This is a genomic window from Streptomyces sp. NPDC001153 (assembly GCF_053598315.1).
On the sequence record NZ_JBSFJZ010000010.1, the window covers coordinates 113,377 to 225,728 of the forward strand.

The following is a 112,352-nucleotide window of genomic DNA, read 5'->3' on the forward strand; positions in this document are numbered from 1 at the left end:
GGCGTCCCCGCAGCCCAGGTCGTACACGCTGCCGTTGCGGAAGGCCTGCCACATGCCCGCCTCGGCCGCGGTCAGCTCGTCCGGCAGGTCCCCGGCGACGATGCCGGCCCCCTCGGTCACCTTTGTCCTCTCCCGGTCCAGTGCTTTCGTACAGCCGTTCATGCCCGCTCAGTGACTGCCGGAACACTAGAGGTGAAGAAGATCTTCCGAGTTCCGCCACGTTCTGTATCAGCCATTGATACGCGCCCACGGCTCGCGACGGCGGTCTGAGAGAATTGGGACTGTGATTTCCCGAATCGATCTGCGCGGCGACGCCCTTCCCGAGGGCCCCGCCCTGCGCGACCTGCTGCCCCGAGCCGACTTCGACGTATCGGCCGCCCTGGAGAAGGTGCGCCCGATCTGCGAGGCCGTGCATCATCGTGGCGACGCGGCGCTGATCGACTTCGCCGAGAAGTTCGACGGAGTACGGCTGGAATCCGTCCGTGTCCCGGCCCAGGCGCTCACCGACGCGCTCGAGGCCCTCGACCCCGCCGTGCGCGCCGCGCTGGAGGAGTCCATCCGCCGCGCCCGCCTGGTCCACCGCGAGCAGCGCCGCAGCACCCACACCACCCAGGTGGTACCCGGCGGCTCGGTGACCGAGAAGTGGGTGCCGGTCGAGCGGGTCGGGCTGTACGCGCCGGGCGGCCGGTCCGTGTACCCGTCCTCCGTGATCATGAACGCCGTACCGGCCCAGGAGGCCGGGGTCGGGTCGATCGCGCTCGCCTCTCCGCCACAGGCTGAGTTCGGCGGGCTCCCGCACCCGACGATCCTCGCCGCCTGCGCGCTGCTCGGCGTGGACGAGGTCTACGCGGCCGGCGGCGCCACGGCGGTCGCGATGTTCGCCTACGGCACCGAGTCCTGCCCGCCGGCCAACATGGTCACCGGCCCCGGCAACATCTGGGTCGCCGCCGCCAAGCGCTTCTTCACCGGCAGGATCGGCATCGACGCCGAGGCCGGCCCGACCGAGATCGCCGTCCTCGCGGACGACACCGCCGACCCGGTGCACGTGGCCTCGGACCTGATCAGCCAGGCCGAGCACGACCCGCTGGCCGCGGCCGTGCTGGTCACCGACTCCGTCGAGCTGGCGGACGCGGTGGAGAAGGAGCTTCAGCCGCAGGTCGCGGCCACCAAGCACGTGGAGGACCGGATCGTGCCCGCGCTCAAGGGCCGGCAGTCCGCGATCGTGCTGGTCGACGGCGTCGAGGAAGGTCTGCGCGTGGTCGACGCCTACGGTGCCGAGCACCTGGAGATCCAGACCGCCGACGCGGCCGCCGTGGCCGACCGGGTCAAGAACGCGGGCGCGATCTTCATCGGCCCCTGGGCGCCGGTCTCGCTCGGCGACTACGCGGCCGGGTCCAACCACGTCCTGCCCACCGGCGGCTGCGCCTGCCACTCCTCGGGCCTGTCCGTCCAGTCCTTCCTGCGTGGCATCCACATCGTGGACTACACGAGGGACGCGCTCGCCGAGGTCGCCCCTCACGTGGTGACGCTGGCGGAGGCGGAGGACCTGCCGGCGCACGGCGCCGCGATCAAGGCGAGGTTCGGCTGGAAGGTACCCGAGAGCAAGTGACCCGCATCGACGATCTCCCCGTACGGGACGAGCTGCGCGGCAAGTCCCCTTACGGCGCGCCCCAGTTGGACGTCCCCGTACGGCTGAACACCAACGAGAACCCCTACCCGCTGCCCGAGCCGCTGGTCGAGCGGATCGCGGAGCGGGTGCGCGAGGCCGCCCGCGACCTGAACCGCTACCCCGACCGGGACGCGGTCCAGCTGCGCACCGAGCTGGCCAAGTACCTGACGAGGACCGGCGGGTACCCGCTCGGCATCGAGAACGTGTGGGCCGCCAACGGCTCCAACGAGGTCATCCAGCAGCTGCTGCAGACCTTCGGCGGGCCGGGCCGCACGGCCATCGGCTTCGAGCCGTCGTACTCGATGCACGCGCTCATCGCGCGCGGCACCGGCACGGGCTGGATCTCGGGGCCGCGCAACGAGGACTTCACGATCGACGTCGCGGCGGCCGTCGAGGCGATCGCCGAGCACAGGCCGGACGTCGTCTTCATCACCACCCCCAACAACCCCACGGGCAACGCGGTGCCGCCGGAGACGGTCCTCGCGCTGTTCGAGGCGGCGCAGGCGGCCAAGCCGTCGATGGTGATCGTGGACGAGGCGTACATCGAGTTCAGCCACGGCGACTCGCTGCTGCCGCTGCTGGAAGGGCGCCCGAACCTGGTCGTCTCCCGCACGATGTCCAAGGCGTTCGGCGCGGCGGGCCTGCGCCTCGGCTATCTCGCCGCCGACCCGGCGGTCGTGGACGCCGTCCAGCTCGTCCGGCTGCCGTACCACCTGTCGGCGATCACCCAGGCGACCGCCCTGGCCGCCCTGGAGCACACCGACACCCTGCTGGGCTACGTCGAGCAGCTGAAGGCGGAGCGGGACCGGCTGGTCGCCGAGCTGCGCGCGATCGGCTACGAGGTCACCGAGTCCGACGCGAACTTCGTGCAGTTCGGCCGGTTCACGAACGCCCACGAGGCCTGGCAGAAGATCCTCGACCGGGGCGTCCTGGTCCGGGACAACGGCGTACCGGGGTGGCTGCGGGTGTCCGCCGGCACCCCGGAGGAGAACGACGCGTTCCTCGACGCGGTCCGTGACGTGAAGAAGGAGCTGTAAGGCATGAGCCGCGTAGGACGCGTGGAGCGTACGACGAAGGAGACCTCCGTCCTGGTCGAGATCGACCTCGACGGCACCGGCAGAACCGACATCGCCACCGGCGTCGGCTTCTACGACCACATGCTCGACCAGCTCGGCCGGCACGGCCTGTTCGACCTGACCGTGAAGACCGACGGCGACCTGCACATCGACTCCCACCACACCATCGAGGACACCGCCCTCGCGCTCGGCGCCGCCTTCAAGCAGGCGCTCGGCGACAAGGTGGGGATCTACCGCTTCGGCAACTGCACGGTCCCGCTGGACGAGTCCCTCGCCCAGGTGACCGTCGACCTGTCCGGCCGCCCCTACCTCGTGCACACCGAGCCCGAGAACATGGCGCCCATGATCGGCGAGTACGACACCACGATGACCCGGCACATACTGGAGTCCTTCGTCGCCCAGGCGCAGATCGCGCTGCACGTGCACGTGCCGTACGGACGCAACGCGCACCACATCGTGGAGTGCCAGTTCAAGGCGCTGGCCCGGGCGCTGCGCTACGCCTCCGAGCGCGACCCGCGCGCGGCCGGCATCCTCCCCTCCACGAAGGGCGCGCTGTAAAGCCATGAACGGTCTGTCGACCCTCCTGATCGTCGTCGGTCTCTTCCTGGCCGGCGGCATCATCTCCTTCGTCAAGCAGAAGATGCCGACGAGCCTCATCGTGCTGCTCTCGATCGGCGCGGCCATGTGCCTGGTCGCGGGCGTCATGCGGCTGGGGGTGTGGAATTGAGCAGTGGCAGCAAGAAGGTCGTGGTCTTCGACTACGGCTTCGGCAACGTCCGGTCCGCCGAACGTGCCCTCGCGCGCGTGGGCGCCGATGTCGAGATCACGCGTGACTTCGACAGGGCGATGAACGCCGAGGGACTGCTCGTGCCGGGCGTGGGCGCCTTCGCCGCCTGTATGCAGGGGCTGCGCGCCGCCCGCGGTGACTGGGTGGTGGACCGCCGGCTGTCCGGAGGCCGGCCCGTGATGGGCATCTGCGTCGGCATGCAGATCCTGTTCGCGCGCGGCATCGAGCACGGCGTGGAGGCCGAGGGCCTGGACGAGTGGCCCGGCACGGTCGCACCGCTCCAGGCCGACGTCGTGCCCCACATGGGCTGGAACACCGTCGAGGCCCCCGCCGACTCGGAGCTGTTCGCCGGCCTCGACGCCGACGCCCGCTTCTACTTCGTGCACTCCTACGCCGTCCACGACTGGCAGCTGGAGTCGCACAACCCGGTGATCGCGGCCCCCAAGGTGACCTGGTCGACGCACGGCAAGCCGTTCGTGGCCGCCGTGGAGAACGGCGCCCTGTGGGCCACGCAGTTCCACCCCGAGAAGTCCGGCGACGCCGGCGCCCAGCTCCTCACCAACTGGATCGGAACCCTGTAGACCATGGCCAAGCTCGAACTCCTCCCCGCCGTCGACGTCCGCGACGGCCAGGCCGTCCGCCTCGTGCACGGCGAGTCCGGGACCGAGACCTCCTACGGCTCCCCGCTGGAGGCCGCCCTCGCCTGGCAGCGCTCGGGCGCCGAGTGGCTGCACCTGGTCGATCTGGACGCGGCCTTCGGCACCGGCGACAACCGCGAGCTGATCGCCGAGGTCACCGGGGCGATGGACATCAAGGTGGAGCTGTCCGGCGGCATCCGCGACGACGCCTCGCTGGCCGCCGCCCTGGCCACCGGCTGCACCCGCGTGAACCTCGGCACGGCCGCCCTGGAGACCCCCGAGTGGGTCGCCAAGGTGATCGCCGAGCACGGCGACAAGATCGCCGTCGGCCTGGACGTGCGCGGCACGACCCTGCGCGGCCGCGGCTGGACCCGCGACGGCGGCGACCTCTACGAGACGCTGGAGCGCCTCGACAAGGAGGGCTGCGCCCGCTACGTCGTCACCGACATCGCCAAGGACGGCACCCTCCAGGGCCCGAACCTCCAGCTGCTGAAGAACGTCTGCGCCGCGACGGACCGACCGGTCGTGGCCTCCGGCGGCGTGTCGTCCCTGGACGACCTGCGCGCCATCGCCGAGCTGGTACCCCTCGGTGTCGAGGGCTCCATCGTCGGGAAGGCGCTGTACGCGAAGGCGTTCACCCTGGAAGAGGCACTGGAGGCTGTGTCGTCATGAGCGATGCCGTGCGGCGCGTGCAGAGCGGAAGTCCCTGGGAAGAGAGCTTCGGTTTCGCACGTGCCGTCGCGGCGGGGGACCGGGTGCTGGTGGCGGGCACGACGTCCTTCAAGGGCACCGTGCTGTACGGCGAGGGCGACCCGTACGAACAGGCCAAGGTGGCCTTCACCAGCGCTGTCGAGGCGATCGGCGAGTTCGGACTCGGGATCGACTCGGTCATCCGTACGCGGATGTACCTGAGCCATGTGCGGGACGTCGACGCCGTCGGCCGGGCGCACAAGGAGATCTTCGACTCCGTGCGCCCGGTCTCGACCCTGCTGGTCGTGGAGGGCTTCGTCGACCCGCGCATCCTGGTGGAAGTGGAACTTGAAGCATTCAGAGGAGCCTGAGCAGTCATGACCCTGGCGGTCCGAGTCATCCCCTGCCTGGACGTGGACAACGGCCGGGTCGTCAAGGGCGTCAACTTCCAGAACCTGCGCGACGCGGGCGACCCGGTCGAGATGGCCAAGGTGTACGACGCCGAGGGCGCCGACGAGCTGACGTTCCTGGACATCACCGCGTCCTCGGGCAACCGGGAGACGACGTACGACGTGGTGCGGCGCACCGCCGAGCAGGTGTTCATCCCGCTGACGGTCGGCGGTGGCGTCCGTACGGCCGAGGACGTGGACAAGCTGCTGCGGGCGGGCGCCGACAAGGTGGGCGTGAACACGGCGGCGATCGCGCGTCCCGAGCTGATCCGGGAGATCGCGGAGCGCTTCGGCCGCCAGGTCCTGGTCCTGTCGGTGGACGCCCGCCGGACCGAGTCGGGCTCCTTCGAGGTCACGACGCACGGCGGCCGGCGCGGCACCGGCATCGACGCCGTCGAGTGGGCCCACCGGGCGGCCGAGCTGGGCGCCGGGGAGATCCTCCTGAACTCCATGGACGCGGACGGCACCAAGGACGGCTACGACCTGGAGATGATCGCGGCGGTCCGGGGGCACGTGACCGTCCCGGTGATCGCCTCCGGCGGCGCCGGCAAGCTCGCCGACTTCCCGCCGGCGATCGCCGCCGGCGCCGACGCGGTCCTGGCAGCCTCCGTCTTCCACTTCGGCGACCTGCGCATCGGCGAGGTGAAGCGGGCCCTGCGGGAGGCGGGGCATCCGGTGCGCTGACGCCGCGCTGAACTTGGCCGGATACGAAAGGGAAGTTGCGCAAAATCTGTTGTGCAACTTTTCTTTCGCATTTAGGTTCGGGGTATGGCTCGTGCAGAGGAACGCCGGATCACGGATGTGGGCACCCTGAAGGCGCTCGCGCATCCGCTGCGCATGAAGCTCTACCGTCTGCTGTTCGTCGCCGAGGCCGCCACCGCCTCGCACCTCGCCGAACAGGTCGACGAGGCGGTCTCGCTGGTCAGCTACCACCTGCGCAAGCTCGCCGAGCACGGGCTGGTGGAGGAGGCCGAGGCGCGCAGCGCGGACGGGCGCGAGCGCTGGTGGCAGCCGTCCTCCGAAGGCGTCTCCATCCGCGACGAGGACTTCCAGGACGCCCCCGAGAAGGTCGCGGCGCATCTCGCGGCCTCGCGCTTGTTCCTGGACCAGCGGGCCGAGATGTACCGCGGATACCTCGATCAGCGCGCCCATTGGGGGCCCGAGTGGAACCGGGCCGCCCACGACTCCGAGGCAGTGCTCAGGCTGACCGCCGAAGAGCTCGCGGAGCTGAAGAAGGACCTGCACGACCTGCTCAAGCGCTACGACGAGCAGGGGCGCGCCCGTGAGGCCGCCGGCGACAGCGAAGGGCGCGAGAACGTCGCGCTGCACGTGTACGGCTTCCCGTTCCGCGTCTGAGAGGCCCCCCCGTGACCGCCACGCTCACACCGTCGGCGACCGCGCCGCAGGCCCACCGCGACCCCGACGTCCTGCGCTGGCTCGCCGCCTACACCTCCTCGATGCTGGGCGACAGCGTCTACTACCTCGCCCTGTCCTGGGCCGCCGTCCGGGCCGGAACCCCGGCGCAGGCCGGTCTCGTGATGTCGGCGAGCGCGCTGCCCCGGGCCGTGCTGATGCTCGGCGGCGGGGTGATCGCAGACCGGTTCGGGCCGCGCCGGGTCGTCATCGGCAGCGACGCCGTCCGCTGCGCGGCCGTCCTCGCCGTGGCCGCCCTGCTGTTCCTCACCAGCCCGGGGCTGTGGCCGCTCGCCCTGCTGGCGCTGGTCTTCGGCACGGTCGACGCCGTGTTCATGCCCGCCGTGGGCGCCCTGCCGGTCCGCCTCACCGACAAGGGGCAGCTCGCCCGGGTCCAGGGGATGCGGGGCCTCGCCATCCGGTTCTCCAGCGTGGTCGGCGCCCCGCTCGGCGGGCTCGGCGTGGCCGTCGGCGGCGCCCCGGCCGCGTTCGCCCTCGCCGGGCTGCTCATCGCCGTCTCCGTGCCCCTGCTGCTCTCGGTGCGGATACGGGACCTGCCGAAGGACGACACACCCGAGGTGGCCGGAACCGCCTGGAGCGAGCTCCGCGCCGGTCTGCGGTACATCCGCCGGCACCGCGTCCTCGCCCCGCTGATGCTGGCCATCGCCCTCGGCGACCTCGGATTCGTCGGCCCGCTGAACGTCGGTCTGACCCTGCTCGCCGACCGGCGCGGCTGGGGCGCCTCCGGCATGGGCTGGGTGCTGGCCGCGTTCGGGGTCGGCGCGGGAGCGGCCTCGCTGCTGCTGACGGTGCGGGGGCGGCTGCCGCGCGCCGGGCTGGTCACCGGGTGGGCGTGTGCCGTGGGGGCCGTGGCCGTCGGCGCCCTCGCCTTCGTACCCACCCTGGCCGCGGCCGCCGGTACGGCCCTGCTCGTCGGCCTGCTCACCGGGCTCAGCGGCGCCCTGTGCGGGGCCCTGCTGCAGACCCGGTCCGACCCCGCCTACCTGGGCCGCGTCACTTCCGTCTCCAGCCTGATCAGCCTCGGTCTCACCCCGCTGTCCATGCCGTTCGCGGCCGCCGCGATCGGTGCCTGGGGACTCGGGCCGGTCTACGCCGTCAGCGCCGGCGTCTGCGGGCTCGGCGGGGTCGTCGCCCTCGCCGTACCCTCCCTGCGCCGCGCGGAACTCCCGGGCTGAGCTCCGTCAAACACTCAGATACCGAGCTGCCTGGACTCGTTCAGCTTGGTGATCGCGTCCGCCTCGCCCTCGACCTCCACCTCGGCCGCGTTCTGCCGGCCGAAGGCGAACATCAGCAGCTCGGACGGCTCGCCGGTCACCGTCACCACCGGTGCGCCGCGGTGCGCCACCGCCGTCTGGCCGTCCGGGCGGCGCAGCACCAGACCCGTCGGCACACCCCGGGCCACCAGGCGCGCCGTGCGCTCCAGCCGGGACCACAGGGCGTCCTGGAAGACCGAGTCGAGCTCGCGCGGGGTCCAGTCCGGCTGGGCGCGGCGGACGTCCTCGGTGTGGACGTAGAACTCGACGATGTTGGCCGCCTCGTCGACCTGCTTGAGCTGGAAGGGGGAGAAGCGCGGCGGGCCGGTACGGATCAGCTGGATCAGCTCCTCGTACGGCTTCGCGGTGTACTCGGCCATCACCTTCTCCAGGCGCGGCGCGAGCTGCTTGATCAGCGTGCCCCCGGCCGCGTCCGGGCGCCGCTCGCGCACGATGACATGCGCGGCCAGGTCCCGGGTCCGCCAGCCCTCGCAGAGGGTGTCGGCGTCCGGACCGACGGTTTCCAAGAGGTCGGCGAGCAGGAGCCGTTCACGCTTGGCGAAGGTCGACATGGGGTCAGCCTACGACCAGCTGCCTCGTCCGCGCAGTGGACACGGCACCGGCACTGTCGTACCCGCGCGGCACAATGGCACCCATGACCAGTACGACCGGGATTCCCGCCCGTCGCCCGACCACCGCCCCTGATCGAGGCGCTTCGCGCCGCAGTGTCCCCCCCAGCAGCCTCGACCCGGAGATCGCCGCCCGCCTCAAGCGCAGCGCGGACGGCCTCCTGCCCGCCATCGCCCAGCAGTACGACACCGGTGAGGTGCTCATGCTCGGCTGGATGGACGACGAGGCGCTGCACCGCACGCTGACCACCGGCCGCTGCACGTACTGGTCGCGCAGCCGCCAGGAGTACTGGGTCAAGGGCGACACCTCCGGTCACGTCCAGTGGGTGAAGTCGGTCGCGCTGGACTGCGACGCCGACACCGTCCTGGTCAGGGTCGACCAGGTGGGCGCGGCCTGCCACACCGGCGCGCGCACCTGCTTCGACGAGGACGTGCTCCTGAAGGACGCCGACACCGACGCCGGTTCCGCCGCTCCGGCATCTGATCAGTAAGGTCGGCCGCCATGGACCTCGAGACCTTCCGCAAGCTCGCCACCGACCGGCGCGTCATCCCGGTGACCCGCAAGCTCCTCGCCGACGGCGACACCCCGGTCGCGCTGTACCGCAAACTGGCCGCCGAGCGCCCCGGCACCTTCCTGCTGGAGTCCGCGGAGAACGGCCGCTCCTGGTCCCGGTACTCGTTCGTCGGCGTCCGGTCCGCCGGGACGCTGACGGAACGCGACGGACAGGCGCACTGGCTCGGCACCCCGCCGGTCGGCGTCCCGGTCGACGGCGACCCGCTGAAGGCCCTGAACGCCACCATCCAGGCCCTGCACACCCCGCACCAGGACGGCCTGCCGCCCTTCACCGGGGGCATGGTCGGCTATCTGGGCTACGACATCGTCCGCCGCCTGGAGAAGATCGGCCCGGGCGAGCGCGACGACCTGCGGCTGCCCGAGCTGACCATGCTCCTGACCAGCGACCTCGCCGTGATGGACCACTGGGAGGGCTCGGTCCTGCTGATCGCCAACGCGATCAACCACAACGACCTCGACACCGGCGTGGACGAGGCCTACGCGGACGCCGTGGCCCGGCTCGACGCCATGGAGGCCGACCTCACGCGCGCGGTGGCCCAGCCCCCGGCCGTGCTGCCGCCGTCCGAGCTGCCCGAGTACACCGCGCTGTGGGGCGGCCCCGACTTCCAGGTGGCGGTCGAGGACATCAAGGAGCGCATCCGCGCGGGCGAGGCCTTCCAGGTCGTGCCGTCCCAGCGTTTCGAGACCCCGTGCAGCGCGAGCGCCCTGGACGTCTACCGGGTGCTGCGGGCCACGAACCCGTCCCCGTACATGTACCTGTTCCGCTTCGAGGGCTTCGACGTCGTCGGCTCCTCCCCCGAGGCGCTGGTGAAGGTGGAGGACGGGCGGGCGATGGTCCACCCCATCGCCGGCACCCGGCCCCGCGGGACCACCCCGCAGCAGGACCAGGCCCTCGCCGAGGAGCTGCTCGCCGATCCCAAGGAGCGCGCCGAGCACCTGATGCTCGTCGACCTCGGCCGCAACGACCTGGGACGGGTCTGCGAGCCCGGCTCGGTCGAGGTGGTCGACTTCATGTCCATCGAGCGCTACTCGCACGTGATGCACATCGTCTCGACCGTCACCGGCAAGGTCGCCGAGGGCCGCACCGCCTTCGACGTGCTGACCGCCTGCTTCCCGGCGGGCACCCTCTCCGGCGCCCCCAAGCCCCGCGCGATGCAGATCATCGACGAACTGGAGCCGTCCCGGCGCGGCCTGTACGGCGGCTGTGTCGGCTATCTGGACTTCGCGGGCGACTCCGACACCGCGATCGCCATCCGTACGGCGCTGCTCCGGGACGGCACGGCATACGTGCAGGCCGGAGCCGGCATCGTCGCCGACTCCGACCCGGTGGCGGAGGACCAGGAGTGCCGCAACAAGGCGGCGGCGGTCCTCCGCGCGGTGCACACGGCCAACAGGCTCAGCTCATAGGAGAGTTCAGCCGGTGAACGCGGCGGTGCCGTTCGGGGTGCCGAGTCCCGACGGCCCGTCGTACCCGGTGGTGCCGGTGCACAGGTACGAGCCGCCGCAGCTGCCGTTGGAGCCGCTGGTGACGTCGTTCAGCGCCGAGGTGTGCGCGTACGGGAAGGACGCCGGGTAGGAGCCGGCGGACGGGGTGCCGGCCAGCGCGTAGGTCGCCGCGATCAGCGGGGAGGAGGCGCTGGTGCCGCCGAAGACCATCCAGCCGGAGCCCTGCCCGTAGGTGTCGTACACCGCGACACCGGTGTTGGGGTCGGCGACCGCCGAGACGTCCGCGACCGTGCGGTTGGCACAGCCGGAGTCCTTCTGCCAGCTGGGCTTGGCGTCGTAGGAGGAGCAGCCGGAGCCCGCACCGCTCCACACCGTGTCGGTCCAGCCACGGCTGTTGGAGGCCGTCGTCAGGGACGTACCGCCCACCGCCGTCACGTACTTGGACGCCGCCGGGTACTCGACGCCGTAGCCGTTGTCACCGGAGGAGACGGTGATGGCCACGCCCGGGTGGTTGAAGTAGCTGGAGTCGTAGGTCGCGTCGCTGGACGACTCGGAGCCGCCGTAGCTGTTGGAGACGAACTTCGCGCCCAGCCTCACGGCGGTGTTCACGCCCGTGCCCAGGTTGGTCATGCTGGACGAACTGGCCTCCACCAGCAGGATCTTGCAGTTCGGGCAGGCCGCGCTGACCATGTCGAGGTCGAGGGAGATCTCCTCGGCCCAGCCGGAGTTGCCGCGCGGGTACTTGGTGCCGCCGTTCTGGTCCACCTTCTTGAAGCAGCCGTTGGCCGTGGTGCAGGCGGACAGGCCGTACTGGGAGCGGTAGACGCCGAGGTCGGACTCGGCGTTCGGGTCGTCGTAGGCGTCGACGATCGCCACCGTCTGGCCCGAACCGCCGCTCGCGGAGGGCAGGTTGTACGCCGCCTGCAGCGAGGCGGGGCCGTAGCCGGAGGGTGCGGCGGCCGCGGTCAGACCGCTCTCGGCGTGCGCCGACTGCGGGGTGCCCGAGGTGACCTTGAGGGCGTTGCAGGCCATCTCGCCCTTCTTCGTCGGGGCGGCGCAGGCGTGCGCGACGCCGACGCCGTGGGACGAGGTGGTGGCCTGGGCCGCCTGGCCGACGGGGGCGGCCAGGGCGAGAGCGGCCGTGGCGAGGGTGGCCACGGCGGTGAGGGAAATGGTTCTGCGCAACGTACGTCCTCCACGAGATGGGTGAACCGGGAAGGGCTGTGGGGGGTGCGCGGTGCCACCACGGAACGGGGTGTCGGGCCGTGGTGGCGCAGAACGTACGGATGGCGGGGCCACGTCAACAAGATGGATGTTGAAGCGTGAACGTTGCTTTGCCCTTCCTGGGGAATTCATGTGCCGTTCCTGGGCGCGTCGTATCGAAGATCTGGGGCGCCCATGGGTTGACGGACCCGGCTGTCGGTTCGCCCGGGGTTCAGGCGATAGTGGTGTACGTGACTGCCGTACCTCACCCCCGTACCGAAGCCGCCGCGCCAGCCCGGTCCGGCCGGCGGAGCCTCGCCGTGGCCCTCCTGTGCGGTGCGCTCGGCGCTGCCGTGGCGCTGCTCGCGACCCGGCAGCGCTGGGCGGAGGGCACCGCGACGGTCGCCGGCGGCGCGTTCCCGCTCACCGTCAAGGGCAGCGACGTCACGGGTGTCCCCGCGGCCCTCGCCATAGTGGGCCTCGCCGCGCTCGTCGCCGTCTTCGCCGTCCGACGGGCGGGCCGCCTGGTCGTCGCCGGACTGCTCGCCCTCTCCGGCGCCGGCATCGTGGCCGCCGCGCTCCTGGCCGCCTCCGACAGCTCCGCGCTGGACAAGAAGGCCGCCCAGGCGAGCGGCGACACCTCCGCCACCGTCGCCGCGCTCAGCCACACCGGCTGGCCCTATGTCGCGGCCGCGGGCGGCCTGCTGATCCTGCTGGCCGGTCTGCTGGCGCTGCGCTACGGCAGCCGGTGGCCCGCCATGTCCGGCCGCTACGAGCGCGGCGCCGACCGTCCGCGCCGCACGGCCCGCCCGGTCGACCCGGAACGTCCCGAGGAGATGTGGAAGGCCCTGGACCGGGGCGAGGACCCGACGGGAGCCTGACGCTCGCCGCGGGTGTGGCGAAACAGACGCCACCCCCACGTCCGGCACGCGCACCCGTACGGGACAATGGACGAAGAGCGTCCGGCTCGGACAGTGACGGGCGGGCTCGGAGCCGTACGACACGTACGCCGCTCTTCTGGGACACGTACACAGCAACGAGGAGCACAGACATGGCGGGCAGCAGCCACGGCCACGGTCACACCCCGGCCGCCTGGACCGGTGTCATCATTTCCTTCATCGGTTTCCTGGTCGCGGGCGCCTTCATGGTGATGGGCCAGCCGGTCGGCTTCTGGGCCGGCATGGCGCTCATCCTCGGTGGGGCGGTGGTCGGTGGCATCATGCGCGCCATGGGTCTCGGCAACACCCCAAAGCCCCTGAAGATGGTCGGCGCCCCCCTCACGACCGGTGAGCCGGCCGGCGCGGAGAGCTGAGCGCACACACCGTTTGCCGAGGGGCGGCCCGGCACCCGGAGAGGTGCGGGCCGCCCCTCGTGCTGTCCGGGAACGACTCCGGCAGCCGTGGGCGCGCGTGGTGCCCGCCCACCGGGGACAATGTTCATGTGAACGCCGAGAGCCGCGCGGTCGCGCCCACCGTCCCGTACCCGGCCGTGCCCTCCGGGCCGGCGTGGCGGCGGCTCGCCGTCCCCGTCGGGCTGTTCGCGGCCGTCGCCGGGGCCTTCGCGTACGTGGGCGCCGTCGACCCGAACGAACCCGGTCACTACCCCGTCTGCCCGCTGTACCGGCTCACCGGCCTGTACTGCCCGGGCTGCGGTGGACTGCGCAGCGCGCACGCCCTCGTCCACGGCGACCTCCTCACCGCGCTGCGGGACAACGCGCTGGGCGTGGCCGCCTGCCTGGGCTTCGCGGTGCTGTGGACCGTATGGGTGGTGCACGCCGTACGCGGCCGGCCGGTGCGGCTGGAGCCGCGGCCGGCGCACCTGTGGGCGATCGGCTCGTTGCTCCTCGTGTTCACCGCCGTCCGGAACCTGCCGTCGGGAGGCTGGCTGCATCCTTGATCACATCGGGAACGTCCAGGTAGTGGGACCGGCGTTCACCGGATGCGAGGGGTCCGCGCTGGGGCGGATACCATCGCAGTGACCACGGGTTTTCAGAACCTGAAGGAACCACCGTCTGAAAGGGGGCCGCTCGCGTGAGTGTGCTCGACGAGATCATCGACGGAGTCCGTGCCGACCTCGCGGAGCGGCAGGCACGCGTCAGCCTCGACGAGCTCAAGGAGCGCGCGGCCAAGGCTCCCGCCGCCAAGGACGGGGTGGCCGCGCTCAAGGGCGACGGCGTCAAGGTGATCTGCGAGGTCAAGCGCTCCAGCCCCTCCAAGGGCGCGTTGGCGGCGATCGCCGACCCGGCCGGGCTCGCCGCGGACTACGAGGGGGGCGGCGCGGCCGTCATCTCGGTCCTCACCGAACAGCGCCGCTTCGGCGGCTCGCTGGCCGACCTGGAGGCCGTTCGCGCGCGCGTGGACATCCCGGTGCTCCGCAAGGACTTCATCGTCACGTCGTACCAGCTGTGGGAGGCCCGGGCGTACGGCGCCGACCTCGCGCTGCTGATCGTGGCCGCCCTGGACCAGCCGGCCCTGGAGTCGCTGATCGAGCGCGCGGTGTCGATCGGGCTCACCCCGCTCGTCGAGGTGCACGACGAGGACGAGGTCGAGCGGGCCGTGGACGCGGGCGCCAAGGTCATCGGCGTCAACGCGCGCAACCTGAAGACGCTGGAGGTCGACCGCGGCACGTTCGAGCGGGTCGCGCCGGAGATCCCGGACCACATCGTCAAGGTCGCCGAATCGGGCGTCCGTGGCCCGCACGACCTGATCGCCTACGCCAACGCCGGCGCCGACGCGGTCCTGGTCGGCGAGTCCCTGGTCACCGGGCGGGACCCCAAGACCGCCGTGGCCGACCTGGTCGCCGCGGGTGAACATCCCGCGCTGCGGCACGGCCGGGGCTGATCACCCGGTAGGCTGATCCCGATGACTCTCACCGTGACGACCGTCGACCGGTACGCCCGCCTGGCGCGCGGCTGCCGCCCGAGGGGCTGCCGCGCCCCGGCGAGGCGTGTCCACGGTCGTCGCGTGCGTTACGTCATCGGTGACGAACCCGGGCAGGTGAACGGACGTCGATGGCAGCGCGCCCCAAAGGGGCGCGGGGCTGTATCCGCCCATGCGACTCCGTCGCGTGGGCGCGACCAGCCACACACGGCCTGAGGTCGTACGACAAGCTCCGCCCCCACGGCGAATAGTGTCTTTCCACGCACTCACCGTGAGGTTCGGCATGCCCAGCAACTTCTTCTTCCCCGACCCACAGGGTCAAGTCCCCACGGCCGAAGGCTACTTCGGCGCGTTCGGCGGCAAGTTCATCCCGGAGGCCCTCGTCGCCGCCGTGGACGAGGTCGCCGTCGAGTACGACAAGGCCAAGCACGACCCCGAGTTCGCCCGGGAACTCGACGACCTGATGGTCAACTACACCGGCCGCCCCAGCTCCCTCACCGAGGTCCCGCGCTTTGCCGCGGAAGCGGGTGGCGCTCGCGTGTTCCTCAAGCGCGAGGACCTCAACCACACCGGCTCCCACAAGATCAACAACGTCCTCGGTCAGGCGCTGCTCACCAAGCGGATGGGCAAGACCCGGGTCATCGCCGAGACGGGCGCGGGCCAGCACGGCGTCGCGACCGCCACCGCCTGTGCCCTCTTCGGCCTCGACTGCACCATCTACATGGGCGAGGTCGACACCAGGCGCCAGGCGCTGAACGTGGCCCGCATGCGCATGCTCGGCGCCGAGGTCGTCTCCGTGAAGTCCGGCAGCCGCACCCTGAAGGACGCCATCAACGAGGCGTTCCGCGACTGGGTCGCGAACGTCGACCACACCCACTACCTGTTCGGTACGGTCGCCGGCCCGCACCCCTTCCCCGCCATGGTCCGCGACTTCCACCGGGTCATCGGCGTGGAGGCCCGCCGCCAGCTGCTGGAGCGCGCCGGGCGCCTCCCGGACGCCGCCGTCGCCTGCGTCGGCGGTGGCTCCAACGCCATCGGCCTCTTCCACGCCTTCATCCCCGACGAGGGCGTCCGGCTCATCGGCTGCGAGCCCGCCGGGCACGGCATCGAGACCGGCGAGCACGCGGCCACCCTGACCGCGGGCGAGCCGGGCATCCTGCACGGTTCCCGCTCGTACGTCCTGCAGGACGACGAGGGCCAGATCACCGAGCCGTACTCCATCTCGGCCGGTCTGGACTACCCCGGCATCGGCCCGGAGCACTCCTACCTCAAGGACTCCGGCCGCGGCGAGTACCGCGCCATCACCGACGACGCGGCCATGCAGGCGCTGCGTCTGCTGTCCCGCACCGAGGGCATCATCCCGGCCATCGAGAGCGCCCACGCCCTCGCCGGCGCCCTGGAGGTCGGCAGGGAACTGGGCAAGGACGGCCTCATCGTCGTCAACCTGTCCGGCCGCGGCGACAAGGACATGGACACCGCCGCCCGCTACTTCGGCCTGTACGACACCGACGCCGAGGTGGCCGCCGACGAAGCCGACACCGCCGAGATCGAGGGGGACGCCAAGTGAGCGGGGCTGCGTTGAACAGTACGAAGGGCCGGCTGCTGTCGGACACCCTGGCCACCGCCAAGGCCGAGGGCCGGTCCGCGCTCATCGCCTACCTCCCGGCCGGGTTCCCGACCGTGGACGGCGGCATCGAGGCGATCAAGGCCGTCTTCGACGGCGGGGCGGATGTCGTGGAGGTGGGCCTGCCGCACAGCGACCCCGTCCTCGACGGCCCGGTCATCCAGACCGCCGACGACATCGCCCTGCGCGGCGGGGTCAGGATCGCCGACGTGATGCGTACGGTCCGCGAGGCGTACGCGGCGACCGGCAAGCCCGTGCTCGTCATGACGTACTGGAACCCCATCGACCGCTACGGCGTCGAGCGGTTCACCGCCGAGCTCGCCGAGGCGGGCGGCGCGGGCTGCATCCTGCCCGACCTGCCCGTCCAGGAGTCGGCGCTGTGGCGGGAGCACGCCGAGAAGCACGGCCTCGCGACCGTCTTCGTCGTGGCGCCGAGCAGCAAGGACGAGCGGCTCGCCCAGATCACCGCGGCGGGCAGCGGTTTCGTCTACGCCGCCTCGCTGATGGGCGTCACCGGCACCCGCGAATCCGTCGGCGCGCAGGCCCAGGACCTGGTCGCCCGCACCCGCGCCACCGGCACCGAGCTGCCCGTCTGCGTCGGACTCGGCGTCTCCAACGGCGCCCAGGCCGCCGAGGTGGCCGGCTTCGCCGACGGCGTCATCGTCGGCTCGGCGTTCGTGAAGCGGATGCTCGACGCCCCGGACCACGCGGCCGGCGTGGCGGCGGTCCGCGAGCTGGCCGGAGAGCTGGCGAAGGGCGTGCGCGGCCAGGCGTGACGTCCATCACTGACCGTAGCCAGACGTAAGAATCGACTGCGGTCAGTCACAACGGACGATTCGGTCACTCGAACGGGTGGACCTGGGACCGGGGAGGCGCGCTGCGCCTCCCCGGTTCGTTCTGGGGGTGTGAGCGAGAAGAACCGTGACGGAAAGCGCACCGCCCGGGAGCGGCTGGCGGTCGAACGCGAGAAGCAGAAGGCCACGGAGAAGCGACGCCGCACGCTGATCGTGACCGCGAGCATCGTCTGCATCCTGGGCCTCGCGGCGGTGATCGGCGTGATCGCCGCGAACGCCGGCAAGAACAAGGGCAGCAACAAGGCGGGCCCCGTCGTGGTGCCCTCGGGCGCGCAGGGCAAGGACAGCCTCGCGATCCCGGTCGGCAAGGACGGCGCGAAATCGACGCTCACCGTCTGGGAGGACGTCCGCTGCCCGGCCTGCCAGGCCTTCGAGATCGCCTACCGTCCGACGCTCCACCAGCTGGTCGACTCCGGCAAGCTCAGGATCGAGTACCACCTGGTCCGGCTGATCGACGGCAACCTCGGCGGCACCGGCTCCCTGCGCGGCGCCAATGCCGCGGCCTGCGCCCAGGACGCCGGAAAGTTCCGTGACTACCACGACGTGCTGTACGCGAACCAGCCCAAGGAGACCGACGACGCGTACAGCGACAACGCCAAGCTGATCGGCCTGGCCGGCAAGGTCGGCGGCCTGGACACCCCCGCCTTCCAGAAGTGCGTCAAGGACGGCACCCACGACAGCTGGGTGAACAAGGCCCACAAGGCCTTCCAGACCGGCGGCTTCAGCTCCACGCCCACGGTCCTGCTCGGCGGGAAGAACATCTACCAGGACCAGACCCTGACCCCGGCCAAGCTCAAGCAGATGGTGGAGGCGGCCGACCAGGGGTAAGGATCTTCCTTGCGCGACCGCTTTTCCCCCGCCCCCGTTATGGACCCGTAGCCGGGCCGCTTGCCGTCCCCACGGCCCGGCACGGTAGCGTCGGACTTGCCATGGAACTTGCCTACATTCCCAGCCCGTCGCGCGGGGTGCTGTATCTCGGCCCCATCCCGCTGCGCGGCTACGCCTTCTGCATCATCATCGGCGTCTTCGTCGCCGTCTGGCTCGGCAACAAGCGCTGGATCGCCCGCGGCGGGCGAGCCGGCACGGTCGCCGACATCGCGGTCTGGGCGGTGCCCTTCGGCCTGGTCGGCGGCCGGCTCTACCACGTGATCACGGACTACGAGCTGTACTTCAGCCCGGGCCGTGACTGGGTGGACGCCTTCAAGGTGTGGCAGGGCGGCCTGGGCATCTGGGGCGCGATCGCGCTCGGCGCGCTCGGCGCGTGGATCGGCGCGCGCCGCCGGGGCATCCCGATGCCGGCGTACGCCGACGCCGTCGCGCCCGGCATCGCCTTCGCGCAGGCCATCGGCCGCTGGGGCAACTGGTTCAACCAGGAGCTGTACGGCCGGGAGACGCATGTTCCCTGGGCCCTGCACATCACCTCCTCCGAGGGCGGCCGGGTGCCGGGCTACTACCACCCGACCTTCCTGTACGAGTCCCTGTGGTGCGTCGGCGTGGCGCTCCTGGTCATCTGGGCCGACCGCCGCTTCCGGCTGGGCCATGGCCGGGCCTTCGCCCTGTACGTCGCCGCCTACTGCGTGGGCCGCGGGTGGATCGAGTACATGCGCGTGGACGACGCGCACCACATCCTGGGCCTGCGCCTGAACGACTGGACCGCGCTGATCGTCTTCCTGCTGGCGGTGACGTACATCGTGGTGTCGTCGAAGAAGCGGCCCGGTCGTGAGGCCGTCGTCGAGCCCGGTGTCTCCGACGGTTCGGCCGACGGTACGGAAGGTGCCGACGAGGCCGAGGCCGAGGACAAGGCCGAGCCGGAGGCCGTGGAGGCCGCGGAAGCCGTGGAGGCCAAGGACGACGCCGAGTCGGCGACCAAGAAGAGCTGAGGGCTGGTTCTACGGCACCGAGGGCGCCCGGAGTTCTTTCCGGGCGCCCTCGGCGTGCGGCGGAGAAAACCGGTTCCTGCACGCCAGCGACACGGTTCGCCGGGCCATGGCCACCGCCGCCGCGTCGATGAAGCGGCCGTCGGGGAGGGCCTGGGCACCTTCGCGCGCGGCCGCTGCCGTGAGGATCGTCTCCGCGTGTTCGATCTCCGCCGGGGTGGGCAGGTAGGCCCGTTCGATCACCGGCAGCTGGCGGGGGTGGATGGCGGCGCGGCCCAGGAAGCCGAGGGAACGGCCGTGGGCGCAGGAGGCGGCGAGGCCGTCCAGATCGCGGATGTCGGGGTGGACCGACTGGGGCGGTGGGGCGAGGCCGGCCGCTCGGGCGGCGACGATCACCCGGGAGCGCGGCCAGTCGAGGCCCGCGTCGGCCCGCACCCCCAGGTCGGCCCGCAGGTCCGCCTCGCCGAGGGCGATGCCCCGCAGGGCGGGGTGGGCGGTGGCGATGGCGTAGGCGTGCTCGATCCCGAGGGCCGTCTCCAGCAGGGCGTACAGCGGCACGGGGGTGGCCGCGGCGACCTGGCCGATCTCGGCCGGACCGGTCACCTTGGGCAGCCGCAGGCCCGCCAGGCCGGGGAGCGCGGCCAGGGCGGCCAGGTCGCCGGCGGACCAGGGGCTGTCCAGTGCGTTGACGCGGACGTGGACCGGGACCGGCGGGGGCCCGGTGAGCAGCTCGGCCGTGGCCGCGCGGGCGTACTCCTTGCGGTCCGGCGCGACCGCGTCCTCCAGGTCGATCACCACCACGTCGGCGCCCGCGGCCAGCGCCTTGGCCACCACGGGCGGGCGGTCGCCCGGGACGTACAGCCAGGTGAGCGGGTGGGTGGTCACAGGGCGCCCTCCTCGCGCAGGGCGCGCAGCTCGGCCGGGGTGAGGCCCAGCTCGGTGAGCACGGCCTCGGTGTCGGCGCCGTGCGGGCGGCCCGCCCAGCGGATCGCGCCGGGCGTCGCGGAGAGCCGGAAGAGGACGTTCTGCATGCGCAGCGGGCCCAGCTCGGGGTCGTCGACGGTAGTGACCGTGTGCAGAGCCTGGTACTGGGGGTCGGCCAGGACGTCGCGGACGTCCTGGACCGGGGCCGCCGCCGCCTCCGCCTTCTCGAAGGCCGCGAGCACCTCGGCGCGGCTGCGGACGGCGATCCACGAACCGACCGCCCGGTCCAGGACGTCGGCGTGGGCGGCGCGGTCGGCGCCGGTGGCGAACCACGGCTCCTCGATCAGCTCCGGGCGCCCCACCAGGCGCATCACCCGCTCCGCGACCGACTGCGCCGAGGTGGAGACGGCGACCCAGTGTCCGTCGGCGGTGCGGTAGGTGTTGCGCGGGGCGTTGTTGGCGGAGCGGTTGCCGGTGCGTTCCTGGACGTGGCCGAGCTGGTCGTACCAGGTGACGTGGGGGCCGAGCACCGACAGGATCGGCTCGGTGATCGCCATGTCGACGACCTGCCCGGCGCCGGTGCGCCCCCGTGCGGCCAGCGCGGTGAGCACGGCGTAGGCGGTCGCCAGGCCCGCGACCGAGTCCGCGAGCCCGAAGGGCGGGAGCGTGGGCGGCGCGTCCGGCTCGCCGGTGATCGCGGCGAAGCCGCTCATGGCCTCGGCGAGCGTGCCGAAGCCGGGGCGGTGCGCGTACGGCCCGAACTGGCCGAAGGCCGTCACCCGGGCGAGGACCAGCCGGGGGTTGGCGGCCGCCAGCTCCGCCCAGCCCAGGCCCCACCTCTCCAGGGTGCCCGGGCGGAAGTTCTCGATCACGACGTCGGCGGTGGCGGCGAGCCGGAGCAGAGTGGCACGGCCGCCGGGCGTGGACAGGTCCAGGGTGATGGTCCGCTTGTTGCGGCCGAGCACCTTCCACCACAGGCCGACGCCGTGCTTGGCCGGGCCGTGCCCGCGGGAGGGGTCGGGCCGCCGCGGATGCTCGACCTTGATCACCTCGGCGCCGAAGTCACCGAGCAGCGTGGCGGCCATGGGGCCCGCGAACAGGGTCGCCAGGTCCAGCACCCGCAGACCGGCCAGGGGCGGGGTCGTCGTACTCATGCGGTGAACTGGGCGTCGATCTCCGGGCGGTACGGCATCGACGCCGACGCCCCGGCCCGCTGGACGGAGATCGCCGCGGCGGCCGCCGCCCAGGACAGGGCCTCCCGCACCGGCTTCTCCTCGGCGAGGGCCACCGTGAGCGCGCCGACGAAGGTGTCACCGGCGCCCGTGGAGTCGACGGCGGTCACCTTCGGTGCCGGGATCACCAGCGGGTCGGTGCCCCGGGCCAGGTAGAGGCTGCCCGTGGCGCCCAGGGTGACGACGACCTCCGGCACCAGCTCCAGCAGGGCGTGGGCGGCCTCGCGCGGGTCGGTGCGGCCGGTGAGGGTGACCGCCTCGTACTCGTTGGGCACCAACAGGTCGGTGGCGACGAGGAGTTCGGGCGGCAGCGGCTGGGCGGGCGACGGGGTGAGCACGGTGCGGATCCCGTGCCGGCGCGCCGCCTGCGCGCCCGCGACGACCGCGGCCGGCGGGATCTCCAGCTGCAGCAGCAGGGCGTCGGCGGAGGCGATCAGGCCCTCGTCGCCGGGGGAGAGGTGGTCGACGGTGCCGTTCGCGCCGGGGATGACGACGATGGAGTTGGCGCCCTCGTCGTCCACCACGATGTGCGCGGTGCCGGACGGGCCCTCGACCGTCCGCAGGAAGTCGGTGTCCACACCCGAGTGTTCGAGGGTGTCGCGCAGCCGCAGGCCGAAGGCGTCGTTGCCGACCGCGCCGATCATCGAGACGGTGGCGCCCGCGCGGGCCGCGGCGATCGCCTGGTTGGACCCCTTGCCGCCGGGGATCGTGTGGAACTCCCGCCCCGTCACCGTCTCGCCGCGCTGCGGGGCCTTCGCGACATAGGTGACGAGGTCCATGTTGGTGCTGCCGAGGACGACGATGTGGGTCATGGGCGGGTCGCCTCCAGGTGGGTGAGATGGGCGAGGGTGTCGAAGCCGGTGCCGTCGAAGTCGGCGACGGTGGTGGCGAGCCGGTTCTTCAGCGGGGCCCGCCAGTGGCCGGGGAGCGCGGTGGGGTCGCCCGCGAGCAGCCCTGCGATGCTGCCGGCCGTGGCGCCGTTGGAGTCGGTGTCCAGGCCGCCCGCCACCGCACGGCAGACGGAGCCGGTGAAGTCGCCGTCCGCGTGGGTGAGGGCGGCGGTGAGCAGGGCGGTGTTGGGGATGGCGTGCACCCAGTGGTGGGCGGGGCAGTAGCGGGCGTGGAGCTCGTCCACGACGTCGTCGAAGTCCCCGTGCTGATCGGCCAGCCGGACCGCGTGGTCGATCGCCCCCGCGAGCCGGGAGCGGGGCGGGATGACCCGGCGGCCGGCGCGCAGGCAGGCGTGGACGTCCTGGCCCCCGGTGGCGGCGGTGGCGATGACGGCGGCCGTGAACATCGCCGCGTAGACGCCGTTGGCGGTGTGGGTGAGGACCGCGTCGCGGTGTGCCTGTTCGGCGGCGGCGGCCGGGTCGCCGGGGTTGGTCCAGCCGTGCACATCGGCGCGGATCCGGGCGCCGATCCACTCGCGGAAGGGGTTGCGGTGGCGGGCGGTGTGCGGGGGTTCGATGCCGGTGAGGAGGTTGCGGCAGGCGACGCGTTCGGCGGTGAAGGTGCGGCCGGGCGGGAGTTCGTCCAGCCAGAGCCGGGCCACGTCCGCGGTGCTGAAGGTTCTTCCGTGACGGCGGAGGAGCAGGAGGTTCAGGAGGGGGTAGTCGAGATCGTCGTCCTCCGGCATGCCGTCGATGTTCTCGGCGAGGGAGGTGGGGGCCGAGCGACGGTTCCAGGGGTGCTCGGCGAGGAGCTCCTCCGGGACGCCGTGGGCTGTGAAGTACGTGCCGAGGGGCCAGTTGCCGGCTGCCCGGGCGAGGGCGCGGATGCCGTCGAGGGGGAGCTTTTCGACGGGTTTGCCGAGGAGACAGCCGATGGCCCGGCCGAGCCAGGCGGCTTCGAGGGCTTCCCGAGCCGGTGCCGGCCGGGTGTTGGTCGCGCTCGCCCGCGCCGGCGCGTCCGGCCAGTCCGGGCACAGGGACTTGATGCGGGCCAGGTCGGTCGGCTCGTCGTGGGACAGGCCGCTGGGGAGGTCGGCCAGCTCGTCCAGGAGATCCTCTGCCAGGAGGCGCAGATACCGTGAGACGCCGTGCGCGGACGCGCCCGCCCGGTCCGGTGCGTCCGGGCCGCCCGCGGCCCGCCAGCGTGCCTCGATCGCCGACGGCTCCCGTCCGTCCAGCCGGGCCTGGCGGAGCTCGTGGCCGAGCAGGTCCTCCGGCTGGACCCAGGTCAGTCGGAGCATGCGGTGCCTCCGAGGGCCGTGAACGCCCGCTCGTGGGCGCGCCGCCGGCGCACGTCCCGATGGAAGACCTCCCGCGCGACCTCGGCGAGCGTGCGGGCCGGCTCCCACAGGTCCAGCCGGCTGGCCTCCGCCACCGTCTTCGCCCAGTCCTCCGGGACGGGCGAGCCCAGGGCACCCGTCAGGGCACCGGCCATCGTCGCGATCGAGTCGCAGTCGCGGCCGTAGTTGACCGCGCCGAGCACGGCGTGCCGGTAGTCGCCGCCCGAGACCAGCACCATGCCGAGGGCGATGGGCAGTTCCTCGATCGCGTGCAGCCGGGAGGGACGGCGGGCGGCGAGCGAAGGGGCGCGGTAGTCCGGGCCGACGGTGTCGTACGGGGCCACCGCCGCGCGCAGCGGCCGTAGCGCCGTCTCGAAGTCGCTGTGGTCGCGGGCCACTTCGCAGACCTTCTCGATCGCCTCGCGCGTGCCGTCCTTCGCCAGGGCCAGGCACGCGGTGACGACCGAGTCCGGGGTCGCGCCCGGGGTCGCGGCGGCGGCGACGGCCGCGGCGAGGACACCGGCCGCCTCGCGGCCGTACGACGACTGGTGCGCACCGGCGATGTCCAGCGCCTCGGCGTAGGCGGCGGCCGGGTTGGCCGCGTTGACCAGGCCGACGGGGGCCATGTACATCGCCGCGCCGCAGTTGACGATGTTGCCGACGCCCGCCTCCCGGGGGTCGGCGTGACCGTAGGAGAGCCGCGCCACGAGCCACTTCTCGGCGAGGAAGAGGCGGTGCAGCGGCAGGGTCTCGGTCTCCAGCTCCGGGATCCAGCGCGGGTTCGTCATCAGGTCCGGGACCAGGTGGTCGGCCACGGCGTACGCGTCGAGGTGGTCGCGGACGCGGGCGTAGACCCGGACCAGCGCATGGGTCATCAGGGTGTCGTCGGTGACGTGGCCGTCGCCCTTGTGGTACGGGGCGAGGGGGCGGGCGGTGCGCCAGGCGTCGCCGTGCCAGGGGCCGACGATGCCGTGGACGCGGCCGCCGTGGCGCTCGGTGATCTGGTCGGGGGAGTACCCCTCGACCGGGCCGCCGAGGGCGTCGCCGACGGCGGCTCCGACGAGGGCGCCGGTGATCCGGTCCTCGAGCCCGAGCAGGGGTGATCGGCCGCTTTCTTGTTCTTTGAGTCCTTTGGACTCCTTGGGCGTCATGCCCCGAATCATCCTCCTGGGCGGGCCGGTTGTGCGGCTTCCAGGAGTCCGGCGAGTTCCACCAGGTCGGTGTCGGCGAGGCGGGGCAGGGCGCAGCCGGACAGGGTGCGGCAGGCGTCCCGCCAGGTCTGCGGGATGGCCGCGCCGCCGCCGAGGGCTCCGGTGAGGGCGCCCGCGAGGGCGGGGGCGGAGTCGGCGACCCGGGACAGACAGGCGGCGGCGGGTACGGCCTCGGCGATACGGCCGTGGGCGGCGGTGGCGAGGGCGAGGGCGACCGGAACGGTCTCGGCGGCGGCGATGCCGTAGCTGTAGACGTGGTCCACGATCTGGTGCTCGAGCAGCGGGACGAGGGCGAAGGCGGAGTCGCTGTCCGCGGCGAGGGCGAGCGCGTGACGGGCGTTGCGGCCGATCTCGGTGCCGGGCGGGAGTTCGGCGAGCGCGGCGGTCACGCAGGTGTGCGTCTGCGCGCCGGTGAGGGCGAGCGCGAGCGCGGCGGCCATGGCACGGGCGCCGTGCACGCCGTCGCCGTCCTGGGTGTAGCGGGCGTCGAACTCGGCGAGGGCGGCGGCGCGTTCGGGGTCGCCGGGGTGGGCGACGGCGAGGACGCAGGCGCGGACGCAGGCGGCGTCGTCGAAGTAGTGCGGGTTGTCGTGGCCGGTGGCGGGCGGGCGCAGGCCGGTGGCGAGGTTGCCGAGGCCCGCGCGGACGGAGATGCGGGCGCGCAGGGGGAGCACGGCGGACTCGATCTCGGGGGCGCGGTCCGCCGCGGCGGCGACCTCCGCGGCCACGGCGGTCCAGGTGAGGTCGATGGCGGCGCGGGTACGGCGCTCCCGGCCGAGGTCGCCGAGGGCGTCGTCGTCGCCGGCCCGCAGGACCGCCTCCGCGGCGAAGGCCGCCCATTCGGCGTCGTCCGAGGGGCCGAGCCGGAGGGGTTCGGGGGGTTGGTTGAGGGCGATCGGTACCGGGAGGGTGGTGGTGGCGTTCTGCTCGGCGAAGGTGTCCAGTTCGCGGGTGAGGCGGCGGGTCCACTCGGGCATACGGCCGGCCCGGTGCCGTGCTGCCGGCCAGCCGGCGGCGTCGCCCGCGGCGAGGCCGAGCAGCAGCCCCTCGATCCGGTGCGCTGTCATGACTGACCCTCGCCATCCGGGTGCCCGGAGTTCCCCGCCCCAACCAGGGGGCTCCGCCCCCTGCCCCCCGTCTCGCCCACGGGCACCTCCGCCGGTACCCCGTCCTGCGACACCCCGGGAAGCACCTCAGCAAGCGCCCCTGCAAGCGTCCCTGGCAGGACCGCCCCCACCCCCCACTTACCGTCCTCCCCCGGGACCAGCAGCTCGGCCACGTCCAGGACGTGGTGGCCCGCCATGGACGGCAGGCAGCGGCCGCGGGCGGGGCCGATGGGGCCGGCCCAGTGGGCGGGGATCGTGGAGATGCCGTGGGTCGCGCCGGACAGGGCGCCGGCCACCGCCCCCGTCGTGTCGGCGTCGCGGCCCATGTTGACGGCCGTCAGGACGGCCTGGACGAAGTCGCCGTCGGCCGCCGCGTACGCGCCGAAGGCCAGGGCGACCGCCTCGGGAGCCAGGTCGGTCCAGGGATAGCCGCCGATGACGACCGCGGAGCGGACCGCGCGTTCGCCGCGGTGGGCGACGGCCACCGCCCGGCGCAGGGAGCGCGCCGTCCAGGAGTCCTCGGGGATCACCGCGAGGGCGGAGGCGATCACCACCGGGACCGGGGCGCCCGTCATCGCCGCCGCCACCGCTGCCGCGACCGCCTGGCCGCCGTAGATGCCCTCGCCCTCGTGGCTCACCGAACCGTCGATCGCCACCAGGCGGGCCGCTTCGGCGGGGCGGCCGGCGGCGAAGACGCCGAAGGGGGCCGCCCGCATGGCCAGACCGTCGCTCCAGGCGTGCCGGTGCTGGGCCGAGATGGGGGCGGCGAGGCCCCGGCGCAGGTTCTCCAGGGTGCCGCGCTCGCTGAAGCCGGCGCCCCGGAAGGGACCCTCGGCCCGGTCGGCGATCCACTCGTGCCAGGCCGCCTCCACATGTGCCGGGGTGAGTGCCGACCCGTGACGGGCGAGCAGCAGGCCCGAGAAGATCGCGTACTCCGTGTCGTCCGTGCCGCACGGGGTCTCGGCCACGTATCCCGTGATGCGGCCCCAACGAGCGCGGATCTCGGACGGCTTGAGGTTCTCCGCGGGCGCTCCCAGCGCGTCCCCGACGGCCAGGCCGAGCAGCGCGCCGCGGGCCCTCTCGCGGAGCCCGACGGCGCCGTCGGGCGCCGGAACCGGGGGAGTGCAGGCGATCGATGCCATGGGCGGACTCCTTCGGGGCCGGGAACGCGCTTTGCGGATGTGTGCCACGGGGCGCGCCCCGGCGAGCCTCCGGGCCTCGAAGTCACCCGCTTGGCAACTGAGCAAGATCATGCACGGATGAGCAAAGCGGGTAAAGGTGCAGGTTAGCCGAGCCTTTCCTTGCTGGCGGGAGGGGAGGAAGGGGCGTAGGTTCAGTGGTGTCGAAAAGTAGAACTCGTCCAAAGTTAGCTTTGGCTAAGCTATCCGGGGGGCCCGCATGGCCATCATCGAGACCCAGGCCGCGCTGCACGAAGCGCACCGCGACAACCACACGCACCGCGATGTCAACGGCGGCTGGCTGCGTCCCGCCGTCTTCGGCGCCATGGACGGACTCGTCTCCAACCTCGCCCTGATGACCGGTGTGGCCGGCGGATCCGTGAGCCAGCAGACCATTGTCATCACCGGGCTCGCCGGGCTGGCGGCGGGTGCCTTCTCCATGGCGGCCGGCGAGTACACGTCGGTGGCCTCCCAGCGGGAGCTGGTCGAGGCCGAGCTCGATGTCGAGCGCCGTGAGCTGCGCAAGCACCCCCAGGACGAGGAGGACGAGCTCGCGGCGCTGTACGTCGCCCGGGGCGTGGAGCCCGACCTGGCCCGGGAGGTCGCGCGGCAGCTGTCCAGGGATCCCGAGCAGGCCCTGGAGATCCACGCCCGCGAGGAGCTGGGCATCGACCCCGGCGATCTGCCCTCGCCGCTGGTCGCCGCCGTCTCCTCCTTCGGGTCCTTCGCCCTCGGCGCCCTGCTGCCCGTGCTGCCGTTCCTGCTCGGCGCGAGCGCGCTGTGGCCCACCGTGCTGCTGGCCCTCGCCGGGCTCTTCGGGTGCGGTGCCGTGGTGGCCAAGGTGACCGCGCGGAGCTGGTGGTACAGCGGCCTCAGGCAGCTCGCGCTGGGCGGCGCGGCCGCCGGTGTGACATACGCCCTGGGTACCCTGTTCGGAACGGCCGTAGGATAGCGCCGCCGGTACTTATGCGTTGGGCCGCATAAGTAGCCGAGAAAGCCCGTTACTCGCTGGTTTCGACCGTGTGACCACCGGGCATGAGCCGTAAGCGCTGTGGGCAATGACGCCTGCCGCACCCCGCGGGGTGAGTGAAGACGCTCCCCCCGCCCCCCGCCGGGCCGCCGGACACCGATCCGACCGATCACGTCCGTCCGGTCCCCCTCACACGTTCGCCGCCACCGCGCGGCATCCGGGCCGTCACGCGCGGTCCCGCCGCGACCGCGCGGCACCCTGCCGCGATCACGCGGCGACCGCCGCCATGAACGGCACTCCGCCGCCCCGCGCGGCACCCCGCCGCCACCGTGCGGCGTCTGCGCCACGGACCCCGTGGCGTCCGCATGTTGGAACGGCCTATCCGGTTCCCGAGAACCGTCCCATCATGTAACCTGCACGAAATTTTGAGATCACGCAGAGGGCCAACGTCGTCCCTCGGCACTTGCCACATGCCTCATGACGACGACGGGAGAGCCGATGCGTACGCCGCGCCAGCCGTCCCAGCACTCTGCGAATGGCCAGAACTGGTCGTTCATGGATGCTCGCCCTGCTGCGCAGGGTATGTACGACCCCCGCAACGAACACGACGCCTGTGGCGTCGGTTTCGTCGCCACCCTCACCGGCGAGGCGTCCCACACGCTGGTCGAGCAGGCACTCACCGTCCTGCGCAACCTGGAGCACCGCGGTGCCACCGGCTCCGAGCCCGACTCGGGCGACGGCGCCGGCATCCTCTCCCAGGTGCCCGACGCCTTCTTCCGTGAGGTGGCCGGATTCGACCTTCCCGCGGCGGGCTCCTACGCGGTAGGCATCGCCTTCCTGCCGGAGGAGGGGATCGCGGACGCCGTCTCGAAGATCGAGACGATCGCCGACGAGGAGGGCCTCACCGTCCTCGGCTGGCGCGAGGTCCCGGTCGCGCCCGAGCTGCTCGGCGCCACCGCCCGCTCCACCATGCCGGCCTTCCGGCAGATCTTCGTCGCCGACGGCGCCGGCGAGGGCATCGCGCTGGACCGCAAGGCCTTCGTGCTGCGCAAGCGCGCCGAGCGCGAGACCGGTGTCTACTTCCCGTCGCTCTCCGCGCGCACCATCGTCTACAAGGGCATGCTGACCACCGGCCAGCTGGAGCCCTTCTTCCCGGACCTGTCCGACCGCCGCTTCGCCTCCGCGATCGCGCTCGTGCACTCCCGGTTCTCCACCAACACCTTCCCGTCGTGGCCGCTCGCCCACCCGTACCGCTTCGTCGCGCACAACGGCGAGATCAACACGGTCAAGGGCAACCGCAACTGGATGCGCGCCCGCGAGTCCCAGCTGGTCTCCGACCTGTTCGGGCCGCAGGAGAAGCTGGAGCGGATCTTCCCGGTCTGCACGCCGGACGCCTCCGACTCCGCCTCCTTCGACGAGGTGCTGGAGCTGCTGCACCTGGGCGGCCGCTCGCTGCCGCACTCCGTGCTGATGATGATCCCGGAGGCGTGGGAGAACCACGACTCGATGGACCCGGCCCGGCGTGCCTTCTACCAGTTCCACTCCACGATGATGGAGCCCTGGGACGGCCCCGCCTGCGTCACCTTCACCGACGGCACCCAGGTCGGCGCCGTGCTCGACCGCAACGGCCTGCGCCCCGGCCGCTACTGGGTCACCGACGACGGCCTCGTCGTCCTCGGCTCCGAGGTCGGCGTCCTCGACATCGACCCGGCCAAGGTCGTCCGCAAGGGCCGGCTGCAGCCCGGCAGGATGTTCCTCGTCGACACCGCCGAGCACCGCATCATCGAGGACGACGAGATCAAGGCGGCCCTCGCCGCCGAGAAGCCGTACGCCGAGTGGCTGGAGGCCGGCGAGATCGAGCTGGGCGACCTGCCCGAGCGCGAGCACATCGTCCACACCCACGCCTCGGTCACCCGCCGCCAGCAGACCTTCGGCTACACCGAGGAGGAGCTGCGCGTCATCCTCGCGCCGATGGCCCGCACCGGCGCCGAGCCGATCGGCTCCATGGGCACCGACTCGCCGATCGCGGCCCTGTCCGAGCGCCCGCGCCTGCTCTTCGACTACTTCACCCAGCTGTTCGCGCAGGTCACCAACCCGCCGCTGGACGCGATCCGCGAGGAGCTGGTCACCTCCCTGCGCTCGTCGCTGGGCCCGGAGGGCAACCTGCTCGACCCGACGGCCGCCTCCTGCCGCTCGGTCACCCTGCCCTTCCCGGTGATCGACAACGACGAGCTGGCCAAGCTCATCCACATCAACGCCGACGGCGACATGCCCGGCTTCAAGGCCGCGACCCTGTCCGGCCTGTACCGGGTCTCCGGCGGCGGTGACGCCCTCGCCGCGCGCATCGCGGAGATCTGCGCCGAGGCCGACGCCGCCATCGACAACGGCGCCCGCCTGATCGTCCTGTCGGACCGCCACTCCGACGCCGAGCACGCGCCGATCCCGTCGCTGCTGCTCACCGCGGCCGTCCACCACCACCTCATCCGCACCAAGCAGCGCACCCACGTGGGCCTGCTGGTCGAGGCCGGCGACGTCCGCGAGGTCCACCACGTCGCCCTGCTGATCGGCTACGGCGCCGCCGCCGTCAACCCGTACCTGGCGATGGAGTCGGTCGAGGACCTGCTGCGCGCCGGGACCTTCCTGAACGGCCTGGAGCCGGAGAAGGCCATCAAGAACCTGATCTACGCCCTCGGCAAGGGCGTGCTGAAGGTCATGTCCAAGATGGGCATCTCCACCGTCGCCTCCTACCGCGGCGCCCAGGTCTTCGAGGCCGTCGGCCTGGACGAGGCCTTCGTCGAGAAGTACTTCAACGGCACCACCACCAAGATCGGCGGCGTCGGCATCGACGTCATCGCCAAGGAGGTCGCCGCCCGCCACGCCAAGGCCTACCCGGCCTCCGGAATCGCCCCGGCGCACCGCGCGCTGGAGATCGGCGGCGAGTACCAGTGGCGCCGCGAGGGCGAGCCGCACCTGTTCGACCCGGAGACGGTCTTCCGCCTGCAGCACTCCACCCGCTCGGGCCGCTACGACATCTTCAAGAAGTACACGTCCCGTGTGAACGAGCAGTCCGAGCGCCTGATGACGCTGCGCGGCCTGTTCGGTTTCAAGTCCGACCGCGAGCCGATCTCCATCGACGAGGTCGAGCCCGTGAGCGAGATCGTCAAGAGGTTCTCGACGGGCGCCATGTCGTACGGCTCCATCTCCAAGGAGGCGCACGAGACCCTCGCCATCGCCATGAACCAGCTGGGCGGCAAGTCCAACACCGGTGAGGGCGGCGAGGACCCGGAGCGCCTGTACGACCCCGCGCGCCGATCGGCGATCAAGCAGGTCGCCTCCGGCCGCTTCGGTGTCACCTCCGAGTACCTGGTCAACGCGGACGACATCCAGATCAAGATGGCCCAGGGCGCCAAGCCCGGCGAGGGCGGCCAGCTGCCCGGCCACAAGGTCTACCCGTGGGTGGCCAAGACCCGTCACTCGACGCCGGGTGTCGGCCTGATCTCCCCGCCGCCGCACCACGACATCTACTCCATCGAGGACCTCGCCCAGCTGATCCACGACCTCAAGAACGCCAACCCGGCGGCACGTATCCACGTGAAGCTGGTGTCGGAGGTCGGCGTCGGCACGGTCGCCGCGGGTGTCTCCAAGGCGCACGCGGACGTGGTCCTGATCTCCGGTCACGACGGCGGTACGGGTGCCTCCCCGCTGACCTCGCTGAAGCACGCGGGCGGCCCCTGGGAGCTCGGCCTCGCCGAGACCCAGCAGACCCTGCTGCTCAACGGCCTGCGCGACCGCATCGTCGTCCAGACCGACGGTCAGCTGAAGACCGGCCGTGACGTGGTCATCGCCGCGCTGCTCGGCGCCGAGGAGTTCGGTTTCGCCACCGCGCCGCTCGTCGTCTCCGGCTGCGTCATGATGCGCGTCTGCCACCTGGACACCTGCCCGGTCGGCATCGCCACCCAGAACCCGGTCCTGCGTGAACGCTTCGCCGGCAAGGCCGAGTACGTGGTGAACTTCTTCCAGTTCATCGCCGAGGAGGTCCGCGAGCTGCTGGCCGAGCTGGGCTTCCGCTCCATCGAGGAGGCCGTCGGCCACGCCGAGATGCTGGACGTCGAGCGCGCTGTCGACCACTGGAAGGCGCAGGGCCTGGACCTGGAGCCGCTGTTCCACGTGCCCGACCTGCCCGAGGGCGCGGTGCGCCACCGGCTGATCGAGCAGGACCACGGCCTGGAGAAGGCCCTGGACAACGAGCTGATCAAGCTCGCCGCCGACGCCCTGGCCGCGAACGACGCGACCGAGGCCCAGCCGGTGCGCGCCCAGGTCGCCATCCGCAACATCAACCGCACGGTCGGCACCATGCTCGGCCACGAGGTGACGAAGAAGTTCGGCGGTGCGGGCCTGCCCGACGACACCATCGACATCACCTTCACCGGCTCCGCCGGCCAGTCCTTCGGCGCCTTCCTGCCGCGCGGCGTCACGCTGCGCCTGGAGGGCGACGCCAACGACTACGTCGGCAAGGGCCTCTCCGGCGGCCGTGTGGTCGTCCGCCCGGACCGGGCCGCCGACCACCTCGCCGAGTACTCGACCATCGCGGGCAACACCATCGGCTACGGCGCCACCGGCGGCGAGCTGTTCCTGCGCGGCCGTACCGGTGAGCGGTTCTGCGTGCGCAACTCCGGCGCGCTGGTCGTCTCCGAGGGCGTGGGCGACCACGGCTGCGAGTACATGACCGGCGGTCGCGCCGTGGTCCTCGGCCCGACCGGCCGCAACTTCGCGGCGGGCATGTCCGGCGGCATCGCCTACGTCATCGACCTCGACCGCGACAACGTCAACGCCGGCAACGCCGGGTCGGTCGAGGCGCTGGACGAGGCGGACAAGCAGTGGCTGCACGACGTGGTGCGCCGCCACGCCGAGGAGACCGGCTCCACGGTCGCCGAGAAGCTGCTCGCCGACTGGGACCGGGCCGCGGCGCGGTTCAGCAAGATCATCCCCAGCACGTACAAGGCAGTGCTCGCCGCCAAGGACGCCGCCGAGCGAGCCGGTCTCTCCGAGACCGAGATCACCGAGAAGATGATGGAGGCGGCGACCAATGGCTGATCCGAAGGGCTTCCTGAACCACGGCCGCGAGGTCGCCAAGACCCGTCCCGTCGGTGAGCGCGTCAAGGACTGGAACGAGGTCTACGTCCCCGGCTCCCTGCTGCCGATCATCAGCAAGCAGGCCAGCCGGTGCATGGACTGCGGCATCCCGTTCTGCCACAACGGCTGTCCGCTGGGGAACCTGATCCCCGAGTGGAACGACTACGCCTACCGCGAGGACTGGGCCGCGGCCCAGGAGCGGCTGCACGCGACCAACAACTTCCCGGAGTTCACCGGTCGCCTCTGCCCGGCCCCCTGCGAGTCGGCGTGCGTGCTCGGCATCAACCAGCCGCCGGTCACCATCAAGAACGTCGAGGTCTCGATCATCGACAAGGCGTGGGAGACCGGGGACGTCGCCCCGCAGATCCCGGAGCGCCTGTCCGGCAAGACGGTCGCGGTCATCGGCTCGGGCCCGTCGGGTCTCGCCGCCGCCCAGCAGCTGACCCGGGCCGGCCACACGGTCGCCGTCTACGAGCGCGCGGACCGCATCGGAGGCCTCCTGCGGTACGGCATCCCCGAGTTCAAGATGGAGAAGCGGCACATCAACCGCCGTATCGAGCAGATGCGCGCGGAGGGCACCCGCTTCCGCACCGGCGTCGAGATCGGCCGCGACATCAACGCCCGCGACCTGAAGAAGCGCTACGACGCGATCGTCATCGCCGCCGGCGCCACCACCGCCCGTGACCTGCCCGTCCCCGGACGCGAGCTCAAGGGCATCTACCAGGCGATGGAGTACCTGCCGCTGGCCAACAAGGTCCAGGAGGGCGACTACGTCACCGCGCCGGTCTCGGCCGAGGGCAAGCACGTCGTCGTCATCGGCGGCGGTGACACGGGCGCGGACTGCGTGGGCACCGCCCACCGCCAGGGCGCGGCCTCCGTCACCCAGCTGGAGATCATGCCCCGCCCGAACGACGAGCGGCACCCGACCAACCAGCCCTGGCCGACCTTCCCGATCCTGTACAAGGTCACCTCGGCCCACGAGGAGGGCGGCGAGCGGATCTACTCCGCCTCCACCACCCACTTCGAGGGCGACGAGGACGGCAACGTCCAGTGGCTGCACCTGGCCGAGGTCGAGTTCGTCGACGGCAAGCTGACCTCCAAGCCGGGCACCGAGCGCAAGATCCCCGCCCAGCTGGTCACCCTCGCCATGGGCTTCACCGGCACCGACCAGGAGAACGGCCTGGTGGAGCAGTTCGGCCTGGACCTCGACGAACGCGGTAACATCGCCCGCGACGCCGACTTCCAGACCAACGTGCCGGGTGTGTTCGTCGCCGGTGACGCCGGCCGCGGCCAGTCCCTCATCGTGTGGGCGATCGCGGAGGGCCGTTCGGCCGCCCGCGGTGTCGACCGGTTCCTGACCGGTGCCAGCGACCTGCCGGCCCCGATCCGTCCGACCGACCGCGCACTGGCGGTCTGACGGCACCCCGAAGAACGTCCCGTACAACGGCGTACGGAACACCGAACGACGCCTGCCCTGTCCCCGACCGGACGCCTGGGCAGGCGTCGTTGCCTTTCCCGCGCGCTCTCCGGGCCCGGTCCGCCTCGAACAGGCCCTTCACGCAGTCCAGCGATCACATAAGCTGCCCGGAAAGCCGAAGGGGGACCATGGCCGCGATCAGTCTCAGCAAGGTGGCGGAGACCGCGCCCGCGCTGGTCGGCGCCTACCGGTCCGCCGGGGTCTCGCTCACCAAGCACGGTCTGGACGGGCTGCGCGCCGCCGTCTACCTGGTGGTCGACCACTCCGGCTCGATGAAGCCGTACTACGCGGACGGCAGCGTGCAGGCGCTCGCCGACCGGGTGCTGGGCCTGTCCGCGCACCTGGACGACGACGGCCGGGTGCCGGTCGTGTTCTTCTCCACGGACGTCGACGCGGTCGCCAGCATCGCCCTCGGCGACCACGAGGGCAGCGTCGAGCGGATCGTGGCCGGTCTCGGGCACATGGGCAGGACCAGCTATCACCTGGCCATGGATGCCGTCATCGACCACTACCTGGACAGCGGCGCCACCGACCCCGCCCTGGTCGTCTTCCAGACCGACGGCGGCCCGATCAGCAAGCCCGCCGCCGAACGCTATCTGTGCAAGGCGGCGAGGCTCCCCCTGTTCTGGCAGTTCGTCGGCTTCGGCGACCCGGGCAGCCGGCAGTTCGAGTTCCTGCGGAAGCTGGACGAGCTGGCCGTGCCGGACAAGCGGATCGTGGACAACGCCGGCTTCTTCCACGCCGGACAGGACCCGCGGCGCGTCTCCGACGCCGAGCTGTACGACCGGCTCGTCGGCGAGTTCCCGAAGTGGCTGGCCGCCGCGCGCGCCGCGGGCGTCGTACGGATTCCCTAACAAGCGTTTGAAACAATGGGTGTCGTGCCGACCAAGAAGAAGCCCCAGGTGACCGTCGCGGCGCCCCGGCGCGGTGAACTCCTCGGCATCGCCGCCGAGGTCTTCGCCGAGCACGGGTACAACGCCACCACCGTCCGCAGGATCGCCGACCACGCCGGGATGCTCGCGGGCAGCCTGTACTACCACTTCGACTCCAAGGAGTCGATGCTCGAGGAGATCCTGAGGACCTTCCTCGACGAGCTGTGGGACGGCTACGACACCGTCCTCGCCTCCGGCCTCGGGCCCCGCGAGACGCTTCAGGCGCTGGTCACCGAGTCCTTCCGGGAGATCGACCGGCACCGCGCGGCCGTCGCGATCTACCAGAAGGAGAGCAGGCAGCTCGTCGCCCAGGAGCGGTTCGCCTTCCTCGCCGAGTCACAGGTGCGGTTCGAGAAGGCCTGGCTCGGCACGCTGGAACGCGGGGTCGCCGAGCACGTCTTCCGCGCCGACCTCGACGTCCGCCTCACCTACCGGTTCGTGCGCGACACCGTGTGGGTCGCCGCCTCCTGGTACCGGCCCGGCGGCGGGCACAGCCCCGAGGAGATCGCCCGCCAGTATCTGTCGATGCTGCTGGACGGGATCGCCGTACGCGCCTAGATCCCTCTGCGTTCAGCCGGTCCGGCGGGCCGTCCGGTCCTGGCGGGGCTGCTGACGGCAGGGGCCGGCTCGGGTTCCCGGTGGTGCCGCCGGCGAACATGGTGCTGTCGGCGGTGCCGGGGGGAGTCGGCCGAGACCAGATCACTAGGTGTCGCACTCCAGCACCGTCCGGCACAGACCGCACCGCGCCCGTACCCGCCCCTTCACCGGCACCCTGATCCGCTGATGGCAGGTAGGGCAGGAGAAGGAGACGCGGAGCCGGCCGGTGGGGTCGGGGGAGAAGGCGTAGGGCGCCGTCGGCTGGACGGCGGAGACGTTCCGGCGGTCGTGGGCGTAGCGGCGCCGCCCCGCCCAGCCGGCCCCGGTCAGCGGCGGCTGCTGCTCGTCCCGGCGGGCCAGGGCCATCCCCTTGACGTACGCGTCGTAGGCCTGAGGGCTGGTGAACCACACCGAGGGGTCCTCGCGGAAGAGCAGCGCCCGCTTGGCCAGGACGTATCCGAACTCCTCCGGGGTGAGGTAGCCGAGCTTCTGCGAGGAGACCGCGTCCTCCCGGAAGGCGTCCAGCAGCAGCCAGCCCGCGCCGAGATACGTCGTCACCGTGTCCGTCAGGATCTCGTTCTCCGCCGTGGTGGGGAAGGAGAGGTCCAGGCGGTGGAGGTACACGTGCGCCACCTCGTGGGCGAGCGCCGCGCCGATGTCCCTGCGGTGGGTGCGGAAACGGTCGTTCAGTTCCACGAAGTACTCGGGACCCGCCGCCAGTTCGACGTTCGCCGCGTGGGTCATCTCCCGGAAGCCGACGATCAGCCGAGCGTCCGGCAGCCGGAAGTGCCGCACGATCTCCCGGGCCACCCGCTGCGCGCCCAAGTGCAGGTCGTCGGTGTCGCAGAAGGCCACGTCGGCCGGGGCCAGGCTGGTCGAGAAGGTCTGGACGGTGGCCCAGGACAACCGCTTGTACAGCGCCGTGACGGCGGCCCGCACCGTCTCCAGGTGCGGATAGCCGTGCTGGACCGGTCCGCCGTTCGCCACGTCCGCACCCCCAAAGACGCCGGAACTCCTCTCCACTGTAGGCGCGACGGGCGGCCGGTCACACGGGAAGGAAGCGGGGCGCGGGGCGGTCCGGGCCCGTCCCCTGCAGCTCCAGCACCCACACCTCGTTCTCGCCCTCCCGCACCACCGGGCCTGGCACGTACAGGGACCGCTGGGAGCCCACCGACCAGTAGCGCCCCAGGTCGAAGCCGTTGATCCAGACGAACCCGCGTGTCCGGCCGGGCAGCTCCAGCCGGGCGTCCCCCGCCCCGTGGAGCGTGACGGTGCCCCGGTACAGCCAGGAAGCGCCCTCCTGCGGCCATGCGCCGAACCGCACCCCGTCCACGCCGTCGTCGAACGCGCACAGATCCAGCCCACGCGCGCGTACCCCGCGACGGGCTCCTTCAGCCGCGGCTCCTCCTCGGTGAGCACCCCCGCCCGCTGCCCGTCGACGTACACCACCGCGAGGTCCCGCAGACCGCCCAGCGTCCCCAGGACGTCTCCCAAGGGCGCCCAGGCGTCCAGCGTCACCTGCGCCGGGTGGCCCAACGGGGCGGGCGGCGGCGGCAGTTCGGGCAGCGGCCCGGAGTGGTACGCGGCCAGCACCTCGCGGAAGCGTCAGAACTTCTCGGTCGGGCGGCCGTACTCGCCCACGGGGCGTCGTAGTCGTAGGAGGTCACGTCCGGCTCCAGCGGGCCCTCGTGCAGTTCGCCGCCGCCCCGGTCGGCGCCCGCCCAGCCGCCGAAACTCGTGGCGCCGTGCGCCATGCAGAGGTTCACCGACGCCCCGCACCCCAGGATCTCCCGCAGCGCCCCGGCGGCCTCGTCCGGGTCCCGTACGACATGCTCGCCGGCGTTCCGGATACCGCTCGTCACGCGTGCGCACGCGCGTGCCCGGCTCGCCAGTCACCCAGGGCGGCAGTCCGCCGTTCTCCCACTCGGCGCAGATGCAGGGGCCCGGCCGGACGATCGCCCACAGTCCGGCCTCCCGGACCGCGTCCAGGAACCGGCCGAGCGCCTGTGCCGCCAGTGCCCCTCGTGCGCCCGGAAGTAGTGCAGCGCCCCGGACAGCGGCCATACCGGCCGCCCGTCCAGCAGGAAGTCGGATTCCCTCACCGTGAACTCGCTCATGCGCCCCAGCCTCACCCCTTCCGGAGGCCCGCGCCATGGACGAAGATCGGCGCTGCCTGGACAAAGGTCCGCCGTCGCCGACGCCGGGAGGAGCGCCGATGTACCAGACCTGGATGCGGTTCTTCAGCCCCGGCCCCGCCCACCACCGGCTCGGTCTGGTCTGCCTCGGCGTCGGCCTCCAGCACGGCGCCCTGCCCACGGTCGGCCCGCGCACCCTCGACCACCACGTGGCCGTCGTGATCAGCGCGGGCCGCGGCTGGTACCGGTGCGCCGACGGCCGCCGTATCACCGTCACCGCGCCCGCGCTGCTCTGGCTCACCCCCGGTGTGCCCCACCACTACGCGCCCGATCCCGGCACCGGCTGGGACGAGGGCTTCGTGGACTTCGCCGGGCCCGCCGCCGCGACGTACACCGAGCTCGGCTACATCGAGCCCGAGCGGCCCGTCGTCCCGCTCTCCGACGCCTCCGGGCCCCGCGCGGTGATCGCCCGCGTCGCCCGTGCCGCCCGCCGCGGCAACCCGCTGCTGGAGGTGGAGACCGGCGCCGCCGTGCACGAGCTCCTCGTCGCCCTGCGCCGCGCCCGCGCCGACCTCGCCCCGGACGGCGACCAGGTGCTCCAGGCGCTCGCGCGGGACGCGTGCACGCCGATGAGCGTCGCCGACCACGCGCGCGTGCACGGCATGACCCCCGCCGAGCTGCGCGGCGCCGTGCGCCGGGCCGCCGGCTGCAGCCCCAAGGACTATCTGCTCGGGATCCGGCTCGGCCGTGCCAAGGAACTCCTCGCCGGTACCGAGCTGCCCGTCGCCGCCGTCGCCCGCCGCGTCGGCTACGACGACCCCGCGTACTTCTCCCGGCTGTTCACCCGCCGGGTGGGCCTCGCCCCGGTCCGCTTCCGCGCCCAGCAGGGCCGCGGCGTGCCCGGCGGCTGGAGCGACCGTGTACCGGACCCGGACGATCCGCCTGTGATCCACTCTCCGGACAGCCCGGAGGACGGGCCCGCGGAACCCATAGGCTGACGTGCATGACCACCAGCAACACCGGAAACGGTGACGCGGACCTCGAGGTCCGTCAGGAACTGGAGCGGCTGCGCGACAGCATCGACAACATCGACGCGGCCGTTGTCCACCTGCTCGCCGAGCGGTTCAAGGCCACCCAGCAGGTCGGCCGGCTCAAGGCCGTGCACCAGCTGCCGCCCGCCGACCCCGCGCGAGAGGCCCGCCAGATCGCGCGGCTGCGCCGCCTCGCCGAGAACGCCAAGCTCGACCCGGCCTTCGCCGAGAAGTTCCTGAACTTCATCATCGCCGAGGTCATCCGGCACCACGAGCGCATCGCCGAGGACACCGCCAACGGACAACAGACGAACGGCTGACCCCGACCGGGGGCGGACGGCGCCGGCAGCGGTGAGGGACCCGACGGGGATGGTTGGGCGCGGCACGGGCGCGCGGGGGGCGGACGGGGGCGGGCGCCGGTGGTGAGCCGGGTGGGCGGGGGCCCGACGGGAGCGGGTGTGGGTCGTCCAGGGGCGGGCGGTCGCGGGCGAGGGCGGGCGCGGACCTTCCAGGGAGCGGACGCGAACGGCCGGGAGCGGGCCGCGCGGCCACGAGTGGTCGGGAGCGGGCAGGAATGGTCGGGGGCGGGCGGAAAGCAACGCAGTCCGGCCGCGTTAAGTCGGTGGCGGGAGGGGCGAGGGAGCGGACGGAGACGACCGGGACCGCGGGCGCGGGCCGGGGCGGCGAGTCGGACATATGCCGTGAAGCCGTCCACCCCCTGTGCGCTGTCAGTGCGATCAGGCAGCATGGCCGCATGTCCGCACTCACGCGCGATGAAGCGCAGCTCCGAGCACAGTTCCTCGACGTCCACCGCTACACGGTCGAGCTGGACCTCACGACCGGGGACGAGACCTTCGACTCCCGCACCGTGATCCGGTTCATCGCGCGGTCCGCCGGGGACACGTTCGTGGAGCTGAGGCCCGCCGAGTTGCGCGCGGTCACGCTCGACGGGGAGCCCCTCGACCCCGAGTCGCTCGACGACGGCCGGCTGCCGCTGAAGAACCTCTCCGCCGGGGAGCACGAGCTGCGCGTCGACGCGGCCATGCGCTACTCCCGCACCGGCGAGGGCATGCACCGCTTCACCGACCCGAGCGACGGCGAGACGTACGTCTACACGCAGATGTTCATGGACGACGTCCAGCGCGTCTTCGCCGCCTTCGACCAGCCCGACCTGAAGGCCGTATTCGAGGTCTCCGTCAGGGCGCCCGAGGGCTGGACCGTGCTCGCCAACGGCATCACCGAGCGGCGCGACGACGGCGTCTGGCAGGCGGCGCCCACCCCGCTGATCTCCACCTACCTGGTCGCCGTGGCCGCGGGCCCCTGGCACTCGGTGCGCACGGAGCACCGCGGGCTGCCCTTCGGCATCCACTGCCGCCGCTCCCTCGCGCCCCACCTGGAGGCCGACGCCGAGGAGATCCTCGACGTCACGCGCGCGTGCTTCGACCGCTACCACGAGAAGTTCGCGGAGCCGTACCCATTCGACTCCTACGACCAGGCGTTCGTCCCCGAGTTCAACGCGGGCGCCATGGAGAACCCGGGCCTGGTCACCTTCCGCGACGAGTTCGTCTACCGCTCCGCCGTCACCGACAGCGAGCGGGAGACCCGCGCCATGGTCATCGCGCACGAGATGGCCCACATGTGGTTCGGCGACCTCGTCACCCTCAAGTGGTGGGACGACATCTGGCTGAACGAGTCCTTCGCCGAGTACATGGGCTACCAGACCACCGCCGAGGCCACCCGCTTCACCGGCCCCTGGACCGAGTTCGGCGTCACCCGCAAGGCCTGGGGCTACGACGCCGACCAGCGCCCCACCACCCACCCGGTCGCCCCCGAGAAGGTCGACGACACGGCCTCCGCACTGCTCAACTTCGACGGCATCTCCTACGCCAAGGGCGCCTCCGCCCTGCGCCAACTGGCCGTCTGGCTCGGCGAGAAGGACTTCCTCGCCGGCATCAACACCCACTTCGCCCGCCACAGGTTCGGCAACGCCACCCTCGCCGACTTCATCGACTCCCTGGCCTCCGCCACCGAGCGCGACGTGCCCGCCTGGGCCGACGGCTGGCTGCGCACCACCGGTGTGGACACGCTCACCCCCCGCCTCACCACCGCCGACGGCGCCTGCACCCTGACCGTCGACCGCGTGGGCAGCCGCCCGCACCGCCTCACCGTGGGCCTGTACGACCACGACGTCGCCGACGACGGCCGGCTGGTGCTGCGCGAGCGCCTCGACCTCGACGTCCCGCAGAGCGCCCCGCAGCCCATCGGCAGGCGCCCCGCGCTGCTCGTGCCCAACGACGGCGACCTCACCTACGCCAAGGTCCGCTTCGACGCCGAGTCCTTCGACACGGTCCGCGCCGGCCTGTCGGGCCTCCCCGACCCGCTCACCCGCGCGGTCGTCTGGAACGCCCTCAGGGACGCCGTACGCGACGCCGAACTGGCGCCCGCCGCCTACCTGGAGACGGCCCGCGCCCACCTCCCGCGCGAGACCGACCTCGCCCTGGTGCAGGGCGTCCTCGCCTTCGCCTCCGGCCAGATCGCCACCCAGTACCTGAAGCCCGAGGACCGCCCGGCCGCCCTGTCGGCCCTCACCGCCCTCTGCCGCGACCTGCTGCGGCGCACCGAGGACGGCGACCACCCCGGCCTGCGCCTGATCGCCGTACGGCACCTGATCGGCGTGGCCGCCCACCCGGACACCATCGCCGCCTGGCTCGCCGACGGCACGGTGCCCGGCGGGCCGGAACTCGACCCCGAGCTGCGCTGGCGCATCCTCGGCCGGCTCGCCGTGCTCGGCGCCACCGACGAGGCCGCCATCGCCGCCGAGCTGGAGCGCGACCCGAGCGCCACCGGCCAGGAGGGCGCCGCCCGCTGCCGTGCGGCCCTGCCCGACCCGGAGGCCAAGCGGACGGCCTGGGAGGCGATGTTCGCCGGCGACGACCTGTCCAACTACCTCTTCACGGCCACCGCCCAGGGCTTCTGGCAGCCCGAACAGGCCGATCTGGTACGGGAGTACGTGCCGCGCTTCTACGAGGACGCCGTCGCCGTCGGTGCGCGGCGCGGACCCGCCATGGCGGTCGCCGCCGGCCGCTGGGCCTTCCCGGCCCATGCCGTCGACACGGAGAACCTGCGGCTCGGCGAGGCCTGTCTGCGCGAGGCCGACCCCACCCCGGCCCTGCGCCGCACCCTCGCCGACCGCCTCGACGACCTGGCCCGCGCCCTGCGGGTGCGCGACGAGCAGGAGGAACCGGCGGCACAGTGAGCACGGGTGGAGTAGGTCCGACGGCCTAGGGCGCGGCTGGTCCCTGGCGACGATGCGGCGGCCCGGACGGCCTTCCTAGGCTCGAGCTGTCAGCAACGATCAGCCGAGCCCTGGGAGGCACCCTCCATGATCGTAGTGACCGGCGCGACCGGCAACGTCGGCCGTGCCCTCGTCGACCGACTCCTCGCTGCGGGCCGGCCCGTGCGGGCGCTCACCCGCGACCCGCAGCGGGCCGCCCTGCCCGAGGGCGCCGAGGTGGTCCGGTTCCAACCGGACGACCCGGCCGCCCTGTTCGGCGGGGCGACGGCCCTCTTCCTGTATGCCCAGGCCGGCACGGCCGACCTCCTGGCGGCCGCCCGCGCCCACGGGGTGCGGCATGTCGTGCTGCTCTCCAGCGGCATCGTCCAGGAGGGCGCCGACGAGACCCACCCCATCCACGTCCTGCACGCCACCGCGGAACAGCAGATCCGCGACAGCGGGCTCGACTGGACCTTCCTGCGCCCGAACGCCTTCGCCACCAACGCCCTGCAGTGGGTGCCGCAGATCCGCGCCGGCAACGCCATCCGGGGCGTGTTCGCGGACGGGCTCTCCGCACCCATCCACGAGGACGACATCGCGGCCGTCGCCGAGCGGGTCCTGCTCGACGGCGGGCACGAGGGCGCCGTGCACCGGCTGACCGGACCCGAGGCGATCAGCAACGCCGGGCAGCTCGCGGCGATCGGCGAGGCCCTCGGCAGGGAGCTGACGTTCGTGGAGACCGACCCCCGCGAGGCGGGACCGGAGCTGTTCCCGCACGTCCCGCCGTACATGCTGGAGCGGCTGCTGCGGACCTTCGAGGAGTCGGTCGGTGTGCCGCCGGAGATCACCGACACCGTGCAGAAGGTCACCGGCACCCCGGCCCGCACGTTCGCCCGGTGGGCGCGGGATCACGCGGACGACTTCGGCGCAAGGGCCTGATCGCTCCGCCTCCGCGTACCCACTTTCGGGTTCCGGTCGTTGGGCTTTCGGGACACACGGGGTTCTTCCCGTACAAGGTGGAAGCCCAAGGGTCCGTAAAGGCCGGAATGCCGGGGCGTTCCGCGAGTGGAGGGGCAGCCGATGAGCGGTGAGGAAGCTCTGCGCACGCCGCCCCTCGCCTCGGGACCCCACGGCCCCGCCGCCCTGCGCCCCCTGCTCCGCACCGTCCTCGACGCGCTCGCGGCCGGTGCCCGGGCGCGCGGCGGGCCGCTGCCCGGCGGGGGACCGGAGGCCGTCGCCGCGCACGTCGCCGACGTGCTCGGGGACGCCCTTCCCGACCAGGGCGACCCCGACGCCCTGCGCGCCCTCGTGCACGCCCTGGCCGAGGGCGCCGCCGACCCCGCCGACCCGCTGTGCGCGGCCCATCTGCACTGTCCGCCGCTCGCCGTGGCCACCGCCGCCGACCTCGCCGTCAGCGTCCTCAACCCGTCCCTGGACTCCTGGGACCAGGCCCCGGCCGCCTCCGCCGTGGAGGCCGCGGTCACCCGCGCCCTGGCTCGCGCCGCCGGTCTCGCCGACGCCCTCGTCACCACCGGCGGCACCGAGTCCAACCAGCTCGCCCTGCTCCTCGCCCGCGAGGCACACGGCGGCAGTGTCCGATTGATCTGCGGGGCCAACGCCCACCACTCGCTGCCGCGCGCCGCCTGGCTGCTCGGCCTGCCCGACCCGGTCCTCGTCCCGGCGGCGGGCGGCACCCTCGACCTCGCCGCCCTCGACGAGGCCCTCACCACGCTCTCCGGCCCGCTGCTGGTCGCCGCCACCGCCGGCACCACCGACGCCGGACTCATCGACCCGCTGCCCGAGATCGCCGGCCTGTGCGCCGCGCACGGAGCCCGCCTGCACATCGACGCGGCCTACGGCGGAGGCCTCCTCTTCAGCGACCGGCACCGGGAGAGACTCGCCGGACTGGAAGCCGCCCACACCGTCACCCTCGACCTGCACAAGCTCGGCTGGCAGCCGGTCGCCGCCGGACTCCTCGCCGTCGCCCGCCCCGGCGAACTCGCCGTACTGCACCAGCGCGCCGACTATCTGAACGCCGACGACGACACCGGGGCCGGGCTCCCCGACCTGCTCGGCCGCTCCCTGCGCACCACCCGCCGCCCCGACGTCCTCAAGATCGCGGTCACCCTGAAGACCCTCGGCCGCACCGGACTCGGCACCCTGATCGACCAGGTCTGCGCCCACGCACGCGAGTTCGCCGCGCTGGTCGAGGCACACCCCGGCTTCGAGCTGTACGACCGGCCCGCGATCAGCACCGTCCTGTTCCGGCCCGCGGGCGCCACCGACGACGCCGTGGCCGCCGTACGCCGTGGGCTGCTGCACGAGGGCCGGGCCGTCCTCGGGCGCGCCCGCCTCGACGGCCGCCTCTGGCTCAAGGCCACCCTCCTCAACCCCCACACCCGGCCGGACGACCTGGCCCGGCTCCTGAAACTCGCAGAAGAAGGCACCCTCGCATGACCAACCCCCCGTGCCACGAGCCCACCTCCCCCCGCGACCTGGTCGGCATCGGCATCGGCCCCTGCAATCTCTCGCTGGCCGCGCTCGCCCAGCCGCTCGCCGAACTCGACGCCGTCTTCTACGAACAGCGCCCCGGCTTCGACTGGCACCCCGGCCTGCTCATCGAGGGCGCGACCATCCAAGTGCCGTTCCTGGCCGACCTGGTGAGCCTCGCCGACCCGACCAGCCCGTGGAGCTTCCTGAACTACCTCAGGACCCGCGAGCGGCTCTTCCCCTTCTACTTCGCCGAGCGCTTCCACATCCAGCGCGCCGAGTACGACGCCTACGGCCGCTGGGTCGCCCAGAGCCTGCCCGGGCTGTGCTTCCGCCACCAGGTCGACGCGGTCAGCTGGAACCCCGAACGGGACGTGTTCGAGGTCGACTTCACCCAGCTCGACGCCGCGGGCGAGGCAGAGGCGCTGGGCCGTACCTACACCCGCAACGTCGTCCTGGGCGTCGGCGCCGCGCCGTACGTACCCGATCCGCTCAAGCCCCTGGTGGCCGCCCCGGGCGTGCCGGTCATCCACGCCGCCGACTACCTGGACCACCGTTCCGCGATCCTCGCCGCCGAGCACGTCACCGTCGTCGGCTCCGGGCAGTCCGGTGCCGAGGTCTTCCTCGACCTGCTGCGCAACCGCCCCGCCGGGCGGGAGAAGCTGCACTGGATCGGCCGCAGCGAGGCGTTCGCGCCGATGGAGTACTCCAAGCTGGGCCTGGAGCACTTCACCCCCGACTACACCCGCTACTTCCACGCCCTCGCCGAGCCCGTCCGGGACCGGCTGGTCGCCGCGCAGTGGCAGCTGCACAAGGGCATCGACGCCGGCACCCTCGCCGCCATCCACGACGAGCTGTACCGGCGCACCCTGCACGGCGGCTGGCCCGACGCCGTCCTCACCCCGGGCGTCCGGGTCCGCACCGCCGGCCGGATCGCCACGACCAGGATCGAGCTGCACCTGGAACACCTCCAGCAGGACAGCCGCTCCCGGCTCACCACCGACGCCGTCGTCCTCGCCACCGGCTACCGAGACCGCCCGCTCGGCCACGTCCTCGCCGGGCTCGACCCGTACCTGCGCCGCGACAGCAGTGAACGCCTGCGCATCGACGAGGAGTTCCGGCTCGTCCTCGACCCGTCCGTGACCGGCTCGGTCTACGTCCAGAACGCCGAGCTGCACACCCACGGCGTGGGCGCACCCGACCTCGGCCTCGCCGCCTGGCGGAGCGCGACCATCCTCAACTCGCTCACCGGAAAGGAGCCGTACCCGCAGCCCTCGCGAACCGCTTTCACCTCATTCGGACTCGAGGCGATCCAGCACCCCCGGCACCGCATGCCGCAGGCCCGCCAGGCACAGCACCTCACGCCACTGGTCGACGGCAGGTGATCCCCAAGGGGAATTCGCTCATCGGAGCGAGTGACCGCACAATTCAACACTTGTCAATGACCATTTACTCAAAGGTTGTTGAGTGGTCATGTGGGGCCGAATCTCTACCCGCGGGTAAGGCCTAGGCTCGACATATGCGCCGAGCAAAGATCGTCTGTACTCTGGGGCCCGCCACCGACTCGTACGACCAGATCAAGGCACTGGTCGACGCCGGAATGGACGTGGCCCGGTTCAATCTCAGCCACGGCACCCACGCCGAACACGAGGAGCGTTACCGGCGAGTGCGCAAGGCGGCCGACGAAACCGGCCGCAGCGTCGGAATTCTCGCCGACCTTCAAGGCCCGAAGATCCGGCTCAGCCGTTTCGGTGAAGGACCGGTACTCCTTGAACGCGGCGACACGTTCACCATCACCGTCGAGGACGGCGTGGAGGGCGACCGCCACCAGTGCGGCACCACCTACGCCGGCCTCGCCGCCGACGTCTCCCCCGGTGAGCGCATCCTCGTCGACGACGGCAAGGTCTGCCTGGAGGTCACCGCCGTCGACGGCCCGCGCGTCCGCACCCTCGTGGTCGAGGGCGGCATGGTCTCCGACCACAAGGGCCTGAACCTCCCCGGCGTCGCCGTCTCCGTCCCCGCCCTGTCCGAGAAGGACGAGGAGGACCTGCGCTGGGCGCTGCGCACCGGCTTCGACGTCATCGCGCTCTCCTTCGTCCGCAGCGGCGACGACGCCAGGGGCGTGCACCGGATCATGGCCGAGGAGGGCCGCCGCCTCCCGCTGATCGCCAAGGTCGAGAAGCCGCAGGCCGTGGCGAACCTCGACGACATCGTGGCCGTCTTCGACGGGCTCATGGTCGCGCGCGGCGACCTGGGCGTGGAGATGCCCCTGGAGCAGGTGCCGATCGTGCAGAAGCGCGCGGTCAAGCTCGCCAAGCGCAACGCCAAGCCGGTCATCGTCGCCACCCAGATGCTCGACTCGATGGTCGACAACGCCCGGCCGACCCGCGCCGAGGCCTCCGACGTGGCCAACGCGGTCCTCGACGGCACGGACGCGGTGATGCTCTCCGGCGAGACCAGCGTCGGCAAGTACCCGGTCGAGACCGTGCGCACCATGGCGAAGATCGTCGCGGCGGCCGAGGAGGACATGCTGGCCAAGGGCCTGCCGCCGCTGACCGAGCGGAACAAGCCGCGCACCCAGGGCGGCGCGGTCGCCCGCGCGGCGGCGGAGATGGGCGACTTCCTGGGCGCGAAGTTCCTGGTGGCGTTCACCCAGTCGGGAGACACCGCCCGCCGCCTGTCCCGCTACCGGTCCCCGATCCCCCTGCTGGCCTTCACCCCCGAGCCGGCCACCCGCTCCCAGCTCAGCCTCACCTGGGGCGCCGAGACCTTCCTCGGCCCGCACGTCGACTCCACCGACGCCATGGTCGACCAGGTGGACGAGCTGCTGCTGAAGTACGGCCGCTGCGAGAAGGGCGACGTCGTGGTGATCACGGCCGGCTCCCCGCCCGGTGTCTCCGGCTCGACCAACATGGTCCGGGTCCACCACATCGGGGAGGACGACAGCCCTAAGGCATGAAAAAGGGCCCCTCACCTGAGGGGCCATCCGGAACGCTGACCTTGGAATCCAAGGAAAAGTGCCCCGGGTCGGACTCGAACCGACACTGTACGGGTTTTGAATCCGTTGCCTGCTGCCAATTGGGCTACCGGGGCTCGCAGAATCCAAGGTTTCCCCCGACCCTCCGCGCGTCCACCATACCGTAGCTAGGTAGGCTCTTGTCAGCAGTACCCCTGCCTGGAACGAGGAGCCCCCGTGACCGCCGAGTCGCCCCAGCCCGTAGACGCGCCCGACGACGACAAGTCGCACGTGCCTCCGCTGACGACCCGTGTCGTCATCGCCGAGGACGAGGCCCTGATCCGGCTCGACCTGAAAGAGATGCTGGAGGAGGAGGGGTACACCGTCGTAGGCGAGGCCGGGGACGGTGAGCAGGCCGTCGAGCTGGCCCGCGAGCACCGGCCCGACCTGGTGATCATGGACGTGAAGATGCCCAGGCTGGACGGCATCTCCGCGGCCGAGAAGATCGCCGAGGAGTCCATCGCGCCGGTGCTGATGCTCACCGCCTTCTCACAGCGCGACCTCGTCGAGCGCGCCCGGGACGCCGGCGCCATGGCGTACCTGGTCAAGCCGTTCAGCAAGAGCGATGTCGTCCCGGCCATCGAGATGGCCGTCTCCCGCTTCACCGAGCTGAAGCAGCTGGAGCAGGAGGTCGCCGACCTCACCCAGCGTCTGGAGACCCGCAAGCTGGTGGACCGGGCGAAGTCGATCCTCCAGACCGAGTACGGCCTGACCGAGCCGGCCGCGTTCCGCTGGATCCAGAAGACCTCGATGGACCGGCGGATGTCGATGCAGCAGGTCGCGGAGGCTGTGATCGCGGACAACGAGGAGAAGAAGGCGGCCAAGAAGGGCTGACCCGTACGGCAAAGGCCCGCGCCCCGGAGAAGGGGGCGCGGGCCTTTGCCGTCGTGACGGTCAGTCCTCGCCCAGATAGGCCTTGCGGACCGACTCGTCGTGCAGCAGGTCCTGCCCCGTGCCGGACAGCACGATGTTGCCGACCTCCATGACATGGCCCTCGTCGGCGAGCGAGAGCGCCGCCTGGGCGTTCTGCTCCACCAGCAGGATCGTCGTGCCCTGGGACTTCAGCTCGGCGATCGTCGCCATGATCTTCTGCATCATGATCGGCGACAGGCCCATCGACGGCTCGTCCAGCATGAGCAGCTTCGGCTGGGACATCAGGGCGCGCCCCATCGCCAGCATCTGCTGCTCACCGCCGGAGAGGGTGCCCGCGGCCTGCTTGCGCCGCTCGCCCAGGATGGGGAAGAGGTCGTAGGCGCGCTGGATGTCCTTCTCGATGCCGGGCTTGTCGCCGCGCAGGAACGCGCCGAGGCGCAGATTGTCCTCGATGGTCATGCGCGGGAAGATGTGCCGCCCCTCGGGGGAGTGGGCGAGGCCCAGGGAGACCACCTGGTGGGCGGGGACCTTCTTCAGCGACTTGCCGTTGAACCGGATCTGGCCGCCGACCGGCTTCAGCAGGCCGGAGAGCGTGCGCAGGGTGGTGGTCTTGCCGGCGCCGTTGGTGCCGATGAGGGTGACCACCTGACCGGCCTCGACCTTGAAGGAGATGCCCTTGACGGCTTCGATCTTGCCGTAGGCGACCCTCAGGTCCTCCACTTCGAGCAGTGCGGTCATCGGTCGTTCTCCTTGCCGGGCGCGGCGTCGGTCGTGGTCTCGGCGTCCGCCTCAACAGACTCAGTAGCCTCAGCAGACTCGGCTGCCTCACCGGCCTCGGCGTTGGCCTCGGCGGCCTCCACCTCGGCCACCTCTTCGTCGCCGGGCGCGTTCTCGAAGGGCTCGCCGAGGTAGGCCGCGATGACGCGTTCGTCGCCCTGGACGGTGGCGCTGTCACCCTCGACCAGTTTCTCGCCCTGCACCAGGACGGCCACGCGGTCGCAGAGGTTGAAGATGAAGCGCATGTCGTGCTCGATGACGAGGACGGCGATTCCCTTGTCCCGGATGGCGAGGACCAGTTCCTCGGTGGCCCGGGTCTCCTGCGGGTTCATGCCGGCCGTCGGTTCGTCGAGCAGCAGCAGTCCGGGCTCGCTGGCCAGCGCGCGGGCGATCTCCAGCTTGCGCTGCTCGCCGTAGGGGAGGTTGCGGGCGAGGTGCTCGGCCTTCTTCTCCAGGCCCACGAACTCCAGGAGTTCCATGGCGCGTTCGCGGGAGGCCTTCTCGGCGCGGTGGAATCCGGGGCCGCGCAGCAGCGCGGACCACAGGCCTTCCTTGGTGCGGGTGTGCCGGCCGACCAGGACGTTCTCCAGGACCGTCATGTTCGCGAACAGCCGGATGTTCTGGAAGGTGCGGGCGATGCCGGCCGCGGTGACCTTGAAGGACTTGGGCGGGAGCACCTGGCCCTTGTAGCGGACCTCGCCCTCGGTGGGCACGTACAGGCCGGTCAGGCAGTTGAAGAAGGTCGTCTTGCCGGCGCCGTTGGGGCCGATCAGGCCGACGATCTCGCCGCTCTGGACGGTGAAGTCGACATTGCGTACGGCGGTGAGGCCACCGAAGCGCATGGTCACGCCGCGGGCGTCCAGCACGACCTCGCCGGGTGCGGAGGCGCCGGGGACGGCGTCCTTGGTGGTGGTGTCGGTAGTCATCGTGGTCAGGCCCCTGCCTTGGTGAGGACGGCGGGTGCTTCGGCCTCTTCGTGGAACTCGAGCTGGCGGCGCCGGTTGGGGATGAGGCCCTCCGGACGGAAGCGCATCAGCAGGATGAGGGTGACGCCGAAGGCGAAGAGCTGGTAGTCGCCCAGGAACTGCAGCTTGGCCGGGATCAGGTACAGCAGGGACGCGCCGACCAGCGGACCGGCGATGGTGCCCATGCCGCCGAGGACCACCGCGGCCAGCAGGAAGGCCGAGTTGGGTGGTACGGCGTAGGCGAACTGGTACTGCTCGGGGGTCACGGTGTAGGTGACGTGGCCCTGGACGGAGCCGGAGAGACCGGCCAGGCAGGCGCCCAGGGCGAAGGCGATGAGTTTGACCCGGAAGCCGTTGATGCCCATGGCGAGCGCCGCGGTCTCGTCCTCGCGGATGGCGATCCAGGCGCGGCCGATGCGGGAGTCGCTGCTGCGCCGGAACACCACGACCACGATGAACGTGATGATCAGCATCAGCAGCAGGTAGTTGGCGAACCGGCCGATGGTGGTGCCCAGGATCTGGTGCTCCTGGCCGAAGTCGAAGCCGGCGATGTTCAGGTTCGGGATCGAGGAGATGCCGTTGGAGCCGTTGGTGACGTCCGGGCCCGAGGTGCCGTCCATGTTGAGGACGGTGATGCGGAAGATCTCACCGAAGCCGAGGGTGACGATGGCCAGGTAGTCGCCGCGCAGTCGCAGGGTCGGGGCGCCGATGACGACGCCGAAGATCATGGCGACGACCGCGCCGAGCAACGCCGAGGCCCAGAACGGCCAGTTGACGTGCAGGGGGGAGGACGGCGAGCCGGAGACCAGGGCCGCGGTGTAGGCGCCGACGCCGAGGAAGGCGACGTAACCGAGGTCGAGGAGGCCGGCGAGGCCGACGACGATGTTCAGGCCCAGCGCGACGGTCGCGAAGATCAGGATGTAGACGCCGATCGTCGCGTACTGGTCGTTGGACTGGGTGAAGGGGAAGGCCGCGGCGGCGACGAAGGCGCCGGTCATGGTGACGGTGCGGTGCTTCGCGGTGATCGCCGAGACCCGGGCCACGAGCCCGGCCTTGGAGAGGGCGGCGAAGCCGAAGCCGGCGGTGATGAGGAAGCCGATGAACAGCTCGTCGTACGGTGTGCTGACGCCGTAGCTGAAGACCCACAGGCCCACGGCCATGGCCGCGACGATGACGAGGATCTCGGCATAGGCCGGCAGGGTGCGCGCCGGTTCCGGGGCCTTGGCGACGAAGGCCGCCTTGAAGATGTTCCATTTCTGCCGGGAGTTGTGCCGGAACAGCTCCCAGCCGCGGTCGTCCGGGTCGGCGAGGTCGGGCTCCGGCCGTTCGAACGGCAGGGCCAGCGCGCCGAGCAGGGCGGCCAGGGTGGCGACGGCCACGACGAAGCCGCCGGGCTCCAGGTTCACCAGGCCGCCGAGCTCGTCGCTGATGGCGATGACGGTGTACCAGGCGGTGGCGAAGGTACCGAGCGCGGCCAGCTTCAGGGCCGCGTCGGCGCTTCCGGGCGTCAGCCACCCGAGGCCCCTGACGCCGTAGGAGGCGAGGCCGAACAGGGTGGTGAGGATGCCTCCGATCAGCACCAGGACCTGCAGGCCGCCCGGGTAGCCGTAGACGGTGAGGTCACCGGGGAAGTCGGCGGTCCAGGTCCAGGACAGGAACGTGGAGACGATCGCGAGGGCGCCGCCGCCGGTGGCGAGGGCCCTGCCGAGCGGGGCCGGCAGACCGATCAGGCCGGACGGGGCGGTGGCGGGTGCGCTCGGGGTTTCCGGCGTCTCGGGGGTGTCGGATGTGGTGGTCTGTGTGGTCATCGGTGTCACGCCCTGTCCGCGACGCGTTCGCCGAGCAGGCCCTGCGGCCTGAACAGCAGTACGAGGATGAGGAGTACGAAGGCCCAGACGTCGGCCCAGGACTGGCTGCCGAACTTGTCCATGCCGGGGATGTTCGCGATGTAGGCGGTGGACAGGGCCTCGGCCACACCGAGGACGAGACCGCCGAGCATGGCGCCGTAGATGTTTCCGATGCCGCCGAGGACGGCCGCGGTGAAGGCCTTGAGACCGAGGAGGAAGCCCATCTTGAAGTCGATCTGGCCGTACTTGAGGCCGTAGGCGACGCCTCCGACGGCCGCGAAGGCGGCGCCGAGAGCGAACGCGATCACGATGATCCGGTCGGTGTTGACACCCATCAGCTTCGCGGTGTCCGGATCCTGGGCGGTGGCCTGCATGCCGCGGCCGGTACGGGTGCGCATCACGAAGTAGGCGAGGAAGGCCATGCTGAGCGGGGCCGCGATCACCAGGAAGATGTCACCGGTCTGGATCGTGACGCTGCCGATGTCGAAGGGGCCGCCCGGAATCGTCGGGAAGGTGCGGGCGGACTTCGCTTGGGGGTACCAGGCCCACACGGCCTGCTGCAGGGCCAGGGAGAGGCCGATCGCGGTGATGAGGGGGGCGAGACGGGGGGCGGTGCGCAGGGGACGGTAGGCGAACCGTTCCGCTCCGACGGCGACCAGGACGGCGACCAGGACCGCGCCCACCAGCATGAGGGGCAGGGCGACCCACATCGAGGTGCCGTCAGGCAGTATGTACGCGTAGACCGTGAGCGCGCCGAAGGCGCCGGTCATGAAGATCTCGCCGTGGGCGAAGTTGATGAGCTGGACGATGCCATAGACCATCGTGTAGCCGATGGCGACCAGCCCGTACATGGATCCCAGTAGCAGGCCGTTGACCAGCTGCTGCGGCAGTTCGTTCACCGCATGTCCTCCGAGAGGTTCGGAAAGCTTCGACGGATGGGGCCGGATGCGAGGACGCGCGGGGCGCCAGTGGAACAGCGCCCCGCGCGGCTCTGTGGATGCGGGTGTGGGTCAGCTGCTGGGGGTGTACGTGCCGGACTGGGCAGCCTTCCAGGCGCCGCCGTCGACCTTGTAGACGGTGAGCTGCTTGTTGGTCGCGTCACCGAACTCGTCGAAGGAGACCTTGCCGGTCACACCGTCGAAGGAGACGTTCTGCATCGCGGCGGTGACCTTGGCGCGGGCGTCGGACGGCAGCTTGCCGCCGTTGGCGTCGACGACCTTCTTCACCGCTTCGATGATCGACCAGGCCGAGTCGTAGGAGTAGCCGCCGTAGGCCGCGTAGTCCTCCTTGTAGCCCCCCGCCTTGTAGTCGGCGACGAACTGCTTGGCGGAGGCCAGGGTCTCGACCGGGGCGCCGACCGAGGTGGCGAGGTCACCGGTGGCGGCGCTGCCCGCGAGCTTGATGAAGGTGGGGTCGTAGATACCGTCACCGCCGACCAGCGGGACGTTGGCGCCCGCCGACTTGATCTGCTTGCTGAGCGGACCGGCCTGCGGGTACTCGCCGCCGTAGTAGACCACGTCGGCGCCCGAGGACTTCACCTTGGTGGCGACCGCGGAGTAGTCCTTGGTGTCGGGGTTGATGTGCTCGGTGCCGACGACCTTGCCGCCGAGCTTCTTGAACTCGTCGGTGAAGGTGGCGGCGAGGCCGGCGCCGTAGGTCTTCTTGTCGTCGATGACGAAGACCTTGGTCTTCTTGGCCGTGTTGTAGACGTACTGGGCGGCGAAGGGGCCCTGGATGGCGTCCGTGGTCGCCGTGCGGAAGTACGACTTGTACGGACGCGCCTTCGACGTCTGCCAGTTGGTGCCCTGGGTCAGGGCGGGGTTGGTGTTGGCCGGCGAGACCTCGACCAGCTTGGCGTCGTCGAAGACCTTCTGCATCGACTGGGCCACGGACGAGTTCAGCGGGCCGACCACGCCGAGGACGCTGTTGTCGCCGACGAACGCGGTGGCGTTCGACTGCCCGGAGGAGGGCTGGGCCTGGTCGTCCTTGGCCACGATCTTGAAGGTGACGCCCTTGACGTAGTTCTTCTTGTTCGCGGTGTTGACCGCGAGGTCCACCGAGTTCTTGATGCCCAGGCCGAGCGCGGACAGGTCGCCGGTCAGCGGGGCGTCGACGCCGATGGTGACGGTGGTGCCGCCGCCCTTGCCGGAGTCCGAGCCCTTTCCGCCGCTGTCGCGCGAGCCGCAGGCCGTGAGGGTGAGTGCTCCCGCTGCCAGCGCGGCGGTGATGGCGATGAGCGAACGTTGACGCACGATCAGTCCTTTCCCCAGGACGACCGCATCCCTGTGGAAGCGGTCGAGCCGCGCGCCTGCCCGAAGTGACGAGCCGAAGAGGAGATCGAGGGCGCGGTGACTGGCCGTGACTCTAAGCGTGTGCGGGGAATGTGGAGGAGAGCTTGACCAAGGCTGTGACGCTCTTGTTATGACACGACGTAATGCAGAGCGGTACGCCGTGGGGGATAGAGCGGAATTAAGGCCGATTCGCTCTGTCCGCAATGTGAGAACCCGCTGGATCCACCATGATCAATTCAGGTGTCTCGAGGGTTTTGGTAATGACGTGGCACTGTTGCTGCAGGCGACTTCGAGGGCATGGGAGAGGTGTTGCGCGTAGCGCGGACCGAGGATGTAGCTCTGAATCTGCATTGCGCGCGTATTACGCAGAGTTACATCCAGGAAAGGCAGTCCGGCGTCCATAGGTACTTTTCCGCATTGCGTCACGTGCATGGTTATCGTGATCTTGCGGTCCGAACCTGCCTTTGTCCGGAACGGCGTTCGCGGGTCCGTCACCAGCGAGAGTCCCGCGTACGGCTGGGTCACCCGGGTCACCGTGACCGGCGGCCCCGACTCCACGCTCAGTAGCACAGCGAAGCTGAAACTGCGGGGCAGGGCGCCCGCCGGAGTCGTCCGGCCGCCCACATACTCCACCACCACCGCCTGGGCGGGGTAGGGAGCCGGGGGCGGTGGCGGCTTCTGAGGCCGGGTGGCGTAGAGATAACCGCCGCCGGTCAGGAGGGCGGCCGCCGCAGTGAACGCAAGGACGGCACGCCGGTGGCGGCCGTAACGGGCCGCCAGGACCGAGCGAATCCGGCCTGGGAGGCCTGGAGTTGGGGCTGCCGGCTGCCGAGCGTCCCACGCATGTGTGCCCTCGCCGGGCTCCACGGGACCGATGCCGCTCATTGCCAGGGGCTTTCGGTCGGAGCGCCATGGCGATAGCGCTCGACGCAGGCCGCGCGCGCCTGACGGCCGATCAACTCCTCTGCGGACGAATCGCCTTGTCGCCCCCTCACGGCGCGCGCGGCTTTCACGACGTCCCGCAGGATCTCGTACTCCCCGCTGGACAAACCCATCGACTGGTAGTCGCCGTAGGTGCTGCCGTCGAGCACCTTGCGGGACCAGTGCACGACGAGGCGGGTGCACAGGTCCGCGGCAGAGGTCTTCGCAGGAGAGGGGGAGGAACTCTCCGAGGGGGAGGAGCGGGCAGCCGTTCCGGGGGCGGCGGGCCGGTCGCACGCCGCCGTCCACACAAGTGCCGACAGCGCCGGCCCGAGCACCAGGAACCTCACCCCCGGCCGGGGGTCCCCTCGCCGTCCCATGAGCAGAAACTAAGGGGAGGGGCGGCGGGGGGCAACGGTCCGGTGCCGGCTGTTCGGCCGGCGGGGCAGTGGTGTGGTGCCGGCCGGTCAGTCCGCCGTGGGCGGTACCTGCGCCGCGTCGCCCGGCCGGGCGTCCCGCAGCAGACAGGTCAGCCGGGCGCTGCACACACGGCGGCCCTGCTCGTCGCTGATGACGATCTCGTACGTCGCCGTCGAACGGCCCCGGTGCACCGGCGTGGCCACACCGGTGACCAGGCCCGAGCGGACCCCGCGGTGGTGCGTGCAGTTCAGGTCCACGCCGACGGCGATCTTCGAGCTGCCGCCGTGCAGCATGGAGCCGACCGAGCCGAGCGTCTCCGCCAGCACCGCCGAGGCACCGCCGTGCAGCAGGCCGTACGGCTGGGTGTTGCCCTCCACCGGCATGGTCCCGACGACCTTCTCCGCCGAGGCCTCCAGGATCTGCACACCCATCCGCGTGCCGAGATGCCCGGCCGAGAACAGGGCGGGCAGGTCGACGCCGAGCGCCGCGTACTCGTCGATGACCTGCTGCGGGAATCTCACCTGCTGCTGCTCGCCCATGGGCCCAGCTCCTTCGTCGTACATCTGTCGGTCGACTGAGCAAACGCTCAGTCGGTCGCCGATTGTTCCAGACGGCCCTCCGCCTGCCCGGTGTGACCTTCGAGACGTACGACCACGGACTTGCTGGCCGGGGTGTTGCTGGTGTCGGCGGTCGCGTCGAGCGGGACCAGGACGTTCGTCTCCGGGTAGTACGCCGCCGCGCATCCCCGGGTCGTCGGGTAGTGCACGACCCGGAAACCGGGCGCCCGCCGCTCCACGCCGTCCTTCCACTCGCTCACCAGGTCGACGTACGACCCCTCGGTGAACCCGAGCGCCCGCGCGTCCTCGGGGTTCACCAGCACCACCCGGCGGCCGCCCGTGATGCCCCGGTAGCGGTCGTCCAGGCCGTAGATCGTGGTGTTGTACTGGTCGTGCGAGCGCAGGGTCTGCAACAGCAGCCGGCCCTCGGGCAGTTCGGGGTACTCCACGGGCGCCGCCGTGAAGTTCGCCTTGCCGGTGGCGGTCGGGAAACGGCGCTCGTCGCGCGGGGCGTGCGGCAGCGCGAAGCCGCCCGGGCGGGCCACGCGCGCGTTGAAGTCCGCGAAACCGGGGACCACGCGCGCGATGCGGTCACGGATCGTGGCGTAGTCCTTCTCGAACTCCTCCCACGGCACGACGCTGCTCTCCCCGAGCACACGGCGCGCGAGGCCGCAGACGATCGCGGGCTCCGACTTCAGCCGCGGGCTCGCCGGCGCCAGCCGCCCGCGCGAGGCGTGCACCATGCCCATCGAGTCCTCGACGGTCACGAACTGCTCGCCGCTCGCCTGCAGATCCCGCTCGGTGCGGCCCAGCGTGGGCAGGATCAGCGCCCGCGCGCCCGTGACCACGTGCGAGCGGTTGAGCTTGGTCGACACGTGCACCGTCAGTCGCGCCCGTCGCATCGCGGCCTCGGTGACCTCGGTGTCGGGGGAGGCGGAGACGAAGTTGCCGCCCATGGCGAAGAACACCTTCGCCTCGCCGTCGCGCAGCGCCTGGATGGCCCGTACGACGTCGAAGCCGTGCTCGCGCGGTGGCGCGAACCCGAACTCCTTCTCCAGCGCGTCCAGGAAGGCCGGGGCGGGCCGCTCGAAGATGCCCATGGTGCGGTCGCCCTGTACGTTGCTGTGCCCGCGCACCGGGCACACGCCCGCGCCCGGCCGGCCGATGTTGCCGCGCAGCAGCAGGAAGTTGACGACCTCGCGGATGGTCGGGACGGCGTGCTTGTGCTGGGTGAGGCCCATGGCCCAGCAGACGATGGTGCGCTTCGAGGCGAGCGCCATGCCGAGGGCCTGCTCGATCTCCGCGCGCGTGAGGCCCGTCGCCTTCAGGGTCTCGTCCCAGTCGGCGGCACGGGCGGCCGCGGCGAACTCCTCGAATCCATGGGTGTGTTCGCGGACGAACTCCTCGTCGACCGCGCCGTCCGTCTCGAGGATCAGCTTGTTGAGGAGGCGGAAGAGGGCCTGGTCGCCGCCGATGCGGATCTGCAGGAACAGATCGGTGAGGGCGGCGCCCTTCAGCAGGCCCTGCGGGGTCTGCGGGTTCTTGAACCGCTCGAGGCCCGCCTCGGGCAGCGGATTGACGCTGATGATCCTCGCGCCGTTCGCCTTGGCCTTCTCCAGGGCGGAGAGCATGCGGGGATGGTTCGTCCCCGGGTTCTGTCCCGCGACGATGATCAGGTCGGCCTTGTGGAGGTCCTCCAGCAGGACGCTGCCCTTGCCGATGCCGATGGTCTCGTTGAGTGCCGAGCCGGAGGACTCGTGGCACATGTTGGAGCAGTCCGGCAGGTTGTTCGTGCCCAGCTCGCGGGCGAACAGCTGGTACAGGAACGCGGCCTCGTTGCTGGTGCGGCCCGAGGTGTAGAAGACCGCCTCGTCGGGGGAGGACAGGGCGGCGATCTCCTCGGCGACGATGCCGAAGGCGCGCTCCCAGCCGACCGGCTCGTAGTGCGTGCCGCCCTCGGGGAGGTACATGGGGTGCGTGAGCCGGCCCTGCTGGCCCAGCCAGTACCCGCTCCTCGTCGCCAGGTCGGCCACCGAGTGCGCGGCGAAGAACTCCGGGGTGACCCGGCGCAGGGTGGCCTCCTCGGCCACCGCCTTCGCGCCGTTCTCGCAGAACTCCGCCTTGTGCCGGTGGTCCGGCTCCGGCCAGGCGCAGCCCGGGCAGTCGAAACCGTCCTTCTGGTTCACCCGCAGCAACGTCAGCGCCGTGCGCCGCACGCCCATCTGCTGCTGGGCGATGCGCAGCGTGTGCCCGATGGCGGGCAGTCCCGCCGCCGCGTGTTTCGGCTCCGCGACCTGCGGCGCGTCCTGAACCGGATCACCCTTGGGTGGCTTGGTCGCCATCGCGCGGTCCCCTTCGGCTGCGTGTGGGAAGTACGGTGCCGATCCTCCCACGGGGCACCGACAACCGTGCCCGGAGGGCATACGGGAACACCGGCACTCTCGGTGACCGAGGGCAACCCTGCGCAGCCCGCCATCCGGTCCCGGACCGGAGTGTCAGTGGGGCGTGGCAGGATCGGGGACGTGGCAGAGACAGCATCGAACAAGACCGACAAGATCCCCGGCGGCCCCCGTCCCCGGCTGATGCTCATGGACGGGCACTCGCTGGCCTACCGCGCGTTCTTCGCGCTGCCCGCGGAGAACTTCACGACCGCGACCGGCCAGCCGACGAACGCGATCTACGGCTTCGCGTCGATGCTGGCCAACACCCTGCGTGACGAGGCGCCCACGCACTTCGCGGTGGCCTTCGACGTCTCGCGCAGGACCTGGCGCTCCGAGCGGTTCACCGAGTACAAGGCGAACCGCTCCAAGACCCCGGACGAGTTCAAGGGGCAGGTCGAGCTGATCGGCGAGCTCCTCGACGCGATGCACGCCCCCCGCTTCGCCGTGGAGGGGTACGAGGCGGACGACGTCATCGCCACCCTCGCCACCCAGGCCGAGGCCGCGGGCTTCGAGGTGCTGATCGTCACCGGCGACCGCGACTCCTTCCAGCTGGTCACCGACAACATCACCGTGCTCTACCCGACGAAGGGCGTCTCGGAGCTGACCCGGTTCACCCCGGAGAAGGTTTTCGAGAAGTACGGATTGACGCCCGCCCAGTACCCGGACTTCGCGGCCCTGCGCGGCGACCCGTCCGACAACCTCCCCGGCATCCCCGGCGTCGGCGAGAAGACCGCGGCGAAGTGGATCAACCAGTTCGGCTCGTTCGCGGAGCTGGTCGAGCGCGTCGACGAGGTCAAGGGCAAGGCCGGGCAGAACCTCCGCGACCACCTGGAGTCGGTCAAGCTCAACCGCGTCCTCACGGAGCTGGAGCGCGAGGTCGAGCTGCCCAGGGCGGTCGCCGACCTGGAGCGGGCCGCGTACGACCGCAAGGCCGTCACGATGGTCCTGGACACCCTGGAGATCCGCAACCCGTCCCTGCGCGAGCGTCTCTTCGCCGTCGACCCCGGCGCCGAGGAGGCCGAGACCACGCCGATCACCACCGACGGCGTGGAGATGGACGGCAAGATCCTGCGCACCGGCGAGCTGGCCCCCTGGCTCACCGAACACGGCACCGAGACCCTGGGCATCGCCACCGTCGACACCTGGGCGCTGGGCACCGGCTCGGTCGCCGAGGTCGCCCTGGCCGCCGCCGGGGGAGCGGCCGCCTGGTTCGACCCGGCCGAGCTGGACGAGGCCGACGAGAACGCGTTCGCGGCCTGGCTGGCCGACGCCGGCCGCCCCAAGGTGTTCCACAACGCCAAGGGCGCCATGCGCGTCTTCGCCGAGCACGGCTGGTCCGTCGAGGGCGTGTCCATGGACACCGCGCTCGCCGCCTACCTCGTCAAGCCGGGCCGCCGCTCCTTCGACCTGGACGCGCTCTCCCTGGAGTACCTGCACCGCGAGCTGACGCCCGCCGCCGCGGCCGACGGCCAGCTGGCCTTCGGCGCCGACGACGGTGCCGAGGCCGAGGCCCTGATGATCCAGGCCCGCGCCGTCCTCGACCTCGGTACGGCCTTCGAGACCCGCCTGGAGGAGGTCGGCGCGGCCGACCTCCTGCGCGACATGGAGCTGCCCACCTCCGCCCTGCTCGCTCGCATGGAGCGCCACGGCATCGCGGCCGACCGCGCGCACCTCGAGGCCATGGAGCAGACCTTCGCGGGCGCCGTGCAGCAGGCCGTGAAGGAGGCGCACGCGGCCGCCGGCCACGAGTTCAACCTGGGCTCGCCCAAGCAGCTGCAGGAGGTCCTCTTCGGTGAGCTGGCCCTGCCGAAGACGAAGAAGACCAAGACCGGCTACACCACGGACGCCGACGCCCTGGCCTGGCTCGCCACCCAGACCGACAACGAACTGCCGGTGATCATGCTCCGCCACCGCGAGCAGGCGAAGCTGCGGGTCACGGTCGAGGGCCTGATCAAGACCGTCGCCGGCGACGGCCGTATCCACACCACCTTCAACCAGACGGTCGCCGCGACCGGGCGCCTGTCCTCCACGGACCCGAACCTGCAGAACATCCCGGTCCGCACGGACGAGGGCCGCGCGATCCGCCGCGGCTTCGTGGTCGGCGAGGGCTTCGAGTCCCTGATGACCGCCGACTACAGCCAGATCGAGCTGCGGGTGATGGCCCACCTCTCCGAGGACGAGGGCCTGATCCGGGCGTTCACCTCCGGAGAGGACCTGCACACCACGGCCGCCTCCCAGGTGTTCGGCGTGGAGCCCGCCGCGGTGGACGCGGAGATGCGCCGCAAGATCAAGGCGATGTCGTACGGCCTGGCCTACGGCCTCTCCGCCTTCGGCCTGTCCCAGCAGCTGAACATCGAGGCGGCGGAGGCCCGCGCCCTGATGGACGCCTACTTCGAGCGCTTCGGCGGAGTCCGCGACTACCTTCGCCGCGCGGTCGACGAGGCACGTGCGACCGGCTACACGGCGACCCTCTTCGGCCGCCGCCGCTACCTCCCCGACCTCAACAGCGACAACCGCCAGCGCCGCGAGGCGGCCGAGCGCATGGCCCTCAACGCGCCCATCCAGGGCACGGCCGCCGACATCGTCAAGATCGCCATGCTCAAGGTGGACAGCGCCCTGCGGGCAGCGGACCTGAAGTCCCGCATGCTCCTGCAGGTTCACGACGAAATCGTCCTGGAGATCGCCCCCGGCGAGCGGTCGGCCGCCGAGCAGATCGTCCGCCAGGAAATGTCCGACGCCGTCCACCTCCGGGCCCCCCTGGACGTCTCGGTCGGCGTCGGCCCGGACTGGGAGTCGGCAGCGCACTAGCCTGCGGCGCCTGTGCGGAGGGGGGCGTTGCCACCGGCCTCGCTGCAACACCCCCTCCGCTGCACAGGCAGGGCACCGAACCCACCGCACACCGGCAATTCGGCCGACCCCCCGGAGGGACCCGTCACTCACGTGGCCCCCGCCAAAACGCCCCGCACCCCCCGCAGCCGCAAAACTGCGGGCATGGGTATACGCATGCTTCACCGCCGGACGCCCGAGGCATACATCCGGGCCTGGGCGGACACCGCCTCGGCGCAGGCCATGCCCGCCTCGCCGGTCCCGGCCCTCGCGGCCGACGCAAGCACCGCCCGCATCCCCGCCGAGCTGACCGCGACCGTCCGCAGGGCCGCCACGCACCTCCGGCACAGACTCGCCGGCCTGACCGCCCCCGTGGACCGCGCCCCCGACTGGCGCCAGTGGGCCGACCTCGCCCGCGGCTACCTCGCCCTCGCGCTCACCGCGATCCCGAGACCGCGCCCCCGGCGCACCCTCACCGTCTTCGTCGCGTCCCTCACCGACCGACCGGCCGCCCCCGGCCCGCACCGACCACCCCACCGGGACCACCGGGAACAGCGGGACCACCGGGATCACCGGGATCAGCGGGAGCAGCAGGATCGGCGAGACCGCCGAAGCCGTCGCGAACCGGGCCCCGACGCCACACCCTGACCCCGACGGCGTACAGCAGCGCTCCCGCCGCCGGCCCGGCGCCCACCCCGAAGCACAGGGCCGGTACCCGTTCCCACGGCCGCTCCGGTGCCCCATGAGCACCTGCCGACGCGCCGCCCGCTGCACCGCCCCGGCCACCGCACAGCGCCGGGCACCGCGCCGGCCCACCACCGGTCCCGTACGGACGGCAGGGGCACCCCCACCGGCACCCCGCCCGGCGCACGCCGCAGCGCACGCCCGGCGAACGCCGCGATCACGACAGCGCCCAGCACGGACGAGCCGTACTGCAGCCACGAGAACAGCGGCATGCCCACCACCCGGTCCCGCCCGATGGCCGGAACCAGCCGGTCCCCCACCGCCCTTGATGCGTGAACGCGTCCCACACCACATGGGTCAGCGCACCCGGCGCCGCGGAGACGTACCACCGCACCACCGTGACCACACGGGCACGCGCGCGTGGCGCACCGCACCGCAGCGCAGCAGCACGGCCGGCCGCCCCTCTCGCCCCGGGGCAGCAGTGCGAGCAACGGCTCGCGGACGAGCAGCCACAGCCCCACCAGCGCCCACGAGATGAGCACGTCGACCGTGAAGACCCCGGCGAACGCGTGCGTGACCGCGCCGAATTCCAAGCCACCCGGCAGGACATTCGCCGCGTAGAAGGGCATGTCGGGCGCGAAGGAGCCCGCGACGAGCAGGCAGGCACCAGTCGGCCGCGGCCGGTGCCGTCCCGGCGGAGCGCGGGCAGCACGGCCGCCGCATGGCTGGCCGTGAACGGCAACAGAGCCTCCCGGAAAGGTCGTCGGCCGTGGCGCCGAGCCCCTGATCACGTCCGTCCCGTATCCGCCGATCGGCCCGTCCCGCATGCGGACCGCCTTGCGCGGTCGTACGCGACAACGAGAGTTGGCCAATGGGTGAAATACGGGCGTGAAGCGGTCCCGGCGCCAAGCAAGTTGTCGTAGGGTCACCTGCGGCGTGACCTGCCGGGCGCGGGGTCGAACACGCGTCGCGCGGATGGCAGCACGCCACAGGGGCAACCGAAACACCGGGTCAACCGTCACACCAGGGCGAGACAGGCAGACGGAGACGGACGCACGGAGTCCACAGGAGGGGTTCACTCGATGGCGGCGCATTTCGGAAGGCGGCTGCGCAAGGGGGCGGCGACCACCGCCGTGGCCGCGGCAGCGGTCGCGGCCCTGTCCGCGTCCCAGGCTCCGGGAATGCCCGGCGAGGACCGCGGCAGACCGGCGACGGCCGGCGCCTCCGCCCCCGTGCCTCCCGTGACCTCCGACGGCAACGCCACCGGCAACTCGCCGTACTACACGGACCTGCCGCCGCTCAACAGCCCCAACCCCAGCCCCTCACCGAGCGCCACCGGCACCCCCGTCGCCCAGGGCGATGCCGAGGCCGGCATCCCCGCGACGGTCCTCGACGCCTACAAGAAGGCCGAGGCCGAACTGCGTTCCGCCAAGCCCGGCTGCAACCTGCCCTGGCAGCTGCTCGCCGCGATCGGCAAGGTCGAGTCGGGCCAGGCCGACGGCGGCCGGGTCGACGCGAACGGCACCACGATCGGCCGGATCCTGGGCCCGGCGCTCGACGGCAACGGCTTCGCGCTCATCAAGGACACCGACCACGGCGTCTACGACGGCAACACCGAGTACGACCAGGCCGTCGGCCCCATGCAGTTCATCCCGTCGACCTGGGCCTGGGCCGGCCGCGACGGCAACGGCGACGGCAAGAAGGACCCCAACAACGTCTACGACGCCGCCCTCGCCGCGGGCCACTACCTGTGCCGCAACGGCTGGGACCTCTCGCGCGAGGACGACCTGCACAGCGCGATCCTCAGCTACAACGGCTCGCAGGACTACCTGAACACCGTCCTGTCGTGGCTGGAGTACTACCGCAAGGGCACCCACTCCGTGCCCGACGGCACCGGCGGTGTGCCCACCCACCGCAGCGACGACGGCACCCCGCGCGCCAAGTCCCCGAAGCACTCGAAGGCGCCGAGGACCAAGCCGGACCCGAAGCCCAGCACGCCCGGCGGCGGGCACGGCAGCCCCAGCCCGACGCCTCCGAAGCCGCCCGTTCCGCCGACGCCCCCGCAGACCCCCACCGACACCGTGGACCACCTGCAGGACGCGGCCACCGCCAAGCTCACCGCGATGGCCGGCCACGCCTTCACCGACCAGATCGGCACCCGGGCCGAGACCAAGGCCGGAAAGGCCATCGCCAAGGTCAGGATCCGGTTCACCATCACCGGGGACACCGACGCCACCTTCGCCGACGGCGAGACCGTGGCCACGGTCGCCACCGATGCCAAGGGCGTCGCCCTCGCACCGGCGCTCCAGGCGGGCGAGAAGACCGGCGACTTCAAGATCATGGCCACCGTCGTGGGCCGCACGGTCACGGGCCTCGGCTACACGGCCACCGTCACCGAGCGCGCCGCCGACACCCTGGCGCGCACCAGCGACACCCCGCTGACCTGCACCCCGGGCGGCGAGTTCGCCGACCAGGTCCAGGTGAAGGCGACGTACAAGGGCGCCGTCGCGGACAAGGTCGCGGCCACCGCCACCCTGATCAAGTCCGACACCGACGCCACCGAGAACGACAAGGGCCCGTACTTCAAGGACGCCGACGGCAAGCCCGTACGCACGCTCACCGGCCTGCAGACGGATGCCAAGGGCCTGCTGACGCTGCCGAAGCTGTACGCGGACGACACCACCGGCACCTTCCTGCTCCGCATCACCACCACCGGCGGTGCGACGCTCACTGTCGAGCTGAAGGTCGCCGCCGCCGACTCCTCGGCGAGCCCGTCCCCGTCCCCGAGCCCGTCCGCCTCCTGACACACGCGAACCGGCAGGGCGCCCTCTCCGCACCGCGGGGAGGGCGTCCTCGGTCGTCCGTGCACCGCTGTTCTCATCTCACCCGCCCGTTGCTACGGTGCCCAACCTGACGATCCATCAGAAAGCCGTCAGGACACGACCGTCCGCCGGGAGGCCCGTATGCGCGCCCTGATCGCCGCCGCGACCGGTCTCGCCCTCGCGCTCGTCCTGGTCCTGGCGATGACCGCCATGGGCACGCCGACGGGCCGTACATCCCCCAAGCCGCTGCTGACGACGGTGCCCTCGCATCCGTAGCCGCGCCCGTCCGGGAGGGAGGCCTTCCATGCGCCGCAAGGCAAGCCTGGTCCTGCTCGCCTGCGCCGTCTTCTGCGCGGCGCTCGCCCCGCTGCTGCGCTGGTACGCCTTCCCGCGCCTGGCGAGGATCCCCGCGAACCAGTACCAGGACATGGTTCTCGAGGCCAGGAACGCCACCCTCCTCGACTACGGCACGATGCGCGCGAAGCAGGTCTCCAAGGTCACCATCGTGCAGACCCTCAAGGGCGACGTGGACGCCGCGAAGAGGATCGAGGGGACCGCGGGCCGGCCGGTCGTGGTCTGGGACAGCCTCTCCTACGTCCAGGGCCCCGACGGCAAGATGGTCTCCAAGGTCCCGGAGCGCTACATCTTCGACGCCCACAGCCAGGACCCCGTGCACGCCACCGGCGAGATGGTCGACGGCGACCCCGTCACCCGCCAGGGCATCGAGTTCAAGTGGCCCTTCCTGACACAGAAACGCGACTACGAGTACTTCGACGCGCAGACCCGCGCCACCAACCCCATCCACTACAAGGGCATCCGGACCTTCCGCGGCCTGAAGGTCTACTACTTCGAACAGACCATCCCCTGGACCAAGGTCCCCCTGCCGAAGACCATGCCGGTCCAGGGCATCACCCCGGAATCGGTCGCCAAGACCGGCACCACGCGCTGGTACAGCACGGTCCGCAGATTCTGGGTCGAACCCGTCACCGGGGCGCCCGTCTACGGCGAGGAACTCCACAAGGAGGAACTGCGCGGCGGCACCCTGCTCGGCGGCCGGGACCGGGTCACCGCCTTCGCCGGGGACGTGAAGATGCGCGAGGACTACATCGAGCACACGGTCGCCCTGGTCAAGCACAACCGCACCCTGGTGCTGATGCTCACCTCGTACGTCCCCTGGGGCTCCCTGACCGCGGGAGTCCTGCTGCTCGCCCTCTCCCTGTGGCTGGAGGCCCGCGCCCGCCGCCCCCGGGACGCGGCGCCCGCGGAGCCCGCCGAACCCGAACCGGTCAGCGCCTGAGCCGCGCGTTGGTGTGCCGTGTGGGCTCGGCGGCCGCCGGGTCCTCGGGCCACGGATGCTTCGGATACCGCCCGCGCAACTCCGCCCGTACGCCCTGGTAGCCGCCCTTCCAGAAGGAGGCGAGGTCGGCCGTGACGGCGGCGGGCCGCCCGGCGGGGGAGAGCAGATGCACGAGCAGCGGCACGCCCGCGACGGCCGGCGTCTCGCGCAGCCCGAACATCTCCTGCAGCTTCACCGCGAGCACCGGCCGCTCCGGATCCCGGTAGTCGATCCGGATTCTGGACCCACTCGGTACGGTGATCCGCTCCGGGGCCAGCTCGTCCAGCCGGGCGGCCTCCCCGGTCGCCCAGGGCAGCAGCCGTGCGAGCGCCTGCCCGGCGTCGATCCGGCCGAGATCGGCCCGCCGCCGGGCCCGGCTCAGCTCCGGCTCCAGCCAGTCGTCCACGCGCGCGTGCAGCGCGTCGTCGGACACGTCCGGCCACGGCTCACCGAGATGCGTCCGAAGGAACGCCAGCCGTTGCCGCAGCACCTCGGCCTCCGGCGACCAGCGCAACACCCCGAGCCCCTCCTGCCGGAGCCCTTCGAGCAGGGCCGCGCGTACGAACGCGGGCGCAGCGTCCTTCAGCGGCTGTACGGCCAGCTCGATGGCGCCCAGCCGTTCGACGTGCCGGGCCACGACATCCCCGCCGGCCCAGCGCACCTCGTCCCGCTCGTCGAGCAGCGCCCCCGCTGCGGCCCGCGCCACGTCCTCGGTCACGGCGGCCCCGAGCAGCACGCGCGCGTGGCCCGTACCGGAGGGCCGATCGGCGACGGCGACGACGATCCAGGGCGCACCCCGCAGTCCCGACCCCTCCTGCAGCTCGGCCCGGGTACCGGAGGCCATGAGGTACGACCCGCCGTCGAGCCTGGCGACACGCTCGGGAAAGGCGAGCGCGGCGACGAGCCCGGTGAGCTGGTCGTCACCGGTGCCCGGTCCGACCTGGACGGCGCCTTCCGGCCGACGGCGTCGGTCGGGCACGTGGGACTCCTGTGAGACGGCCCGCAGCCGCCGTACCTCCGCAGCCCACCGCGCAGCGTAGGCGTCACCACCACGCCGGGCACGCCGCAACGCGCCCGCAAGATCATCCCCGTAGTCCCGCGGCACCTCTTCGGAGAGCAGAGCGACGACCTCGGCGCCCCCGCCAGACGTGTCCAGCAACGCCCGCCCCAACCGAGGGTGCACCCCCAGCCGAGCCAGCCGCTCACCGACCGGCGTGGCCCGGCCGACGGAGTCCACCGCCCCCACCGCCGTCAACGCGGAGCGCGCCGCCGCCATCGCCCCACCCGGCGGAGGATCGAGCAACGCCATCCCGGAGGCGTCCGGATCGCCCCAGCAGGCCGCCTGCAAGGCGAACGCGGTCAGGTCGGCCACCTTGATCTCCGGCGCCGGAAACGCCGGCAGACGCCCGTCCTCGGCCTCGGACCAGCATCGGTACACCGCCCCCGGCGCCTCCCGCCCGGCCCGCCCCGCCCGCTGCCGCCCGGCCGCCCGCGACGCCCGTATGGTCGTCAGCCCGCTCAGCCCGCGCGCGTGGTCCACCCGGGGCTCACGCGCGAGCCCGGAATCCACCACCACGCGCACCCCGGGCACCGTCAGCGAGGACTCCGCCACCGAGGTCGCCAGCACCACCCGGCGCCGTCCCGCGGGAGACAGCACCGCGTCCTGCACGGCGGCCGACGCCCGCCCGTGCACCTGGAGCACGTCGACGTCGCCGAGCGCGCCTAGCTGCCCCGCCACGCGCGCGATCTCGCCCACACCGGGCAGGAAGCACAGCACGTCCCCGTCCCGCTCGGCCAGCGCCCGCCGCACCGTCGACGCCACATGAGCCAGCAGCGCCGGATCGACCCGCATCCCGTGCGGCGGCCGTACCGGACGCGCCGGAGGCGCCCACACCACCTCCACCGGGTGCGCGACGCCCTCCGCCCCGACCACGGGCGCCCCGCCCAGCAGCCGCGCCCAGCCCTCGGCGTCGGTCGTCGCCGACGCGGCCACCAGCCGCAGCTCCGGCCGCAGCGCCTGCCGTACGTCCCACAGGAACGCGGCCGCCGTGTCGGCATCCAGATGCCGTTCGTGGCACTCGTCGAGGACGACGACGTCGACGCCCGGCAGCTCCTGGTTCCGTTGCAGCCGCTGCAGCAGCACACCGGTCGTCACGACCTCCACGCGCGTGTGCCGCCCCACGGCCCGTTCGCCGCGCACGGTGAAGCCGATGCTCTCGCCGGGCTTCTCGCCCAGCAGCCACGCCATGCGCCGGGCCGCCGCCCGCGCCGCGATCCGGCGCGGTTCGGCCACCACGATCCGCCGCGCGGGCCCGCCCCCGGCCAGCCCCGCCAGCACGAGCGGCACCAGCGTCGTCTTGCCGGTGCCGGGCGGCGCCACGAGCACGGCGGTGCCGCCGTCCTCCAGGGCCTCGGTCAGGGCGGGCAGGGCCGAGCGCACGGGCAGCGCGTCCAGGGCGTCGTAACGGATCACGCCCCCAGTGTCGTACGACGGCGAGACCGGCCCTCACGCGCGCACACGCAAACGCCCGCACACGCGCGTGCCCGCATGTACAGGGGTGGGAGATCTGCACAGAGGCGGGAGGTCAGTCCCGCTCGCACACGAAGATCGCCGTCCCCGGGATCAGACGGCCCCGCAGCGGGGACCAGCCGCCCCACTCCGCGGTGTTCCAGGCCGGCCACTCCGGCTCCACCAGGTCCACCAGGCGGAAGCCGGACGCCACGACGTCCCGGACACGGTCGCCGAGCGTCCTGTGGTGCTCGACGTAGACCGCGCGGCCCTCCTCGTCCTGCTCCACGTAGGGCGTGCGGTCGAAGTAGGAGGACGACACCGACAGGCCCTCGGGGCCCGGCTCGTCCGGGAACGCCCAGCGGATCGGATGCGTCACCGAGAAGACGAACCGGCCACCCGGACGCAGCACCCGGCGCACCTCGCCGAGCACCAGCCGCGGGTCGGCGACGAACGGCAGCGCCCCGTACGCGGAGCAGGCCAGGTCGAAGGCGCCGTCCGCGAAGGGCAGCGCCCCGGCGTCCGCACAGACCAGCGGAAACGATCCACCGATCCGCAGGGCGTGCTGGAGCTGGCGGTGCGAGAGGTCCAGCGCCACGGGGCGGGCCCCCTGGGCGGCCAGCCAGCGCGCGCACTGTGCCGCGCCCGCGCCGATCTCCAGGATTATCTTGCCCTTCAGCTCCTCCGGCGGGCCGAGCAGCTCGGCCTCCACCTCGTCCAGGCCCTCCGGACCCCACACGAAGCGGTCGTCGCCGAGGAACGTGCCGTGCTCGACCTGGTACTCGTCCGCGTTGCGGTCCCACCAGCCCCGGTTCGCCCGTGTGCTCTCCGCGACACCGGCGTCACGGCGTGTCGCCTCGGGCTCGTACGCCTCGGATCCCTCGGGCTCGTACGCTTTCGGCTCTTGGATGATCGGCTCCCTCGTCGTACTCTTCCGTCCAACCCGCCAGGGTCCGACACGGAGGCGGTCCCGCAGGCCTGCGCGGCCTCAAAGGACGTTTCTTCTGCCGGTTATGCGGCGATCTGCCACGGGTGTGCGCCTTCGCGCATTGACCATGCCCGGCTGCCCCCGTATGCTACAAGTTGCGCTGCGGGCCTGCGCTCCTCAGACGTAGCAGGCTGCGCTCGCATCTGTTGTATGTCCCCTCGGTTGTCGAGGCGCCATCACCAGTATCTGGTGGGGCGCTTCCTTGGCTGTCCGGCTTCTGCAGAGCGAAACGGGCTCCCGGCGTAAGCAGTACCTACGACTTCAATGTCCGTACCGGAGCCCTTTCCCACATGACGAGCAGCACCGAGACCACCGCCACCACCCCGCAGGTAGCGGTCAACGACATCGGTAACGAGGAAGCCTTCCTCGCCGCGATCGACGAGACGATCAAGTACTTCAACGACGGCGACATCGTCGACGGCGTCATCGTGAAGGTCGACCGGGACGAGGTCCTGCTCGACATCGGTTACAAGACCGAAGGTGTCATCCCGAGCCGCGAGCTCTCGATCAAGCACGACGTCGACCCGAACGAGGTCGTGGCCGTCGGCGACGAGATCGAGGCCCTGGTCCTCCAGAAGGAGGACAAGGAAGGCCGCCTGATCCTCTCGAAGAAGCGCGCCCAGTACGAGCGTGCCTGGGGCACCATCGAGAAGATCAAGGAAGAGGACGGCATCGTCACCGGTACCGTCATCGAGGTCGTCAAGGGTGGTCTCATCCTCGACATCGGCCTCCGTGGCTTCCTCCCGGCCTCCCTGGTCGAGATGCGCCGTGTCCGCGACCTTCAGCCGTACGTCGGCAAGGAGCTCGAGGCCAAGATCATCGAGCTGGACAAGAACCGCAACAACGTGGTCCTGTCCCGCCGCGCCTGGCTCGAGCAGACCCAGTCCGAGGTCCGCCAGACGTTCCTCACGACCCTCCAGAAGGGTCAGGTCCGCTCCGGTGTCGTCTCCTCGATCGTCAACTTCGGTGCCTTCGTGGACCTGGGTGGCGTCGACGGTCTGGTCCACGTCTCCGAGCTGTCCTGGAAGCACATCGACCACCCGTCCGAGGTCGTCGAGGTCGGCCAGGAGGTCACCGTCGAGGTTCTCGACGTCGACATGGACCGCGAGCGCGTCTCCCTGTCGCTGAAGGCGACCCAGGAAGACCCGTGGCAGCAGTTCGCCCGCACCCACCAGATCGGCCAGGTCGTGCCCGGCAAGGTCACGAAGCTGGTGCCGTTCGGTGCGTTCGTCCGCGTGGACGAGGGCATCGAGGGTCTGGTCCACATCTCCGAGCTGGCCGAGCGCCACGTGGAGATCCCGGAGCAGGTCGTCCAGGTCAACGACGAGATCTTCGTCAAGGTCATCGACATCGACCTCGAGCGTCGCCGCATCAGCCTCTCGCTGAAGCAGGCCAACGAGTCCTTCGGTGCCCACCCGGAGGAGGTCGAGTTCGACCCGACCCTGTACGGCATGGCCGCGTCCTACGACGACCAGGGCAACTACATCTACCCCGAGGGCTTCGACCCGGAGACCAACGACTGGCTGCCGGGCTACGAGAAGCAGCGCGAGGAGTGGGAGCGCCAGTACGCCGAGGCGCAGGCCCGCTTCGAGCAGCACCAGCAGCAGGTCATCAAGTCCCGCGAGGCCGACGCTGCCGCTGCCGCCGAGGGTGGCGGCGAGGCTGCCGCTCCGGCCGCGACCGGCGGTTCGTACTCCTCCGAGGGCGCCGACACCTCCGGTGCGCTGGCCTCGGACGAGGCGCTCGCCGCCCTGCGCGAGAAGCTGGCCGGCGGCCAGAGCTGAACACCGGCCGCTGGGCTTAGCCGATAGCCGGTCCTGAGGGGCCGCACCTTTCGAGGTGCGGCCCCTCAGGCGTGTTCGGGGGAAACCGGATGACGGTGCGTCAAGGCGGCCGGAGCGACAGCCCTGATCAGTGGCCGGTTGCGGGAATGCCCGCGTTCCAGGGCGCGTTGTCCATGAGGAACACGAGGAGGAGCGGTCACAGTGCTTGATCCGCAGGGTTTGTACGCATGGGAGCCGAAGGGCCTCGCCGTTGTCGACATGGCGCTCGCCCAGGAGTCGGCCGGCCTTGTCATGCTCTACCACTTCGACGGATACATCGACGCGGGCGAGACCGGGGACCAGATCGTCGACCGGCTGCTCGACTCACTGCCCCACCAGCTCGTCGCCCGTTTCGACCACGACCGGCTCGTGGACTACCGGGCCCGCCGTCCCCTGCTGACCTTCAAGCGGGACCGCTGGACCGACTACGAGGTCCCGGCCATCGAGGTCCGCCTCGTCCAGGACACCACGGGCGCCCCCTTCCTGCTGCTCTCCGGGCCCGAGCCGGACGTGGAGTGGGAGCGGTTCGCGGCGGCCGTGCGGCAGATCGTGGAGCGGCTCGGCGTCCGCCTCTCCGTGAACTTCCACGGCATCCCCATGGGCGTCCCGCACACCCGGCCGGTGGGTCTCACCCCGCACGGCAACCGCACCGACCTCGTCCCGGGCCACCGCAGCCCCTTCGAGGAGGCCCAGGTGCCCGGCAGCGCCGAGTCGCTCGTGGAGTACCGCCTGATGGAGGCCGGGCACGACGTCCTGGGCGTCGCCGCGCACGTCCCGCACTACATCGCCCGCTCGGGGTACCCGGATGCCGCCCTGACCGTCCTGGAGGCCATCACGGCCGCCACCGGGCTGGTCCTCCCGGGCATCGCGCACTCACTGCGCACGGACGCGTACCGCACCCAGACGGAGATCGACCGGCAGATCCAGGAGGGCGACGAGGAACTCACCGCGCTCGTCCAGGGTCTGGAGCACCAGTACGACGCCGCAGCGGGCGCCGAGACCCGGGGCAACATGCTCGCCGAGCCCGTGGACATCCCGTCGGCCGACGAGATCGGGCGCGAGTTCGAGCGGTTCCTGGCGGAGCGCGAAGGCGACAACTGACCTCCGCCGGTCCCGTTGTCAGTGGCAGAGCCTAAGCTGGCGCTCATGCTGAAAGTGGGCCTGACCGGTGGGATCGGCGCCGGCAAGAGCGAGGTGTCGCGGCTGCTCGTGGAGCACGGCGCCGTGCTGATCGACGCGGACCGCATCGCGCGCGAGGTCGTGGCGCCGGGCACCCCCGGTCTCGCCGCCGTGGTCGAGGCCTTCGGCGAGGACGTCCTCACCGCGGACGGCAGCCTGGACCGGCCCAGGCTGGGCTCGATCGTCTTCGCCGACCCCGACAGACTCGCCGTCCTCAACTCGATCGTGCACCCCCTGGTGGGCGTCCACTCCCGCGAGCTGGAGGAGGCCGCGGCCGCCGACGCCGTGGTGGTCCACGACGTGCCCCTCCTCACCGAGAACGGCCTGGCGCCGCTGTACGACCTCGTGATCGTCGTGGACGCGAGCCCCGAGACCCAGCTCGACCGGCTGGTCCGGCTGCGCGGGATGACCGAGGAGGACGCACGCGCGCGTATGGCCGCGCAGGCGACCCGCGAGCAGCGCAGACAGATCGCGGACATCGTGATCGACAACGACGTGCCGCTGGAGGCGCTGCACAAGCGTGTCGCCGAGGTGTGGGAGGAGCTCGTACGGCGCGCTCGCGAGAGCACCGCGGAGTAACGCGGAGTAGCGTGGGCATGGGCAGGAATAGCGGCCCTCTCCTCGTGCGTTGAACGGGCGGAGTGAGGGAAGGACTCTGCCGTGCCCGAGACCAGTGGTTCCACCGGACGTACTCCGGAGACACATGTCATCGACTTCCGTGCAGCCGAGCAACTGCTCAACTCACGGGATCCGCGGGGTGCGGTGAAGCTGCTCGACGGAGTCATCGCCGCGCACCCGGAGAACACCGCGGCCCGGCTGCTCCGCGCGCGTGCGTTCTTCGCCGCGGCACAACTGCGTCCCGCCGAGCTGGAGTTCACGATCGTGCTGGAGCGCGAGCCGGACAACGCGTTCGCGCACTTCGCACTGGCCCGCACCTACGAACGCCAGGGCCGCCACGACCAGGCCAAACGCCATTTCCGTCTCGCGGCCGCACTGGACCCGAACCCGCAGTACGTGAGGGCGGCACGCTTCGACGACTGACCTTCGATCCACGACCGGCTCCGACGACTGAGCGACCGAGCCGATCGTGCCGCGCCGGGTCGCTCACGGGTGCCGGTGCCTCGGCGGGCTCGGATACGGCGGTCCGCCGTCCGGCGGCTGGTACGGCGGCACGTCACGGCCCGGCTGGTAGTGCGGCCCCTGCCGGATGTGTCTGACGATCATGGCCATGTCGACGGTGACCACCAGCCACAGCACCCCGCAGGCCGCCGCCCAGCCGGGGCGCCCGACGAGCGCGAACGCCACCGTGCCGAAGACCGACCAGGCCAGTCCCCACACGCACAGCCAGAACCGCGCCCGCAGAGCACTGCGCGCGGTCACCGGTTCACTGCCCGTACGCATCGGACCATCACTCCTGACTGCAACGTACTCTTCGGGGACGACGTTCACCAACGGCGCTCGTCCGTCGCTCGTCGAAGGGGGATCCATTGCTGCCGGACGCCGACGACCTGCCCGAACTGCTCCTCGACCTGGCCGTGCCGCACGAGGACATCAACGATCTGGTGGCCGGCCGGCGCCGGGTGACCGGTGACCCGGCAGCGCTGAGACTCCTGGAGGAGTGCGTCGAGGAACTGTTCCGCGATCCGGAGGAGACCGGCCGCACCCCCGGGCTCGCCGAACTCCTCGACGCGGCACCGGCCGAACTGAACGGCCTCTTCGCCGTGTACGTCTTCGTCGCCGCGGCCCCGCACACCCTCGCCCGGCACCGGGAACGCGGCATCCCGCCCGAGATGTCCCGCCGCACCCTGGCCGACCTGGGCCGTCAGATGGCCGTGCACCGCAGACGGCACGGTACGACCGGAGTGCAGTCGTGGCACTGGCTCGTCCGCCACTTCCGCGGTGAGCTGTACCAGCTGGGCCGACTGCAGTTCGAGCGGGCGCGGCTCGGGCAGCGCACGGCCTCCGTGCTCGCGGCGGCGGGGCTCGACGCGCTTCCCGGCACGGACTGCCTGTGCCTGCACATTCCCGACCTCCACGGTCCGCTGTCCCCGTCCGCCTGCGACCGCTCCCTGGCCCGGGCCCGCGAGTTCTTCACCGTGCACTTTCCCGAGGAGCGGCCGGTGGCCGCAGTGTGCCACTCCTGGCTGCTGGACCCGCAGTTGAGGCGGTACCTGCCGGCCGACTCCAACATCGTCCGTTTCCAGGAACGGTTCCGCACCGTCCGCGAGGACGCCGAGCCGTCCGACACCGAACCCGTCCAGTTCGTCTTCGGCGACCCCGACCTGCCGGTGGCGGACCTGCCGCGCCGCACGTCCGTGGAGCGGGCCGTGGGGGACCATCTGCGGGCGGGCGGCCACTGGTACATCGGGCACGGCTGGTTTCCGTTCCCGGCCGAATAGCGCGGATCAACTCGAACGAGTGAACTGTGGTGGGACGGGAACGGCCGTGCGAGGGCGGTCCGTTGTTCGGGCATGACGGTCGAAATGCGTGAGGGACACGAGGGCACGGGACCCGGTGCGATCACCCCGGACGGCTGCGCGGTCGAGCTCTACGAGCGGCTGCCGGTCGGCGACGAGCCCGACATCATCGCCGCGGCGGTACCGGCCGGGGCACACATCCTGGAACTGGGCAGCGGAGTGGGCCGGATGACCCACCCCCTGCTCGAGCGCGGCTTCACGGTCACGGCGGTGGACGAGTCCGCCGACATGCTGAGCCGGGTCCGCGGGGCGCGCACGATATGCGGACCCATCGAGCAACTCGACCTGGGCGGCGAGAAGTTCGACGTGGTGATGCTCGCGTCGTTCCTGGTCCACGCCGGTGACGAGGAGGTGCGCAGAGGCCTGCTGCGCACCTGCGCCCGGCATGTGGCCAAGGACGGCTGCGTGCTCATCCAGCGGGAGGGCGAGGACTACCACACGAACGTGCCCAGGGAGCGGGCCGACCCGAGCGGCTTCACCGTACGGATCGTCTCCGCGGAGCCGGTCGGCAACGGAGTGAACTCGGTCCACGTCGAGTACGACTTCCCGGACGCGCAGTGGACCCAGACGTTCCTGGCCCGGCCGCTGACCAAGGAGCAGTTCGAGTCGGCACTGGGTGAAGCGGGGCTGGAGGTGGACGCGTATCTGACACCGGACCGGACCTGGGTGCGGGCGGTACTGAGGGGATAGAGGGCACTCGGTCGCACAGGGCGGCCGGAGAGCGATGAGTTTCCGGACCCTGTCGGGTCTACCCCGGTGAAAGCAATCGGCACCGCTTCCCCAGGAGACCCTCATGTCCGAGACCACCGCTTCCGCCGCCCGCACCGCTCCCGTCGCCTCCACCGGCTCCCTCGGCGGCCGGAGGCGCGCGGCCCGCGTCACGCTGCGCACCGTGCAGGTGCTGCTCGCGCTGTTCTACGGCATCGCGAGCGCGCTGCCCAAGCTCATCGCACACCCCTCGGCCGTCGAGTCCTTCGACAAGATCGGCTGGGGCAGCGGGGCCATGTACACCATCGGCGCGCTGGAACTCGCCGGAGCCGTCGCGCTGTTGATCCCCGTGCTGCAGTCCGTTGCGGCGATCGCGCTCAGCGCGCTGATGGTGGGCGCGTTCATCGTCCAGCTCACCGTCTTCGACGGACAGTACGCGGCGACCCCGCTGATCCTGATGGTGCCGCTCCTCCTGATCGCCTGGGCGCGGCGCGGGTACAACGGGGAACTGCTGCGGTTGGTGCGGCGACGGTGACCCGGGTGCACGGCGCCGGCGCCGCCGGCCGGGCGCGGGGGGCCCGGCCGACGGCACCGGCGTGTGCATGCGTCGCATCCCCGCCCGCGTGTGCATGAGTGCATGAGTGCACGGGTGTTCATGCGTGCATGGGCGGCGTGCACACGACGTGGCAGCGCCTTCGGATCACCGTCCCGGGCGACGCCCACCGCTCCCGCCGGACCGAGATCCACCATGCCTGCCGGACCCGGACCCGGACCCGGACCCGGACCCGGACCCGGGCCCGCCAGGCCCACCGGACTCGCCGGATCGACCGTGCCCACCGGACCCGCCGGGGCCTGCGGCGCCGCCGAAGGCGCCGAAGCCGCCCGGGACGTGGCCCGGGCCCGCGAGGTCGCGGAGGCGTTCCATCTCGCGACGGTCGCGCTTGGTGGGGCGGCCGGTGCCGCGGTCACGAAGGCCGGCGGGGGCGACGGCCTCGCGGGGCGGAGGCGGAGGGGAGTTGTCGATGTAGCACTGGGCGGCCACGGGGGCACCGACCCGCTTGCGGATCAGGCGCTTGACGATCACGATCCGTTCCCGGCCCTCGTGCCGCAGGCGCACCTCGTCGCCGACGCGCACGGAGTAGGCGGGCTTCACCCGCTCGCCGTTCACATGGACGTGGCCGCCCCGGCAGGCGGTGGCGCCCAGGGAACGCGTCTTGATCAGACGCACGGCCCAGATCCAGCTGTCGATCCGGACCGTCTCGCCCTTGGCCGGTCCCGCGGCCTCGGCGGCGGCCACCGCGGCGGCGACCTTCGGATCGACGGGCTGCCCGGCGGAGGCGCCGGAGCCGTGGCCGACCTGGGCAGCCTGAACGTCCTGAGCGTCCTGCGCGGGCTCGGGCCGGTCCGGTCCGCCGGTCCCACGGTTCACGTTCTCGTCCGCATCCTCGGAAGCCATGCCCCCGACCTTAACTCTCCGAGCCGGGTGAGCCGGAGGCGATTTTCCCCGGGCGCCGGGGTGCCGTGGGCTGGGGGCGCCTGTGCGGATCAGGGGCGCGGCCGGTGGGGGCGGGCTACGGCGGACACCCGCGGTTCGCGTGGCCGCTGCCGGTGATCCTGCCAGTGCTGAACCGCGGGGTCGTGGCGCCGGGCACGGCGTTCACCGGAGCGGATGGGGCATACGGTGGCCCTATGGACGACAGCAGCGCCCTCGCCCGGCTGGACCGGCGGGTCGCGGACTGCCGGGCCTGTCCTCGGCTGGTCGAGTGGCGTGAGGAGGTGGCCCGCACGAAGCGGGCCGGGTTCGCCGACTGGACGTACTGGGGGCGGCCGGTGCCCGGCTTCGGCCCCGCCGACGCACGGCTGGTGATCATCGGGCTGGCCCCCGCCGCGCACGGCGGCAACCGCACCGGGCGGATGTTCACCGGCGATCGCTCCGGAGACGTGCTCTACCGGGCACTGTACGACGAGGGGCTCGCCTCGCAGCCCACGTCCGTCAGTGCCGACGACGGGCTGGAGCTGTACGGCGTCCGTGTCACCGCGCCCGTGCACTGCGCCCCGCCCGCCAACAAGCCGACCCCGGGCGAGCGGGACACCTGCCGCCCCTGGCTGGTCCAGGAGCTGAGGCTGCTGCGCCCGACGCTGAGGGCCGCGGTCGTGCTCGGTGCCTTCGGCTGGCAGGCCGCATTGCCTGCGTTCAGCGAGGCGGGCTGGACCGTGCCCCGCCCCCGCCCGGCCTTCGCCCACGGCACCCGGGTCGCGCTCGACGGCCTGGACCTTTTCGGCTGCTTTCACGTCAGCCAGCGCAACACCTTCACCGGCCGGCTCACCGCGGAGATGCTCCGCGAGGTGCTGGGCACGGCGGCGCAGGCGGCCGGACTGCGGTGACCGGCCGCGAGCAGAGCCGCCCTCGACCGACAGCCGCCCGCCAGAGGGCCCGCGACGGTCCGTCCAGCGGTCCACCGGCAGCCGACCGGCGCCCGCCCAGGAGCCCGCACCGGTCCACCAGAATCCGATAGCCGCCCGCCGGAGCTGCCTGCGGCCCTCCCTCGGAGCCGGCTGGTGCCGGTCACGGCCCTGCGGCGGTCCACCGGCAGCCGACCGGCGCCCGTCAGCATCCCGTATCGGTCCATCACGAGCGGACAACCGCCCGTCGGCAGCCCTCCCTGGTCCCTCGCGAGCGGACCGGTGCCGTCAGGGATCCGGGGTGGGCCGTCGGGGGTGCTGGTGGGTCTTCAGCCGGCGTCGGCGGGATCGGTTCCGAACAGGTGCCGTACCGTCGAGCGGTAGTTGGCGCGGACGTGTTCGAGCGCGTGGGCGCGGGCGCGGTCGGGGTCGCCGGAGGCGATCGCCTCGTACAACTCACGGTGCTCGGTGAGGAGTTGGGGCCACTCCTCGTTCCGCCGGGTGAGCCAGCGCAGGCGGCCGTCGACCGGCTCCATGACCGAGATCAGCAGGCTGTTGCCGGCCAGGGCGCGGATGCGGTCGTGGAAGCGTGTGTTGATGTCCGTGATCGCCTCGGCGTCGCCCTCCTTCGTCGCCCGCGCCGCCTGGTCGAGCAGATCCCGCAGCTCCGCCAGGGCCTCGGGGGTCACCCGGGACGCCGCCAGTCCCGCCGCGTACACCTCCAACGCCTCGCGCAGCTCGAAGAGTTCCCGGACGTCGGTCGGGTTCAGCCGGCGCACCACCGTGCGGCGGGCCGACTCGAAGTGGACGAAGCCCTCGGCGACCAGCGCGCGGATCGCTTCCCGCACCGGCACCCGGGAGACGCCGAACCGCTCGGCGAGCTCCCGTTCGACGAGCCGGTCACCGGGTCCGAGGCGCCCGGCGATGATGTCCTCCCGCAGGCTCGCCAGGACGCGCTCCCGCACCGCGCCCAGGGGTTCGATCTTCGTCATGAGCCCATCTTCGCCGACACGGGGCGACTTTTACGGGGCCGTAACGGCAACGACATCGGTCCGGACGCTTGACGGCGGCACCATGTCAACTGTTTGGTATACCAAACGCGGCTCGCTGTGGGTGCCCCTGCCTGCAGCCCGTCCGAGTTCCTGCGGTATGGCCCCTTCGTCCCCCGTCCAGGAGGCCCCGTGTCCCTCGCCGATCGCGCCGAAGCCACCGGCGCCCCCGCGTTCGTCCCCGACCCCCGTCTCGTCAACGAGGACCTCGCCCCCGCCCAGCAGCGGAACTGGAAGGTCTTCGACCTGTTCGCCATGTGGATGTCCGACGTCCACAACCTGGGCAACTACACCTTCGCCGCCGGCCTGCTGGTCCTCGGCATGAACGTCTGGCAGGTCTTCACCGCCCTGCTCGCCGGCTTTGTGCTCATCTACGCCGGCATGAACTGGATGGGGAGGATCGGCCAGCGCCACGGCGTGCCCTTCCCGGTGGTCAGCCGCATCAGCTTCGGCGTCTGGGGTGCCAACATCCCCGCCCTGATCAGGGCCGTGATCGCCATCATGTGGTACGGCATCCAGACGTATCTGGCCTCCGTCGCCGTGAACGTGATGCTGCTGGCGGCCTGGCCGGGCCTTGCGTCCCTCACCCACCACTCCTTCCTCGGCCTGGACGCGCTCGGCTGGATCTCCTTCGTCTCGCTCTGGCTGGTCCAGGCGCTGATCATCAGGCAGGGCATGGAAGCCGTGCGGAAGTTCCAGGACTTCTGCGGTCCGGCGATCTGGCTGGTGATGATCGCGCTGGCGCTCTGGGTCCTGGCCAAGGCCCACTGGAGCATCTCGCTCACCTCCACCCCGCACCCGGTGTCCACCGGCGAGCAGTGGCGGCAGTGGTTCGGCGCGATCGGCCTCATCCTCGCCACCTACGGCACGCTGATGCTCAACTTCTGTGACTTCTCCCGCTTCGCGCCCGACTACAGGACCGTCCGGCGCGGAAACTTCTGGGGCCTGCCCATCAACTCCACCGCCTTCGTCGTGGTGTCGGTGATCGTCACGGCCGGCTCGCTGAAAGCGTTCGGACAGGCCATCACCGACCCGGCGGAACTGGTCGCCAAGGTCGGCAACACCTGGGTGCTGGTGATCGCCGCGTTCACGTTCGCGGTCGCCACCATGGGCGTCAACATCGTCGCCAACTTCGTCTCACCGGCGTACGACCTCGCCAACGTCTGGCCGCAGAAGATCACCTTCAAGGTCGGCGGCATGATCAGCACGGTGGCCGCGCTGGTCGTCACCCCCTGGAACCTCTTCTCCAACCCGACCGTCGTCAACTACTTCCTCGGCGGCCTGGGCGCCTTCCTGGGCCCGCTGTTCGGTGTGATCATGGTCGACTACTACTGGGTCAAGCGCGGCAGGGTCGATGTCGACGCGCTGTTCGACGCCCGGCCGGGCACCGCGTACCACTACCGCAAGGGAGTCAACCCGACGGCGCTGTGGGCGTTCCTGCCCTCCGCCGCGGTGGCCGCCGTGGTGGCGCTGGTGAAGACCTTCGGCGACGTGGCGCCGTACTCCTGGTTCATCGGCACCGCGCTCGCCGCCGCCCTGTACGCCCTGCTGACCCGCCGCGAACGCGCCACGACGGTGAAGGAGGCCTGACAGGCGTGCGGATCGTCGTCACCAACTGCAACACCACGCAGGAGATGACCGAGGAGATCGTCCGCGGCGCCCGGGCCGCCGCGGGCCCGGCCACCACGGTGACCGGCCTGACCCCCGCCTGGGGCCCGGCGTCCGCCGAGGGCTGGCTGGACAGCTACCTCTCCGCCGCCGCCGTCCTCGACGCCCTGCGAACGTACGACGGGCCCGCGTACGACGCCGTCGTCCTGGCCGGCTTCGGCGAGCACGGCCGGGAAGGCGTACGGGAGTTGGTGGATGTCCCGGTCGTGGACATCACCGAGGCCGCCGCCCACCTCGCCTGCCTCCTCGGCCGCCGCTACGGCGTCGTCACCACCCTCGACCGCTCCCGCGGGCAGATCGAGGACAGCCTGGAGACGGCCGGTGTGGCCCGGAACTGCGCCGCCGTCGTCGGCACCGGCCTCGGCGTCCTCGACCTCGCCGGCGATCCGGGCCGCACCGAGGCCGCGTTCCTGACGGCGGCCGAGCGGGCCCGGGACGCGGGCGCCGAGGTCCTGGTCCTGGGCTGCGCCGGGATGACGGGACTGCAGCAGACGGTGGCGGAGAAGCTGGGGGTGCCCGTGGTCGACGGCGTGGCGGCGGCGGTCAAGCTCGCCGAGTCCCTGGTCGCCCTGGGCCTGACCACCAGCCGAGCGGGCAGTTACGACCGGCCGCTGCCCAAGGGGAGGAGATGGGGACGGTCGTCACGGTGAGCCGGAAGGTGTGGCTCCCCGCCGCCACGGTGGGCGTAAGCGGCCGGGCTCACGGCCGCCAGACGTACCGCACGTCCGGCTCCCGCTCCTCGTTCCCGCTGCCGTCGGTGAACTCGGCCGCGGCGAAACCATGGCGCTCGTAGAAGCGGTGGGCGGGCTTGTTGACCTGGAAGGTCCACAGGGTCAGCCCGCCCGGGCTGCGCTCCTTGGCCAGCGCCACGAACCGGTCACCGATACCGCGCCCCCGCCACTCCGGAGCCAGATACAGCTGCGACAGCAACTCCCCGTCCAGCACCAGCAGTCCGACGATCCCGCCGTCGGCGGCCTCCGCCACCCAGGTCTCCCGCAACGGCACCACGACATCCCGGATGTACTCCCGCACCTCGTCGTCGGTGTGCGCACGCACGACGGTGGGCAGGGCGGTGCCGAAGGACCGCAGATACACATCCGCGGCGGCCCGGGCGTCCGCCGCCACGGCCCGGCGCAGTACGACCCCGTCCGTCCTCACCGGTTCCCCTCCCGCTCCGGCAACCCGGCCGCGCTCCGCGCCTCCGGCACCACGGCCGTGCCCCGCTCCTCCGGCACCACGGCCGTGGCCGTGATCTCCACCAGCTGCCCGGTGTAGCCGAGGCAGGCGACCCCGAGCAGCGTGGACGAGTGCGGACCCGTGCTCAGCCCGGAGGCCTCCACGACCTCCCACACCGCGGACAGCACCGAGGGCTCGCTGCTCACCACGTACACGTCCGTCGCGACCACATGTGCCAAGTCGCTCCCGACGGCGTCCAGTTGCTCCCGGAGATTGGCGATCACCTGCTCGGCCTGCCGCACCGGATCCCCCGGGCCGACGATCTCCCCCTTCTCGTCGAGCGGCACGGCCCCGGCGAGGAAGGCCAGCTTCGTCCCGGCCTCGACGACGGAGGCGTGGGAATAGGCGGGCGGCGGGAAGAGGGCCGGTACGGTCACGCGCTGGATCATGACGGCTGCTCCTAGGGACGGCGGGTGCAACCTCCCGATGATCGGTTCCCTCGGCCCTGAGCGCATCCGAATTCTCGGGGCGGCGGGACACCGAGGGCGCTCGCGTCGGCGTACGGGCTCTCCACCCGCCGGCCGTCCTCGCGTGCCACGCGCTCGAACACCCCGATCTTGTAGGCCAGCCCCTCCGGCTCTCCGATGTCACAGGACCAGCCGGCCCGGGCCCACTCCTCCTCCCCGCGGACCAACGGACGCCCGCCAACAGCGAGATGAAGTGCGAGCCTGGCCCGAGCGTCGCGACACATCACCTCGGGTCCGCCGGTGAGGCGCCGGTAGCCGGCGGTCTCCCGGAGGAGCAGCCGCCGCCCGTCCGCACCGGCGGCCGGCAGCGGCTCACCCCCGACGTACAGCACCAGCTCGCCGCCTTCTTCCCGGACCTCGTAGTCCGGCAGGAAGGAGAGCCGGGCGAAGCCCAGGGCATGCTTCCACGAGGTCACCCACAGTCCGCGGCCGAGGTAGTAGCGGACGGCCTCCTGCCAGGTCCAGTACGCCTCCAGACGGAACCCGTGCAGTCCCTCGGCGCGGCAGGCCTCGTACACCGCGTTCAGCACGGCCCCGGCGAGACCGCTGCGCCGTACCGCCGGACGGACGTGGAGCGAGGAGACGCTGAGCGCGTCCGCGCCCGTCGGCCGGGTGCCGACGGCGACGGTGCCGACGACTCCACCCCCGCACTCGCCGGGCGAACGGATCCAGTACCTCCTCGAGAGCCTGTCGTCGTGCCGGTACTCCCGCCCGGCCGGCCCCAGTTCGCGCCGCAGTCGCTTCTCGCTCGACACGGTGAGCGAGTCCGGGTCCTGGATCGGGCCGAGGGCACCCTCGGTGAGCGAGGCCAGGTCCCACAGGCCGAACCGCCGTCCCTCACCGAAGGCGACGGGGCGCGGCAGCGGGGAGGCCGTCAGGCGTGCGTGCACCCGAAGGGCTTGATCATCCTTCATGTGCCCGGAGCGTAGGGACCGCCTCGAAGCCCGTCCCTGTGTTGCGGGCTCCTCGTCCGGTCCTGTCATGCCCCCGGTGGACCCGGCTGTCGTTCACCCGACTGCCGTTCGCACTCCCGTGCAAGGTCCGGGTACGCCTCGGCGATGGCGGCGTAGATGCGGCGGTGCAGCAGTTCCTCGGCCGCGGCGCGTCCTGTGCTGCCGTGCAGACCGTCCAGGAGCTCGTCGTACCGAGTCAGCCGATGGCGCAGGTAGTCGACCTTCCACCGGTCGAGTGCGGCGCGGGGACCGGCGTTTTGCGCTATCGCCGGACCGGTTGCATGCCGCCACCGGCCGGATGCCCATCGTGTGTCCTGCCGGTCGCGGTGTTCGGCCGCCGGCTCGGCGAGCCGTTGCGCGGTCGGCCGTGGCACGTCGAGGGGTTCCGCCGCGATCCGCGCCACCACCTCCCGCCGCCGGCGCAGCGCGGCCGCCCGTGCGGCGGCCGACCGGCGGGCCGCGGCTGCCGAAACGGTCCTGAACTCCTCGCTCCGCTCGGCTGTCTCGACCCGGTCGAGGCGATACAACCGGGTCCGCGGGGCCGACTCGAAGTGCGGATTGCTCCGCAGCAGATCGGGATCGCCGAGCAGTTGACGGACCATGCCGGGGGTCCATCCCCGCGCGCGCAGTCCCGCCATCGACAGATGGGTGCGGGTCTGCGACACCTCCGCCCGGTCCGCCGGGCTCCCTTGGGCTTCCCCGCCCCGCCCATGCCCGCTCGCTTCCTTGTCCCTGCCGTCCTGGATCACCACGACCCCCCGTCGTCACACAGCGTTACGATTCCTTGATAGCGCGTGCCACTGACAACGGCCCGTGACCAGGGAAATCGGCGGGGCCCGGTTCGGCAGCGGGCCCAGGCGGCGGTTCTGAACCGGCGCCGACGCAGCCGAAGGCGCCGGGGCCGGGGGACCCGATCGACCTGCCGACGCCTCCCTCGCCGGGCCGCGACCGCTGCTCCCTCCACCCGGTGACCCCGCACGCCGGGCACCAGCACGCCCCCGCACCCGCCCGCCCCGAAGCTGCTGAAGTCGCTCATCGACTTCACCCGCGGCACGCTGCACACCCACGGCATCCGCCTGGAGCAGGACACCGCCGAGAGCCTCGCCACGGTCCAGGGCCTCGCCACGCCCTGATCAACGACACCATCCGGCTCTCCACCACCACCCGGCACCCCCGGCTCGCCGTGCACGAGGCACGCCGCCCGCCGATCTCGCGCCCCTCGAGCACGAACTCGCCCGGCGCGGGGGCGGAGATACGGGCCGGCCTCGCAATGCGGGCTGACGCAGCGGCGCTTCGCGGCCGTTGCCACGGATCGCGGAGGGACTCGCGGAAATCCCGGGAGCGGACTTCGGGACGGCTGAGGCAGGCTGAGGGCATGGCCCAGTCCTCCGAAGCCGAATTCCTCGCCCGCACCACCGAGCGCCTCGCCGCCCTGCCCACGGTGGAGGGGGTCGCCCTCGGCGGCTCCCGGGCCCAGGGCACCCACCGCCCCGACAGCGACTGGGACCTGGCGATCTACTACCGCGGCCCCTTCGATCCGGACGACCTGCGCGCGGTCGGCTGGGAGGGCGAGGTCTCCGAGGTCGGGGGCTGGGGCGGTGGAGTCTTCAACGGCGGTGCCTGGCTGACCATCGACGGACGCCGGGTCGACGTCCACTACCGGGACCTGGACGTGGTCGAGCGCGAACTGACGGAGGCGGAGGCGGGACGGTTCCGGGTGGAGTCCCTGCTCTTCCACCTGGCCGGCATCCCCACCTATCTGCTGGTCGCCGAACTGGCCGTCAACCAGGTCCTGCACGGCGACCTGCCCCGTCCCGCGGAGTACCCGGCCAGGCTGCGCGTCACCGCCGCCGACCGCTGGCACGGTACCGCCCGCGCCACCCTCGCCTACGCGAAGGCCGACCACGCCCCCCACGGCCGCCTCACGGAGACCGCCGGCTCCATCGCGACGGCCGCCGTCCAGGCCGCGCACGGAGTGCTCGCGGCACGCGGCGAGTGGGTGACGAACGAGAAGCGGCTGCTGGAGCGGGCCGGGCTGCGGGGGATCGACTCGGTGGTGGGCGAGCTGCGGGCCGCACCGGAGGCCCTCGTCGCCGCCGTGACCGAGACCGAGGAACTCGTCGTCGGCGCATCGCGTTCCTGCGGATTGCGTTCATAAAGAAACCGGCCGCGCGGGCACCTTTCACCTGCGCGAAACGTGATCGCCCGGTTCGCACGGGGAACGCCCCCTACCGTGTAAGGACAGCCCACCCGGCCACCGTCGTCCGAAGGCAATGCACTTCCCGCCCGCATACGACAGGAGCCCCGTGTCCCGGCCCGCCGCACCCCTCTGGCTCGCCCATGCCCTGCGCGCCCAGCGCGGCCCCGTCCCCTGGAGCGCGGTGACCCGGGGCGCGCTCGCCGCCGGTCCGCTGCTGTCCGCCGGAGTCGGCACGGGACGCATCGCCCCCGGCGTCCTCGCCGCCATCGCCGCGATGCTCGCCGGCATCAACGACCGGCCCGGCGGCCGGCGCGCCTCCGTCAAACGGCTCGGGGTGCCCGCGCTGGCCGGGGCGCTCGGGCTGCTCGCAGGGACGTACGCGGGGCAGGGGCTGGCGGCCGTACCGCTGACCCTGGCGCTCACCCTGCTCGGGCTGGTCGCCGGTGGCATCAGCGCGGTCGGGCCCGTGGCCTCCGCCGCCGGAACGCAACTGCTCGTCGGCGCCGCGATCGGCGCCGGAATGCCGACGGCCGAGAGCGGCTGGCAGCGGGCGCTCGCCTTCCTCGCCGGGGCCGGCTGGCTGCTTGTGCTGCGGCTCGCCCTGCCCACGCCCGGCTCCCTCGCGGGGGACTTCCGGTTCGACGGGGAGCGGGCGGCGGTCGCCGAGGTGTACGACGCCGTCGCCGCGCTGCTCGACGCCGTGGGCGGTGAACGGGCCACCGCCCGGCGGGCCGCGCTCACCGCCGCCCTCGACCATGCCCAGGACGCCCTCGCCGGACCCCGGTTGCGCCGGTACGCCAGTTCCGCCGCCGAACGCCGGCTGCACGCGCGGTTCGCGGCCGCGCTGCCCCTCGCCGAGGCCGCCACCGCCCTGTTCTGGGCGGGGGAGCCGGTCTCGGCGCGGGCCGCGGAAGGGCCCCGGCGCCTCGCCGCAGCGGTCCGCGACAACACCGGCACCGGCCCGCTGCCCGCTCCCCACCGGTCCGCCCCCGCCCTGCGCGCCCTCGACGACGCCCTGCTGCGCGCCGCCGAGGCCTTCGACCGGGCCGAGGACGCACACCAGCGGCCACCCGCCCGGCGCCGGGATGTGCGACACGCCGTCCGCGCCGCGTTCGGCACCGGCGGACGCGAGTACGGCCTGCGGGTCGCCCTCTGCTTCGGGGCCAGCGCCGCCATCGCCCAGGCCCTGCACCACACCCGCTGGTACGGCAACCACCAGCACTGGTACTGGCTGCCCGCCACCGCCGTCTTCCTCGTCAAGCCCGACCTCGGGCCGCTCGCCTCCCGAGTGCTGTGCCGGGCCGCCGGGACCGTACTGGGCGCCCTGGTGTTCGCCGGACTCGCCGCGCTGCTGCCCCGGCCCGCCGGGCTGATCGCGCTGGTCGCCGTCTGCGGGGCGCTCGTGCCGGTCGCCACCCGGCACTTCGCCGCGCTCACCGCCGTCGTCACCGTCCTCGTCCTCGCCCTGGTCATGGCCGGAGGCGAGCCGCAGGCCTCCGTCAGCCGGATCGGCGAGACCCTGCTGGCCTGCGCGCTCGTGCTGGTCGTCGGGCATCTGCCGATGCCGGGGGAGCGCGGCGGCGGCGTACGCGCCCGGCTCGCGGCGGCCGGAAGCGCCGCGCACGCCTATCTCGTGCACGTCCTGGACGGGTCCGGCGACCGCGCCGAACGGTGGGCGCTGCGCCGGGAGGCCTACCGCACCCTCGCCGAGGCGCGCGCCGCCATCGCGCTCGCCGCCGCCGAACTGCCTGCCCTCGCCCGGCACACCGCGGGCACGGACGCCGTCGCGGACGTCCTGGAGCGACTTGTCGACACGACCACGGCCAGCGCCGTACACCTCGACGACACGGGCCGGCTCACAGCTCGGCACGTCAGGCAACTCCAGGACGCATTGGGAGAGTTGAAGCTCCAAGGTCTCGTCGAGGTGCCGCTGCCCGCCGCCGCGTAGCGGTACGTGGGCCCCTGCGGACCTGAGCCGGCCGACGCCGCGCAGGCCGGAGGCGCGCCGGAAAGAATCTTCGCGCGTGGCGATGAGTTCCGCTCCCGGCGACGGTCACCACCCGGACCGACCGTCGGATCGTCGGACAGGAGGGCCCATGTCGCTTCCGGAGATCGTCTCGCGCGAGCAGTGGCGTGCGGCGCGCGAGGAGTTGCTGCGCAAGGAGGAGGCGGTCAGACGGGCCCGCGAGGTGCTCGGGGAGGAGCGGCGGCGGCTGCCCATGGCCGAGGTCGACGCGGAGTACGTCTTCGAGGGCGGCGACGGCAAGGCCACCCTCCTGGACCTCTTCGAGAGCCGGGCCCAGCTCGTCGTCCACCACTTCATGTTCGCCCCGGAGTGGGAGACCGGCTGCCCGTGCTGCTCGGCCTTCCTGGACCAGGTCGGCCACCTCGCCCATCTGCGCTCCCGGAACACCTCCTTCGCGGTCGTCTCCCGGGCGCCGTTCACCCGGATCCTGCCGTTCAAGGCGCGGATGGGCTGGATGGTGCCCTGGTACTCGTCGTCCGACAGTGACTTCAACCTCGACTTCGAGGCCACCGTGGAGCCGGACCAGGACCGGAGCCAGAACCAGAACCAGGACCAGTGCCGGAGCCAGGGTCAGGGTCAGGGTCAGGGTCAGAGCCTGGTCGAGCGGCCGGGCATCAGCTGCTTCCTGCGCGACCACGACCGGGTCTTCCACACCTATTCGGTCTACGACGACGGGCTGGACGGACTCGGCACCCTCGCCGGTCTGCTCGACCTCACCGCGCTCGGCCGCAGCCCCGCCGGCAGCGACCGGCTGCGCCTTCACGACGAGTACGACCACTGACGCGGAGGGCGCGGTTCATCCCACAAAGTGAACGTCTGCTCACACTCCGCGCCGAACGAGTGTAGGTAATGTCTCAGTCCCGTCACCGAGCGAGGCTTTTCCCTTCTCCAGGGCGTTAACTCCTACAGGTACGACGCTTTCTGGAGGTGCGAGATGGTGAACGGGCGAACGGTGCTCGAACGCTTTCCCGCCGGTGGTCCGCGGGGATCCTGGCCCGCGGAGGAGTTCGCGCACGCGCGGCGTCTGGAAGGCCTGCCGGCCGAGGTCGTCATGGACCTCGCGACGGACATGTTCCTGGTGATCGTGCGGGGAGCCGAAGCGGCCGAGTGAGCGCGCCGCTGCCGTCCGCTCCGCTCAGGCAGGCCGTGCTCAGGCAGGCTGCACCAGTTCGGCATGCCGGCGCGGCCGTCGGCTCGTCCACGATCAGCCGCCGAAAGCCGAGCCCGCCCCACCACGGCCCCAGGGTCACGGCCACGGCCCGAAGCCGGCCGCCGCGTCCGCGTCTACGCGGGGACCGCCCTGGACCAGTCCGGAGCCGTCCCGGTCACCCGGCACAGGGCCAGGTACAGCGGGATCGGCGGGGTGTACGGGACCGTGCCCTCCGGGCGGTGGATGAGCCGGGCGGTGCCGGTCACCAGGGCGCCGGGGGCGTAGTGGGCCGGGAAGGGCCAGGGGAGGGCGTAGTCGGAGTCCGACGGAACGATCCACCACCAGCGGGCGCCGTCGGTGTACACACAGCCCAGCCGGGGCAGCCGGGGTACGACGAGCGGGCCGAGGCGGTCGGGCACGGCCACGGCGTCGCAGCCGAGCGGTGCGGTCATGCCGTCCGGCACGGCGAGCCGGCGGGGCTCGTCCGGGACGGACCTGCGCCGCTGCAGCCGCACCAGGGTGTCCAGGCCGAGGGCCGGTTCGGGTCCCCGGCCGGTGGCACCGGCCGCATGGGCGGCACGGGCCGCACCGAAGACACCGGCGGCGTCGGGCGGGAAGGGGCTTGCGGTGTCGTACCTGTCGCCGCCCAGGACGCGGCCGGTGACACCCTCTCGGCCGGAGTCGTAGCCGCCGCAGTCGTAGGCGTCGCAGTCGTACCCCACGGAGTCGTACCCGCGGGAGTCGTACTCGGCGGTCACGGGCGCTCCCCGGCGCGGTGCTGCTCGGGGAACCGGTGCAGAGGGTGGTGCGGGGGCCGGTCCAGGGCTCGGTGCCGGTGGGGGTCCGGTGCCCCGGGGCGGTGCTGGTGCTCGGGTGTGTGAGGGTGGGGGTGCCCGGCGGCCCGTTGCCGGCCCTCCGGCGCCTCGTCCTCGCCGGAGTCGTCCGGGCGGCCCGGTTTGGGGCGGGCGCCCCAGCCCAGGTCGGCTCGCGGAGCGGCGGTGCCGCGGTCCGCGTCGGTCTGGCGGGCCAGCTCGGCCCAGACCAGCAGCCCGGGCCCGTGTTCCTGCGCGCCCCAGGCCCGGCACAGCGCGTCGACGAGGAGCAATCCCCTCCCGTGCTCCTCATCGGGCCGCTGTGGGGACGGGTGGGGTTCGCCTGGGGCGCAGCCCTCGTCGCGTACGGCTATGCGCACGGTGTCGTCGTGATCCTGCAGTTCGCACACCACACGACTGCTCGCGGTGTGCACGATCGCGTTCGTGACCAGTTCGGATATGACCAGGGCCGCGCTGTCGCAGGTGTCCGCGCACACCGACCAGCCGGTCAGCCGGGCGTGCGCGAGGCGTCTCGCCCGGGCGACGGAACCGGGATGTGCGGCCAGCTCGAAGCGGAACCGGCGCCCGGCAGCGCCCCCGTCAGGGGCTGCTCCCGTGGCTGCACCGCGACCGGGACGGTCTGCGGCGGAGTCTGTTCCTAAGGGCGCGGACGGAATCACGCTTGCCACTATCTCCCCGCCGTGAACACTTGGCAAGTATCACTCTGAAAATTGCAGAGTGCTGTGTGACTCGGTCAGAGGCCGTGGCACACTGCTCGCAACAGCACGTCGAGCGGCGCCAATTGGGGGCATCGGAGACCGACCCGGTCTTCGAATGCATCTTCGAACGGCGCCGCAGGGCTGTCGGGAAACATCTGTCAGGACACGTTCGGTGGAGGCGTGCGGTGGAGGTGAGAGCGTGAGCGAACCGCGGTCCGCGCCGACGGTGGGCCAGGTGGTCCTCGGCCGACGCCTGTTGGACCTGCGGGAACGCGCCGGACTGAAGCGTGAGGAGGCCGCCCGCGTCCTGCGTGTCGCGCCCGCCACCGTCCGCCGCATGGAGATGGCCGAGGTCGCCCTCAAGATCCCGTACCTGCAACTGCTGCTGAAGGCCTACGGCGTACCCGACGACGAGGCCGAACTCTTCGTCCAGCTGGCCGAGGAGGCCAACAAGCCCGGCTGGTGGCAGCGCTTCCACGACATCCTGCCCGGCTGGTTCTCGATGTACGTCAGCCTGGAGGGTGCGGCCGCCCTCATCCGCTCCTACGAGCCGCACTTCGTCCCCGGCCTGCTCCAGACCGAGGACTACGCGCGCGGTGTGCTCAAGTCCGGTGCCATCGGCCAGACCAGTCCGGACGACATCGAGCGGCACGTCGCCCTGCGCATGCAACGCCAGCAACTGCTCACCCGTCCCGACGCCCCCCGCTTCTGGGCGGTGATGGACGAGACCGCCCTGCGCCGCCCGGTCGGCGGTCCGGAGGTGATGCGCGCGCAGATCGACAGGTTGCTCGAGGCCACGAAGCTGCCCCATGTCACGCTCCAGGTCGCCCCGTTCGCGAGCGGGCCGCACCCGGGGACGTACGGGCCCTTCGTGCTGTTCCGATTCGCCATGCCGGAGCTGCCGGACATGGTCTACAGCGAGTACCTGACCGGCGCCGTCTACCTGGACGCGCGCGCGGAGGTGGCGACCCACCTCGAGGTCATGGACCGCATGGCGGCGCAGGCCGCTACGGCACAACGCACGAAGGAGATCCTCCGGGATCTCCGCAAGGAGCTGTGAATGGATCGCATCACGCCGCGCGGACGCGTCTACAACGGCATGCCCGCGCGGGAGCTGGGCAGCGAGGGCTGGCACAAGCCCTGGAGCGGCGGCAACGGCGGGAACTGCCTGGAGGCGATGAAGCTGGCCGACGGCCGGATCGCCGTACGCCAGTCCACCGACCCGGACGGACCAGCGCTGATCTACACCACCGCCGAGATGACCGCGTTCATCGAGGGCGCCAAGGCGGGGGAGGCCGACTTCCTGCTGTCCTGACCTGGACCGTGTGTTGCTTTTCGCTCAACTTCCCTATCGTGGAACCCACTTGCTCACTCATTGCGCCGGACGTTCATCACGCTCATGGAGTGCCGCATGACAGGGCAGGACCCGACGGCCGTGGCGATCGACACCAGCAAGCCGCACCCCGCGCGGATGTACGACTGGTATCTCGGCGGCAAGGACAACTACCCCGTCGACGAGGCGATGGGCCGGCAGATGCTGGCCCTCGACCCCCGGGTCCCGGTCATGGCCCGGGTCAACCGCGCGTTCATGCACCGGGCCACGCGGTGGCTGGCCCAGCAGGGGATACGGCAGTTCCTGGACATCGGCACCGGCATACCCACCGAGCCCAACCTCCACCAGATCGCCCAGCAGGCCGCCCCCGACGCCCGGGTCGTCTACTGCGACAACGACCCGATCGTGCTGGCCCACGCCGCGGCGCTGCTGCGCAGCACACCGGAGGGCGCCACCGAGTACCTGCAGGCCGACGTGCGCGATCCGGACGCGGTCATCGCGGGTGCCAAGGAGATCCTGGACCTCGACCGGCCGGTCGCGCTCTCCCTGATCGCCCTGCTGCACTTCGTCTCCGACGAGGACGGCGCACACAACCTGGTCGGCCGGCTGCTCGCCGAACTGCCCTCCGGCAGCCACCTGGTGATGACCCACGCCACGGCCGACTTCACCCCCGAGGAGTCGGCGGCCGCCACCGAGAAACTGAAGGCGGCCGGCGTCACCCTCGCCCTGCGCTCCCGCGAGGAGTTCACCCGCTTCTTCACCGGCCTCGACCTGGTCGGGCCCGGCGTCGAGATCGTCCACAAGTGGCACCCGGAACTGGGCGAGCCGGTCCCGGGCCAGGACGACGGGGTGATTCCCGGGTACGGGGCGGTGGCGCGGAAACGGTAGACCTGCGCGGCACACCTGTTGAGCCGGGGGAACTCGCCCTGGGGCCAGCGGCGGGCTCGACAGCCGGCCGCAGCCAGTCACCGGGCGCGAAGGCCTACGTCACCGCCGCCGACCCCGATCTCCGAACCACCGCTCCGCAGGCCGCAGGCCGCAGGCAACCCGCTCCTCACCCAGGAGGCAGCACCCCGCACAGCGCCTCCAGCGCCGCGCCGTAGGCGTGTTCGGCGGCGGCCGCGTAGCCCACGACCAGTCCGTCACCCGCCGTCGCCACCGCCTGCGGATGCCGGAACGCGGCGAGTCCGTCCAGGGCGATCCCCTGCCACGCGGCGGCCTTCACCGTGGAGGGCTCGCTGCCCGGCGGCAGCCGCAGCACCGCGTGCAGCCCGGCCGCGACGCCCGTCACCTCGACATGCGGCGCGTGGTCGGCGAGCGCCGCGACGAGCCGGTCACGCCGGTGCCGGTAGCGCTGCCGCATGCGCCGCACATGACGGTCGTACGACCCGGAGACGATGAACTCCGCCAGGGCCAGCTGGTCCAGCACGCTCGCCCAGCCCTCCCGCTCGCCCTTCGCCGCCAGCACAGGCCCGACATACCGCTCCGGCAGCACCATCCAGCCCAGCCGCAGCGCCGGTGACAGGCTCTTGCTGACCGACCCGAGGTGGATCACCCGCTCCGGATCGAGGCCCTGCAGCGCACCGACCGGCCTGCGGTCGTACCGGAACTCGCCGTCGTAGTCGTCCTCCAGCACGACCGTCCCACGCGCGCGTGCCCAGTCGATCACGGCCGACCGGCGCTCCGGGTGCAACGGCCCGCCGGTCGGGAACTGGTGCGCCGGCGTGAGCAGCACGGCCCGCTCCCGCCCGAGTACATCGACCCGCACGCCGCGCTCGTCCAGCGGCAGCGGCACCGTGCGCACCCCGGCCGTGGCGAGCAACCCCCGGTGGAAGTCCAGCCCGTACGCCTCCACGCCCAGCGGACCGCGCAGCACCCCGCCCGCACCCTGGCCGAACAGCAGCCGCAGCGCGTGCGCGAAGCCCGAACAGATCACGATCCGGCCCGGCTCGGCGCGCACGCCACGCGCGCGTGCCAGATATTCGGTCAACGCCTCCCGCAGCTCCCGGCGCCCGGCCGGATCCCCCGGCCCGAACGCCTCGTTCGGCGCCGCCTGAAGGGCCCGCCGGTAGCAGGCCGACCAGGCCGCCCGAGGGAACGCCGACGCATCCGGCGTGCCCTGCCGCAGATCGTGTCGCGGGCCACGCGCGCGTGGAGGTGCCTTCACGGGCGTCCGTACGGCCTGCCGCAGCGGCTCCGCGCGGTCGGCGACCCGGGTGCCCGAACCCTGGCGGGCGGTCAGCCAGCCCTCCGCCACCAGTTCCGCGTAGGCGTCGGCCACCGTGTTGCGGGCCACGCCCAGATCCGCGGCGAGCGACCGGTACGGCGGCAACAGGGTGCCCGGCGCCAGCCGCCCGCTGCGCACGGCCGCCCGCAGCGCCCGGGTCAGCGCCGCCCGCCGCCCGCCCGGACCCGACAGCTCCAGATGCAGATCGGCGCCGATCCGCTCCGCGGAATTGACCCACGATTCCATCACGAAAATGCACCCTACAGCCGGTCTATCGGGCTCGTAGGTTGAAGCCATGACAACGCACACGAACGCCACCGCAGCCGACATCACCACCGCGATCGCGGAGACCGAGGACGCCCGCGCCCGACTGGACTTCTCGAAGTCCGCCCCGAAGGCCTTCCGTGCCCTCATCGGCTTCGACGCCGCCGCGCGGGCCGGCCTCGACCCGGCACTGGTGGAGCTGATCCAGATCCGCTCCTCGCTCCTCAACCACTGCGCCTACTGCCTGCACATGCACACCAACGACGCCCGCAAGGCCGGCGAGAGCGAGGACCGGCTGCACATGGTGGCCGTCTGGCGCGAGGCCCGGCACTTCTTCACCCCCAGGGAACAGGCCGCTCTTGCGCTCACGGAGGCCCTGACCCACGTCGCCGACGCGGGCGTCCCCGACACCGTCTACGCCGAGGCCGCGGCCCACTTCGACGAGGAGGAACTGGCCCACGTCATCGCCATGATCTGCACGATCAACACGTGGAACCGGGTGGCCCTGTCGACGGGGAAGGTGGCGGGGACGGACGAGCGGAAGGGATGACGGGAAGGGGTGACCGGAAGGGGTGACCGGAAGGGGTGACGGGAATGGATGGCCGGCACCGACAGGCACCGACGCCGATCCTTTTGTCTGGCCGGTGCCCTGGATCTCGCGGGTGGCCCCCCGCCCCAACGGCGAGCAACCACAACGCCGCATCCCGGCGGTGCCGAACCGGCCGTCACCACCGCCGAGGACAGCCAACGGCCACAACGACCGTACAACGACCGTCGGCCACACTCACACCCTCATCGGCCGATCCCTCGGAGAGACCGGGGCCGGCAGTCGTGAACTCCCCGTCAGATAGCGGTCGACGGCCGCCGCCACCGCCCGCCCCTCCGCGATCGCCCAGACGATGAGCGACTGCCCGCGCGCCGCGTCCCCGGCGGCGAAGACCCCGGGGACGTTCGTCGCGAAGCCGTCGTCCCGGGCGATCGTGCCGCGCGGATCCAGCGTCAGCCCCAGCTGCCCGATCAGCCCGTCCTCCTGGTCAGGGCCGGAGAACCCGAGGGCGAGCAGCACGAGATCGGCGGGAAGCGCCCGCTCGGTGCCCGGCACCGGACGACGCACCTCGTCGACTTCCACCAGGTGCAGCCGGCGCACCCGCCCGCCGTCGTCCCCGGTGAACCGGAGCGTGGACGCCGCGAACAGCCGGGCATCCGCGTCCGCCGCCGGCGCCGTACGCAGGTCCCGGGCCTCCTCGTGCGCGGCCGACAGCCGGTAGACCTTCGGGTACGTCGGCCACGGCTCGGCGTATTCGTCACGCTCGGCGCCCGGCTGCGCGTAGATGTCCAGCTGGCTCACGGACGCGGCCCCCTCGCGCACCGCGGTCCCCAGACAGTCCGCCCCGGTGTCCCCGCCGCCCACGATCACCACGTGCCTGCCGGCCGCGGACAGCGGTGAAACCTCCAGATCCCCCTCACACACCCGGTTCGCCAGCGGCAGATACTCCATCGCCTGGTGTATCCCTTTCAACTCCCGGCCCGGCACCGGAAGTTCCCGCCACGCCGTGGCCCCCGTGGCGATGACGACGGCGTCGTACCGTCCCCGCAGCTCCACCGCCCCGACATCCCGCCCGACGGCCGTCGACGTACGGAACTTCGTCCCCTCGGCCCGCATCTGCTCGATCCGCCGCTCCAGATGCCGCTTCTCCATCTTGAACTCGGGGATCCCGTACCGCATCAGCCCGCCGATCCGGTCGTCCTTCTCGTACACGGCGACCGTGTGCCCGGCCCGCGTCAGCTGCTGTGCCGCGGCGAGCCCGGTGGGCCCCGAGCCGATGACGGCGACCGTCTTCCCGGACAGCCGATCGGGCGGCCGCGCCTGGGTGAAACCTTCCTCCCAGGCCCGGTCGGCGATCGCGCACTCGACGTTCTTGATGGTGACGGCCGGCTGGTTGATCGCCAGCACGCACCCCGCCTCGCACGGCGCCGGACACAACCGCCCGGTGAACTCGGGGAAGTTGTTCGTCGCGTGCAACCGGTCGCTCGCCGCCCGCCAGTCCTCCCGCGAGACCAGGTCGTTCCACTCGGGGATCAGATTGCCCAGCGGACAGGCGTCGTGGCAGAACGGGACGCCGCAGTCCATGCACCGGTCGGCCTGTTTGCTGATGATGGGCAGCAGCGCTCCCGGGACGTACACCTCGTCCCAGTCCCGCACCCGCTCCTCGACGGGCCGCCGCGCCCACTCCTGCCGCGGCGTGGTCATGAACCCCTTGGGATCGGCCATGGTCGTCTTCCTCGCGTACAGATACCGCGCGGGCATCAGGTGTACGACGGGCCGTACGCCATCGGGCGGCAACCCTCGGCACTCTTCCTGCACTCCTCCGGCACCCTTTCGGCCACGATACGTCCGCGCCGACCACCGCGCAGAGTGGCGGACAGCGCTTTCTCCGGCCACACCCCCGGCCCGGCACCGGAAGCCCTCCGACCCCCCTCCCGAGGAGGCCTCGGGAGACGGTCAGGGGTGATCGCGGAGTGGTCGGGGCGTGATCAGGGGAGTCGGGGGGCGGGGGGCGATCAGGGACTGATCCGGGGCGGTGGGAGAGGTGATCGGGGAGTGGCCAGGGGCTGATCGGGGAGTGCTTGATCGTGAAGTGGCTGGGGGTGATCGGGGAGTGGTTGATCGCGGAGTGGTTGGGGGGATTCGGGAGTGGTTGGGGTCGGGAGTGGTTGAGGGATCGGGAGTGGTCGGGGGTTGATCGGGGAACAGTCAGGGGGCTGTCGGAGGTGGGCCGGGGGAGGGTCGGGCATGAACGGACCAGGGGGACCGCCGGTTGTCAGGATCGGGTCAGACGAAACGGCCCGTACGAGGGTCAAGCCGTAGAGGGGCAACCCGTACGAGGGTCAAGCCGTAGAGGGGCAACCCGTACGAGGGTCAAGCCAGCGCCAGTACGTAGGCGAGGGCGGCCGCTGCGGATGCGACGGTGCGGACGTGGTTCCAGAGCGTCCACTCGCGCACATACGCCGGCCAGTACACGGCGGCCTCCGGGGCGCCCGGGGTCAGCCGGGCCAGCCTGTCGTTGCGCGGGACGTTGGCGACGATCGTCAGCCCGAATGAGCCGAAGAGGTACAGCGCGCTGCCGAGCAGCAGTTCGAGCTTCCCCTCGTCCGGCCACACCACGAACGTCACCACCGCGATCATCGCGCTCAGTACCGCCGAGCCGGTGAACACCGTCATGAAGGCGGGCCGGACCGCGGCGACATTGATCGCGTTCATCGCCGCGACGCCCTGTGCCGGCGGAAGGGTGGCGAGCCCCCGCATCACAAAGGTCGAGAACGCGCAGAAGGTCCCAGCCACCAGCCCGGTGCCGAGCATCCCCACCACGACCAGTACGAAGAACGGCCCGTCGATCATCTCCACGCCCCAGCTCGTCTGTTCCGCCCGGTACGCGCCCGGCATCACCGCTACCTCCCAGTGAATGCCCAGGAACGGGTTCGGACCATGGCCCAGGAAGGCGACGACAGACGCGAGCGTCTCTCCGCCCCCTCCCCTCCCCGGGGGCCCCTCCCCCCACCCCCTCCCCCCGGTCCCCGCCCCGCTCAGCCTGCCTCCGCCCCCGCGTCCTGCCAGGTGCGCAGCACGCTCTCCACGGCCGGGGCGATCCGGCGGCGTGCCTCGTACCGTGACACCCCGCTCATCAGCAGCTGGTCGTACGGTGTGTCGACGTGCCGTACGGCCGCCACGACCGCCGAGACCACCGCTCCCTCCGACAGCGCCCGCCCAGCCGCGCTGCGCCCGACCCGCCCACTGCCGCGCAAGGACGCGTGCGCCGCGATGGCCCGCGCGCGATCGGCGGGGCAGCCGGGAAAGAGCCGCAGGATCTCGGCCGCGAACGCCGCCGCGAACCGTTCGTCCTCCGCCGCCCGGCGCCGCGCGTCCCGCGCCCGACGCCTACGCCGCGCCTCCGCGTCCGCCAGGCATCGCGCCTCGGCCCGGGCCAGCGCGGCCTCCTCCACGAGCACGCCCTGCCGCTCGTAACGACTCTTGCGCCGGTTGAACCGCACCACGACGACCGACAGCCCGCTCTCCTCCCTCGACCTGCGGGTCAGCGCCGTGTCCCCGCGCGGCAGGAACACCAGGTGTCCGAGGTCCGCGCAGTCCAGGCAGCGCGGTGCCCCGTCCTCCAGCACGAGCAGTGACAGCGGCCCGCGCCGACACCTGGCGCACCGCTTGGGCTTCTGCGCCTGGATGACGACAAGCCGACCGGGGGAGTGGGGAGTTGAGGGAAGCGCCATACGCGGTACTTTCCCCGCCGCCGCCCGCACCTCGCACGCCTTGCCCACTCCTTCTTTTCCTCCGCCTCCTCCTGGGTGTCCCTCTCTCTCCCTCCGTCCTCGCCGCCCTCGACCACCGGGCAGCCGCTCCTGGCCGACGCGGTCGGTCCCGTCTGCGGTCCGCCTTGCTCCAGCCGTCCCGGCGGGCGTGGGCATCACCCAGTCGACGGGATCGTCTGCACGCCCCGCAGGTGCTCCAGTCCCGTGGTGCGGCCCGCGCGAAGCGGCGGAGCTCCGGTGGGAAAGCCACCAGGTCGTCCCCCACTGGCCGTGCGTCCAGGCCGAGCAGATGTGCGCCCAGCCCCACCGCGCCGAGCCGGTCCACCCCGGCCCCGGCGAGCCCGTCGAGGAGCGCGTTGGCCACGCCCTTCCCCAGCCCCACCGCACAGCTCGCCCGGCAGCTGCGCCATCTCGTCCTCTCCGTCGGCCGGGTTCGTGCCCGGCCTCGGAGCCCTGCCCGTCCGCTGGCAGGTGCCGTCACTCCGCTCTCCGCAGGCGGGGCCCGTCCCCCGCAGGCACTGTCACCCCACCTTCCGCCACCCGGCATCATGGCCATGTGCGACTCGAAGCGATCACCTGGGACCGGCTCGCCGAGCTGCTCGCCGACCGGCTGGCCGGGCTGAAGCCGGCCGACGGCAGCGCCTGGACGCGTGTCGGCTTCGACGGAGCCCCGGCCGCCCGGCCCGGTGACCTGGCCGAACGTGTAGGGGAGGCGCTGCGGGTGCGCGGCCGGCCCTCACTCGTGGTCGGCGCCGAGGGCTTCCTGCGCCCCGCCTCGCTGCGCCTGGAACACGGGCGGCGCGACGCGGAGTCGTACTACGGCGGTTGGTTCGACACCGGCGCCCTGTGGCGCGAGGTCTTCGGCCCGCTCGACCCCGGTGGCAGCGGTCGTGTCCTGCCCGACCTCTGGGATCCGGCCACCGACCGGGCCACCCGCAGCCCCTATGTCCAACTCCCGCCCGGTGGTGTCCTGTTGCTCCACGGCCCCCTCCTGTTGCGGCACTGGTTCCCCTTCGACCTGACCGTGCATCTCCTCCTTTCCCCGGGTGCACTGCGCCGGCGTACTCCCGAGGCCGAGCACTGGACGCTCCCCGCCTTCGAGCGCTACGAGTCCGAGACCGACCCCGCCGGAACGGCGGACGTCCTGGTACGTGCCGACGATCCGCGCCGTCCTGCCTGGAGTGGCTGATTCCCGTCGGCCGGCAGCGGGCCCCTCGGCTCGGGCGCGCTCCCGGCGGCTCAGAGCCAGCCGTTGCGCCGGAAGCCCCGGTACAGCACCAGACACGCTGCCGCCATGACGACCATGACCAGCGGATAGCCGAACCGCCAGTGCAGCTCTGGCATGTGGTCGAAGTTCATGCCGTATACCCCGCACACCATCGTCGGTACGGCGATCACCGCGGCCCAGGCCGTGATCTTCCGCATGTCCTCGTTCTGCGCGACGGTCACCTGCGCGAGGTGGGCCTGAAGAATCGAGTTGAGCAGTTCGTCGAAGGCGGCGATCTGTTCCTTGGCGCGTATCAGGTGGTCCAGCACGTCCCGGAAGTAGGCCTGAATCTCCGGCGCGACGACCCGTATGGGCCGGGTGGCAAGGTCCTCCACCGGGCGGCCGAGCGGCATCACCGCCCGCTTCAGCTCGAGCAGTTCACGCTTCATCTGGTAGATGCGGCCGGGGTCGAGGCGTGCGCTGTTCTCCGAGAACACCTCCGTCTCGACCTGGTCGATGTCGGCCTGCACCGCGTCGGTGACGTTCAGATAGTCGTCGACGACATGGTCGGCGATCGCGTGCAGCACCGCCGCCGGTCCCTTGGCCAGCTGATGCGGATGCGCCTCCAACTCCTCGCGCAGCGGGCCCAGTGAGCCGTGCCGGCCGTGCCGTACCGTGATGACGAAGTCCTCACCGACGAACACCATGATCTCGCCGGTGTTGACCACCTCGCTGGTCTCCGTCAGTTGTTCGTGCTCCACGTAGCAGACCGTCTTGAACACCGCGAAGAGCGTGTCGCCATAGTGCTCCAGCTTCGGACGCTGATGAGCCTCGACCGCGTCCTCGACCGCCAGGGGATGCAGGGCGAACAACTCGGCGATGCCCGCGAACTCACGGTCCGTCGGCTCGTGCAGCCCGAGCCAGACGAACCCCTCGCCCGTCTTGCGCACCATCCGCACGGCAGCCACCAGGTCTGTGCACTGCGGCACGCGCACGCCGTCCTGGTACGTCACACAGTTGACCACTGACGAGCCCAGCGGTGACCGGGCGGGGTGACTCAGGTCCACACGCGGCCGCCGCCGGGCCAGCCGCGCCACCTTGCGCAGGCCGCCGACCCTGCTCAGCCCTGTGACCTTCCGCAGATTCCCCGCCATGGACATCTGGATCTCCCCGCCTGGATCTCCTCACGCAACGCGTTTGCGCCTTGCCCGGCAGTCTGCCAGGCGAGGGCAAAACGCGGGTAAGCCTGTGGGAACAGGATGTTCCGCTTGGTTCCCGGCTGTGGACGGAATGCGTTCCCGGCAGTGGACGGACCTCGTTGCCGGCAGTGGACGGAGCTCGTTCGCGGCTGTGGAGCACCGACGCCGCGGCGGCCTCGGCCCGGGCCGCCCCTGTCCGGAGCGTCGGCCGGTCCGGCCAGGCCGGGTGACTGGAATGATCGTGGCATGACCTCAGCGGACGGATACCTCCTGGACAACCGGCAGAAGCAGGCCGCAGAGCGTTTCGACGCCTTCGCCGCCCTCTTCGATCCCACGACCTTCCGGCACATCGAGGCGCTCGGCATCGGGCCCGGCTGGCGCTGCTGGGAAGTCGGTGCCGGCGGCAGCTCGGTGGTGTCCTGGCTCGCCAGGAAGGTGGGTCCCACCGGACAGGTCGTCGCCACGGACATCGACACCTCGAGGATCACCGCCGCGACAGCCCCGGCCGGCGGCCCGCCGGTGGAGGTCCGCGTCCACGACGTGGGCGCCGAGGAACCGCCGGGTGAGGGGTTCGACCTGGTCCACGCCCGGCTCGTTCTCGTTCATGTGCCGGACCGGGAGAGGGCGTTGCGGTCCATGATCCAGGCCCTCCGGCCCGGCGGGCGACTGCTGATCGAGGATGCCGACCCCGCTCTGCAGCCCTTGATCTGCCCCGACGAGTACGGCCCCGAGCAGCGGCTCGCCAACCGCCTGCGTCACGGCTTCCGCAAGCTGCTCGCCGAGCGTGGCGCCGATCTGTCGTACGGCCGAAAACTCCCGCGTCTGCTCCGTGAGGCCGGACTGAGCGAGGTGGAGGCCGATGCGTTCTTCCCCGTGACGTCGCCTGCCTGCACCGCTCTCGAGGCCGCGACGGTCCGTCAGATCCGGGACAGGCTCGTCACGGCGGGGCTTGCCACCGACGAGGACATCGACCAGCACCTGGCCAATGTCGAGGCCGGCGGCATGGACCTGGCCACCGCGCCGATGATCTCGGCGTGGGGGAGGAAGGACTAGCCGGGGGAAGGAAGGCCTGGGCGTTCGTCCCCCGGTTCGGGGGGGGGATCCTGCCGCGCCCGTACGGCGTCAGCGGCGCGGCGCGGGCCGAACCTCCGCTTCCGGTGTCCGCACGGCGTCGGCGTCGGCCGGTGGCCGGCCCCCGCGCCCGGGACGCGGCGGTCTGGCGCCCACCCGTTCGACTGCCTCCGCACCAGCCCGGCAGCCGCGTGCCGCGGCCTCCTCCGCGTCCGCTCCCGCGAGCAGGGCGGCGAGGAAGGCGCCGGTGAAGGCGTCACCGGCGCCCGTGGTGTCCCGAGGGACCGCCGGCGCGGCCGGGACCCGGGACGGTGCGCTGCCGGATCGGGCCACCAGCGCACCCTCCGCACCCGCCTTGGCGACCACCAGCGGGACGAGACGGCTCAGCTTGGCCGCCGCGTCCACCGGATCCGGCAGACCCGTCAGCAGACATGCCTCGTCCCGGCTGGGCAGCAACACGTCCAGTTCCTGAGCGAAGGCCAGGAAGCGGTCCAGCCCCAGCCGCACCAGGAAGCCGGCCGACGCGGGATCGAGGCTGACCGGCACGCCACGCGCGCCTGCCGCCGCGAGCGCGGTCCGCGCGAGCTCCCGGCTCGGCTCCGTGAACAGCAGATACCCCGACAGGTGCAGCCGGCCGACGCCGTCGAGCAACGCGTCCGACCAGTCGGCTGGTTCGAGCCGCAAGGACGCCCCGCTGTCCGTGAGGAACGTACGCTCCGCCGCCGCATCCGCATCGACGAGGCAGATCACTGTCCCGGTTGCCGCTGTCGGATCGACCACCAGCCGGGGCCGCACGCCGGCCGCGATCAGCTCACGCTCGTGCCACGCGGCCGCGTCCACGCCGACCCGCCCGAGCAGCCGTACGTCCGCACAGCCCGTGTGCGCGGCCCAGCAGGCCACGTTCGCGCCCGCCCCGCCCGGCAGCGTGCGGATCGCCGCGGTGGTGTCGGTGCCGGCCGCGAGCGGCCCCCGGTGCCGGGCGACCACATCCGTGACCACGTCACCGACGACCAGCAGCGCCCCGTCCCGGCCCGCGGTCACCCCCTGGTCCATGCCGTGGCGATCCGCGCCGCCAGCCGTACGTTGCCGCGCACGGCCGCCAGATTGGCGCTCAGGGAGGCCCCGTCGGTGTGCCGGACCAGGTAGTCCAGCAGGAACGGGGTCACCGCCTGACCGGAGATGCCCTGATCCGCGCAGGCGCGCAGGCCGTCGGCCAGCACGCGTGCGTGCAGCTCGGGATCGAGCTGCTCGGCCTCGGGGACCGGCTGGGCGACGATCAGCGCCGACGGGGGTGCGTCGAGCGCGTCCTGGGCCCGCATGACGTCCGCGACCTGCTCCGGGGTGTCCAGTGCCCAGTCGACCGGATGTCCCGAGTCGGACAGATAGAAGCCGGGGAACCGGTCCGTGCCGTATCCGGCGACGGCCACGCCCAGCGTCTCCAGCCGCTGCAGGGTCGCCGGCACGTCCAGGATCGACTTCACGCCCGCGCAGACCACCGTGATCCGGGTGCGGGCCAGCAGACCCAGGTCGGCCGACTCGTCCTGGGTCACCGTCCACTCGCGGTGCACACCACCCAGCCCGCCGGTGGCGAACACCCGGAGGCCCGCGAGCGCGGCCAGCTGTGCCGTTGCCGACACCGTGGTCGCCCCGCTCGCAGCGCTCGCCATGGCGAGCGGCAGGTCGCGGTGGCCGAGCTTGCGGATGCCGTCCTCGTTGGCGATCCGCTCCAGTTGTTCCTTGTCCAGGCCGACACGGGGCCGACCGTCGAGCACGGCGATGGTCGCCGGTACGGCGCCCTCCCGCCGCACCGTGTCCTCCAGTTCCAGCGCCACCTGCAGGTTGCGCGGACGGGGCAGACCGTGCGCGATGATCGTGGACTCCAGAGCCACCACCGGCCGCCGTGCGTCGATCGCTTCCCGGACCTCTTCCGACACCACCAGCACGGGCACCGCCTCCTGTTCTGTCGGCCTTTCCTCATCTCTGGCGGCCCCCGGCCGCCGTTAAACGCCTATGGCCTGTGCGCTTGCGGACTGTAGGGGACGCCACCAGCCTGGGGCGCATGACCAGGAACAGCATGCGTCTCGACCACGTCGTCCTGTGGGTGGCCGATCCCGTGGCCGCGGCCGGCTTCTACCAGGAGTCCGTCGGGCTGGAGCCGATCAGGGTCGCCGAGTTCACCGAGGGAAAGGCGGCCTTCCCCTCCGTGCGCGTCAACGAGGAGACCATCCTCGACCTCGCCCCGCTCACCATGGCCGCAGGTATGAGGATGCTGCCCGGTGCGGCCGACAGCGCGGGCCACCCCGTCAACCACATCTGCCTGTCCCTGCCGACCGATGCCTTCGACGCCCTGCACGCCCGCCTGGAGGAACACGGCGTCGCCGTGTCGGGCATCGACCACGACCTCTCGGGCGCCCGCGGCAACGCCACGCGCAGCTTCTACTTCCGTGACCCCGACGGCAACGTCTTCGAGGCCCGGCACTACGACGAGTAGCCGGGGCCGGGCGGACACGAGCAGCCGAGATCGTCGGACACGAGCGGCCGGCGCCGGTCAGAGACGGAAAGCGGGCTGCTCAGAACAGCGGCTCGGGCAGCACCCCCTCCAGGGCGAGCAGCTTCCGCTTGGTCTCCAGCCCGCCCCCGAAGCCGCCGATCCCGCCATCGCTCTCCACCACCCGGTGGCACGGAACGACCACCGGCAGCGGATTGGCACCCATGGCCGCGCCGACCGCCTGCGCCCCGCCGGGCTGCCCGACCCGCCCGGCGAGATCGCCGTACCCCACCACCGTGCCGTACGGCACACCGGTCGCCAGCTCGCGCAGCACCTGCCGGTTGAAGCCGGAGATCAGCGACCAATCCAGCGGCACGTCGAAGTCGTGCCGCTCGCCCGCGAAATAGGCCCGCAGCTGGCGTATCGCCTCCGCCAGCAGCGGCGCCTCGGGATCCTCCACGGGAGCCGCGCCCAGCCGGGCCGCCAGCCGCTCCAGGGCGCGGTCGCGCACCGCGTCCGTGGCGTGGAAGACGACGTTGACCAGGCCGTCACGGCTCGCTGCCAGCATCAGGGGCCCGATGTCGGTGCCCACCACGGCCCACACGACCTGCTGCTCAACCTGCTCATGGCTGTCCATGCGCCCACGGTACGGCCCGCCACTGACAACGCCCCCCGCGTTCAGTGCGAGCCGAGCGCCGTCCGCACCACGTCGGGCTTGTTGGTGATGATCCCGTCCACGCCGTAGCCCGCGACCTTGCGCGCGGTGGCCGCGTCGTTCACCGTCCAGGCGAACACCCGGAGCGGCTTGCCGTGCGGTCCGTCGAAGGTGTGCACGGCCGCGACGTACCCCTTGGAGAGCGAGCCGTACGAGGAGTTGACGAGATCAGTGAAGCGCGCGTACTGGTGCAGCTGCGCCGCGGTGGGCGACCCGAGGTAGGCGGTGGTGATCGCGGGCTTCAGCTTGTGCACGGTGCGGATGCTGTCGGCGCTGAAGCTCTGCACGATCAGCCGGCCCAGGTGTTCGTGGTCCAGCCAGCCCTCGTTCCCGAGGAGCTTCAGGGTCTGCTGCTCGATGCCCGGATACAGCTCCGGGTTCTTGATCTCAAGGAGCAGCTTCTCGTGGTTGTGCTCGACCTCGCGCATGTACTGCTGCAGCGTCGGTACGCACGTGCCCGCGTAGGCGGGGGAGTACCAGCTGCCCGCGTCCAGCCGGGCGATCTCGGCCGCGGTGAAGTCCTTCACCTTCCACGGCGCCCGGCCGGGGAAGACCTGCTCGACGTTGGTGGTGCGCTTCAGGCTGTCGTCGTGGATGACGACCAGCTTGCCGTCCTTGGTGCGCTGGACGTCGTTCTCGACCCAGGAGAAGCCCAGTTTCGCGGCCTTGTCGATCGAGGCCAGCGTGTTCTCGGGAGCGTAGGCGGAGGCACCCCGGTGAGCGATCACCGTGGGCTCGCCGGCATCGCCGGCCCGGGCGTCGGAGCCGGGGCTCAGCAGGACCGCCGTCCCCAGGATCGCGACGACCGCGGCGGCAACTACGCGCGCGTGCATGAAGACTCCTTGCGTCGAGCGAACACGGACAGCAACCACAGTGACAGCAGTCGGTCAGCATCACCTGGGCGCACAACGCCCACAGACTGAGTGGATGTGTCCCAAGTCCGCTCACCGGTACGGCACAACTGCGGCAAGGCCGTGTTTCTTTGCCGGAAAATCGTTCGACCATTCTGGTGGGGGTCATACTCTCTGCGACAAGCCTGACCGCCCCGGCGGTCCTGGGCCGGGGGGACATTTCAAGGATTCCGGGACGCAAGAGGGCGGAAGGGCAGCCGCGGATGCAAGGCACGGTCGACGGATTCAGCTACGGGGCCGTCACCCCGTTGGTGGCCTATCTGATGGCCTGCCTCGGCGGCGCCCTCGGCCTGCGCTGCACCACCCGGTCCCTGCTGGTCACGCACTCCCGACGGCCGGCCTGGCTGGCCCTCGGCTCGGCCGCGATCGGCTCCGGCATCTGGACCATGCACTTCGTCGCCATGATGGGCTTCGCCATCAAGGAGACGCCGATCCACTACGACAAGCCGATCACCTACGCGAGCCTCGGCCTCGCCATCGTCATGGTCGGCGTCGGGATCTTCATCGTCGGCTACCGGGGCGCCACCGGCACCTCGCTGTTCACCGGCGGCACGATCACCGGTCTGGGCGTCGCGTCGATGCACTACCTCGGCATGGCCGGCGTGCACTTCCACGGGCGGTTCACCTACAACACCTACACAGTCGCCGCCTCCGTCGTCATAGGGGTCGTGGCCGCCACCGCCGCGCTGTGGGCCGCCGGACGGGTCCGCGGCTTCATGTGGAGCGTCGGGGCGAGCCTCGTCATGGGGCTCGCGGTCAGCGGTATGCACTACACGGGCATGGCCGCCCTCGGCGTCCACCTCGACGGCACCTCCCACACCGCCGGAGGAGCGCCGGAGCCGTCCGTGCTCGCGCCCATGCTGATCGGCCCGCTCGCCTTCCTGCTCCTGGCGGGCGTCGTGGTGATCTTCGACCCGCTGATGATCATGGGCCGGCCGGTCCCGAGGCCCCTCGAGCACAAACCGGGTGTCCCGGCCTCCGCCGTCGCCTCCCAACCGCACCGGCGTCCCGCCCTCCACCAGGGGCACCGGGCCGAGCACCCCGTCTCCGGGACCCCGCAGAACCGCTGATCCCGCCCCGTTGTCAGTGCGGGGTCGTACGGTGGATGACATGCGGCCCGTTTCCCACATCGAACGCACGGTGGCGCCCTTCGAGGTCGTCAGCCCCTACCAGCCCAACGGCGACCAGCCGACGGCCATCGCCGACCTCGCCAAGCGCATCGAGGCCGGTGAGAAGGACGTCGTCCTGCTGGGCGCGACCGGCACCGGCAAGTCCGCCACCACGGCGTGGATGATCGAGAAGCTCCAGCGCCCCACGCTCGTGATGGCGCCGAACAAGACGCTGGCCGCCCAGCTGGCCAACGAGTTCCGCGAGCTCCTGCCGAACAACGCGGTCGAATACTTCGTCTCGTACTACGACTACTACCAGCCCGAGGCCTACGTCCCGCAGTCGGACACCTACATCGAGAAGGACTCCTCGATCAACGAGGAGGTCGAGCGGCTGCGCCACTCGGCGACGAACTCGCTGCTCACCCGCCGCGACGTCATCGTGGTCGCCTCGGTGTCCTGCATCTACGGCCTCGGTACTCCGCAGGAGTACGTGGATCGGATGGTCCCCCTGAGGGTCGGCGACGAGATCGACCGGGACGAGCTGTTGCGCCGCTTCGTCGACATCCAGTACACGCGCAACGACATGGCCTTCACCCGCGGCACCTTCCGGGTCCGCGGGGACACCATCGAGATCTTCCCGGTCTACGAGGAGCTGGCCGTCCGCATCGAGATGTTCGGCGACGAGATCGAGGCACTGTCCACGCTCCACCCGCTCACCGGCGAGATCATCAGCGACGACCAGCAGCTGTACGTCTTCCCCGCCTCCCACTACGTCGCCGGCCCCGAGCGCATGGAGCGGGCCGTCAACGACATCGAGAAGGAGCTGGGGGAGCGCCTGGCCGAGCTGGAGAAGCAGGGCAAGCTCCTGGAGGCCCAGCGTCTGCGGATGCGTACGACGTACGACATCGAGATGCTCCGGCAGATCGGCTCCTGCTCCGGTGTGGAGAACTACTCGATGCACTTCGACGGCCGTTCCCCCGGCTCCCCGCCCAACACCCTGCTGGACTACTTCCCGGACGACTTCCTGCTCGTCATCGACGAGTCGCACGTCACCGTCCCGCAGATCGGCGCGATGTACGAGGGCGACGCCTCCCGCAAGCGCACCCTTGTGGACCACGGCTTCCGCCTGCCGTCCGCCCTGGACAACCGCCCCCTGAAGTGGGAGGAGTTCCAGGAGCGCATCGGGCAGACCGTCTACCTCTCGGCCACCCCGGGCACCTACGAGCTGTCACGCTCCGACGGTGTCGTGGAGCAGATCATCCGCCCCACCGGCCTGGTCGACCCGGAGGTCGTGGTCAAGCCCACCGAGGGCCAGATCGACGACCTGGTGCACGAGATCCGCAAGCGCACCGAGAAGGACGAGCGCGTCCTCGTCACCACGCTCACCAAGAAGATGGCCGAGGACCTCACCGACTACTTCCTGGAGCTCGGCATCCAGGTGCGCTATCTGCACAGCGACGTCGACACCCTGCGCCGTGTCGAGCTGCTGCGCGAGCTGCGCTCCGGTGAGTACGACGTCCTGGTCGGCATCAACCTCCTGCGCGAGGGCCTCGACCTGCCCGAGGTGTCCCTGGTGGCGATCCTGGACGCCGACAAGGAGGGCTTCCTGCGCTCGGGCACCTCGCTGATCCAGACCATCGGCCGCGCGGCGCGCAATGTCTCCGGCCAGGTCCACATGTACGCCGACAAGATCACCCCGGCGATGGAGAAGGCCATCGAGGAGACCAACCGCCGCCGGGAGAAGCAGGTCGCCTACAACAAGGCCAACGGGATCGACCCGCAGCCCCTGCGCAAGAAGATCAACGACATCGTCGCGCAGATCGCCCGCGAGGAGGTCGACACCGAGCAACTCCTCGGCTCCGGCTACCGCAAGTCCAAGGACGGTAAGGGCGCCAAGGCACCCGTTCCGGCGCTGGGCGAAAAGGCGGCCAAGGCCGGCAAGGCGGCCAAGGGCAAGGCGGCGGCCACGGTTCCCACGGACCGCCCGGCGGCGGAACTCGCCGAGCAGATCGAGGAGATGACCGAGCGCATGCGCGCCGCCGCCGCGGAGCTGCAGTTCGAGATCGCGGCCCGGCTGCGTGACGAGGTCTCGGAAATGAAGAAGGAGCTGCGCCAGATGCGGGAAGCCGGTCTCGCCTGAGCCCCGCCACCCTGCCGGACCTCGGTATATGCGCCAAGTGTTGCAACACCGACACAAAGCGCGGGCCGGGGTTCGGCACTGTCGGTGCCTCTGCGTAGGGTTCTGGACAACCGCGCACTGCGCGGCAACAGGGGACCTTCGAGAGGGGATTCAGCGGTGTCCGTCAACTTGAGCAAGGGTCAGGCCATCAGCCTGGAGAAGAAGGACGGGGCCACCCTGACCGCGGTCCGTATGGGGCTCGGCTGGCAGGCGGCGAAGCGGCGCGGTCTGTTCGGCTCCCGCACGCGTGAGATCGACCTGGACGCGTCGGCCGTCCTCTTCGCCGAGAACCAGCCGGTCGATGTCGTCTTCTTCCGCCACCTGGTGAGCGACGACGGTTCCGTGCGTCACACCGGCGACAACCTCGTCGGCGGCGTCGGGCAGGGCGGTGACGACGAGGCGATCCTCGTGGACCTGCAGCGCGTTCCGGTCCACATCGACCAGATCATCTTCACCGTGAACTCCTTCACGGGACAGACCTTCCAGGAGGTGCAGAACGCGTTCTGCCGTCTTGTGGACGAGACCAACGGCCAGGAACTGGCCCGCTACACGCTGGACGGCGGCGGCGACTACACCGCCCAGATCATGGCGAAGGTGCACCGGGCGGGCTCGGGCTGGACGATGACCGCGCTGGGCACCCCGGCCTATGGCCGTACGTTCCAGGACCTGATGCCGGCGATCCAGCAGCACCTGTAGGACCGCCTGCTCGACCGGCGCGGCGCACGACAGAACGACAGCGACACAGGGGGGCGACGGCGATGACGGCCGAGCTGGTGCGGGGGCAGAACCACCCGCTGTCCCAGGTCCGGCTGGTGATCCGGATCTCGGCCGGGGCGCCGGTCCTGGCCGGAGCCACGCTCGGCGACGAGAAGGGCACGGTGCACGGGCCTGAGTGGGTGGCCCACCCCGGCGCGACCACCCTGCCCGGTGTCGAGGTGCCCCGGCGGGCCGCCGCCGGACACCGGCTCACCGTCGACCTGGGCGCCGTGCCCGAGGCCGTCCACCGCGTCGCCGTCTTCCTCGCCCTGCCCACCGGGGCCGGGTCACCGGCGCGGTTCGGTGCCGTCGCCGCGCCGCACGCGACGGTGGAGGGCCTCGACGGAACCGAACTGGCCTGCTACACCCTCACCGGCCTGGACAGCGAGACGGCCGTGCTCGCCCTGGAGCTGTATCGCCGACAGGGCGCCTGGAAGGTGCGGGCGGTGGGCCAGGGATACGCGGCAGGGCTCACCGCACTGCTCGCCGACCAGGGCCTGCGCGAGGCCGCCGACGTCGCGGCCGCCGCCCATGGGGCGGTGGCCCCCGAGGAGGCGGCCCACGGCCTGTCCCACTCGCTGCAGGCTCCGGCCTCCGCGCCGTCAGCGCACGAGGCTTCGGCTCGCACGCCGAAGGACACCTCTACGGCCCCACCGCACGACACGTCCGCCTCCGCCGCGCACGTCACACCGGCTCCCGGGCCGTACGACACCGCCGCGCCCGAGGCCCGGGACGCCGCCGCGGCCGGGACGCCCGGGCCGACGCCCTCCTTCGCCCGGCAGCAGCAGGAGCCGGCATCGCCGTACGACGCGCGGAGCCCGTACGACCCCCAGGCATCCGGCGCATCCCCGCCAGACCCCGTCGTCCGGGTCGACTACACGCACCCCGGCCGTTCCCCGCACGGCACACCGCCCCCGGCGGCCCCCGCCGACGACGATCGGCCCGCACAGCCCGTCGCGGGCGACGCCGTGGGCTGGTCGATGGAGGAGCGGCTGTACAACCAGGTCTGGGGCATGTTCGAGGACCTGGCCCGCACGACCGCCGCGTACCGCAGCGCCGTCGACTTCGCCGACTCCCGCCTGGAGAAGGAGCTCGACCAGGCTCTCACCGACCCTCGCGGCCGACTCGGCACCGCGGGCGACGCCGCGCGCGAGGTGGCCCATGCCCGCCGGACGCAGCTGGTGGATCAGGCGCGTGCGGTCCTCGACCGTGACCTCGCCCAGCTCACCGCCGAGTCCGAGGTGGTCGAGCCCGCGCTTCCGCCGGCGTACGCCCGCTGGGACAACCCCGTCTGGCACGGCTACCGAGTGCCCGCCGAGCCGCCGATGGCTCTGCGTCTGGGCGACCTCCATCTGCCCGAGAGCGTGCCGCTGCGCATCCCTCTGCTGGTCAGGTTGCCGCTGGAACGCGGCCTGTGGCTCGACAGCG

At 71.9% G+C, this 112,352-nt stretch carries 104 protein-coding genes, 1 tRNA gene and 2 pseudogenes (2 of these 107 only partly in view); 63 read left to right on the forward strand and 44 right to left on the reverse strand.

The features are described from left to right. Positions 1–120 carry the 5' portion of an oxidoreductase gene (locus ACWDEN_RS13830; protein WP_351616731.1) on the reverse strand. The gene continues 1,458 nt to the left of window position 1, outside the view, so only the first 120 of its 1,578 coding nucleotides appear in the window; the start codon lies at positions 118–120; its stop codon lies off the left edge, out of view. Positions 121–283: 163 nt separating this feature from the next. Here ACWDEN_RS13830 and hisD point away from each other — a divergent pair, with 163 nt between their 5' ends. The 10 genes from hisD (at position 284) to ACWDEN_RS13880 (ending at position 7,918) form a co-directional block, all read left to right on the forward strand. Next, on the forward strand, positions 284–1,609 hold the full coding sequence (gene hisD / locus ACWDEN_RS13835; RefSeq protein WP_351616734.1) for a histidinol dehydrogenase: 1,326 nt from the start codon (positions 284–286) through the stop codon (positions 1,607–1,609). After that, on the forward strand, positions 1,606–2,706 hold the full coding sequence (locus ACWDEN_RS13840; protein ID WP_450859017.1) for a histidinol-phosphate transaminase: 1,101 nt from the start codon (positions 1,606–1,608) through the stop codon (positions 2,704–2,706). The genes hisD and ACWDEN_RS13840 overlap by 4 nt, the downstream gene beginning before the upstream one ends. A 3-nt stretch (positions 2,707–2,709) precedes the next feature. Beyond that, positions 2,710–3,303: an imidazoleglycerol-phosphate dehydratase HisB gene (hisB, locus tag ACWDEN_RS13845; RefSeq protein ID WP_030783530.1), complete on the forward strand. Its 594-nt coding sequence runs from the start codon at positions 2,710–2,712 to the stop codon at positions 3,301–3,303. A 4-nt stretch (positions 3,304–3,307) separates the two neighbouring features. After that, complete coding sequence (locus ACWDEN_RS13850; protein ID WP_228622673.1) at positions 3,308–3,472, forward strand: hypothetical protein; 165 nt, start codon at positions 3,308–3,310, stop codon at positions 3,470–3,472. Further along, positions 3,463–4,113 carry an imidazole glycerol phosphate synthase subunit HisH gene (gene hisH, locus ACWDEN_RS13855; RefSeq protein ID WP_351616740.1) on the forward strand — a complete coding sequence of 217 codons (651 nt, stop codon included), beginning with the start codon at positions 3,463–3,465 and terminating at the stop codon, positions 4,111–4,113. The genes ACWDEN_RS13850 and hisH overlap by 10 nt, the downstream gene beginning before the upstream one ends. A gap of 3 nt (positions 4,114–4,116) precedes the next feature. Further along, positions 4,117–4,842 (forward strand): bifunctional 1-(5-phosphoribosyl)-5-((5-phosphoribosylamino)methylideneamino)imidazole-4-carboxamide isomerase/phosphoribosylanthranilate isomerase PriA, encoded by a 726-nt coding sequence (priA, locus tag ACWDEN_RS13860; RefSeq protein WP_450859020.1) that lies wholly within the window; start codon positions 4,117–4,119, stop codon positions 4,840–4,842. After that, positions 4,839–5,231, forward strand: coding sequence for a RidA family protein (locus tag ACWDEN_RS13865; RefSeq protein WP_351616745.1), 393 nt, complete (start codon positions 4,839–4,841; stop codon positions 5,229–5,231). The genes priA and ACWDEN_RS13865 overlap by 4 nt, the downstream gene beginning before the upstream one ends. A 6-nt stretch (positions 5,232–5,237) precedes the next feature. Then, the gene (gene hisF, locus ACWDEN_RS13870; protein WP_351616748.1) at positions 5,238–5,993 is read left to right on the forward strand and encodes an imidazole glycerol phosphate synthase subunit HisF; all 756 of its coding nucleotides are present in this window, start codon (positions 5,238–5,240) and stop codon (positions 5,991–5,993) included. An 84-nt stretch (positions 5,994–6,077) separates the two neighbouring features. Next, positions 6,078–6,665 (forward strand): ArsR/SmtB family transcription factor, encoded by a 588-nt coding sequence (locus tag ACWDEN_RS13875; RefSeq protein ID WP_450859023.1) that lies wholly within the window; start codon positions 6,078–6,080, stop codon positions 6,663–6,665. A gap of 11 nt (positions 6,666–6,676) precedes the next feature. Beyond that, positions 6,677–7,918, forward strand: coding sequence for an MFS transporter (locus ACWDEN_RS13880; RefSeq protein WP_450859025.1), 1,242 nt, complete (start codon positions 6,677–6,679; stop codon positions 7,916–7,918). Between the two features lie 14 nt (positions 7,919–7,932). Here the strand turns inward: ACWDEN_RS13880 and ACWDEN_RS13885 are convergent, their stop codons facing one another. Continuing rightward, positions 7,933–8,568 carry a TIGR03085 family metal-binding protein gene (locus tag ACWDEN_RS13885; RefSeq protein ID WP_351616755.1) on the reverse strand — a complete coding sequence of 212 codons (636 nt, stop codon included), beginning with the start codon at positions 8,566–8,568 and terminating at the stop codon, positions 7,933–7,935. An 83-nt stretch (positions 8,569–8,651) separates the two neighbouring features. Here ACWDEN_RS13885 and hisI point away from each other — a divergent pair, with 83 nt between their 5' ends. Both hisI and ACWDEN_RS13895 read left to right on the forward strand, forming a co-directional pair. Next, entirely contained in the window at positions 8,652–9,116 is a 465-nt protein-coding gene (gene hisI, locus ACWDEN_RS13890; RefSeq protein WP_351616758.1) for a phosphoribosyl-AMP cyclohydrolase, read from the forward strand. Between the two features lie 11 nt (positions 9,117–9,127). Continuing rightward, a complete protein-coding gene (locus tag ACWDEN_RS13895) occupies positions 9,128–10,606 on the forward strand; it encodes an anthranilate synthase component I (RefSeq protein ID WP_351616761.1) in 1,479 nt (492 codons plus the stop codon). A 6-nt stretch (positions 10,607–10,612) separates the two neighbouring features. Here the strand turns inward: ACWDEN_RS13895 and ACWDEN_RS13900 are convergent, their stop codons facing one another. After that, positions 10,613–11,830 (reverse strand): S53 family peptidase, encoded by a 1,218-nt coding sequence (locus tag ACWDEN_RS13900; protein WP_351616763.1) that lies wholly within the window; start codon positions 11,828–11,830, stop codon positions 10,613–10,615. A gap of 260 nt (positions 11,831–12,090) precedes the next feature. On the opposite strand from ACWDEN_RS13900, the gene ACWDEN_RS13905 reads away from it, so the two are divergent. The 9 genes from ACWDEN_RS13905 (at position 12,091) to lgt (ending at position 19,085) form a co-directional block, all read left to right on the forward strand. Further along, complete coding sequence (locus tag ACWDEN_RS13905; RefSeq protein WP_450859028.1) at positions 12,091–12,729, forward strand: TIGR02234 family membrane protein; 639 nt, start codon at positions 12,091–12,093, stop codon at positions 12,727–12,729. Positions 12,730–12,899: 170 nt separating this feature from the next. Beyond that, the gene (locus tag ACWDEN_RS13910; protein ID WP_351618557.1) at positions 12,900–13,160 is read left to right on the forward strand and encodes an HGxxPAAW family protein; all 261 of its coding nucleotides are present in this window, start codon (positions 12,900–12,902) and stop codon (positions 13,158–13,160) included. Between the two features lie 176 nt (positions 13,161–13,336). Continuing rightward, positions 13,337–13,744, forward strand: coding sequence for a DUF2752 domain-containing protein (locus tag ACWDEN_RS13915; RefSeq protein ID WP_450859126.1), 408 nt, complete (start codon positions 13,337–13,339; stop codon positions 13,742–13,744). A gap of 134 nt (positions 13,745–13,878) precedes the next feature. Beyond that, the gene (gene trpC / locus ACWDEN_RS13920) at positions 13,879–14,688 is read left to right on the forward strand and encodes an indole-3-glycerol phosphate synthase TrpC (protein ID WP_450859030.1); all 810 of its coding nucleotides are present in this window, start codon (positions 13,879–13,881) and stop codon (positions 14,686–14,688) included. Positions 14,689–14,709: 21 nt separating this feature from the next. Next, positions 14,710–14,943: a tryptophan biosynthesis modulator TrpM gene (trpM, locus tag ACWDEN_RS13925; protein ID WP_450859032.1), complete on the forward strand. Its 234-nt coding sequence runs from the start codon at positions 14,710–14,712 to the stop codon at positions 14,941–14,943. Between the two features lie 67 nt (positions 14,944–15,010). Next, positions 15,011–16,294: a tryptophan synthase subunit beta gene (gene trpB / locus ACWDEN_RS13930; RefSeq protein ID WP_351618563.1), complete on the forward strand. Its 1,284-nt coding sequence runs from the start codon at positions 15,011–15,013 to the stop codon at positions 16,292–16,294. 11 nt (positions 16,295–16,305) lie between these two features. Next, complete coding sequence (trpA, locus tag ACWDEN_RS13935) at positions 16,306–17,127, forward strand: tryptophan synthase subunit alpha (protein WP_351618566.1); 822 nt, start codon at positions 16,306–16,308, stop codon at positions 17,125–17,127. A 129-nt stretch (positions 17,128–17,256) separates the two neighbouring features. Beyond that, positions 17,257–18,033, forward strand: coding sequence for a DsbA family protein (locus tag ACWDEN_RS13940; protein WP_450859034.1), 777 nt, complete (start codon positions 17,257–17,259; stop codon positions 18,031–18,033). A gap of 101 nt (positions 18,034–18,134) precedes the next feature. Beyond that, complete coding sequence (gene lgt, locus ACWDEN_RS13945) at positions 18,135–19,085, forward strand: prolipoprotein diacylglyceryl transferase (RefSeq protein WP_450859036.1); 951 nt, start codon at positions 18,135–18,137, stop codon at positions 19,083–19,085. 9 nt (positions 19,086–19,094) lie between these two features. Here lgt and ACWDEN_RS13950 read toward each other — a convergent pair whose 3' ends face one another. From ACWDEN_RS13950 to ACWDEN_RS13980, 7 genes are read right to left on the reverse strand one after another with little or no spacing between them, the layout of a single operon-like run. Then, positions 19,095–19,967: an HpcH/HpaI aldolase/citrate lyase family protein gene (locus tag ACWDEN_RS13950; protein ID WP_351618575.1), complete on the reverse strand. Its 873-nt coding sequence runs from the start codon at positions 19,965–19,967 to the stop codon at positions 19,095–19,097. After that, on the reverse strand, positions 19,964–21,160 hold the full coding sequence (locus ACWDEN_RS13955) for a CaiB/BaiF CoA transferase family protein (protein ID WP_450859038.1): 1,197 nt from the start codon (positions 21,158–21,160) through the stop codon (positions 19,964–19,966). The genes ACWDEN_RS13950 and ACWDEN_RS13955 overlap by 4 nt, the downstream gene beginning before the upstream one ends. Then, a complete protein-coding gene (gene rbsK / locus ACWDEN_RS13960) occupies positions 21,157–22,050 on the reverse strand; it encodes a ribokinase (protein WP_450859040.1) in 894 nt (297 codons plus the stop codon). Before rbsK ends, ACWDEN_RS13955 begins: the two co-directional genes overlap by 4 nt. Beyond that, positions 22,047–23,429 carry an ADP-ribosylglycohydrolase family protein gene (locus ACWDEN_RS13965; protein ID WP_450859042.1) on the reverse strand — a complete coding sequence of 461 codons (1,383 nt, stop codon included), beginning with the start codon at positions 23,427–23,429 and terminating at the stop codon, positions 22,047–22,049. Before ACWDEN_RS13965 ends, rbsK begins: the two co-directional genes overlap by 4 nt. Further along, positions 23,417–24,619, reverse strand: coding sequence for an ADP-ribosylglycohydrolase family protein (locus ACWDEN_RS13970; protein ID WP_450859044.1), 1,203 nt, complete (start codon positions 24,617–24,619; stop codon positions 23,417–23,419). The genes ACWDEN_RS13965 and ACWDEN_RS13970 overlap by 13 nt, the downstream gene beginning before the upstream one ends. Before the next feature lie 8 nt (positions 24,620–24,627). Continuing rightward, positions 24,628–25,746, reverse strand: coding sequence for an ADP-ribosylglycohydrolase family protein (locus tag ACWDEN_RS13975; RefSeq protein ID WP_450859046.1), 1,119 nt, complete (start codon positions 25,744–25,746; stop codon positions 24,628–24,630). Next, positions 25,743–26,927, reverse strand: a complete 1,185-nt coding sequence (locus tag ACWDEN_RS13980) for an ADP-ribosylglycohydrolase family protein (protein WP_450859048.1) — start codon at positions 26,925–26,927, stop codon at positions 25,743–25,745. The genes ACWDEN_RS13975 and ACWDEN_RS13980 overlap by 4 nt, the downstream gene beginning before the upstream one ends. 256 nt (positions 26,928–27,183) lie before the next feature. Here ACWDEN_RS13980 and ACWDEN_RS13985 point away from each other — a divergent pair, with 256 nt between their 5' ends. From ACWDEN_RS13985 to ACWDEN_RS14005, 5 genes are all read left to right on the forward strand, one after another. Beyond that, positions 27,184–27,915: a VIT1/CCC1 transporter family protein gene (locus ACWDEN_RS13985; protein ID WP_351618595.1), complete on the forward strand. Its 732-nt coding sequence runs from the start codon at positions 27,184–27,186 to the stop codon at positions 27,913–27,915. Positions 27,916–28,515: 600 nt separating this feature from the next. Further along, positions 28,516–33,027 carry a glutamate synthase large subunit gene (gltB, locus tag ACWDEN_RS13990; RefSeq protein WP_450859050.1) on the forward strand — a complete coding sequence of 1,504 codons (4,512 nt, stop codon included), beginning with the start codon at positions 28,516–28,518 and terminating at the stop codon, positions 33,025–33,027. Continuing rightward, entirely contained in the window at positions 33,020–34,483 is a 1,464-nt protein-coding gene (locus ACWDEN_RS13995; protein ID WP_450859052.1) for a glutamate synthase subunit beta, read from the forward strand. Before gltB ends, ACWDEN_RS13995 begins: the two co-directional genes overlap by 8 nt. A 188-nt stretch (positions 34,484–34,671) precedes the next feature. After that, positions 34,672–35,397 carry a VWA domain-containing protein gene (locus ACWDEN_RS14000; RefSeq protein ID WP_450859054.1) on the forward strand — a complete coding sequence of 242 codons (726 nt, stop codon included), beginning with the start codon at positions 34,672–34,674 and terminating at the stop codon, positions 35,395–35,397. 24 nt (positions 35,398–35,421) lie between these two features. Continuing rightward, positions 35,422–36,033, forward strand: coding sequence for a TetR/AcrR family transcriptional regulator (locus ACWDEN_RS14005; RefSeq protein ID WP_351618606.1), 612 nt, complete (start codon positions 35,422–35,424; stop codon positions 36,031–36,033). A gap of 144 nt (positions 36,034–36,177) precedes the next feature. On the opposite strand, the gene ACWDEN_RS14010 is transcribed toward ACWDEN_RS14005, so the two are convergent. Continuing rightward, on the reverse strand, positions 36,178–37,059 hold the full coding sequence (locus ACWDEN_RS14010; RefSeq protein WP_450859057.1) for a hypothetical protein: 882 nt from the start codon (positions 37,057–37,059) through the stop codon (positions 36,178–36,180). Positions 37,060–37,117: 58 nt separating this feature from the next. Beyond that, positions 37,118–38,189 (reverse strand): annotated as a pseudogene (locus ACWDEN_RS14015) (beta-galactosidase). A 98-nt stretch (positions 38,190–38,287) separates the two neighbouring features. Between ACWDEN_RS14015 and ACWDEN_RS14020 the strand changes: the two are divergent. The 7 genes from ACWDEN_RS14020 (at position 38,288) to pyk (ending at position 47,961) form a co-directional block, all read left to right on the forward strand. Beyond that, positions 38,288–39,205: a helix-turn-helix domain-containing protein gene (locus ACWDEN_RS14020; protein WP_351618611.1), complete on the forward strand. Its 918-nt coding sequence runs from the start codon at positions 38,288–38,290 to the stop codon at positions 39,203–39,205. A 5-nt stretch (positions 39,206–39,210) separates the two neighbouring features. Beyond that, entirely contained in the window at positions 39,211–39,558 is a 348-nt protein-coding gene (locus ACWDEN_RS14025; protein WP_351618614.1) for a chorismate mutase, read from the forward strand. Between the two features lie 434 nt (positions 39,559–39,992). After that, positions 39,993–42,494 (forward strand): aminopeptidase N, encoded by a 2,502-nt coding sequence (gene pepN, locus ACWDEN_RS14030; protein ID WP_351618620.1) that lies wholly within the window; start codon positions 39,993–39,995, stop codon positions 42,492–42,494. Between the two features lie 126 nt (positions 42,495–42,620). Further along, positions 42,621–43,451 (forward strand): SDR family oxidoreductase, encoded by an 831-nt coding sequence (locus ACWDEN_RS14035; RefSeq protein WP_351618623.1) that lies wholly within the window; start codon positions 42,621–42,623, stop codon positions 43,449–43,451. A gap of 141 nt (positions 43,452–43,592) precedes the next feature. Then, entirely contained in the window at positions 43,593–44,969 is a 1,377-nt protein-coding gene (locus ACWDEN_RS14040; protein ID WP_450859061.1) for a pyridoxal phosphate-dependent decarboxylase family protein, read from the forward strand. Next, the gene (locus ACWDEN_RS14045; protein ID WP_351612041.1) at positions 44,966–46,387 is read left to right on the forward strand and encodes a lysine N(6)-hydroxylase/L-ornithine N(5)-oxygenase family protein; all 1,422 of its coding nucleotides are present in this window, start codon (positions 44,966–44,968) and stop codon (positions 46,385–46,387) included. Before ACWDEN_RS14040 ends, ACWDEN_RS14045 begins: the two co-directional genes overlap by 4 nt. 134 nt (positions 46,388–46,521) lie before the next feature. Beyond that, on the forward strand, positions 46,522–47,961 hold the full coding sequence (gene pyk / locus ACWDEN_RS14050; protein WP_450859064.1) for a pyruvate kinase: 1,440 nt from the start codon (positions 46,522–46,524) through the stop codon (positions 47,959–47,961). A 59-nt stretch (positions 47,962–48,020) separates the two neighbouring features. On the opposite strand, the gene ACWDEN_RS14055 is transcribed toward pyk, so the two are convergent. Next, positions 48,021–48,095, reverse strand: a tRNA-Leu gene (locus ACWDEN_RS14055). 100 nt (positions 48,096–48,195) lie between these two features. Between ACWDEN_RS14055 and ACWDEN_RS14060 the strand changes: the two genes are divergently transcribed. After that, positions 48,196–48,852 carry an ANTAR domain-containing response regulator gene (locus ACWDEN_RS14060; RefSeq protein WP_351612046.1) on the forward strand — a complete coding sequence of 219 codons (657 nt, stop codon included), beginning with the start codon at positions 48,196–48,198 and terminating at the stop codon, positions 48,850–48,852. Between the two features lie 60 nt (positions 48,853–48,912). Here the strand turns inward: ACWDEN_RS14060 and ACWDEN_RS14065 are convergent, their stop codons facing one another. The 9 genes from ACWDEN_RS14065 to ACWDEN_RS14105 form a co-directional block, all read right to left on the reverse strand. Beyond that, a complete protein-coding gene (locus tag ACWDEN_RS14065; protein ID WP_351612049.1) occupies positions 48,913–49,629 on the reverse strand; it encodes an ABC transporter ATP-binding protein in 717 nt (238 codons plus the stop codon). Continuing rightward, positions 49,626–50,594 (reverse strand): ABC transporter ATP-binding protein, encoded by a 969-nt coding sequence (locus ACWDEN_RS14070; protein ID WP_351612052.1) that lies wholly within the window; start codon positions 50,592–50,594, stop codon positions 49,626–49,628. The genes ACWDEN_RS14065 and ACWDEN_RS14070 overlap by 4 nt, the downstream gene beginning before the upstream one ends. A 5-nt stretch (positions 50,595–50,599) precedes the next feature. Further along, on the reverse strand, positions 50,600–52,441 hold the full coding sequence (locus ACWDEN_RS14075) for a branched-chain amino acid ABC transporter permease (protein ID WP_351612054.1): 1,842 nt from the start codon (positions 52,439–52,441) through the stop codon (positions 50,600–50,602). Between the two features lie 5 nt (positions 52,442–52,446). Next, entirely contained in the window at positions 52,447–53,379 is a 933-nt protein-coding gene (locus ACWDEN_RS14080) for a branched-chain amino acid ABC transporter permease (RefSeq protein ID WP_351612057.1), read from the reverse strand. Positions 53,380–53,490: 111 nt separating this feature from the next. Continuing rightward, entirely contained in the window at positions 53,491–54,732 is a 1,242-nt protein-coding gene (locus ACWDEN_RS14085) for a branched-chain amino acid ABC transporter substrate-binding protein (RefSeq protein WP_351612059.1), read from the reverse strand. Positions 54,733–55,002: 270 nt separating this feature from the next. Then, positions 55,003–55,656 carry a Tat pathway signal sequence domain protein gene (locus ACWDEN_RS14090; protein WP_351612061.1) on the reverse strand — a complete coding sequence of 218 codons (654 nt, stop codon included), beginning with the start codon at positions 55,654–55,656 and terminating at the stop codon, positions 55,003–55,005. Further along, entirely contained in the window at positions 55,653–55,880 is a 228-nt protein-coding gene (locus tag ACWDEN_RS14095; RefSeq protein WP_450859068.1) for a hypothetical protein, read from the reverse strand. The genes ACWDEN_RS14090 and ACWDEN_RS14095 overlap by 4 nt, the downstream gene beginning before the upstream one ends. A gap of 279 nt (positions 55,881–56,159) precedes the next feature. Next, positions 56,160–56,651 carry a hotdog fold thioesterase gene (locus ACWDEN_RS14100; RefSeq protein WP_351612066.1) on the reverse strand — a complete coding sequence of 164 codons (492 nt, stop codon included), beginning with the start codon at positions 56,649–56,651 and terminating at the stop codon, positions 56,160–56,162. A 47-nt stretch (positions 56,652–56,698) separates the two neighbouring features. Continuing rightward, entirely contained in the window at positions 56,699–59,011 is a 2,313-nt protein-coding gene (locus tag ACWDEN_RS14105) for an FdhF/YdeP family oxidoreductase (RefSeq protein ID WP_351612068.1), read from the reverse strand. A gap of 180 nt (positions 59,012–59,191) precedes the next feature. Here ACWDEN_RS14105 and polA point away from each other — a divergent pair, with 180 nt between their 5' ends. Further along, positions 59,192–61,918 (forward strand): DNA polymerase I, encoded by a 2,727-nt coding sequence (gene polA, locus ACWDEN_RS14110; protein ID WP_450859071.1) that lies wholly within the window; start codon positions 59,192–59,194, stop codon positions 61,916–61,918. Between the two features lie 200 nt (positions 61,919–62,118). Here polA and ACWDEN_RS14115 read toward each other — a convergent pair whose 3' ends face one another. Then, positions 62,119–62,271, reverse strand: a complete 153-nt coding sequence (locus tag ACWDEN_RS14115) for a hypothetical protein (RefSeq protein WP_351612072.1) — start codon at positions 62,269–62,271, stop codon at positions 62,119–62,121. 158 nt (positions 62,272–62,429) lie between these two features. Next, positions 62,430–63,362: pseudogene (locus ACWDEN_RS14120) on the reverse strand (DUF4184 family protein). A 340-nt stretch (positions 63,363–63,702) separates the two neighbouring features. Between ACWDEN_RS14120 and ACWDEN_RS14125 the strand changes: the two are divergent. From ACWDEN_RS14125 to ACWDEN_RS14135, 3 genes are all read left to right on the forward strand, one after another. Beyond that, entirely contained in the window at positions 63,703–65,424 is a 1,722-nt protein-coding gene (locus ACWDEN_RS14125) for a lytic murein transglycosylase (protein ID WP_450859073.1), read from the forward strand. Positions 65,425–65,583: 159 nt separating this feature from the next. Next, positions 65,584–65,718 carry an SPW_0924 family protein gene (locus ACWDEN_RS14130; RefSeq protein WP_107440881.1) on the forward strand — a complete coding sequence of 45 codons (135 nt, stop codon included), beginning with the start codon at positions 65,584–65,586 and terminating at the stop codon, positions 65,716–65,718. A gap of 28 nt (positions 65,719–65,746) precedes the next feature. Then, on the forward strand, positions 65,747–66,739 hold the full coding sequence (locus ACWDEN_RS14135; protein ID WP_450859075.1) for a DUF3068 domain-containing protein: 993 nt from the start codon (positions 65,747–65,749) through the stop codon (positions 66,737–66,739). Here the strand turns inward: ACWDEN_RS14135 and hrpB are convergent. Both hrpB and ACWDEN_RS14145 read right to left on the reverse strand, forming a co-directional pair. Next, positions 66,729–69,251 carry an ATP-dependent helicase HrpB gene (gene hrpB, locus ACWDEN_RS14140; RefSeq protein WP_450859077.1) on the reverse strand — a complete coding sequence of 841 codons (2,523 nt, stop codon included), beginning with the start codon at positions 69,249–69,251 and terminating at the stop codon, positions 66,729–66,731. The genes ACWDEN_RS14135 and hrpB overlap by 11 nt on opposite strands. A 112-nt stretch (positions 69,252–69,363) precedes the next feature. Continuing rightward, the gene (locus ACWDEN_RS14145) at positions 69,364–70,200 is read right to left on the reverse strand and encodes a class I SAM-dependent methyltransferase (RefSeq protein WP_450859128.1); all 837 of its coding nucleotides are present in this window, start codon (positions 70,198–70,200) and stop codon (positions 69,364–69,366) included. Between the two features lie 365 nt (positions 70,201–70,565). On the opposite strand from ACWDEN_RS14145, the gene rpsA reads away from it, so the two are divergent. From rpsA to ACWDEN_RS14165, 4 genes are all read left to right on the forward strand, one after another. Next, positions 70,566–72,059, forward strand: a complete 1,494-nt coding sequence (rpsA, locus tag ACWDEN_RS14150) for a 30S ribosomal protein S1 (protein WP_055707059.1) — start codon at positions 70,566–70,568, stop codon at positions 72,057–72,059. Positions 72,060–72,260: 201 nt separating this feature from the next. Further along, positions 72,261–73,199, forward strand: coding sequence for a PAC2 family protein (locus ACWDEN_RS14155; RefSeq protein ID WP_351612081.1), 939 nt, complete (start codon positions 72,261–72,263; stop codon positions 73,197–73,199). 45 nt (positions 73,200–73,244) lie between these two features. After that, positions 73,245–73,856 (forward strand): dephospho-CoA kinase, encoded by a 612-nt coding sequence (gene coaE / locus ACWDEN_RS14160; protein WP_450859079.1) that lies wholly within the window; start codon positions 73,245–73,247, stop codon positions 73,854–73,856. Positions 73,857–73,937: 81 nt separating this feature from the next. Further along, on the forward strand, positions 73,938–74,318 hold the full coding sequence (locus ACWDEN_RS14165; protein WP_351612087.1) for a tetratricopeptide repeat protein: 381 nt from the start codon (positions 73,938–73,940) through the stop codon (positions 74,316–74,318). A 63-nt stretch (positions 74,319–74,381) separates the two neighbouring features. On the opposite strand, the gene ACWDEN_RS14170 is transcribed toward ACWDEN_RS14165, so the two are convergent. Then, the gene (locus tag ACWDEN_RS14170) at positions 74,382–74,678 is read right to left on the reverse strand and encodes a DUF6343 family protein (protein WP_351612090.1); all 297 of its coding nucleotides are present in this window, start codon (positions 74,676–74,678) and stop codon (positions 74,382–74,384) included. Positions 74,679–74,764: 86 nt separating this feature from the next. Between ACWDEN_RS14170 and ACWDEN_RS14175 the strand changes: the two genes are divergently transcribed. The 3 genes from ACWDEN_RS14175 to ACWDEN_RS14185 all read left to right on the forward strand — a co-directional run bounded on the left by ACWDEN_RS14175 (position 74,765) and on the right by ACWDEN_RS14185 (position 76,997). Then, positions 74,765–75,676, forward strand: coding sequence for an acyltransferase domain-containing protein (locus tag ACWDEN_RS14175; RefSeq protein ID WP_450859082.1), 912 nt, complete (start codon positions 74,765–74,767; stop codon positions 75,674–75,676). 84 nt (positions 75,677–75,760) lie between these two features. Further along, positions 75,761–76,444: a class I SAM-dependent methyltransferase gene (locus tag ACWDEN_RS14180; RefSeq protein ID WP_450859084.1), complete on the forward strand. Its 684-nt coding sequence runs from the start codon at positions 75,761–75,763 to the stop codon at positions 76,442–76,444. Positions 76,445–76,547: 103 nt separating this feature from the next. Beyond that, a complete protein-coding gene (locus ACWDEN_RS14185; protein WP_351612097.1) occupies positions 76,548–76,997 on the forward strand; it encodes a DoxX family protein in 450 nt (149 codons plus the stop codon). A gap of 165 nt (positions 76,998–77,162) precedes the next feature. Here ACWDEN_RS14185 and ACWDEN_RS14190 read toward each other — a convergent pair whose 3' ends face one another. After that, positions 77,163–77,918 (reverse strand): RNA-binding S4 domain-containing protein, encoded by a 756-nt coding sequence (locus ACWDEN_RS14190; RefSeq protein ID WP_450859087.1) that lies wholly within the window; start codon positions 77,916–77,918, stop codon positions 77,163–77,165. Between the two features lie 233 nt (positions 77,919–78,151). Here ACWDEN_RS14190 and ACWDEN_RS14195 point away from each other — a divergent pair, with 233 nt between their 5' ends. Continuing rightward, on the forward strand, positions 78,152–78,847 hold the full coding sequence (locus ACWDEN_RS14195; RefSeq protein ID WP_351612102.1) for a uracil-DNA glycosylase: 696 nt from the start codon (positions 78,152–78,154) through the stop codon (positions 78,845–78,847). Between the two features lie 347 nt (positions 78,848–79,194). On the opposite strand, the gene ACWDEN_RS14200 is transcribed toward ACWDEN_RS14195, so the two are convergent. Continuing rightward, a complete protein-coding gene (locus ACWDEN_RS14200; protein ID WP_351612104.1) occupies positions 79,195–79,857 on the reverse strand; it encodes a GntR family transcriptional regulator in 663 nt (220 codons plus the stop codon). 189 nt (positions 79,858–80,046) lie between these two features. On the opposite strand from ACWDEN_RS14200, the gene ACWDEN_RS14205 reads away from it, so the two are divergent. Continuing rightward, complete coding sequence (locus ACWDEN_RS14205; RefSeq protein WP_351612106.1) at positions 80,047–81,504, forward strand: NCS1 family nucleobase:cation symporter-1; 1,458 nt, start codon at positions 80,047–80,049, stop codon at positions 81,502–81,504. A gap of 5 nt (positions 81,505–81,509) precedes the next feature. Further along, positions 81,510–82,232: an aspartate/glutamate racemase family protein gene (locus ACWDEN_RS14210; protein WP_351612109.1), complete on the forward strand. Its 723-nt coding sequence runs from the start codon at positions 81,510–81,512 to the stop codon at positions 82,230–82,232. Positions 82,233–82,281: 49 nt separating this feature from the next. Here the strand turns inward: ACWDEN_RS14210 and ACWDEN_RS14215 are convergent, their stop codons facing one another. The 4 genes from ACWDEN_RS14215 to ACWDEN_RS14230 all read right to left on the reverse strand — a co-directional run bounded on the left by ACWDEN_RS14215 (position 82,282) and on the right by ACWDEN_RS14230 (position 84,903). Beyond that, on the reverse strand, positions 82,282–82,740 hold the full coding sequence (locus tag ACWDEN_RS14215; RefSeq protein WP_351612112.1) for a GNAT family N-acetyltransferase: 459 nt from the start codon (positions 82,738–82,740) through the stop codon (positions 82,282–82,284). Then, a complete protein-coding gene (locus ACWDEN_RS14220; RefSeq protein WP_351612115.1) occupies positions 82,737–83,207 on the reverse strand; it encodes a RidA family protein in 471 nt (156 codons plus the stop codon). The genes ACWDEN_RS14215 and ACWDEN_RS14220 overlap by 4 nt, the downstream gene beginning before the upstream one ends. Before the next feature lie 11 nt (positions 83,208–83,218). Beyond that, on the reverse strand, positions 83,219–84,199 hold the full coding sequence (locus tag ACWDEN_RS14225; protein ID WP_351612117.1) for a GNAT family N-acetyltransferase: 981 nt from the start codon (positions 84,197–84,199) through the stop codon (positions 83,219–83,221). Between the two features lie 65 nt (positions 84,200–84,264). Beyond that, positions 84,265–84,903: a hypothetical protein gene (locus tag ACWDEN_RS14230; RefSeq protein WP_351612118.1), complete on the reverse strand. Its 639-nt coding sequence runs from the start codon at positions 84,901–84,903 to the stop codon at positions 84,265–84,267. Positions 84,904–85,613: 710 nt separating this feature from the next. Between ACWDEN_RS14230 and ACWDEN_RS14235 the strand changes: the two genes are divergently transcribed. The 4 genes from ACWDEN_RS14235 to ACWDEN_RS14250 all read left to right on the forward strand — a co-directional run bounded on the left by ACWDEN_RS14235 (position 85,614) and on the right by ACWDEN_RS14250 (position 89,575). After that, positions 85,614–86,396, forward strand: coding sequence for a nucleotidyltransferase domain-containing protein (locus tag ACWDEN_RS14235; RefSeq protein ID WP_351612120.1), 783 nt, complete (start codon positions 85,614–85,616; stop codon positions 86,394–86,396). A 115-nt stretch (positions 86,397–86,511) separates the two neighbouring features. Continuing rightward, entirely contained in the window at positions 86,512–88,386 is a 1,875-nt protein-coding gene (locus ACWDEN_RS14240) for an FUSC family protein (RefSeq protein ID WP_450859091.1), read from the forward strand. A gap of 148 nt (positions 88,387–88,534) precedes the next feature. Beyond that, positions 88,535–89,245 (forward strand): DUF899 domain-containing protein, encoded by a 711-nt coding sequence (locus ACWDEN_RS14245; protein ID WP_351612125.1) that lies wholly within the window; start codon positions 88,535–88,537, stop codon positions 89,243–89,245. Positions 89,246–89,398: 153 nt separating this feature from the next. Then, positions 89,399–89,575 (forward strand): hypothetical protein, encoded by a 177-nt coding sequence (locus ACWDEN_RS14250; RefSeq protein WP_351612127.1) that lies wholly within the window; start codon positions 89,399–89,401, stop codon positions 89,573–89,575. 173 nt (positions 89,576–89,748) lie between these two features. Here ACWDEN_RS14250 and ACWDEN_RS14255 read toward each other — a convergent pair whose 3' ends face one another. Continuing rightward, entirely contained in the window at positions 89,749–90,141 is a 393-nt protein-coding gene (locus ACWDEN_RS14255) for a hypothetical protein (RefSeq protein ID WP_351612160.1), read from the reverse strand. A gap of 227 nt (positions 90,142–90,368) precedes the next feature. After that, positions 90,369–91,142 (reverse strand): ATP-binding protein, encoded by a 774-nt coding sequence (locus ACWDEN_RS14260; protein ID WP_450859093.1) that lies wholly within the window; start codon positions 91,140–91,142, stop codon positions 90,369–90,371. Positions 91,143–91,344: 202 nt separating this feature from the next. Here ACWDEN_RS14260 and ACWDEN_RS14265 point away from each other — a divergent pair, with 202 nt between their 5' ends. The 3 genes from ACWDEN_RS14265 to ACWDEN_RS14275 all read left to right on the forward strand — a co-directional run bounded on the left by ACWDEN_RS14265 (position 91,345) and on the right by ACWDEN_RS14275 (position 93,366). Further along, positions 91,345–92,205 carry a helix-turn-helix domain-containing protein gene (locus ACWDEN_RS14265; protein ID WP_351612132.1) on the forward strand — a complete coding sequence of 287 codons (861 nt, stop codon included), beginning with the start codon at positions 91,345–91,347 and terminating at the stop codon, positions 92,203–92,205. Next, entirely contained in the window at positions 92,206–92,460 is a 255-nt protein-coding gene (locus ACWDEN_RS14270; RefSeq protein WP_228622545.1) for a DUF397 domain-containing protein, read from the forward strand. It begins immediately after the preceding gene. 96 nt (positions 92,461–92,556) lie between these two features. After that, positions 92,557–93,366, forward strand: a complete 810-nt coding sequence (locus ACWDEN_RS14275; protein WP_450859096.1) for an SAM-dependent methyltransferase — start codon at positions 92,557–92,559, stop codon at positions 93,364–93,366. A gap of 166 nt (positions 93,367–93,532) precedes the next feature. On the opposite strand, the gene pdxR is transcribed toward ACWDEN_RS14275, so the two are convergent. Then, positions 93,533–94,954 (reverse strand): MocR-like pyridoxine biosynthesis transcription factor PdxR, encoded by a 1,422-nt coding sequence (pdxR, locus tag ACWDEN_RS14280; RefSeq protein ID WP_351612137.1) that lies wholly within the window; start codon positions 94,952–94,954, stop codon positions 93,533–93,535. Between the two features lie 46 nt (positions 94,955–95,000). On the opposite strand from pdxR, the gene ACWDEN_RS14285 reads away from it, so the two are divergent. Then, positions 95,001–95,519 (forward strand): carboxymuconolactone decarboxylase family protein, encoded by a 519-nt coding sequence (locus tag ACWDEN_RS14285; RefSeq protein ID WP_351612140.1) that lies wholly within the window; start codon positions 95,001–95,003, stop codon positions 95,517–95,519. 234 nt (positions 95,520–95,753) lie between these two features. On the opposite strand, the gene ACWDEN_RS14290 is transcribed toward ACWDEN_RS14285, so the two are convergent. From ACWDEN_RS14290 to ACWDEN_RS14300, 3 genes are all read right to left on the reverse strand, one after another. Then, positions 95,754–97,241 (reverse strand): glutamate synthase subunit beta, encoded by a 1,488-nt coding sequence (locus ACWDEN_RS14290; protein WP_450859099.1) that lies wholly within the window; start codon positions 97,239–97,241, stop codon positions 95,754–95,756. Positions 97,242–97,889: 648 nt separating this feature from the next. Continuing rightward, entirely contained in the window at positions 97,890–98,369 is a 480-nt protein-coding gene (locus ACWDEN_RS14295; protein WP_351612163.1) for an anthrone oxygenase family protein, read from the reverse strand. A gap of 185 nt (positions 98,370–98,554) precedes the next feature. Next, positions 98,555–99,250 carry a DUF2293 domain-containing protein gene (locus tag ACWDEN_RS14300; RefSeq protein ID WP_351612145.1) on the reverse strand — a complete coding sequence of 232 codons (696 nt, stop codon included), beginning with the start codon at positions 99,248–99,250 and terminating at the stop codon, positions 98,555–98,557. A 595-nt stretch (positions 99,251–99,845) separates the two neighbouring features. Between ACWDEN_RS14300 and ACWDEN_RS14305 the strand changes: the two genes are divergently transcribed. After that, positions 99,846–100,478, forward strand: coding sequence for a uridine kinase (locus tag ACWDEN_RS14305; protein WP_450859101.1), 633 nt, complete (start codon positions 99,846–99,848; stop codon positions 100,476–100,478). Positions 100,479–100,528: 50 nt separating this feature from the next. Here ACWDEN_RS14305 and corA read toward each other — a convergent pair whose 3' ends face one another. Continuing rightward, a complete protein-coding gene (gene corA / locus ACWDEN_RS14310) occupies positions 100,529–101,656 on the reverse strand; it encodes a magnesium/cobalt transporter CorA (protein ID WP_351612149.1) in 1,128 nt (375 codons plus the stop codon). A gap of 285 nt (positions 101,657–101,941) precedes the next feature. On the opposite strand from corA, the gene ACWDEN_RS14315 reads away from it, so the two are divergent. Next, on the forward strand, positions 101,942–102,748 hold the full coding sequence (locus tag ACWDEN_RS14315) for a methyltransferase domain-containing protein (protein WP_351612152.1): 807 nt from the start codon (positions 101,942–101,944) through the stop codon (positions 102,746–102,748). A 69-nt stretch (positions 102,749–102,817) separates the two neighbouring features. Here the strand turns inward: ACWDEN_RS14315 and ACWDEN_RS14320 are convergent, their stop codons facing one another. Continuing rightward, positions 102,818–103,819, reverse strand: a complete 1,002-nt coding sequence (locus ACWDEN_RS14320) for a carbohydrate kinase family protein (RefSeq protein ID WP_450859103.1) — start codon at positions 103,817–103,819, stop codon at positions 102,818–102,820. Next, entirely contained in the window at positions 103,804–104,709 is a 906-nt protein-coding gene (locus ACWDEN_RS14325) for a pseudouridine-5'-phosphate glycosidase (RefSeq protein WP_450859105.1), read from the reverse strand. The genes ACWDEN_RS14320 and ACWDEN_RS14325 overlap by 16 nt, the downstream gene beginning before the upstream one ends. A gap of 116 nt (positions 104,710–104,825) precedes the next feature. Between ACWDEN_RS14325 and ACWDEN_RS14330 the strand changes: the two genes are divergently transcribed. Beyond that, the gene (locus ACWDEN_RS14330; RefSeq protein ID WP_450859107.1) at positions 104,826–105,257 is read left to right on the forward strand and encodes a VOC family protein; all 432 of its coding nucleotides are present in this window, start codon (positions 104,826–104,828) and stop codon (positions 105,255–105,257) included. 79 nt (positions 105,258–105,336) lie between these two features. Here ACWDEN_RS14330 and ACWDEN_RS14335 read toward each other — a convergent pair whose 3' ends face one another. Continuing rightward, on the reverse strand, positions 105,337–105,891 hold the full coding sequence (locus ACWDEN_RS14335; protein ID WP_351619048.1) for a methylated-DNA--[protein]-cysteine S-methyltransferase: 555 nt from the start codon (positions 105,889–105,891) through the stop codon (positions 105,337–105,339). 41 nt (positions 105,892–105,932) lie between these two features. After that, entirely contained in the window at positions 105,933–106,802 is an 870-nt protein-coding gene (locus ACWDEN_RS14340; protein ID WP_351619051.1) for a glycerophosphodiester phosphodiesterase, read from the reverse strand. A 281-nt stretch (positions 106,803–107,083) separates the two neighbouring features. Between ACWDEN_RS14340 and ACWDEN_RS14345 the strand changes: the two genes are divergently transcribed. From ACWDEN_RS14345 to ACWDEN_RS14360, 4 genes are all read left to right on the forward strand, one after another. After that, positions 107,084–107,950, forward strand: a complete 867-nt coding sequence (locus tag ACWDEN_RS14345; RefSeq protein ID WP_351619054.1) for an MHYT domain-containing protein — start codon at positions 107,084–107,086, stop codon at positions 107,948–107,950. A gap of 40 nt (positions 107,951–107,990) precedes the next feature. Beyond that, entirely contained in the window at positions 107,991–110,129 is a 2,139-nt protein-coding gene (uvrB, locus tag ACWDEN_RS14350; RefSeq protein ID WP_351619057.1) for an excinuclease ABC subunit UvrB, read from the forward strand. A 156-nt stretch (positions 110,130–110,285) separates the two neighbouring features. Beyond that, the gene (locus ACWDEN_RS14355) at positions 110,286–110,864 is read left to right on the forward strand and encodes a TerD family protein (RefSeq protein WP_351619059.1); all 579 of its coding nucleotides are present in this window, start codon (positions 110,286–110,288) and stop codon (positions 110,862–110,864) included. 62 nt (positions 110,865–110,926) lie between these two features. Beyond that, positions 110,927–112,352: the 5' portion of a TerD family protein gene (locus ACWDEN_RS14360; RefSeq protein WP_450859111.1), read on the forward strand. The gene runs 644 nt beyond the window's last position; the window shows 1,426 of its 2,070 coding nt (coding positions 1–1,426); the start codon lies at positions 110,927–110,929; its stop codon lies off the right edge, out of view.

What these genes read in the sequence shown, in the direction of transcription:
- ACWDEN_RS14330 (WP_450859107.1), top strand. Translation starts at nt 104,826, where the DNA reads ATGACCAGGAACAGCATGCGTCTCGACCACGTCGTCCTGTGGGTGGCC.
- rbsK (WP_450859040.1), bottom strand. Translation starts at nt 22,050, where the DNA reads ATGACCCACATCGTCGTCCTCGGCAGCACCAACATGGACCTCGTCACC.
- ACWDEN_RS14180 (WP_450859084.1), top strand. Translation starts at nt 75,761, where the DNA reads ATGCGTGAGGGACACGAGGGCACGGGACCCGGTGCGATCACCCCGGAC.
- lgt (WP_450859036.1), top strand. Translation starts at nt 18,135, where the DNA reads ATGGAACTTGCCTACATTCCCAGCCCGTCGCGCGGGGTGCTGTATCTC.
- ACWDEN_RS14020 (WP_351618611.1), top strand. Translation starts at nt 38,288, where the DNA reads ATGTACCAGACCTGGATGCGGTTCTTCAGCCCCGGCCCCGCCCACCAC.
- uvrB (WP_351619057.1), top strand. Translation starts at nt 107,991, where the DNA reads ATGCGGCCCGTTTCCCACATCGAACGCACGGTGGCGCCCTTCGAGGTC.
- ACWDEN_RS13965 (WP_450859042.1), bottom strand. Translation starts at nt 23,429, where the DNA reads ATGCTCCGACTGACCTGGGTCCAGCCGGAGGACCTGCTCGGCCACGAG.
- ACWDEN_RS13995 (WP_450859052.1), top strand. Translation starts at nt 33,020, where the DNA reads ATGGCTGATCCGAAGGGCTTCCTGAACCACGGCCGCGAGGTCGCCAAG.
- ACWDEN_RS14240 (WP_450859091.1), top strand. Translation starts at nt 86,512, where the DNA reads ATGCACTTCCCGCCCGCATACGACAGGAGCCCCGTGTCCCGGCCCGCC.
- ACWDEN_RS14275 (WP_450859096.1), top strand. Translation starts at nt 92,557, where the DNA reads ATGACAGGGCAGGACCCGACGGCCGTGGCGATCGACACCAGCAAGCCG.
- ACWDEN_RS13910 (WP_351618557.1), top strand. Translation starts at nt 12,900, where the DNA reads ATGGCGGGCAGCAGCCACGGCCACGGTCACACCCCGGCCGCCTGGACC.
- ACWDEN_RS14290 (WP_450859099.1), bottom strand. Translation starts at nt 97,241, where the DNA reads ATGGCCGATCCCAAGGGGTTCATGACCACGCCGCGGCAGGAGTGGGCG.
- ACWDEN_RS14105 (WP_351612068.1), bottom strand. Translation starts at nt 59,011, where the DNA reads ATGGCGACCAAGCCACCCAAGGGTGATCCGGTTCAGGACGCGCCGCAG.
- ACWDEN_RS14100 (WP_351612066.1), bottom strand. Translation starts at nt 56,651, where the DNA reads ATGGGCGAGCAGCAGCAGGTGAGATTCCCGCAGCAGGTCATCGACGAG.
- ACWDEN_RS14040 (WP_450859061.1), top strand. Translation starts at nt 43,593, where the DNA reads ATGAGCGGTGAGGAAGCTCTGCGCACGCCGCCCCTCGCCTCGGGACCC.
- coaE (WP_450859079.1), top strand. Translation starts at nt 73,245, where the DNA reads ATGCTGAAAGTGGGCCTGACCGGTGGGATCGGCGCCGGCAAGAGCGAG.
- ACWDEN_RS13885 (WP_351616755.1), bottom strand. Translation starts at nt 8,568, where the DNA reads ATGTCGACCTTCGCCAAGCGTGAACGGCTCCTGCTCGCCGACCTCTTG.
- ACWDEN_RS13975 (WP_450859046.1), bottom strand. Translation starts at nt 25,746, where the DNA reads ATGACAGCGCACCGGATCGAGGGGCTGCTGCTCGGCCTCGCCGCGGGC.
- ACWDEN_RS14295 (WP_351612163.1), bottom strand. Translation starts at nt 98,369, where the DNA reads ATGATCGACGGGCCGTTCTTCGTACTGGTCGTGGTGGGGATGCTCGGC.
- ACWDEN_RS14135 (WP_450859075.1), top strand. Translation starts at nt 65,747, where the DNA reads ATGCGCCGCAAGGCAAGCCTGGTCCTGCTCGCCTGCGCCGTCTTCTGC.
- ACWDEN_RS14045 (WP_351612041.1), top strand. Translation starts at nt 44,966, where the DNA reads ATGACCAACCCCCCGTGCCACGAGCCCACCTCCCCCCGCGACCTGGTC.
- trpB (WP_351618563.1), top strand. Translation starts at nt 15,011, where the DNA reads ATGCCCAGCAACTTCTTCTTCCCCGACCCACAGGGTCAAGTCCCCACG.
- priA (WP_450859020.1), top strand. Translation starts at nt 4,117, where the DNA reads ATGGCCAAGCTCGAACTCCTCCCCGCCGTCGACGTCCGCGACGGCCAG.
- ACWDEN_RS14220 (WP_351612115.1), bottom strand. Translation starts at nt 83,207, where the DNA reads ATGATCCAGCGCGTGACCGTACCGGCCCTCTTCCCGCCGCCCGCCTAT.
- ACWDEN_RS13985 (WP_351618595.1), top strand. Translation starts at nt 27,184, where the DNA reads ATGGCCATCATCGAGACCCAGGCCGCGCTGCACGAAGCGCACCGCGAC.
- ACWDEN_RS14090 (WP_351612061.1), bottom strand. Translation starts at nt 55,656, where the DNA reads ATGAGCGGCATCGGTCCCGTGGAGCCCGGCGAGGGCACACATGCGTGG.
- hisB (WP_030783530.1), top strand. Translation starts at nt 2,710, where the DNA reads ATGAGCCGCGTAGGACGCGTGGAGCGTACGACGAAGGAGACCTCCGTC.
- ACWDEN_RS13895 (WP_351616761.1), top strand. Translation starts at nt 9,128, where the DNA reads ATGGACCTCGAGACCTTCCGCAAGCTCGCCACCGACCGGCGCGTCATC.
- ACWDEN_RS14340 (WP_351619051.1), bottom strand. Translation starts at nt 106,802, where the DNA reads ATGCACGCGCGCGTAGTTGCCGCCGCGGTCGTCGCGATCCTGGGGACG.
- hisI (WP_351616758.1), top strand. Translation starts at nt 8,652, where the DNA reads ATGACCAGTACGACCGGGATTCCCGCCCGTCGCCCGACCACCGCCCCT.
- ACWDEN_RS14170 (WP_351612090.1), bottom strand. Translation starts at nt 74,678, where the DNA reads ATGCGTACGGGCAGTGAACCGGTGACCGCGCGCAGTGCTCTGCGGGCG.
- ACWDEN_RS14300 (WP_351612145.1), bottom strand. Translation starts at nt 99,250, where the DNA reads ATGGCGCTTCCCTCAACTCCCCACTCCCCCGGTCGGCTTGTCGTCATC.
- ACWDEN_RS14070 (WP_351612052.1), bottom strand. Translation starts at nt 50,594, where the DNA reads ATGACTACCGACACCACCACCAAGGACGCCGTCCCCGGCGCCTCCGCA.
- ACWDEN_RS14125 (WP_450859073.1), top strand. Translation starts at nt 63,703, where the DNA reads ATGGCGGCGCATTTCGGAAGGCGGCTGCGCAAGGGGGCGGCGACCACC.
- ACWDEN_RS14130 (WP_107440881.1), top strand. Translation starts at nt 65,584, where the DNA reads ATGCGCGCCCTGATCGCCGCCGCGACCGGTCTCGCCCTCGCGCTCGTC.
- pyk (WP_450859064.1), top strand. Translation starts at nt 46,522, where the DNA reads ATGCGCCGAGCAAAGATCGTCTGTACTCTGGGGCCCGCCACCGACTCG.
- ACWDEN_RS13970 (WP_450859044.1), bottom strand. Translation starts at nt 24,619, where the DNA reads ATGACGCCCAAGGAGTCCAAAGGACTCAAAGAACAAGAAAGCGGCCGA.
- ACWDEN_RS14065 (WP_351612049.1), bottom strand. Translation starts at nt 49,629, where the DNA reads ATGACCGCACTGCTCGAAGTGGAGGACCTGAGGGTCGCCTACGGCAAG.
- ACWDEN_RS14345 (WP_351619054.1), top strand. Translation starts at nt 107,084, where the DNA reads ATGCAAGGCACGGTCGACGGATTCAGCTACGGGGCCGTCACCCCGTTG.
- ACWDEN_RS14270 (WP_228622545.1), top strand. Translation starts at nt 92,206, where the DNA reads ATGGATCGCATCACGCCGCGCGGACGCGTCTACAACGGCATGCCCGCG.
- ACWDEN_RS14195 (WP_351612102.1), top strand. Translation starts at nt 78,152, where the DNA reads ATGGACGACAGCAGCGCCCTCGCCCGGCTGGACCGGCGGGTCGCGGAC.
- trpM (WP_450859032.1), top strand. Translation starts at nt 14,710, where the DNA reads ATGACTCTCACCGTGACGACCGTCGACCGGTACGCCCGCCTGGCGCGC.
- hisF (WP_351616748.1), top strand. Translation starts at nt 5,238, where the DNA reads ATGACCCTGGCGGTCCGAGTCATCCCCTGCCTGGACGTGGACAACGGC.
- ACWDEN_RS14245 (WP_351612125.1), top strand. Translation starts at nt 88,535, where the DNA reads ATGTCGCTTCCGGAGATCGTCTCGCGCGAGCAGTGGCGTGCGGCGCGC.
- ACWDEN_RS14035 (WP_351618623.1), top strand. Translation starts at nt 42,621, where the DNA reads ATGATCGTAGTGACCGGCGCGACCGGCAACGTCGGCCGTGCCCTCGTC.
- ACWDEN_RS13980 (WP_450859048.1), bottom strand. Translation starts at nt 26,927, where the DNA reads ATGGCATCGATCGCCTGCACTCCCCCGGTTCCGGCGCCCGACGGCGCC.
- ACWDEN_RS13955 (WP_450859038.1), bottom strand. Translation starts at nt 21,160, where the DNA reads ATGAGTACGACGACCCCGCCCCTGGCCGGTCTGCGGGTGCTGGACCTG.
- ACWDEN_RS14285 (WP_351612140.1), top strand. Translation starts at nt 95,001, where the DNA reads ATGACAACGCACACGAACGCCACCGCAGCCGACATCACCACCGCGATC.
- ACWDEN_RS14075 (WP_351612054.1), bottom strand. Translation starts at nt 52,441, where the DNA reads ATGACCACACAGACCACCACATCCGACACCCCCGAGACGCCGGAAACC.
- ACWDEN_RS14025 (WP_351618614.1), top strand. Translation starts at nt 39,211, where the DNA reads ATGACCACCAGCAACACCGGAAACGGTGACGCGGACCTCGAGGTCCGT.
- ACWDEN_RS14200 (WP_351612104.1), bottom strand. Translation starts at nt 79,857, where the DNA reads ATGACGAAGATCGAACCCCTGGGCGCGGTGCGGGAGCGCGTCCTGGCG.
- ACWDEN_RS14335 (WP_351619048.1), bottom strand. Translation starts at nt 105,891, where the DNA reads ATGGACAGCCATGAGCAGGTTGAGCAGCAGGTCGTGTGGGCCGTGGTG.
- gltB (WP_450859050.1), top strand. Translation starts at nt 28,516, where the DNA reads ATGTACGACCCCCGCAACGAACACGACGCCTGTGGCGTCGGTTTCGTC.
- ACWDEN_RS14185 (WP_351612097.1), top strand. Translation starts at nt 76,548, where the DNA reads ATGTCCGAGACCACCGCTTCCGCCGCCCGCACCGCTCCCGTCGCCTCC.
- corA (WP_351612149.1), bottom strand. Translation starts at nt 101,656, where the DNA reads ATGTCCATGGCGGGGAATCTGCGGAAGGTCACAGGGCTGAGCAGGGTC.
- ACWDEN_RS13865 (WP_351616745.1), top strand. Translation starts at nt 4,839, where the DNA reads ATGAGCGATGCCGTGCGGCGCGTGCAGAGCGGAAGTCCCTGGGAAGAG.
- ACWDEN_RS13875 (WP_450859023.1), top strand. Translation starts at nt 6,078, where the DNA reads ATGGCTCGTGCAGAGGAACGCCGGATCACGGATGTGGGCACCCTGAAG.
- ACWDEN_RS14315 (WP_351612152.1), top strand. Translation starts at nt 101,942, where the DNA reads ATGACCTCAGCGGACGGATACCTCCTGGACAACCGGCAGAAGCAGGCC.
- ACWDEN_RS14235 (WP_351612120.1), top strand. Translation starts at nt 85,614, where the DNA reads ATGGCCCAGTCCTCCGAAGCCGAATTCCTCGCCCGCACCACCGAGCGC.
- ACWDEN_RS13850 (WP_228622673.1), top strand. Translation starts at nt 3,308, where the DNA reads ATGAACGGTCTGTCGACCCTCCTGATCGTCGTCGGTCTCTTCCTGGCC.
- ACWDEN_RS14250 (WP_351612127.1), top strand. Translation starts at nt 89,399, where the DNA reads ATGGTGAACGGGCGAACGGTGCTCGAACGCTTTCCCGCCGGTGGTCCG.
- pepN (WP_351618620.1), top strand. Translation starts at nt 39,993, where the DNA reads ATGTCCGCACTCACGCGCGATGAAGCGCAGCTCCGAGCACAGTTCCTC.
- ACWDEN_RS14225 (WP_351612117.1), bottom strand. Translation starts at nt 84,199, where the DNA reads ATGAAGGATGATCAAGCCCTTCGGGTGCACGCACGCCTGACGGCCTCC.
- ACWDEN_RS14190 (WP_450859087.1), bottom strand. Translation starts at nt 77,918, where the DNA reads ATGGCTTCCGAGGATGCGGACGAGAACGTGAACCGTGGGACCGGCGGA.
- ACWDEN_RS14320 (WP_450859103.1), bottom strand. Translation starts at nt 103,819, where the DNA reads ATGGACCAGGGGGTGACCGCGGGCCGGGACGGGGCGCTGCTGGTCGTC.
- rpsA (WP_055707059.1), top strand. Translation starts at nt 70,566, where the DNA reads ATGACGAGCAGCACCGAGACCACCGCCACCACCCCGCAGGTAGCGGTC.
- ACWDEN_RS14000 (WP_450859054.1), top strand. Translation starts at nt 34,672, where the DNA reads ATGGCCGCGATCAGTCTCAGCAAGGTGGCGGAGACCGCGCCCGCGCTG.